General features: G+C 64.5%; 114 protein-coding genes and 1 tRNA gene (2 of these 115 only partly in view). 60 read left to right on the top strand and 55 right to left on the bottom strand.

Annotated features, from left to right (window positions below; genetic code table 11):
- The 12 genes from ACP7BL_RS08600 to ACP7BL_RS08545 form a co-directional block, all read left to right on the top strand.
- Positions 1 to 160, top strand: the end of a protein-coding gene (locus ACP7BL_RS08600) for an alpha/beta hydrolase family protein (protein WP_426258095.1). Its footprint begins 602 nt before the window's first position; 160 of the gene's 762 nt are visible here — the last part of the coding sequence; the start codon falls outside the window, past its left edge; its stop codon occupies positions 158 to 160.
- Positions 161 to 489: 329 nt separating this feature from the next.
- On the top strand, positions 490 to 705 hold the full coding sequence (locus tag ACP7BL_RS08595) for an AbrB/MazE/SpoVT family DNA-binding domain-containing protein (RefSeq protein WP_426258094.1): 216 nt from the start codon (positions 490 to 492) through the stop codon (positions 703 to 705).
- 13 nt (positions 706 to 718) lie between these two features.
- Positions 719 to 1,072, top strand: coding sequence for a type II toxin-antitoxin system PemK/MazF family toxin (locus ACP7BL_RS08590; protein ID WP_221885180.1), 354 nt, complete (start codon positions 719 to 721; stop codon positions 1,070 to 1,072).
- A 271-nt stretch (positions 1,073 to 1,343) separates the two neighbouring features.
- Complete coding sequence (infA, locus tag ACP7BL_RS08585) at positions 1,344 to 1,562, top strand: translation initiation factor IF-1 (RefSeq protein WP_010162480.1); 219 nt, start codon at positions 1,344 to 1,346, stop codon at positions 1,560 to 1,562.
- Between the two features lie 13 nt (positions 1,563 to 1,575).
- A complete protein-coding gene (locus tag ACP7BL_RS08580; protein ID WP_426258093.1) occupies positions 1,576 to 2,157 on the top strand; it encodes a Maf family protein in 582 nt (193 codons plus the stop codon).
- The gene (locus ACP7BL_RS08575) at positions 2,150 to 3,106 is read left to right on the top strand and encodes a ribonuclease (RefSeq protein ID WP_426258092.1); all 957 of its coding nucleotides are present in this window, start codon (positions 2,150 to 2,152) and stop codon (positions 3,104 to 3,106) included. The genes ACP7BL_RS08580 and ACP7BL_RS08575 overlap by 8 nt, the downstream gene beginning before the upstream one ends.
- A complete protein-coding gene (locus ACP7BL_RS08570) occupies positions 3,106 to 3,291 on the top strand; it encodes a DNA gyrase inhibitor YacG (RefSeq protein ID WP_029622962.1) in 186 nt (61 codons plus the stop codon). Before ACP7BL_RS08575 ends, ACP7BL_RS08570 begins: the two co-directional genes overlap by 1 nt.
- Positions 3,292 to 3,321: 30 nt before the next feature.
- A tRNA-Phe gene (locus tag ACP7BL_RS08565) sits at positions 3,322 to 3,397 on the top strand.
- A gap of 29 nt (positions 3,398 to 3,426) precedes the next feature.
- Entirely contained in the window at positions 3,427 to 4,173 is a 747-nt protein-coding gene (locus tag ACP7BL_RS08560) for an SDR family NAD(P)-dependent oxidoreductase (protein WP_426258091.1), read from the top strand.
- A 108-nt stretch (positions 4,174 to 4,281) separates the two neighbouring features.
- The gene (locus ACP7BL_RS08555; protein ID WP_426258090.1) at positions 4,282 to 6,753 is read left to right on the top strand and encodes a DegT/DnrJ/EryC1/StrS family aminotransferase; all 2,472 of its coding nucleotides are present in this window, start codon (positions 4,282 to 4,284) and stop codon (positions 6,751 to 6,753) included.
- Positions 6,750 to 7,829 (top strand): glycosyltransferase family 2 protein, encoded by a 1,080-nt coding sequence (locus ACP7BL_RS08550; protein WP_033966256.1) that lies wholly within the window; start codon positions 6,750 to 6,752, stop codon positions 7,827 to 7,829. Before ACP7BL_RS08555 ends, ACP7BL_RS08550 begins: the two co-directional genes overlap by 4 nt.
- A gap of 226 nt (positions 7,830 to 8,055) precedes the next feature.
- The gene (locus ACP7BL_RS08545) at positions 8,056 to 10,668 is read left to right on the top strand and encodes a TonB-dependent receptor (RefSeq protein WP_426258089.1); all 2,613 of its coding nucleotides are present in this window, start codon (positions 8,056 to 8,058) and stop codon (positions 10,666 to 10,668) included.
- 149 nt (positions 10,669 to 10,817) lie between these two features.
- Here ACP7BL_RS08545 and ACP7BL_RS08540 read toward each other — a convergent pair whose 3' ends face one another.
- Positions 10,818 to 11,426: a hypothetical protein gene (locus ACP7BL_RS08540; protein ID WP_137902865.1), complete on the bottom strand. Its 609-nt coding sequence runs from the start codon at positions 11,424 to 11,426 to the stop codon at positions 10,818 to 10,820.
- A gap of 87 nt (positions 11,427 to 11,513) precedes the next feature.
- Between ACP7BL_RS08540 and ACP7BL_RS08535 the strand changes: the two genes are divergently transcribed.
- Entirely contained in the window at positions 11,514 to 11,957 is a 444-nt protein-coding gene (locus tag ACP7BL_RS08535) for a hypothetical protein (protein WP_137902864.1), read from the top strand.
- 121 nt (positions 11,958 to 12,078) lie between these two features.
- Here ACP7BL_RS08535 and ACP7BL_RS08530 read toward each other — a convergent pair whose 3' ends face one another.
- From ACP7BL_RS08530 to ACP7BL_RS08505, 6 genes are all read right to left on the bottom strand, one after another.
- Entirely contained in the window at positions 12,079 to 12,591 is a 513-nt protein-coding gene (locus tag ACP7BL_RS08530; protein WP_426258088.1) for a hypothetical protein, read from the bottom strand.
- A 74-nt stretch (positions 12,592 to 12,665) separates the two neighbouring features.
- Entirely contained in the window at positions 12,666 to 13,763 is a 1,098-nt protein-coding gene (locus ACP7BL_RS08525) for a sigma factor-like helix-turn-helix DNA-binding protein (RefSeq protein ID WP_033966260.1), read from the bottom strand.
- A 246-nt stretch (positions 13,764 to 14,009) separates the two neighbouring features.
- On the bottom strand, positions 14,010 to 14,990 hold the full coding sequence (locus ACP7BL_RS08520; RefSeq protein WP_426258087.1) for a peptidoglycan-binding protein: 981 nt from the start codon (positions 14,988 to 14,990) through the stop codon (positions 14,010 to 14,012).
- Entirely contained in the window at positions 14,987 to 15,409 is a 423-nt protein-coding gene (locus ACP7BL_RS08515) for a hypothetical protein (protein ID WP_033966263.1), read from the bottom strand. Before ACP7BL_RS08515 ends, ACP7BL_RS08520 begins: the two co-directional genes overlap by 4 nt.
- Positions 15,406 to 16,725, bottom strand: a complete 1,320-nt coding sequence (fliI, locus tag ACP7BL_RS08510; protein ID WP_426258086.1) for a flagellar protein export ATPase FliI — start codon at positions 16,723 to 16,725, stop codon at positions 15,406 to 15,408. Before fliI ends, ACP7BL_RS08515 begins: the two co-directional genes overlap by 4 nt.
- A 7-nt stretch (positions 16,726 to 16,732) precedes the next feature.
- Positions 16,733 to 17,131 (bottom strand): flagellar biosynthesis repressor FlbT, encoded by a 399-nt coding sequence (locus ACP7BL_RS08505; RefSeq protein ID WP_010407200.1) that lies wholly within the window; start codon positions 17,129 to 17,131, stop codon positions 16,733 to 16,735.
- Between the two features lie 190 nt (positions 17,132 to 17,321).
- Here ACP7BL_RS08505 and ACP7BL_RS08500 point away from each other — a divergent pair, with 190 nt between their 5' ends.
- From ACP7BL_RS08500 to ACP7BL_RS08490, 3 genes are read left to right on the top strand one after another with little or no spacing between them, the layout of a single operon-like run.
- A complete protein-coding gene (locus ACP7BL_RS08500) occupies positions 17,322 to 18,623 on the top strand; it encodes a flagellar hook protein FlgE (protein ID WP_426258085.1) in 1,302 nt (433 codons plus the stop codon).
- Between the two features lie 23 nt (positions 18,624 to 18,646).
- A complete protein-coding gene (locus ACP7BL_RS08495) occupies positions 18,647 to 20,749 on the top strand; it encodes a flagellar hook-associated protein FlgK (RefSeq protein WP_426258084.1) in 2,103 nt (700 codons plus the stop codon).
- Between the two features lie 10 nt (positions 20,750 to 20,759).
- Positions 20,760 to 21,668: a flagellin gene (locus ACP7BL_RS08490; protein ID WP_033966269.1), complete on the top strand. Its 909-nt coding sequence runs from the start codon at positions 20,760 to 20,762 to the stop codon at positions 21,666 to 21,668.
- 57 nt (positions 21,669 to 21,725) lie between these two features.
- Here ACP7BL_RS08490 and ACP7BL_RS08485 read toward each other — a convergent pair whose 3' ends face one another.
- The gene (locus tag ACP7BL_RS08485) at positions 21,726 to 23,546 is read right to left on the bottom strand and encodes a hypothetical protein (protein WP_426258083.1); all 1,821 of its coding nucleotides are present in this window, start codon (positions 23,544 to 23,546) and stop codon (positions 21,726 to 21,728) included.
- Positions 23,546 to 23,785, bottom strand: coding sequence for a hypothetical protein (locus ACP7BL_RS08480; protein ID WP_126848005.1), 240 nt, complete (start codon positions 23,783 to 23,785; stop codon positions 23,546 to 23,548). The genes ACP7BL_RS08485 and ACP7BL_RS08480 overlap by 1 nt, the downstream gene beginning before the upstream one ends.
- 84 nt (positions 23,786 to 23,869) lie before the next feature.
- Between ACP7BL_RS08480 and ACP7BL_RS08475 the strand changes: the two genes are divergently transcribed.
- Positions 23,870 to 24,274 (top strand): flagellar basal body-associated FliL family protein, encoded by a 405-nt coding sequence (locus ACP7BL_RS08475; RefSeq protein WP_033964179.1) that lies wholly within the window; start codon positions 23,870 to 23,872, stop codon positions 24,272 to 24,274.
- Here the strand turns inward: ACP7BL_RS08475 and ACP7BL_RS08470 are convergent.
- The 4 genes from ACP7BL_RS08470 to ACP7BL_RS08455 are packed head-to-tail and all read right to left on the bottom strand — an operon-like array spanning position 24,246 to position 26,780.
- Positions 24,246 to 24,836 (bottom strand): MotE family protein, encoded by a 591-nt coding sequence (locus ACP7BL_RS08470; protein WP_126848009.1) that lies wholly within the window; start codon positions 24,834 to 24,836, stop codon positions 24,246 to 24,248. The genes ACP7BL_RS08475 and ACP7BL_RS08470 overlap by 29 nt on opposite strands.
- Positions 24,836 to 25,207, bottom strand: coding sequence for a DUF6468 domain-containing protein (locus tag ACP7BL_RS08465; RefSeq protein ID WP_126848011.1), 372 nt, complete (start codon positions 25,205 to 25,207; stop codon positions 24,836 to 24,838). Before ACP7BL_RS08465 ends, ACP7BL_RS08470 begins: the two co-directional genes overlap by 1 nt.
- Positions 25,204 to 26,232: a flagellar motor switch protein FliM gene (fliM, locus tag ACP7BL_RS08460; protein WP_033964161.1), complete on the bottom strand. Its 1,029-nt coding sequence runs from the start codon at positions 26,230 to 26,232 to the stop codon at positions 25,204 to 25,206. The genes ACP7BL_RS08465 and fliM overlap by 4 nt, the downstream gene beginning before the upstream one ends.
- Positions 26,229 to 26,780 carry a flagellar basal body-associated FliL family protein gene (locus ACP7BL_RS08455; RefSeq protein ID WP_052192238.1) on the bottom strand — a complete coding sequence of 184 codons (552 nt, stop codon included), beginning with the start codon at positions 26,778 to 26,780 and terminating at the stop codon, positions 26,229 to 26,231. Before ACP7BL_RS08455 ends, fliM begins: the two co-directional genes overlap by 4 nt.
- A gap of 114 nt (positions 26,781 to 26,894) precedes the next feature.
- Between ACP7BL_RS08455 and ACP7BL_RS08450 the strand changes: the two genes are divergently transcribed.
- The 8 genes from ACP7BL_RS08450 (at position 26,895) to ACP7BL_RS08415 (ending at position 32,502) form a co-directional block, all read left to right on the top strand.
- The gene (locus ACP7BL_RS08450) at positions 26,895 to 27,638 is read left to right on the top strand and encodes a flagellar hook basal-body protein (RefSeq protein ID WP_426258082.1); all 744 of its coding nucleotides are present in this window, start codon (positions 26,895 to 26,897) and stop codon (positions 27,636 to 27,638) included.
- A 37-nt stretch (positions 27,639 to 27,675) separates the two neighbouring features.
- Positions 27,676 to 28,461 (top strand): flagellar basal-body rod protein FlgG, encoded by a 786-nt coding sequence (gene flgG / locus ACP7BL_RS08445; protein WP_033964163.1) that lies wholly within the window; start codon positions 27,676 to 27,678, stop codon positions 28,459 to 28,461.
- Positions 28,458 to 28,919, top strand: coding sequence for a flagellar basal body P-ring formation chaperone FlgA (gene flgA, locus ACP7BL_RS08440; RefSeq protein ID WP_426258081.1), 462 nt, complete (start codon positions 28,458 to 28,460; stop codon positions 28,917 to 28,919). Before flgG ends, flgA begins: the two co-directional genes overlap by 4 nt.
- A 49-nt stretch (positions 28,920 to 28,968) precedes the next feature.
- Positions 28,969 to 29,727, top strand: coding sequence for a flagellar basal body L-ring protein FlgH (gene flgH / locus ACP7BL_RS08435; protein WP_126848015.1), 759 nt, complete (start codon positions 28,969 to 28,971; stop codon positions 29,725 to 29,727).
- A 266-nt stretch (positions 29,728 to 29,993) separates the two neighbouring features.
- Positions 29,994 to 30,818 carry a flagellin gene (locus ACP7BL_RS08430; RefSeq protein WP_426258080.1) on the top strand — a complete coding sequence of 275 codons (825 nt, stop codon included), beginning with the start codon at positions 29,994 to 29,996 and terminating at the stop codon, positions 30,816 to 30,818.
- Between the two features lie 158 nt (positions 30,819 to 30,976).
- Complete coding sequence (locus ACP7BL_RS08425; RefSeq protein ID WP_126848019.1) at positions 30,977 to 31,387, top strand: hypothetical protein; 411 nt, start codon at positions 30,977 to 30,979, stop codon at positions 31,385 to 31,387.
- Between the two features lie 69 nt (positions 31,388 to 31,456).
- Positions 31,457 to 32,137, top strand: a complete 681-nt coding sequence (locus ACP7BL_RS08420) for an EI24 domain-containing protein (protein ID WP_126848021.1) — start codon at positions 31,457 to 31,459, stop codon at positions 32,135 to 32,137.
- The gene (locus tag ACP7BL_RS08415; protein ID WP_126848023.1) at positions 32,134 to 32,502 is read left to right on the top strand and encodes a hypothetical protein; all 369 of its coding nucleotides are present in this window, start codon (positions 32,134 to 32,136) and stop codon (positions 32,500 to 32,502) included. Before ACP7BL_RS08420 ends, ACP7BL_RS08415 begins: the two co-directional genes overlap by 4 nt.
- A 7-nt stretch (positions 32,503 to 32,509) precedes the next feature.
- On the opposite strand, the gene queG is transcribed toward ACP7BL_RS08415, so the two are convergent.
- A complete protein-coding gene (gene queG, locus ACP7BL_RS08410) occupies positions 32,510 to 33,571 on the bottom strand; it encodes a tRNA epoxyqueuosine(34) reductase QueG (RefSeq protein ID WP_426258079.1) in 1,062 nt (353 codons plus the stop codon).
- 48 nt (positions 33,572 to 33,619) lie between these two features.
- On the opposite strand from queG, the gene ACP7BL_RS08405 reads away from it, so the two are divergent.
- From ACP7BL_RS08405 to ACP7BL_RS08395, 3 genes are read left to right on the top strand one after another with little or no spacing between them, the layout of a single operon-like run.
- Positions 33,620 to 34,543, top strand: a complete 924-nt coding sequence (locus tag ACP7BL_RS08405; RefSeq protein ID WP_426258078.1) for an ABC transporter ATP-binding protein — start codon at positions 33,620 to 33,622, stop codon at positions 34,541 to 34,543.
- Positions 34,540 to 35,784, top strand: coding sequence for an ABC transporter permease (locus tag ACP7BL_RS08400; RefSeq protein ID WP_341203984.1), 1,245 nt, complete (start codon positions 34,540 to 34,542; stop codon positions 35,782 to 35,784). Before ACP7BL_RS08405 ends, ACP7BL_RS08400 begins: the two co-directional genes overlap by 4 nt.
- A 37-nt stretch (positions 35,785 to 35,821) precedes the next feature.
- The gene (locus ACP7BL_RS08395) at positions 35,822 to 37,063 is read left to right on the top strand and encodes a cytochrome P450 (RefSeq protein WP_033964182.1); all 1,242 of its coding nucleotides are present in this window, start codon (positions 35,822 to 35,824) and stop codon (positions 37,061 to 37,063) included.
- Here ACP7BL_RS08395 and ACP7BL_RS08390 read toward each other — a convergent pair.
- On the bottom strand, positions 37,050 to 37,865 hold the full coding sequence (locus tag ACP7BL_RS08390) for a hypothetical protein (protein WP_126848031.1): 816 nt from the start codon (positions 37,863 to 37,865) through the stop codon (positions 37,050 to 37,052). The genes ACP7BL_RS08395 and ACP7BL_RS08390 overlap by 14 nt on opposite strands.
- A 75-nt stretch (positions 37,866 to 37,940) precedes the next feature.
- Complete coding sequence (locus ACP7BL_RS08385) at positions 37,941 to 38,222, bottom strand: hypothetical protein (RefSeq protein ID WP_033964174.1); 282 nt, start codon at positions 38,220 to 38,222, stop codon at positions 37,941 to 37,943.
- A gap of 135 nt (positions 38,223 to 38,357) precedes the next feature.
- Here ACP7BL_RS08385 and msrB point away from each other — a divergent pair, with 135 nt between their 5' ends.
- A complete protein-coding gene (gene msrB / locus ACP7BL_RS08380) occupies positions 38,358 to 38,849 on the top strand; it encodes a peptide-methionine (R)-S-oxide reductase MsrB (RefSeq protein WP_126848202.1) in 492 nt (163 codons plus the stop codon).
- 28 nt (positions 38,850 to 38,877) lie between these two features.
- Here the strand turns inward: msrB and ACP7BL_RS08375 are convergent, their stop codons facing one another.
- A complete protein-coding gene (locus ACP7BL_RS08375) occupies positions 38,878 to 39,426 on the bottom strand; it encodes a CHAP domain-containing protein (RefSeq protein ID WP_341203981.1) in 549 nt (182 codons plus the stop codon).
- 202 nt (positions 39,427 to 39,628) lie between these two features.
- Between ACP7BL_RS08375 and ACP7BL_RS08370 the strand changes: the two genes are divergently transcribed.
- Positions 39,629 to 40,081: a hypothetical protein gene (locus ACP7BL_RS08370; protein ID WP_033964176.1), complete on the top strand. Its 453-nt coding sequence runs from the start codon at positions 39,629 to 39,631 to the stop codon at positions 40,079 to 40,081.
- Here ACP7BL_RS08370 and ACP7BL_RS08365 read toward each other — a convergent pair.
- Complete coding sequence (locus tag ACP7BL_RS08365; protein ID WP_426258077.1) at positions 40,078 to 41,508, bottom strand: MFS transporter; 1,431 nt, start codon at positions 41,506 to 41,508, stop codon at positions 40,078 to 40,080. The two genes, ACP7BL_RS08370 and ACP7BL_RS08365, sit on opposite strands and share 4 nt — an antisense overlap.
- Positions 41,505 to 42,338, bottom strand: a complete 834-nt coding sequence (locus ACP7BL_RS08360) for an SDR family NAD(P)-dependent oxidoreductase (protein ID WP_033964177.1) — start codon at positions 42,336 to 42,338, stop codon at positions 41,505 to 41,507. Before ACP7BL_RS08360 ends, ACP7BL_RS08365 begins: the two co-directional genes overlap by 4 nt.
- A gap of 170 nt (positions 42,339 to 42,508) precedes the next feature.
- Between ACP7BL_RS08360 and ACP7BL_RS08355 the strand changes: the two genes are divergently transcribed.
- Positions 42,509 to 43,654, top strand: coding sequence for an acyl-CoA dehydrogenase family protein (locus tag ACP7BL_RS08355; protein ID WP_426258076.1), 1,146 nt, complete (start codon positions 42,509 to 42,511; stop codon positions 43,652 to 43,654).
- A 143-nt stretch (positions 43,655 to 43,797) separates the two neighbouring features.
- Positions 43,798 to 44,586, top strand: coding sequence for an SDR family oxidoreductase (locus tag ACP7BL_RS08350; RefSeq protein ID WP_426258075.1), 789 nt, complete (start codon positions 43,798 to 43,800; stop codon positions 44,584 to 44,586).
- A gap of 51 nt (positions 44,587 to 44,637) precedes the next feature.
- Here ACP7BL_RS08350 and ACP7BL_RS08345 read toward each other — a convergent pair whose 3' ends face one another.
- Both ACP7BL_RS08345 and ACP7BL_RS08340 read right to left on the bottom strand, forming a co-directional pair.
- The gene (locus tag ACP7BL_RS08345) at positions 44,638 to 45,258 is read right to left on the bottom strand and encodes a retropepsin-like aspartic protease family protein (RefSeq protein WP_426258074.1); all 621 of its coding nucleotides are present in this window, start codon (positions 45,256 to 45,258) and stop codon (positions 44,638 to 44,640) included.
- 40 nt (positions 45,259 to 45,298) lie between these two features.
- Complete coding sequence (locus tag ACP7BL_RS08340) at positions 45,299 to 46,594, bottom strand: glycoside hydrolase family 130 protein (protein WP_033966294.1); 1,296 nt, start codon at positions 46,592 to 46,594, stop codon at positions 45,299 to 45,301.
- A 259-nt stretch (positions 46,595 to 46,853) separates the two neighbouring features.
- On the opposite strand from ACP7BL_RS08340, the gene ACP7BL_RS08335 reads away from it, so the two are divergent.
- Complete coding sequence (locus ACP7BL_RS08335; protein WP_426258073.1) at positions 46,854 to 47,912, top strand: sensor histidine kinase; 1,059 nt, start codon at positions 46,854 to 46,856, stop codon at positions 47,910 to 47,912.
- Here ACP7BL_RS08335 and ACP7BL_RS08330 read toward each other — a convergent pair.
- From ACP7BL_RS08330 to ACP7BL_RS08320, 3 genes are all read right to left on the bottom strand, one after another.
- Positions 47,909 to 48,838, bottom strand: a complete 930-nt coding sequence (locus ACP7BL_RS08330) for an MlaA family lipoprotein (RefSeq protein ID WP_137902853.1) — start codon at positions 48,836 to 48,838, stop codon at positions 47,909 to 47,911. The genes ACP7BL_RS08335 and ACP7BL_RS08330 overlap by 4 nt on opposite strands.
- 301 nt (positions 48,839 to 49,139) lie before the next feature.
- On the bottom strand, positions 49,140 to 51,398 hold the full coding sequence (locus tag ACP7BL_RS08325; RefSeq protein ID WP_033966292.1) for an NADP-dependent malic enzyme: 2,259 nt from the start codon (positions 51,396 to 51,398) through the stop codon (positions 49,140 to 49,142).
- Between the two features lie 59 nt (positions 51,399 to 51,457).
- Positions 51,458 to 51,844, bottom strand: a complete 387-nt coding sequence (locus ACP7BL_RS08320; protein WP_033966291.1) for a winged helix-turn-helix transcriptional regulator — start codon at positions 51,842 to 51,844, stop codon at positions 51,458 to 51,460.
- A 100-nt stretch (positions 51,845 to 51,944) separates the two neighbouring features.
- On the opposite strand from ACP7BL_RS08320, the gene ACP7BL_RS08315 reads away from it, so the two are divergent.
- Together ACP7BL_RS08315 and mutS are read left to right on the top strand one after the other, a co-directional pair.
- On the top strand, positions 51,945 to 52,697 hold the full coding sequence (locus ACP7BL_RS08315; RefSeq protein ID WP_126848051.1) for an SDR family oxidoreductase: 753 nt from the start codon (positions 51,945 to 51,947) through the stop codon (positions 52,695 to 52,697).
- 76 nt (positions 52,698 to 52,773) lie between these two features.
- On the top strand, positions 52,774 to 55,347 hold the full coding sequence (gene mutS / locus ACP7BL_RS08310; protein ID WP_426258239.1) for a DNA mismatch repair protein MutS: 2,574 nt from the start codon (positions 52,774 to 52,776) through the stop codon (positions 55,345 to 55,347).
- A gap of 4 nt (positions 55,348 to 55,351) precedes the next feature.
- Here mutS and ACP7BL_RS08305 read toward each other — a convergent pair whose 3' ends face one another.
- Positions 55,352 to 56,038 (bottom strand): GNAT family N-acetyltransferase, encoded by a 687-nt coding sequence (locus ACP7BL_RS08305; protein ID WP_426258072.1) that lies wholly within the window; start codon positions 56,036 to 56,038, stop codon positions 55,352 to 55,354.
- A gap of 169 nt (positions 56,039 to 56,207) precedes the next feature.
- Between ACP7BL_RS08305 and ACP7BL_RS08300 the strand changes: the two genes are divergently transcribed.
- Positions 56,208 to 58,952 (top strand): [protein-PII] uridylyltransferase, encoded by a 2,745-nt coding sequence (locus ACP7BL_RS08300; protein WP_033966122.1) that lies wholly within the window; start codon positions 56,208 to 56,210, stop codon positions 58,950 to 58,952.
- 86 nt (positions 58,953 to 59,038) lie between these two features.
- Here ACP7BL_RS08300 and ACP7BL_RS08295 read toward each other — a convergent pair whose 3' ends face one another.
- A complete protein-coding gene (locus ACP7BL_RS08295) occupies positions 59,039 to 60,886 on the bottom strand; it encodes a cache domain-containing protein (protein ID WP_426258071.1) in 1,848 nt (615 codons plus the stop codon).
- 259 nt (positions 60,887 to 61,145) lie between these two features.
- Here ACP7BL_RS08295 and ACP7BL_RS08290 point away from each other — a divergent pair, with 259 nt between their 5' ends.
- Positions 61,146 to 61,529, top strand: a complete 384-nt coding sequence (locus tag ACP7BL_RS08290) for a VOC family protein (RefSeq protein ID WP_126848060.1) — start codon at positions 61,146 to 61,148, stop codon at positions 61,527 to 61,529.
- Between the two features lie 31 nt (positions 61,530 to 61,560).
- Here the strand turns inward: ACP7BL_RS08290 and infC are convergent, their stop codons facing one another.
- The 3 genes from infC to ACP7BL_RS08275 form a co-directional block, all read right to left on the bottom strand.
- Positions 61,561 to 62,064 (bottom strand): translation initiation factor IF-3, encoded by a 504-nt coding sequence (gene infC / locus ACP7BL_RS08285; protein WP_231565245.1) that lies wholly within the window; start codon positions 62,062 to 62,064, stop codon positions 61,561 to 61,563.
- 227 nt (positions 62,065 to 62,291) lie between these two features.
- Positions 62,292 to 64,295, bottom strand: coding sequence for a threonine--tRNA ligase (thrS, locus tag ACP7BL_RS08280; RefSeq protein ID WP_426258070.1), 2,004 nt, complete (start codon positions 64,293 to 64,295; stop codon positions 62,292 to 62,294).
- Between the two features lie 159 nt (positions 64,296 to 64,454).
- Positions 64,455 to 65,696, bottom strand: coding sequence for a methyl-accepting chemotaxis protein (locus ACP7BL_RS08275; protein ID WP_033966120.1), 1,242 nt, complete (start codon positions 65,694 to 65,696; stop codon positions 64,455 to 64,457).
- Between the two features lie 309 nt (positions 65,697 to 66,005).
- Between ACP7BL_RS08275 and ACP7BL_RS08270 the strand changes: the two genes are divergently transcribed.
- Positions 66,006 to 66,428: a hypothetical protein gene (locus ACP7BL_RS08270; protein WP_426258069.1), complete on the top strand. Its 423-nt coding sequence runs from the start codon at positions 66,006 to 66,008 to the stop codon at positions 66,426 to 66,428.
- On the opposite strand, the gene ACP7BL_RS08265 is transcribed toward ACP7BL_RS08270, so the two are convergent.
- Positions 66,425 to 67,240, bottom strand: a complete 816-nt coding sequence (locus tag ACP7BL_RS08265) for an LD-carboxypeptidase (protein WP_126848076.1) — start codon at positions 67,238 to 67,240, stop codon at positions 66,425 to 66,427. The two genes, ACP7BL_RS08270 and ACP7BL_RS08265, sit on opposite strands and share 4 nt — an antisense overlap.
- Positions 67,241 to 67,382: 142 nt before the next feature.
- On the opposite strand from ACP7BL_RS08265, the gene ACP7BL_RS08260 reads away from it, so the two are divergent.
- The 13 genes from ACP7BL_RS08260 to ACP7BL_RS08200 all read left to right on the top strand — a co-directional run bounded on the left by ACP7BL_RS08260 (position 67,383) and on the right by ACP7BL_RS08200 (position 76,023).
- A complete protein-coding gene (locus ACP7BL_RS08260) occupies positions 67,383 to 68,777 on the top strand; it encodes a glutamate ligase domain-containing protein (RefSeq protein ID WP_426258068.1) in 1,395 nt (464 codons plus the stop codon).
- 19 nt (positions 68,778 to 68,796) lie between these two features.
- Complete coding sequence (locus tag ACP7BL_RS08255) at positions 68,797 to 69,051, top strand: DUF6356 family protein (RefSeq protein WP_159181853.1); 255 nt, start codon at positions 68,797 to 68,799, stop codon at positions 69,049 to 69,051.
- Between the two features lie 74 nt (positions 69,052 to 69,125).
- Positions 69,126 to 70,745, top strand: coding sequence for an NAD(P)/FAD-dependent oxidoreductase (locus tag ACP7BL_RS08250; protein WP_426258067.1), 1,620 nt, complete (start codon positions 69,126 to 69,128; stop codon positions 70,743 to 70,745).
- A gap of 91 nt (positions 70,746 to 70,836) precedes the next feature.
- Positions 70,837 to 71,112 carry a hypothetical protein gene (locus tag ACP7BL_RS08245; protein ID WP_426258066.1) on the top strand — a complete coding sequence of 92 codons (276 nt, stop codon included), beginning with the start codon at positions 70,837 to 70,839 and terminating at the stop codon, positions 71,110 to 71,112.
- Entirely contained in the window at positions 71,088 to 71,255 is a 168-nt protein-coding gene (locus tag ACP7BL_RS08240) for a hypothetical protein (protein ID WP_426258065.1), read from the top strand. Before ACP7BL_RS08245 ends, ACP7BL_RS08240 begins: the two co-directional genes overlap by 25 nt.
- Entirely contained in the window at positions 71,252 to 71,461 is a 210-nt protein-coding gene (locus tag ACP7BL_RS08235; protein WP_033964242.1) for a helix-turn-helix transcriptional regulator, read from the top strand. The genes ACP7BL_RS08240 and ACP7BL_RS08235 overlap by 4 nt, the downstream gene beginning before the upstream one ends.
- Positions 71,458 to 72,384: an alpha/beta fold hydrolase gene (locus ACP7BL_RS08230; RefSeq protein ID WP_426258064.1), complete on the top strand. Its 927-nt coding sequence runs from the start codon at positions 71,458 to 71,460 to the stop codon at positions 72,382 to 72,384. Before ACP7BL_RS08235 ends, ACP7BL_RS08230 begins: the two co-directional genes overlap by 4 nt.
- 100 nt (positions 72,385 to 72,484) lie before the next feature.
- Complete coding sequence (locus tag ACP7BL_RS08225; RefSeq protein ID WP_426258063.1) at positions 72,485 to 73,216, top strand: alpha/beta fold hydrolase; 732 nt, start codon at positions 72,485 to 72,487, stop codon at positions 73,214 to 73,216.
- Complete coding sequence (locus ACP7BL_RS08220; protein WP_299106493.1) at positions 73,213 to 73,977, top strand: hypothetical protein; 765 nt, start codon at positions 73,213 to 73,215, stop codon at positions 73,975 to 73,977. Before ACP7BL_RS08225 ends, ACP7BL_RS08220 begins: the two co-directional genes overlap by 4 nt.
- 57 nt (positions 73,978 to 74,034) lie before the next feature.
- Positions 74,035 to 74,448 (top strand): VOC family protein, encoded by a 414-nt coding sequence (locus ACP7BL_RS08215; protein ID WP_126848091.1) that lies wholly within the window; start codon positions 74,035 to 74,037, stop codon positions 74,446 to 74,448.
- Complete coding sequence (gene gloB / locus ACP7BL_RS08210) at positions 74,448 to 75,176, top strand: hydroxyacylglutathione hydrolase (protein ID WP_299106499.1); 729 nt, start codon at positions 74,448 to 74,450, stop codon at positions 75,174 to 75,176. Before ACP7BL_RS08215 ends, gloB begins: the two co-directional genes overlap by 1 nt.
- A gap of 56 nt (positions 75,177 to 75,232) precedes the next feature.
- Positions 75,233 to 75,640 carry a hypothetical protein gene (locus ACP7BL_RS08205; protein WP_426258062.1) on the top strand — a complete coding sequence of 136 codons (408 nt, stop codon included), beginning with the start codon at positions 75,233 to 75,235 and terminating at the stop codon, positions 75,638 to 75,640.
- The gene (locus tag ACP7BL_RS08200) at positions 75,637 to 76,023 is read left to right on the top strand and encodes a hypothetical protein (RefSeq protein WP_299106505.1); all 387 of its coding nucleotides are present in this window, start codon (positions 75,637 to 75,639) and stop codon (positions 76,021 to 76,023) included. Before ACP7BL_RS08205 ends, ACP7BL_RS08200 begins: the two co-directional genes overlap by 4 nt.
- Before the next feature lie 31 nt (positions 76,024 to 76,054).
- Here the strand turns inward: ACP7BL_RS08200 and hslU are convergent, their stop codons facing one another.
- The 3 genes from hslU to ACP7BL_RS08185 all read right to left on the bottom strand — a co-directional run bounded on the left by hslU (position 76,055) and on the right by ACP7BL_RS08185 (position 78,537).
- Positions 76,055 to 77,350 carry an ATP-dependent protease ATPase subunit HslU gene (hslU, locus tag ACP7BL_RS08195; RefSeq protein WP_299106508.1) on the bottom strand — a complete coding sequence of 432 codons (1,296 nt, stop codon included), beginning with the start codon at positions 77,348 to 77,350 and terminating at the stop codon, positions 76,055 to 76,057.
- A 98-nt stretch (positions 77,351 to 77,448) separates the two neighbouring features.
- Complete coding sequence (gene hslV, locus ACP7BL_RS08190; RefSeq protein WP_033964240.1) at positions 77,449 to 78,015, bottom strand: ATP-dependent protease subunit HslV; 567 nt, start codon at positions 78,013 to 78,015, stop codon at positions 77,449 to 77,451.
- Positions 78,016 to 78,111: 96 nt separating this feature from the next.
- Positions 78,112 to 78,537, bottom strand: coding sequence for a hypothetical protein (locus ACP7BL_RS08185; protein WP_171010532.1), 426 nt, complete (start codon positions 78,535 to 78,537; stop codon positions 78,112 to 78,114).
- A gap of 158 nt (positions 78,538 to 78,695) precedes the next feature.
- Here ACP7BL_RS08185 and ACP7BL_RS08180 point away from each other — a divergent pair, with 158 nt between their 5' ends.
- Positions 78,696 to 80,264: an oleate hydratase gene (locus ACP7BL_RS08180; protein ID WP_299106522.1), complete on the top strand. Its 1,569-nt coding sequence runs from the start codon at positions 78,696 to 78,698 to the stop codon at positions 80,262 to 80,264.
- Positions 80,265 to 80,369: 105 nt separating this feature from the next.
- Here the strand turns inward: ACP7BL_RS08180 and ACP7BL_RS08175 are convergent, their stop codons facing one another.
- Together ACP7BL_RS08175 and ACP7BL_RS08170 are read right to left on the bottom strand one after the other, a co-directional pair.
- Complete coding sequence (locus ACP7BL_RS08175; protein WP_299106524.1) at positions 80,370 to 80,645, bottom strand: type II toxin-antitoxin system RelE/ParE family toxin; 276 nt, start codon at positions 80,643 to 80,645, stop codon at positions 80,370 to 80,372.
- Positions 80,645 to 80,821, bottom strand: a complete 177-nt coding sequence (locus ACP7BL_RS08170) for a type II toxin-antitoxin system RelB family antitoxin (protein WP_299106527.1) — start codon at positions 80,819 to 80,821, stop codon at positions 80,645 to 80,647. The genes ACP7BL_RS08175 and ACP7BL_RS08170 overlap by 1 nt, the downstream gene beginning before the upstream one ends.
- A gap of 40 nt (positions 80,822 to 80,861) precedes the next feature.
- Between ACP7BL_RS08170 and ACP7BL_RS08165 the strand changes: the two genes are divergently transcribed.
- The gene (locus ACP7BL_RS08165) at positions 80,862 to 80,990 is read left to right on the top strand and encodes a BrnA antitoxin family protein (RefSeq protein WP_299106530.1); all 129 of its coding nucleotides are present in this window, start codon (positions 80,862 to 80,864) and stop codon (positions 80,988 to 80,990) included.
- Positions 80,991 to 81,397: 407 nt separating this feature from the next.
- A complete protein-coding gene (locus ACP7BL_RS08160) occupies positions 81,398 to 83,125 on the top strand; it encodes an RNA-directed DNA polymerase (RefSeq protein WP_426258061.1) in 1,728 nt (575 codons plus the stop codon).
- Positions 83,126 to 83,182: 57 nt separating this feature from the next.
- Here ACP7BL_RS08160 and uvrA read toward each other — a convergent pair whose 3' ends face one another.
- Positions 83,183 to 86,167, bottom strand: coding sequence for an excinuclease ABC subunit UvrA (gene uvrA / locus ACP7BL_RS08155; RefSeq protein ID WP_426258060.1), 2,985 nt, complete (start codon positions 86,165 to 86,167; stop codon positions 83,183 to 83,185).
- Positions 86,168 to 86,225: 58 nt separating this feature from the next.
- Between uvrA and ACP7BL_RS08150 the strand changes: the two genes are divergently transcribed.
- Positions 86,226 to 87,440, top strand: a complete 1,215-nt coding sequence (locus tag ACP7BL_RS08150; protein WP_126848111.1) for a DNA cytosine methyltransferase — start codon at positions 86,226 to 86,228, stop codon at positions 87,438 to 87,440.
- A 10-nt stretch (positions 87,441 to 87,450) separates the two neighbouring features.
- Positions 87,451 to 88,245 carry a GIY-YIG nuclease family protein gene (locus ACP7BL_RS08145; protein WP_426258059.1) on the top strand — a complete coding sequence of 265 codons (795 nt, stop codon included), beginning with the start codon at positions 87,451 to 87,453 and terminating at the stop codon, positions 88,243 to 88,245.
- 46 nt (positions 88,246 to 88,291) lie between these two features.
- Here the strand turns inward: ACP7BL_RS08145 and ACP7BL_RS08140 are convergent, their stop codons facing one another.
- From ACP7BL_RS08140 to ACP7BL_RS08085, 12 genes are all read right to left on the bottom strand, one after another.
- Complete coding sequence (locus ACP7BL_RS08140; RefSeq protein WP_126848115.1) at positions 88,292 to 88,939, bottom strand: trimeric intracellular cation channel family protein; 648 nt, start codon at positions 88,937 to 88,939, stop codon at positions 88,292 to 88,294.
- Between the two features lie 172 nt (positions 88,940 to 89,111).
- Positions 89,112 to 90,503 (bottom strand): dihydrolipoyl dehydrogenase, encoded by a 1,392-nt coding sequence (gene lpdA, locus ACP7BL_RS08135; protein ID WP_426258058.1) that lies wholly within the window; start codon positions 90,501 to 90,503, stop codon positions 89,112 to 89,114.
- A 117-nt stretch (positions 90,504 to 90,620) separates the two neighbouring features.
- A complete protein-coding gene (gene odhB / locus ACP7BL_RS08130) occupies positions 90,621 to 91,823 on the bottom strand; it encodes a 2-oxoglutarate dehydrogenase complex dihydrolipoyllysine-residue succinyltransferase (protein ID WP_137902842.1) in 1,203 nt (400 codons plus the stop codon).
- A gap of 98 nt (positions 91,824 to 91,921) precedes the next feature.
- The gene (locus tag ACP7BL_RS08125) at positions 91,922 to 94,852 is read right to left on the bottom strand and encodes a 2-oxoglutarate dehydrogenase E1 component (RefSeq protein WP_137902876.1); all 2,931 of its coding nucleotides are present in this window, start codon (positions 94,850 to 94,852) and stop codon (positions 91,922 to 91,924) included.
- A gap of 152 nt (positions 94,853 to 95,004) precedes the next feature.
- The gene (gene sucD, locus ACP7BL_RS08120; protein ID WP_033966213.1) at positions 95,005 to 95,889 is read right to left on the bottom strand and encodes a succinate--CoA ligase subunit alpha; all 885 of its coding nucleotides are present in this window, start codon (positions 95,887 to 95,889) and stop codon (positions 95,005 to 95,007) included.
- A gap of 62 nt (positions 95,890 to 95,951) precedes the next feature.
- The gene (locus ACP7BL_RS08115; protein WP_426258057.1) at positions 95,952 to 96,248 is read right to left on the bottom strand and encodes a GIY-YIG nuclease family protein; all 297 of its coding nucleotides are present in this window, start codon (positions 96,246 to 96,248) and stop codon (positions 95,952 to 95,954) included.
- A gap of 53 nt (positions 96,249 to 96,301) precedes the next feature.
- Complete coding sequence (gene mdh, locus ACP7BL_RS08110; protein WP_137902841.1) at positions 96,302 to 97,264, bottom strand: malate dehydrogenase; 963 nt, start codon at positions 97,262 to 97,264, stop codon at positions 96,302 to 96,304.
- Positions 97,265 to 97,415: 151 nt separating this feature from the next.
- Positions 97,416 to 97,715 (bottom strand): hypothetical protein, encoded by a 300-nt coding sequence (locus ACP7BL_RS08105; protein ID WP_341203939.1) that lies wholly within the window; start codon positions 97,713 to 97,715, stop codon positions 97,416 to 97,418.
- Positions 97,716 to 97,725: 10 nt separating this feature from the next.
- Positions 97,726 to 98,052 carry a YbjQ family protein gene (locus tag ACP7BL_RS08100; RefSeq protein ID WP_426258056.1) on the bottom strand — a complete coding sequence of 109 codons (327 nt, stop codon included), beginning with the start codon at positions 98,050 to 98,052 and terminating at the stop codon, positions 97,726 to 97,728.
- 60 nt (positions 98,053 to 98,112) lie between these two features.
- Positions 98,113 to 99,222: a cell division protein ZapE gene (gene zapE, locus ACP7BL_RS08095; protein WP_426258055.1), complete on the bottom strand. Its 1,110-nt coding sequence runs from the start codon at positions 99,220 to 99,222 to the stop codon at positions 98,113 to 98,115.
- Between the two features lie 46 nt (positions 99,223 to 99,268).
- Positions 99,269 to 99,730, bottom strand: coding sequence for a PaaI family thioesterase (locus ACP7BL_RS08090; RefSeq protein ID WP_126848128.1), 462 nt, complete (start codon positions 99,728 to 99,730; stop codon positions 99,269 to 99,271).
- Positions 99,731 to 99,847: 117 nt separating this feature from the next.
- Positions 99,848 to 100,633 (bottom strand): succinate dehydrogenase iron-sulfur subunit, encoded by a 786-nt coding sequence (locus ACP7BL_RS08085; protein WP_033966218.1) that lies wholly within the window; start codon positions 100,631 to 100,633, stop codon positions 99,848 to 99,850.
- Between the two features lie 266 nt (positions 100,634 to 100,899).
- Between ACP7BL_RS08085 and ACP7BL_RS08080 the strand changes: the two genes are divergently transcribed.
- A complete protein-coding gene (locus ACP7BL_RS08080; RefSeq protein ID WP_426258054.1) occupies positions 100,900 to 101,643 on the top strand; it encodes an SDR family NAD(P)-dependent oxidoreductase in 744 nt (247 codons plus the stop codon).
- A 57-nt stretch (positions 101,644 to 101,700) separates the two neighbouring features.
- Here the strand turns inward: ACP7BL_RS08080 and ACP7BL_RS08075 are convergent, their stop codons facing one another.
- The 4 genes from ACP7BL_RS08075 to sdhC all read right to left on the bottom strand — a co-directional run bounded on the left by ACP7BL_RS08075 (position 101,701) and on the right by sdhC (position 104,957).
- Positions 101,701 to 102,261, bottom strand: a complete 561-nt coding sequence (locus tag ACP7BL_RS08075; RefSeq protein WP_033966220.1) for an ATP-dependent Clp protease proteolytic subunit — start codon at positions 102,259 to 102,261, stop codon at positions 101,701 to 101,703.
- A 90-nt stretch (positions 102,262 to 102,351) separates the two neighbouring features.
- Positions 102,352 to 104,154: a succinate dehydrogenase flavoprotein subunit gene (gene sdhA / locus ACP7BL_RS08070; RefSeq protein WP_426258053.1), complete on the bottom strand. Its 1,803-nt coding sequence runs from the start codon at positions 104,152 to 104,154 to the stop codon at positions 102,352 to 102,354.
- Positions 104,147 to 104,545: a succinate dehydrogenase, hydrophobic membrane anchor protein gene (sdhD, locus tag ACP7BL_RS08065; protein ID WP_033966222.1), complete on the bottom strand. Its 399-nt coding sequence runs from the start codon at positions 104,543 to 104,545 to the stop codon at positions 104,147 to 104,149. Before sdhD ends, sdhA begins: the two co-directional genes overlap by 8 nt.
- A gap of 1 nt (position 104,546) precedes the next feature.
- On the bottom strand, positions 104,547 to 104,957 hold the full coding sequence (gene sdhC / locus ACP7BL_RS08060) for a succinate dehydrogenase, cytochrome b556 subunit (protein WP_081988796.1): 411 nt from the start codon (positions 104,955 to 104,957) through the stop codon (positions 104,547 to 104,549).
- Positions 104,958 to 105,274: 317 nt separating this feature from the next.
- Between sdhC and ACP7BL_RS08055 the strand changes: the two genes are divergently transcribed.
- The 3 genes from ACP7BL_RS08055 to ACP7BL_RS08045 all read left to right on the top strand — a co-directional run bounded on the left by ACP7BL_RS08055 (position 105,275) and on the right by ACP7BL_RS08045 (position 108,777).
- A complete protein-coding gene (locus ACP7BL_RS08055; RefSeq protein ID WP_126848212.1) occupies positions 105,275 to 106,618 on the top strand; it encodes a methyl-accepting chemotaxis protein in 1,344 nt (447 codons plus the stop codon).
- A 19-nt stretch (positions 106,619 to 106,637) separates the two neighbouring features.
- On the top strand, positions 106,638 to 108,017 hold the full coding sequence (locus ACP7BL_RS08050) for a methyl-accepting chemotaxis protein (RefSeq protein WP_426258052.1): 1,380 nt from the start codon (positions 106,638 to 106,640) through the stop codon (positions 108,015 to 108,017).
- 61 nt (positions 108,018 to 108,078) lie between these two features.
- Positions 108,079 to 108,777: an SDR family NAD(P)-dependent oxidoreductase gene (locus tag ACP7BL_RS08045; protein ID WP_426258051.1), complete on the top strand. Its 699-nt coding sequence runs from the start codon at positions 108,079 to 108,081 to the stop codon at positions 108,775 to 108,777.
- Position 108,778: 1 nt separating this feature from the next.
- On the opposite strand, the gene ACP7BL_RS08040 is transcribed toward ACP7BL_RS08045, so the two are convergent.
- The 3 genes in view from ACP7BL_RS08040 to ACP7BL_RS08030 are tightly spaced (at most 34 nt apart) and all read right to left on the bottom strand, a layout consistent with a single transcriptional unit that may run on beyond the window.
- Positions 108,779 to 109,354, bottom strand: a complete 576-nt coding sequence (locus tag ACP7BL_RS08040) for a nucleotidyltransferase family protein (protein WP_033966225.1) — start codon at positions 109,352 to 109,354, stop codon at positions 108,779 to 108,781.
- A gap of 4 nt (positions 109,355 to 109,358) precedes the next feature.
- On the bottom strand, positions 109,359 to 110,279 hold the full coding sequence (locus ACP7BL_RS08035; protein ID WP_426258050.1) for an XdhC family protein: 921 nt from the start codon (positions 110,277 to 110,279) through the stop codon (positions 109,359 to 109,361).
- 34 nt (positions 110,280 to 110,313) lie between these two features.
- Positions 110,314 to 111,205, bottom strand: partial view of a xanthine dehydrogenase family protein molybdopterin-binding subunit gene (locus ACP7BL_RS08030; protein WP_426258049.1) — the 3' end only. It continues 1,316 nt past the right edge of the window; only the last 892 of its 2,208 coding nucleotides appear in the window; its start codon lies beyond the right edge, outside the window; it ends in the stop codon at positions 110,314 to 110,316.

The following is a 111,205-nucleotide window of genomic DNA, read 5'->3' as shown; positions in this document are numbered from 1 at the left end:
CAAGCAATCGCGCGACATGGCGGCGAAGCTGAAGGCGGCGGGCAAGCCCTATGTCTATATCGAGCAACCGCTGGGCGACCACCATTTCAGCCGCGAGGCCGACCGGCTGGAGTTTCTGAAGGCGATGGAGGCGTTTCTGAAGGAGCATAATCCGGCGTAGCGCCCAAGGCTGACGGCGCAGCCGTTAGCCGCGGATCAGCGCAAGCCCGGCCGACGACCGCGCGGGGCACCGCGCGCGTCGACCGACGACGCGGCTTTGCCGCGGCGCTAACCTAATCCTCCCCGGCACGGGGAGGGGGACCGGCGCAGCCGGTGGAGGGGGTCGGCACAACGCGTAGCGCCAGCGGAGAGCCCCCTCCGTCATCGCTGCGCGATGCTACCTCCCCGCGAGCGGGGAGGATCGAAGACCACCAAGGACCTGATATTCCGCTCTCTATACGCCGTCCTGCCCCCTTGCCCCAGGTAAGGAAAACCCTTACCTTCCCCTTCATGATCCATTCGCGACTCTCCACCAAGGCGCAGACCACCGTGCCGCGCGCGGTGCGGGTGGCGCTCGGTCTGCGCGAGGGGGATACGCTCGCGTACAGGATCGAGGGGGACCGCGTGATCCTGACGCGCGCCGCCGCCGCGCCGCCCGACGATCCCTTCGCGACCTTCACCGAATGGGGCGACGCTGCCGATACCGAGGCTTATGCCGGGCTTTGAGGCGGAGTCCGTGGTGGCGACGTTCGTCGCCGGGACGATCGTCCGCGTGCCCTTCCCCTATACCGATCGCGACACTCGCCAGCATCGCCCGGCACTGGTCGTCTCGCATGGCGGGCTCGGCCCCGATCGCGCTTTATTGTGGGTGGCGATGATCACCAGCGCCAGCAACCGCCGCTGGGCGGACGACGTGGCGATCGAGGGCGATCACGCCACCGTTGGCCTGCCGGTCGCTTCGCTGGTGCGCACCGCCAAGCTCGCCACGATCGACGCCGCTGCCGCAACACCGCTCGGCACGCTCGATGCAGCGCGGTTCGCGCAGGTCCGCGCGGCGCTGGCCGGGCATTTGGGGCTGGCCGGAACGGGCTAAATTTCGGGCGATTTCGCGGTCGCGGGCCAAAATCGGCGCAAAAGGGCGCAAACCGCGCCTTCCGGGCGCGTTTGCGGACGATCTTGGCCAATGAAGCTGCCTTTCACGGCGCATTTCGGGGCGTTTTCGGCCGGATCTCAGGGCCCTGTCCTACACCGCGCCGCGCTGTTATGCTCGGGGCGCTGCGGCCCATCGCGCGCGGCTTTCCTTTTGGCGCATCATCGGCTAAGGCGCGCCCTTCAAGAATTCCCCAAAATCACCAGAGGTTTGTTTGGCAAAAGAAGAACTGCTCGAAATGCGCGGCCAGGTGGTGGAGCTTCTGCCCAACGCCATGTTCCGCGTGAAGCTTGAGAACGATCATGAAATTCTCGGTCACACCGCCGGCAAGATGCGCAAGAACCGCATCCGCGTGCTCGTCGGCGACGAAGTGCTGGTCGAACTGACGCCCTATGATCTTACCAAGGGGCGGATCACCTATCGTTTCAAGTGACTCGGACGCGGTGGTGCGCCAGAGCCCGCCGCTCGTCCTCGCCTCCACCTCCCCGCGCCGCGCCGATCTGCTCGCGCGGCTGGGGGTAACGCCCGCCCGCATTGCCGCGCCCGACGTCGACGAGACGCCGCTCAAGGCCGAGCCGCCGCGCGCCTATGTCGAGCGTGTCGCCCGCGCCAAGGCGCTGGCCGTCGCGCGTGCGCCCGGCGAAGTGGTGCTGGCAGGCGACACCACCATCGCGCTCGGCCGCCGCATCCTCGGCAAGGCGGAGGATGACGCGACGGTGCGCGCGATGCTCGGCTTGCTCTCCGGCCGCCGCCATCATTGCCTGAGCGCGGTGTGCGTCATCGCCGCCGATGGCACGCTGCGCACGCGCCTGTCGGACACGATCCTCGCCTTCAAGCCTTTGTCTTCAGACGAAATTGAGGCGTATGTCGCCAGCGGCGAGGGGCTCGGCAAGGCCGGCGGCTATGCCATTCAGGGCCGCGCCGAGGCGTTCGTGCGCTTCCTGTCGGGCTCGCATTCCGGGGTGATCGGCCTGCCCTTGTTCGAAACGCGCGCGCTGTTGCTGGCGGCAGGGCTCGCGCTTGGCTGAATGGCTGTATGAGGCCGGGATCGGCGAAGCGCGCGCCGCCTTGGTCGAGCATGGCACCATCCTGGAAGCGCGACTCGCCCCCGATCGCCCCGGCCCGGCGCTGGGCGCGGTGCTGGCGGCGCGGCTGGTCGAGATCACCGTCAAGGGCCGCGAGGGCCGTGTCGTCTTCCCCGGCGGCGAGGCGCTGCTGTCGCCTTTGCCCCCCGGAATCACCCAGGGTGCGGCGCTGACGGTGGAGCTGGTGCGCGAGGCGATCCCCGAGCCCGGCCGCGCCAAGCTCCCGCGCTGCGCACCCTCAGAGGGACCGGAACGCGCCGGACCAACGCTGCTGGAGCGCATCACCGCGACCGGCGTGCCGGTGCGGATCTGCCACGCGCATGAGCCTGATCATCTCGAAGCGGCGGGCTGGTCGGAGGTGCTGGAAGAAGCGCTGACCGGCGACATCGTCTTCAGCGGCCCCGTCGGCGGCGCGCTGCGGATGAGCCCCACCCCCGCCATGACGCTGTTCGACGTCGACGGCTATCCCCCGCTCGACCCGCTCGCGCTCGCCGCCGCGCGCGCGGTCGCCGCCGCAATCGTGCGACTCGATATTGGCGGCTCGATCGGGGTCGATTTCCCGACGCTGCAGGGCAAGGCCGCGCGCGCCGCGGTCGATGCCGCGCTCGACGCCGGGCTCCCGCAACCGTTCGAGCGCACCGCGATGAACGGCTTCGGCTTCGTCCAGATCATCCGCCGCCGCAGCCGCGCCTCGCTGCCCGAACTGCTCCGCGCCGATCCTGCCGCCGCGCAGGCGCGCGCGCTGCTGCGGCGAATCGAGCGCACCCCGCCCCCCGTTCCGGCGCACAACCGCGTGTCGGTCGCGGTGCAAAAGGTGCTGCAGGCCAATCCGCACTGGATCGCCGAGCTCGCCCGGCGTACCGGCGTGACCCCGATCTTCGAGGTGGCATGATGGCGCGTTCCAAACCCTGTCCGCTGTGCGGAAAGCCCCCGGTGGCCGCGCATGCGCCGTTCTGCAGCCAGGGCTGCCGCGACCGCGATCTGCTGCAATGGCTGGGCGAGGGCTATGCGCTTCCCGTGTCGACCCCGCCCGGAGAAGAACAAGACGGGCTAGACAGCACGCCAGAGCGCGATTAAGAGGCCGCTTCCCCGAGCAACTTCGGGTGTGCCCGAGTAGCTCAGTTGGTAGAGCATGCGACTGAAAATCGCAGTGTCGGTGGTTCGAATCCGCCCTCGGGCACCATTTTCTCAGACAGCGTTGGAGAGATGGTGATGCGCACGGCCTTCATCACGGGTGGAACCGCCGGAATTGGCGAAGCCGCAGTGCGCGCCTTTGTCGGGGCCGGGTGGCGCGTCGTCACCACCGGGCGCCGCGCCGACCGCCTTGCCGCCTTGGCCGAATCGCTGGGGGGTGCCGTCCACACGCTCGCTTTCGATATCCGCGATGCCGCCGCCCTCGACGCCGCCCTCGCCAGCCTGCCCGCCGATTTCGCCGACATCGATCTGCTGATCAACAATGCCGGCCTCGCGCTCGGCACTGCACCCGCGCAGGAGGCCAGCCTCGACGATTGGCAGACGATGATCGACACCAACGTCTCGGCGCTGGTCGCGGTCACGCGCAAGCTGCTGCCAGGTCTCGTCGCGCGCAAGGGCGCGATCATCAACCTGTCCTCGGTCGCCGCGACCTACCCCTATTCCGGCGGCAATGTGTATGCCGCAACCAAGGCCTTCGTCCGCCAGTTCAGCCTGGGCCTGCGCGCCGATCTGCACGGCAAGGGCGTGCGCGTCACCTCGATCGAACCCGGCATGGTCGAAACCGAATTCACCGTCGTTCGCACCGGCGGCAATCAGGCGGCGTCCGACGCGCTCTATGGCGGCGTCAATCCGATGACCGGCGACGATATCGCCGAAACGATGCTGTGGGTCGCGCAATTGCCGCCGCACCTCAACATCAACCGGCTCGAACTGATGCCCGTCAACCAGTCCTTTGCCGGCTTTGCGGTGGCGCGCGAAGGCTGATCGCGGCGCGCACCGCACCGATATCGTCAAGCGCGCGGTAAGCGTAACGAGATTTTAGGGGGCTTTGGACCACAAGCCACGGGTCGCACACCATTCAGGTCCGCCCGCATGCGCTATCCCTTGATTGCCCCCAACCCGCCCCGGCTCAGCGCCCATGTCGAAGCGCTCCGCCGCGTCGAGGCCTCTGGCGTGTTCAGCAATAACGGTCCGGAAGTGCGCGCCTTCGAGGCGGAGGCGACCGAGACCCTGTTCGGCGGCCGGGGCGCGAGCCTTGCGGTCGGCAATGCCACGCTCGGCCTGATGATCGCGCTGCGCGAAGCCGCCGGGGATCGGCCCGCGGGTCGCTACGCCCTGATGCCCGCCCTCACCTTCGCCGCGACCGCGCAGGCTGCGTTGTGGGCGGGCCTGACGCCGCTCATTTGCGACATCGATCCGAAGGACTGGGGTGCCAGTGCCGAGGCAGAGGAACAACTGCTGCGCGACTATGGCGACCGTATCGCCGTCCTGCTGCCCTATGCGACCTTCGGCAATGCGATCGATCTCGATCGCTATGCCTGGCTCCAGCGCCAGCACGGCGTCGGTGTGGTGATCGACGCCGCCGCCTCGCTCGGCACCCGCGACGCTGGCGGCGCAGGCTTCGGTGCGGACGCGCCGTTCGCCGTGGTCCATTCGATGCACGCGACCAAGACCTTCGCGGTTGCCGAGGGTGGCCTGATCCATTCGGGCGACGCGCGGCTGATCGACCGGCTGCGCGCGATGACCAATTTCGGATTCGAAGCGGGGCGTAACGCGACGCTGCCCGGCCTCAACGCCAAATTGCCCGAAGTGATCGCGGTGATGGCGCGCGCGAAACTGGCCGAAATCGATACCGTTTGCGACCACCGCGCGGCGCTGGAGGCGGCCTATCGCACCCAGTTGGTCGGCGTCGATTTTCAGGAGGTCGAGGGACAGCGCCGCGCCAGCCAGTTCATGCCGATCCTGCTGCCGGAAGGCATGGGCTCGCGCCGCGACGCGATCAGCGCCGCGCTCGAAGCCGAAGGGATTGGCTGTGGCCGCTATTTCAGCCCGCATCTGGGCGAACAACCGCTGTTCCAGCGCGAGGCGATGATCCTGCCGACCCCAATTGCCGATTCGATCGCTGGGCGGATGCTGTCGCTCCCCGTCAGCGACACGCTGAGTGTTGCCGACGTCGGCACCATCTCGGCGACGTTCAACCGCATTCTTGCCAAGGAAGCGCGTGTTCCCGCCACGCCGCGCGCGCGCCCGATCGCCTCATTGCTGCTGGTCGGTGGTGGTCCTGCGGGCACTGCCTTGCTCACCGCCGCCGCCAAGCGCGGGCGCTTGCCGGAACTCGCCGCGTCGGGGCTGGTCATCGCCGAACGCGATGACGGGCTCGGCGAGGGCACGCTCGGGCGTTATGCGATCACCTCGGACAGCACCGCCGAAACGTTTCTGAGCGCAGTGAAGGACAGCCCACACCCCGAACTCGCCACGATGATCGATCATCCGAGCGCGCGCGTCGTCGCACGCTATGTCGGCGCACTCGGCGTGCCGTTGGTCGATGCCGGGCGGTTCGTCCGCGCGACGGGCGAACGGCTTCATGGGCTGGTCAACGACCATGGCGGCACCGTGCTGACCGGCCATGAGGTTCTCTCGACGAGCGCCACCGCCGGTGGCCTATGGTCAAGCCGCCTGCGCCGCCGCAGCGACGGGGTGGAATTCGAGCAACTGTCAAAGGCGGTCGCGATCGCCACCGGCGGACATCAACCGCTCGACCGGCTTGTGACGCAACGTGTTGGCGGGGTCGCGCTGGTCAGCGAAGTCGGCGATCGCCTGATACAATCGGACGAAGCATTGTCGCTGGGTGGCCCGGCCAAGATTGCCGATTTGCTTTCGACCCGGCGCAATCCGAAAATCGTCGTCATTGGTGGTTCCACCAGCGCGATTGCCACGATCGTGTTGCTGCTCAAGACCGCCAGCATCCCCTTCGGCGCAGGCGCGATCACGCTGCTCCACCGCGAGCCGCTCCGTCCCTTCTACCCGACCCCCGAGGCGGCACGCGCGGAAGGCTTCACCGATTTCGGCCCGGAGGACATCTGCCCGGTCAGCGGCTTTGTCTACCGTTTGGCCGGATTCCGGCTGGAAGCGCGCGAACTGGTGTTGCGGATGCTGCGGATCGATGGACGTACCCCCGATCCCCGCCTGACCGTGCATCAGGTGACGGGCGACGACGATCCCGTCACCCGCGCTCATCTCGCCGAGGCCGACATCGTCATCGCAGCGCTCGGTTATCGTCCGCGCGCACTGCCAATCCAGGATACGAACGGGGGGCGCATCGCGCTTGCCGCCGATCATGGCGCGGCAATGGTCGATCGGCACTGCCGTATCGTCGATGCGAACGGCGCGCCGATCCCCGGACTCTATGGCATCGGGCTTGCTGCGGGCTTCGTGCCATGGGGCAAGCTTGGCGGCGAGGCGAGTTTCTCGGGCCAGGCCAATGGCCTGTGGCAGTGGCAGAACGACGTCGGCGCGATGATCGTCGATCAGGTGCTGGACGACGCGGTGCGGGCGGTCGCATGACACTAGGCCTGCCAGCGCCGACGGTCAGCGTCGTGATGCCGACCTACAATGGCGCGGGCCTGATCGGCGAGACGATTGCGTCGCTGCAGGCGCAGAGCCTCCGCGATTTCGAACTCATCATCGTCGACGATTGCTCCACCGACGACACCGTCGCGGTGATCCGCGGCTTCGACGATCCGCGTATCCGGCTGATCCAGTCGCAGAAAAACCGCCGCGTCGTGCTGAGCCGCAACGCCGCCTTTGCCGAGGCACGCGGGCGCTATATCGCCGCGCTCGACCATGATGACCTGTGCCACCCCGACCGCTTCCAGCGCCAGGTCGCGTATCTCGATGCGAACCCCGGGATCGTATTGGTCGGCAGTGCCGCAAATGTCCTGGAAGACGGGGCGATTGTGCCGTCATCGCTCGCGCCACTCTCCACGCCCCCGGTCATCGCGTGGTTGCTGCAGATTGAAAACCCGCTGGTTTGGTCGTCCGTAATGCTGCGCACCGATGCGGCGCGGCAGCTTGATCCGTTCATGCGGCCGGAAATGGTCTATGCCGAGGACTTCGATCTCTACCACCGCATCGCGGCCTTTGGCGGCGTCGCGCGGCTGGACGACGAACTGCTGACCTATCGTCGCCACAGCGGCGGGGCGTCGCAAACGCAAGCGCAGGCCATGCGCCAGGCCGCAATCCGCGTTTTGACCGGAGTGTATGTCGAGGCGTTTGGCGACGCGGCGGCGGAGACGGCCGATTTGATCGTCACGCATGTCATGGGCCAGCAACCCGTGCCGGATCGGTCGACCTTGGAACGCGTGGGATCGGCGCTGGTCGCCTTGCAGGACCGGTTCCTGGCCCAGCATCGTCCAGATCGCGAGAGCCGCAGCCTCATCCGCTGGGAAACCGCGCGTCGCTGGGCCCGAATCGGTCGAGCGGGGCTTCGGACCGGTACGCTGCGGCTGGGCGACGCGGCGGCGGTGCGCCCGCCGCATCTAGGCTTGGGCTATGCCGGGATCGAGGAGCTCATCCTATCGCGGATCGTCGGGTCGGTACGGGCAGCACAGCGGCGGGTGCGCAAAGACGCGGCCGCCTAGGCGCATAAAACCGCCTGGGGAAATTAATTCAAACTGCGACTTTTACGCAACGCCCACCAAATGGGTCGCCTATCATGCGATTTCGCCACGCCAATCCCGACATGTGAATTTTATGTGACATTTCAGCGCCATTTCAATGACGCTGACTGTAACAATCTTGACCCAAACCCTGTGTAGCCGCCCGGAACACCAGGACGCCTAGGTCCAAAGGTTCAGGGGATTCAAAATGACTGTTCGATCGGGCTTCCGCCTGCAACTCCTCTTGGGTGGCGCTGCTCTCGCCATCAGCGCGACGCCAGCGTTCGCGCAGACCGCGCCGACCGCCGATGCTACCGCACCAGCGGCGACCGCCGCTCCGGAAGATCAGGGCCTCGGCGACATCGTTGTCACCGCGACCAAGCGCGAAACCAACCTCCAGAAGACGCCGATCTCGATTTCGGTGCTCAACACGCAGGGTCTGACCGACCGCCACGTGCTCAGCTTGTTCAACCTCGCCGATGGCACGATCCCGTCGCTGCGCGTTGCAACCTTCGAAGCACGCCAGTCGGCGCTGACGATCGGCATTCGCGGTATCGTCCCTTACGATCAGAACCAGACCGCTCGCGACGGCGGCGTCGGCGTCTATATCGACGGTGTCGCGCTCGGTAAGACGCAGGGCCTGAACGCTGCGCTGTTCGACATTGAGCGCATCGAAGTGCTGAAGGGTCCGCAGGGCACGCTGTTCGGTCGCAACACCGAAGGCGGCGCGCTGTCGTTGGTCTCCAAGGCCCCGACCGGCGTGTTCGACGGCCGCATCACCGGCGGCGTCGGCAATTATGGCAGCCACAATGTCGACGCGCATCTCGACCTGCCGTCCTTCTACAATATCGCGCTGAAGTTCGACGGCGTGTACCAGCATCAGGATCCGACCGTGAAGGATCCGCTCACGGGTTCGACCGGCTGGAACTATTATGATCGCAAGGGCGGTCGCGCCGCTGCACGCTGGCAGCCGGTTGACGGCTTCACTGCCGACTTCGCTTATGATTATGCGAAGGACGAAAATACGCCGCAGTACAGCCAGCTGATCAACTACAACCCGAACAACTATGCAGTCGGCACCTACAACGCGGCTGGTGCGCTGACGCTCAACGGCGTCGCGTGCGGCGGCACCATCGCAGCAGGCAGCACCAAGCCTGTCTGCGTCGCGCCCCGGGGCCCGCTGGTCGGCGTGCATCCTGGTCGCCAGACCGTCGCCGATGTTGGCGTGCCGCAGCAGCCGAGCGTCGATCTCACGCACGGTTTCTCGGCCAATCTGAAGTACAAGCTGGCCCCGTGGATCGAGCTGCGCTCGATCACCGCATGGCGCGGCGTCAGCACTGACCAGTGGGACAATTCGGGCGGCCCAGAGCGCAGCTCGTTCGCGCCGTTCGTGCCCAACACCGCCAACCCGACGGCGATCAACACGACCGGCACGTTCAGCCGTTACAGCCTTTCGTTCCTGCGCCAGCATCAGTTCAGCCAGGAATTCCAGGCCGTTGGTAGCATCCCTGAGTTCGATTACGTCGTCGGTGCCTATTACTATACCGAACACGCGACCGAATATGCGGCGACCCCGCTTTCCAACCAGTGGAATAGCGACGGCACGGCCTACACCATCCGCAGCCCGATCCCCGGCAACTCCTCGGCGATCACTGGCGCGAACTCGGGCTACCAGCAGTACGATCCGTCGTGCAACAACACACTGGGTGCCACCGTTGCGCAGTTTGCCAACAGCTGCCAGTTCATCACGCGCGCCAGCCAGGCTGCCGACCACAACTACTCGGTGTTCGGCAACCTGACCTACACGCCCGAATTCCTGGGCAATGTCCTCCACATCACCGCCGGTGGCCGTTGGACCAAGGACGATCGCCACGGCACGCTGTACGTCGTCAACAACCGGTCCGATCTGGTGACTGCGGGTACGGTGTCGCCGTTCTCGTTCAAGAACAGCATCAGCCGCTTCGACCCGATGTTCAACATCGCCTTTGATGCCAGCCGCGACGTTCACTTCTACGCCAAATATTCGACCGGCTTCCGTGCCGGTGGCGCAAACGACCGTTCGCTCCAGTTCAACGCGTTCGGGCCTGAAGCCGTCAAGTCGTACGAAATCGGTGCAAAGATGGACTTCTGGAACCATCGTGCGCGCCTGAACATCGCCAACTACATCATGGATCGCACCAACACGCAGTTCGACTTCGATTATTTCGATACGGACGGCAAGAGCGTGACCAACGGGACCCACATCGAGCAGACCACGAACGCTGGCAACAGCAAGATCCGTGGTGTTGAAGTCGATCTGACGGTGAAGCCGATCCCGGAACTGACGCTGACCGGTTCGTATGCCTATACCTACTGGCGTGCACCGTCGGCGGTGAACCCGCTGGCACCGGGTGCTCCGGCGCAGCAGCTCTACATCGTGTACACGCCTAAGAATGCGGCGTCGGGCGCAATCGACTATGTCGTGCCGATCAACGTTGGCGACGCGAGCGTTCGCCTGCACCTCGACGGCAACTATTCGAGCAGCCAGTACAGCTTCCAGCTCGAGCCGACCAAGACCGACGCAAGCTTCGTCATGAACGGTCGCCTCGCACTGGCCGACATCGCGGTGAACGATCATAACAAGGTCACCGTTTCGGTCTGGGCGCGCAACCTGCTCGACACCACCTACATCTACCGTCGCTCGGCTGCGAACTCGTCGCCGGTCGTCAACTACAATCCGAACGGCACGGTTGCCTCGACCAACTATGGCGGCATCCTCGGCGACTATGCCAACTTCAACGCACCCCGCACTTGGGGCCTGGAGCTTTCGGCTAAGTTCTGATCTGCTCTAACGACGGATAAAACCCGGCCCGAGCATTGCTCGGGCCGGGTTTTTCTTTGTCAAACGCCCTTGCAGCACCTCATCGCGCGCAGCGGAATCGGCGCGAAATCGGGTGTGTCGCCGACGTAACGCCGTCTCCCCGGTAGAATTTAGAAAAGTGCGGCGACCACCGCTGCGACCTCGGCCGCGTCGCGGCCGTCGATCGGGACCTCGCGTGCGGGATTGACGCTGTAGCCGCCGAGCACGCCATCTCGATCGATCGTGACGGCCACGACCCGCCAGGCCGAACCTTCTCGAACTGCGGCCAATCCCCCTGCGACCGGATAGCGACCGGGATCGACCACCACGACCGCATGCCCCGGCAACCCCCCGCCCAACGTCGCGCGCCCTACGCGGAGCGCGAACGCCGCATCGCTGACGTCGCGCGGCGCGTCGATCGTGCCGCCAGTCTTGACGAAATCGATCAACCCGTCGGGCAAAGGCGCGCCATAGACGGTCAGCGCGCGCGCATGTGTCGAAGACGACGGGCGGAGCACGACAGGCTCCTCATCCGGGCTCTGCTCGACCGGAAGCGACGGTGCCGGAATTGAAGGGTGCGCCGCCGACAGCTTGCTCAACTCCTGGGCGAGGCTTGCGATCCGATTCCGGCTCCGCGACCATCGATGCTCGGGGTCGACAATGTGTTCGAGAAAGGGAGCCAAGCTGCCGTCATGATACGCCGTCAGGACAGCCTGCCGGAGCGCTGCATCGTCAGCCACGCCAAACATCCGCAAAAGCGCCGACCGTACCGCAGCGTTCCAGCGTGGCCACGGTTTTGCTGCGTTTTCGACCCGTGACAAATTCACTTGGGCCAGCCCGAAACGCTCCTCGACATCGGCGATCGTGAGATCCGCATCCAGCGCTCGTCGCGCCCGTACCGCTGCGGCCAGCAGCAAGGCGAAGCGCTCCTCGTCGCTGTCGAGCGGCTTCCCATCGGCAAAGGGTTGCGCCCATTCGGCGATATTGAAGCCGGGATCATCAATGTCCACGAGCAGGTCGATCGGGGCGATACCAAGAGCAGTGGCAATACGGACAAGTTCATCCGTCCGCGCGACCACTTCGCCGCGTTCTATCTTGGACAGTCGAATGTAGGGAATTTCGGGCAGAACCGCCGCGAAGCGCAGCAGTTTCAAAAAACCGGCCGCGCGGCGCTTCTCCCGCAGTCGGTTGGGAAACACGATATTGCGAAATGGATCGATCCGTATCTCGGCCAGATCGCGCCGACCGGCTTTTGCTTTGTTGTGGGTTGATCCGCCGATCGTCGATTCCATTGCCCGCTCCGCCGGAATCCACTGCCCTGGCTATCCCTAGGCGCGCTTGTAGGCAGGGTGGGCGGAGCGGTCAACGCGGTCGCGAAATCCGGGGCAGGTCTCAATGCAGACGGTGGTCGCCCAAAGTGGCTTGGCCGAAAAGGCTCCCGTCGGCAAAAGGCAAAATCGTGACCGCGGCGGCGCGGCCACTGCCGTGCAGTTCCAGCCAGCCCGGGGTGCACGGCGCGGGATAATTTGGCGAAAACGCCACCCCGATGCCATCCGTCACCACCCCGAGACAGGGTGGACTCGCACCATCGGGCCAACGCCCCGCGAAATAGCCTAGCAACGCCGCTCCGGCGCGCTGCAGTGCACCTTCCAAAGACGACGTCGGGGCGAATGCAGGAGCACCTGCGGTCAGTTCCGCCCATACGTCCATGCGATGGTTCCAGCATGTCAGACGAAGGGTGCCCCGCTCTGCCGTCACGCCGATAAGGGCGGTCTGGTTACCGACCTGCATCAATGCGCCGGCACAGCGGGCGAGCCGCGTTGCAAGGGCAGTGAGACGGCGATTGGGCCGCGGAAGCGGACGCTGCAACCATTCAACGCGGATGTTTTGAAGGTCGATGTGCATGGTTCTGCCAATCGTTTTGGATCAAGGGACCACCCGGGCGACCGCTCGTGGAGGGTCGCCGGGCGAGATCACGGTCAGTGTGTCGTCCGCGACCCGTGCACCGGCACTTCCTCTGCCAAGAGATGAATGGAAAACGGTTCGGGCAACGATGTCCGGCCTGCTTGCGCGATCCGTCCGCTTGCCGCATCGGCCGCGTGCACCGTGTCGAACGCCGTAACCTGTACCAGGCGGTTGTGCGGTGCCGAGGGATCGGGCAGCAATGACACCGGCGCGGTGCGCAGCGGCGGCGGTGACTTTGGCTTACGCGGCGCTGGAGCGGCGTTACGCTGGCGCAGTCCCTCGGTCATCAGTGCAAAGCGCGGGTCGCGTGCGGTGAGTTCGACGATCGTGCGCGCTGCCGACTTGGTGATCTGGCGAACCCGTTCTTTGGTGACCCCGGTTTCATTCGCGAGATCGTCAAGCGTTGCGGTTTCGAAGATCCGTCGGGCGACAATTTCGCGATCGCGTGCCAGCTTCTCTTCCAGTTTGTCGAGCTGCTCGGGATCGATTCCGTGGGTGGCGGTCTTGAAACGCGGCGCGCCCTCGATGCGGACGGGTGCCGCCCGCTTGGCGCGAGGCCGCCGCCGCAACTGGTCAAGCGACACCTGCCGCAGATGGTCGACATACGCATCGATCAGCGCGTTCATCGCGGATTCGGCGAGGTAGGTCGACGCACAGGCTTCGGTCTGTTCCAGCGCCAGTTCGTCCTCGATGGTCACCTCGACCGCGCCGTCTTCGGTCTCGGAACGGGCCGTTAGCGCATCGAGCGAAACAGTCATCGCGCCAACCTTGCGCGCCGACGGACGCTGATCCGCCATCATCCGGAACCGCAGGCTCTGCAATTCGCCGCGGATCTGCCAGTTCACGAAAGTGGTGAACTGCGCCTTGGTTGGATCATAGGCTTCGATCGCGCGGTGCACAGCAATGGCGCAGCACTGCTCGGCATCATCCCAATGTGCGGCCAGGCCGTACTGGCGAATGAAATGGCGGATACGCGGCGCAATCAGTTTCAAAATATTCGCAAACGCACGATCGACGGCAACGCGCTGCCGTGCGGTCTGTTTGGTGTCGCGCGGTGTATTTTCGATGATGGTGGCGACTGCGGCTTCGAGTGCTGCTGTGGTCTTCGACATCGATCTTCCCCAATAAGTGGGCAGCCCCTACTGCCCTTCGCTCTGGAGACCGGTGTCGCGGAAAAATCCTAACAACGTGGAAACGATCCTATACGTAAAACTACAAGGACGCCGCGCCAGCACCGTTACGTCTTCAATATCTTGTTTTATTCCAATCTATTATCCCGCACCCCGGTCGAGCTTACATATATTGGATGATATTGGATATAATAGCATCTTCGCCCCAAAATAGCGCGATGCGAGGGCTTAAATCGCGAAGTTGGCGGGCTGAATCCGGCGATCTATGTAAGCGAGAAGCCATTGCTGGTGAGCGCGAGTTGGGTCGCCGGCCTGTGCGATACGCTTCTCCGCATCTGCCGCGCCGACTTGCGCGCGCAGCAATACATGCGCGCGCGCAGGCAAAATCCCGCCTTTGAGAAATCGCACCGCATCCCCCAGGCCGAGATGATGAGCGAGGTACGCCGCGCGGGCCGTCGTCTTCACGCTGTCGTCGGTGGTAATCCCCCGCCGTTGCAACTGGGAAAGGTTTTGCCGCGCATAATCGGCGATACCGTCGATCGCGCTCGTCGGATCATACCGCAGCGCGAGTAAGGCTCCGCGCGCGGCACCGCTGACTTTGCCATCCGGGTTAAGCCATCCTTTTGCCTGTGCCGTAGCGTTCAGCGCCGTACCGGGCGTTTCGGCAAGACCTTCCCATGTCGCGTTGAGGAACTGACCGAGCCCTGCAGCGCTTGAGCGTGGATTGCGCGAGTGGCAGTTCCAACTGCCGTCACGGCCCTTGGCCGCCTCGGCGTCGACAATGGTCGCCAGCGCGGTCGCGGGAATGCCGGTACGCTGCGCCGCTTCGCACAGCACTGCGCGGAAACGGGCATTGGGGCCAAGCCCACCATCGCCCCCCGCCACCGCCGTGGACACGACCGCTTCCGACGGCGACGAGGGCGCAGCGGATGACGAAGACCCCATCACCACCGCCGGATCGTCGCACGGACACGGCACGGTTTTTACAGACCCGTCGTCGGCTGCATTGCCCTGTGGGGCCAGCATTTTCAGCAGCGCGTCCATATCGCTGCGCGTTAACCCCGGATCTGCAGCGGTGCGGTCTGGCGCACCACCATCGCCGAGCGCAGCACGCCACAACGTATTGGCCAGTTCGGTTTGCGCGGTACTGTAAATTACATGGGCGCGCTGAGTGGGCGTCATCGCCGCCAGGGCGGTTCGATCGATCATCGCCCGGCTACCCTGCTGCGCGCCAGCCGAGCCGCCGCAATATCGTCCAGCCGCCCTTGCTCGCTAGCCTCTTGCGCTCGCGCCATCTCGTCGCGGTGCCGATCCACGGCCCCGTCAATGACACGCATCGAGCCATAGGCTTCGGCAGCTTGCGCCCGAAGGGTTGCAAGCCGCGTTTCGACACTGCGGGCTTCGTGCTGCAATCGCTCGCGCTCGGCGCGCATCCGGGCCAACCACGCGTCGGTCGTAAGCCAGCCGACGGCATGCCCGACCGCGCGCTCGCGCGCGACCGACTGGGTCAAGGAGTCGGATTCCCGCTCGATCAGGCTGTGGCGTTCCACCTCCACACTGATCGCCACGCGTACGGTCTCGACCGCGCGTTGCTGTACGCGCTGTGCGGTATCGAACGGGGTTCTCACGCGGCTTGCTCCAGCATGGCGGCGAGCATGGCGAAGCCTGCAGCGCAATCGCCCTGGTCGTCCTTGCCCTGCCGCAGCATCGTCTCGATTTGCGGCGCGATCGCCACGGCGCGATCGATCTCGGCGCTCGACCCTGCTTTATACGCCCCAAGCCGAACCAGCTCTTCCATGTCGGCATAAGTAGACAGCAACGCGCGCGCGCCGAGGCGCGTCGCGTTTTCGGCGTCGCTCAGGCAATGCGGCAAGGTGCGCGACACCGATTTTAGGACGTCAATCGCGGGATAGCGTCCGCGTTCGGCAATCTTGCGGCTCATCACCACATGGCCGTCGAGAATACCGCGCACCGCGTCTGCGACCGGTTCATTATGATCGTCGCCATCGACCAGCACGGTGAACAGACCGGTGATCGAGCCTTGGCCGGGCAACCCCGGCCCCGCCCGCTCCAACAAACGCGGCAGTTCGGCAAAAACAGTGGGGGTATACCCCTTGGTCGCGGGGGGTTCGCCGGACGCCAGCCCGATCTCGCGCTGCGCCATCGCAAAGCGCGTGACCGAATCCATCAGGCACAGGACGTTCAGCCCCTGATCGCGAAAATGCTCGGCAATCGCGAGCGTCGTCCACGCCGCCTGCCGCCGCATCAACGCGGGGGCGTCGGAGGTCGCGACAACGACGACGCTGCGCGCCAGGCCTTCCACCCCTAGGTCGTCTTCGACAAATTCCTGTACTTCGCGGCCGCGTTCGCCAACCAGACCGATCACCGCGACATCGCACTCGGTCCAGCGCGCCAGCATCGACAGCAAAACGGATTTGCCGACGCCGGAGCCTGCGAACAAGCCAAGGCGCTGGCCCTCGCACAATGGAGCGAACAGATCGAGCACGCGCACCCCGGTCTCGACCCGCTTGCCAACCCGTGCGCGATCGGCAGCGGGCGGAGGCGTGGCCTTGATCGGGCGCGGATCGGGCCCGAGCGGAAGCGGGCCAAGCCCATCGATCGGGCGACCGAGCCCATCGACCATTCGTCCCAGCCACCCGGCACTCGGCCGGATCGACACCTCACCCGCCGTCAGATCGGCGCGCATGCCAAGGCCGACGCCCTGCGGATCGGTAAACGGAAGACAGAGCGCAATGCCACGGTCGAGCGCGGTAACCTCGGCCTCGATCTCGCCCCCGGCAATGCGAATACGGCTGCCGATATGCGCCGCGCCAACCAGCCCTTCGACCTCGATCAACGCGCCACGCACCGCGACCACGCGTCCAAAGCGGGTGTCGGGCGATAGCGCGCGGATTGCCCGCGCAGCGCCGGCCAGCGTCGGCATGGCCCGCTCAGGCCGCTGCGGTTTCGGAAGACCCTGCAGGCGTCTCCAGCGCGATCAGATCCCGCGCCGGGGCCAGCGCGCGATAGAATTCGCCCCGGGCGATTTCGTTGGCGAAGCGGACGCACGCCTGCTTCACCGCATCGGGAGCGCCGGGATTGAGCAAGTCGCGCAATGCAACCAAGGTTGCTTCCTGGTGCTTCTCGCGCCCGTCCGGGTCGATATACGCCAGCATACAGGAAAAATAGAGTTGGCGTGCCGGGGTCGTGGCCTCTTCCGGCCGCATGACTTCGCGACCGCGCAGAATCGACACCGTGTTTTCGACGCGCAACTGGGTTCGGCCGACGGCGCTGATGACCGCACCGTTCAAAATGGCCTTCTCGCCATCGCGCAAAGTGATCCTCAACATAATGATGGCGTCCTCTCAATCTGCCATCGTTATAGGATCATTCTTGCCTGGTCGGCCGAACTGGTCGGCAAAAATTGCCCACCTGCCAATTTTCATCACAAATAGTGGGCCGACATCGCGCCCCCGCGCCAACCGCATCCTATAAAATAAGCGAGCGAGCCGCGTGCTGCGCACTGCAAGGAGATCCGTTTTGAGCCTCTATTCCGCCCTCTACGCCGGCGTTTCCGGTCTGAATGCTCAATCCAGCGCAATGGCGACGGTTTCGGATAACATCACCAACATCAACACGATCGGCTACAAGGACGAGTTGGCGCAATTCAGCACGATGGTCACCGACGGCAACGCCCAGGGCAACTATTCGGCAGGGGGCGTTGCCGCCGTTTCGGTTTCGACAGTCTCCAAACAGGGCCTGCTTCAAGCGTCCAGCAGCAGCACCGATCTTGCAATCGACGGTGGCGGCTTCTTCGTAACGCGCACCTCGGCCAGCACCACCGCCGATCCGGCCTTCACGCGGGCGGGCTCGTTTCTGCCGGACGCAGAGGGATTTTTGCGGAACACGAGCGGCCTGTACCTCCAGGGATGGCGGCTCGATGCGCAGGGCAAATACACCAATACTGGTGGCCTAAACGCTCTCCAGCCGGTCCGCGTCAGCGATCTGGTCGGAACTGCGGAGCCAACCACCCGCATCCAGGTCCGTGCGAATCTGCAATCGACCACCGCAGTTCACGTGGGTGCCTACACGGCGGGCAATTTAGCCAGCGGAACGGTGACGCCTGACTTCAAGCGCTCGTTCAACGTTTACGATTCGCAAGGCGGATCGCACACCTTGACGATGGCGTATCTGAAAACCGGCGCAAACCAATGGGCCACGGAGACCTATGCCGAACCGGCCACCGATGTGACCGCTGCGGGCGGCCTGCTGTCCAGCGGAACGCTAGCGTTCAATCCGGACGGCAGCCTCAACAAGACCGGCTCCACGGCAACGTTGTTCGATCCGCTTAGCATTTCATGGACCAACGCCGCAGCCTCCGCGCCGATCCAGCTCGCCATTGGCGATGATGCGGGCATCAACGGCATCACGCAGTTCGGCAGCGATTCCGCGCTGATCTCGTCCAACGTCGATGGCGGCATGCTGGGGCAATTGTCCTCGATCGACATCAGCAAGACCGGTGTGGTCAACGCCGTTTTCGCCGATGGCACCACGCGCGCGGTGTTCCAGTTGCCGATCGCCAATTTCCAGAACCCTGACGGGCTCACCCGCCTGCCCGGGAATGCTTATGCGGCTAGCAAAAACTCGGGAAGTCTGACGCTGAACCAGCCGGGAACGCTTGCTGCGGGCACGATATCGGCAAGCACGCTTGAAGCGTCCACGGTCGATCTGGCGAGCGAGTTCACCAACATGATCCGCTTTCAGCGGGCCTATAGTGCCGCATCCAAGATCATCACCACCGCCGACGAAATGTTGCGGGAAGTCAGCGACCTGAAGCGCTGATCGGATGACAATGGGGGCCGGTCATGTCGCTTAGCGAAATTCTGGGGTCGGCGACGTCGGGGCTTGCGGCGGCGCAGGCCGGCCTGCGCACGGTATCCAACAACATCGCCAATGTCGGCGTGGCGGGCTATGCGCGCGAAAAGGTTACGCTGAACACCCGGATCAACTCGGGTGGGGTCAACGGCGTCGTCATTGGCGAGCCGCAGCGGGTCGCCGATCGCTTTCTCGAAGCCTCGGTTTACCAGCGTGGCGGGGACTTCGGTCGCGCGGATGTGACGTCCTCTTATCTCGATCGGCTCCAGTCCTTGCTGGGCCAGCCGGGCGATGCGGCGAGCTTACCTGCAAAGCTCGATTCGATTTCGGCATCCGCAATCGCGCTGACCGGATCGCCAGGATCGGCCCAGACCGTCGCATCGTTTACCGGCAACGTGCAGGACGCGATTTCGTCGATGCAGCAGCTCAATGGCGACGTCACGAATCTACGCGGCGATGTCGAATCCGAAGTCGGCACAACGGTAGACCGGATCAACGGGCTTCTGTCGCAAATCAATGATCTGAATGGAACCGTATCGCAGCAGGTCGGGCAAGGCCGCAGCACGTCCGGTGCTGCCGATCAACGGACGACGGCGCTTACCGAACTGAGTAGTCTGGTCGGGATCACGGTGCGCGATCAGCCCGATGGCCGTGTTTCGATCGAAACAGCCTCCGGTGCGACGCTCCTCGACCGGCGTCTGCGCCAACTATCCTATGCCGGAACCGGAACGGGCGATGGCGCGCAAGCCGCCTATCCCCCGATCGACATTCGCTTTGCCGACCCTGGCGGTGCCTCCCCGGCAACGGGCGAACGGATCGAAACCGCTGCGGCGGGCGGGAAGCTCGGTGGACTGCTCGATCTGCGCGACCGCGCACTGCCACAGTTTCAAGAGCAACTCGGCACGGTGTTCAGCGGTATGGCGGAGGCGCTCAATTCGGTCTCGAACGCCGGGACCACGGTTCCAGCCCCGACCGAACTTGACGGACGGCAGACCGGATTGGTCGGCGGTGACCGCCTCGGCTTTACCGGCTCGGCCACGTTCGCTGTGCTCGGCACCAGCGGAAAGCTGGTGGCCAGCACGACGGTCGATTTCTCCGGCCTGGGCGCGGGCGCGACGGTCAACGACGCCGTCACCGCGATCAATGCCGGCCTTGGTGGCGCGGCCACGGCAAGTTTCACCGGCGGGGTGCTGACCTTGAAGGCCACGGGCGGCGGCGGCAACGGCGTCGCCATCGCGCAGACACCCGGCACCCCCAGCGATCGCGCCGGAATCGGCTTCTCGCAATTCTTTGGCATGAACGACCTGGTCCGCAGCGATACCAGCACGTTGACGCCGAGCGGGTTCACCGCGAGCGACCCGCACGGATTTGGTCCGGGAGAAACCGCCAACATTGTGCTGCGCGACGTGTCGGGACGCGCGCTGACCAGCTATACGCTCACCGGCTCGGTCGGTCCGACCATTGGCGATCTGGTGACCGAGTTGAACGCGTCGCCCTTGTCCAAATATGGCAGCTTCGCGCTCGATCAACGCGGTCGCGTGGAGTTTAGCCCCCTCACCGGTCTGTCCGGGGCCGTCTTGTCGGTCCCATCGGACTCGACCAACCGGTTCGGCAGCGGCGTCTCCTTCAGCTCTTTGTCCGGGCTGACGGGTGCGACAAGCGGCCTGGGACAGGCGAAGGTGCGCGGCGACATCAACGTCAACCCCAACAAATTGCCGCTCGCAATGCTTGATACAACGGCGGCAGTCGGTACCAAGGCGGTCGGCGCGGGCGATATTCGCGGCGCCACGGGATTTGTCGATCGGCTGGCCAAGACCATCGACCTGGGCAAGGACGGGGTCGTTACCCTCGATCACGTGTCGAGCGCATTGCTTGGCGGTGCCGGATTGCAGGCCAGCCAGGCCAAGACCAATCTGGACAACGCAACATCGCGCCGCGACGATGCGATCAATCGTCGAGACAGTTTTTCGGGCGTCAATATCGACGAGGAATTGTCGCAGATGGTCGTGCTGCAAAGCAGCTATTCGGCCTCGGCCCGTGTCATCAGCACCGCCAGCAGCATGTACGACACGCTGCTCGCGATGATCCGATAGGAGCCGCCTTATGACCCGCATCGCCACCGTCCCGCTCCAACAAGTCATGTCGAACGCCATTCAGCGGGCGCAGGCCAGACTCGCGACATCGCAGCAAAATCTCGCGACCACCAAGAAAGCCAATACTTTCGCTGACCTTGGCAGTGAATCGGTCCGCAACCTTTCGGCGCACAGCATGCTCGCGCGCCAGAGCGCGGAGACGACTGTGGCAAAGCGCGTGCAGACGACGCTGAGCCTTTATGATGCGCAGCTATCCAGTATCGATACGTCTACCGAGAACCTCCGCCAAAGCATCCTCACGGCGCTGGGCAACGGCCAGACGAGCGGTCTGCAATCGACGATCGACGGCGCATTCGAACAATATCGCAACGCGCTGAACAGTAGCGAGGGCGGCGTGGCCATGTTCGGTGGATCCCAAACCGACACCCCGCCGTTCAAGCCCAAGGCACTTAGCGATCTCGTCGGATTGGCGCAGACCGATGCGTTCGCCAATGACAATGTCGTGGCATCGGCACGTATCGCGGACGGGGTTGATGTCCCTTATGGTGTCGGTGCAAGTGCCGCAGGCGGCGGTCTTTACACCGCATTCCAGTCTCTTGCCCTGGCAGGGCCGATCGGCGCGACGCTGACCGCAGCCCAAAAGACCGCCCTGACGTCCGTAGTCGATCAATTGCAGACCGGCCTTGGATCGCTGCGCGCGGTGAACGCTGAAAATGGCCGCCGGACCACGCAAGTTGAATCGATGATCAATAGCGGCGACCAGCGGACGACGTTGCTCACCGGGGTGATCGGCGCGAATGAGGACGCCGATCTGGGCCAGGTTGCGACCGATATCTCGCAGCAAAAGACGATCCTGGAGGCGAGCTATTCAGTGTTTTCGCAGCTCGCCGGTCTGAGCCTTGTGCAATATCTGAAATAACCGCGACAGACCCGCGGTCTTCGCCGATATATCCATCGGCGAAGACCGCGATGCTCGCTAACCCGGGGTGGAGGCGAGCAAGTCCGCGTAGACGCCCGCCGGGCTGGCCGACGGGATCGCCGCCATTGCCGCACTGATCTGTGCAGAATCGATCTTCCCGACCGGGCTGGTCAGCACATCGAACACCCCCGCACTGGGCAATGTCGCAAAAGCCGCCTGATAGCGCGCCCGCAGCGCTTGCAGCTTGTCTTCCCGACCGATCATCGCCAGCGCGATTGCATGGCGAAGGATGGTGGCCTGCGCCACCTCGCTCAATCCCACTTTGGTCGGTAGCGACGCCCCCGTCACGGTGGCCAATGCATTCCAGTCACGCCGCCGCCACAGGATTTCCGCACGGATCGCGGCACCGTCGGGCACTTCAGCAAGCGCCGCAAAGGCCGCGTCGGTCTTGCCCAGCAATGCCAGCGCCACCGCCTCGACACGCTGGCGATCCCAAACCATCGCGGGGGAATAGGTTGGCCCGCTACTATTTCGTAAAGCCTCGATCGCCTTGGCGGGGTCGCCCGCCAGAATGCGCAACGTGGCGACGCGCACCGACAACGGCCCTTTGGCGACATCGCTGGCCCGCGCGGTAAGTTGATATTGGAGCAGTTCGGCCGCCCGCGCATACAGGCCCGCTGCCTGAAGCCGATCGGCCAGATGCACTGCCAGCAGGTCCCCGTCAGCGCCCGCCGGAGTAAGCTCGCGATAGTCCCAGAACAGGCCCGCCACGTCGGGCAAGGCCATCTTCGAATCCGGGGCGAGCATCGCGGTGAGCGATTGTTGAAGCTGCGAGAGGATTGGTCCCGCCCCTGCGCCGAGATTGCAGTAGCGCAGCAAGGTCGATCCTGTGCGCAACATCGCAACCGGATCATGCGCTGCTTGCGCTTGGGCAAATTCGACTTTCAGAATGCGACGTTCGAGATCGTCACCGCGCCAGCCGAAGCGCATCGCACTAAGCTGTCGAACGGCTGCGGCTGGCGCGATCCGACGCTGTGCGATACCAACCATCGCCAGGCCCAATGCTGCCTCAACGCGTTGCCCGCGATCTGCCGCGGCACCTACCTTCTCGAACTGGCGACGGGCATGGCCAAAATCGGCCTTCCCGAGATAGGCGCGGCCACGCAGGATGCTGGCCTCGGCGCCCGCATCCTGTCGTTTCAGCCAGTGCAGCGCCTGCGACCAACGACCGTCGTCGAGCGCGGCCCGGATTGCTGCCAGGGCAAAGGGGCGTCGCTCAAGGGATGGGCGATGGTTGATCGTCGGCAACGCGCAATGCACCTCTGCCAAAGCGCCGCCCGGATTGCCCGCATTCTCTTGCGCCCGTAATCGCCAAGCGCAGGCTTCGGCATTGCCCAACAAGGCCGGGCCGGAAAGAGCGGACAGTGCTTCGCCAGTCCGACCGAGCCCCGCCAACGTCGCGCCGCGCGCCAGTTGGAAGGCGGGTACCAACAGCAGATCGGGATCATCGGCGGCCATCACCTGCAGTATGCCGAGCGCTTCGGGATAGCGCATTTTGCCGATCAGGCTGCGCACCTGGACCCAGCGCGCCGCTTGCCGCGTAGCCGGCGTTGCGCGCGCCAAGGACGCCCACGCGTCCGCTTCGGGCTGCACGGCCCATGCAGCGCCATCGGCGAATGCGGGCTGTGCGGCCAGGATCGGGGCAAACCCTCGAAAGCGCGGGGGGCGCGGCAACTGCGTCGTCGCATTCGCCGCAGATGCCGCTGCGGAAGGCGCGGCGGTCGCCACCGGCCCGGGCGACGCCGGTGCAGTGGCAGGCGTTGCGGCAAGGGGCGTGGCGGTCGCCGAAGCGAGCGCGAGCAGCGAGACCAGTCGCATCAACGCGCCAGCAACACGGCACCGAGGCCGGCACCGCCCAGGGCGCAGCCCATACAAAAAATCAGCGACGGTACCATCATCCCGCGCTTGACCGGCCCAGATCCGGTTTGGAGGTTCGGCGTGGCGACCACGTCGCCGGCGCGCAAGGGTGCCCCGGTCGACGCTGTGGCTGCCGCTGCCGCCGTTGCGTCGCGGCTGGCAACCACGCGGACGCGACTTGGTCGCTGATCATGACTCATGGTGATACGCCTCTTCCTTTATTGTTCTATTATAGAGGGAGCGTGTCGCCCGCAGTCGTCGCGGTGACACGCTCCGGAGACATCATGCGCCAACGTTTTGCCCGAGCCATTGCCGCACTGCCAATCGTGATCGCCAGCACCGGCGCGTCCGGCGGCGCGAGCGAGCCCGCCCACGCGGCACCGCAATATGTCGCACTCGACCCCTTCGTCGTACCGATCGTGGACTCGGATCGCTTGACCGGCAATTTGCGGCTCAAGCTCGTCCTCGACGCCGGAGATGCAGCCACTGCCGAGAAGATGAAGCTGCGCCTGCCGATATTGCGCCAGGCCGCGATGGGCGGCGCGATCGACTTTGCGCGCTTGCATGCGTCGCCTTTCTTGCCGGTCAATGCGGAACTGTTGGAAGGGAATTTGACAGCCGCCATGGCTGGCCCCGATCTCGGCCACGCGCGGGTGCTGATCACGGAGGTGTCGGCGACGAACGGCTGACCGGTTGCGCGGCGCGCACCGGCCCCTTTGTAACACCGGCACCCGGCTTCTTCCCCGCATTTGCATTGCGGCGCGCCAAGGCCATGCTCAAATTGGCGGCCCCTTGCGGCGTCATGCTCGCCAAGATCAGCGCGGTCGAACGATCCCGCATTTTTTGTGCCACCTGCATCTGCACATCCATTTCGAGTTGTTCGAAAACAACTGCGGCACGGGCAGGCTTCATCGCCTGATAGATCCGCGCCAGATTGTCATATTGCGGTGCGCTCGGCGCGGCCGCGTCAGCGACGGCGGGCTTTGCGGCGGTCGCCGCCTCCTGTCGCGCGGCCATATCAGCTTTCAACCGCGCCTCCGCCGCGCGCGCGGCCTGTTCGCGCATGTCCAGCGCGCGGTTGCGCTTCTTGGTCGCGGCGTCGCGCGCGCCAAGATCGCCCTGGATGGCGCTGCCCAAACGCGTCGGTTGCGGCTGATCCGCCAATGCTGGCAGCGCGGCGGTAACACCGTTGGCAAAGATCGACAGCCCGGCGGCCATGGCGGTCATCACGAGCAATGAGGGGCGACCCATCAGGCGTCCGCCCCAATATAGGCCGCCAGAGTACGTTCGGCATGGGCGCGCTGGTTGGCGGCAGACGTTGCCTCTACGATCCTGTCGGCGGCAGCGTCGGCGATCTCGATGATGATCCGCAATTCATCGCTCAGCTTGCGGGCATCTTCCGAGCAGCGTCCATTGGCGGCAATGCCATGCGACAGCATCGTCTTCATTTCCGACAGCACGGTCTTCGCGCGCTCGGTCGAAGCGTCCAGTGCCGCCACAACGTCGGACAGCGGCGCATTGCGCATCGCCTTCAGGCTGCGCATCATCCGCACGCTCTGGATCAGGACCGCCGCACAGAACAGCGCGGTGGCGATATTGGTACAGGCGACGAAATTCATCATGCGCACTCCTGGTACGGGCTTCGGGATATAGCGGTGATAAGGCGGACGGCCATCTTGCCGCTGCGCTGCCCGATCTGGGCGCGCCCGAGCGGAACGCCACCGCATCGCAGTTCCAGCGGCGTGTCCGGGCTCTGCGACAGATTGACGACATCCCCTACCGCAAGGCCACGCAATTTATCGAGGGACATCGCCGCTTCGCCGAGCACGACATCGAGCGAGATGTCGGTCTTGCTGATTTCGGAGACCATATGCTCTTCCCAAATATGGTCGCGCCCGCTCTTCTCGCCCATAAAGCGCTGCAACAACTTTTCGCGCACCGGCTCGAGCGTGGCATAGGGGAGCAGCATCGAGAATTTGCCGCCACGACCGTCCATGTCGACCCGGAAGGTCGCCACCGCGCAGATATTACTGTTTCCTGCGATGGCCGCGAAGCGCGGGTTGGTCTCGATCCGCTCCAAACCCATGGTGATTGGCTCGATCGGTGCGAAGGCTTCCGAAAAGTCGGCAAGCGCCAGATCCAGCATACGCGACACCAGCTTGGTCTCGATCGTGGTGAAGGCGCGGCCGTCGATCAATACCGGCGCACTGCCCCCGCGACCGCCGAGCAGGGCATCGACGACGGCGTAGATCAGGCCGGACTCGACCGTGACGAGCCCGTAATTCTCCCATTCGTGAATGTGGAAGACACCAATCATGGCAGGCAATGCAACGCGCCCTACGAACTCGCCAAAGCGCGTCGAAGTAACCTCCTCCAGACTGACCTCGATCGCGTCAGAGGTCAGATTGCGCATCGAGCTGGAAAAGGCGCGCACCACACGGTCGCACACCACCTCCAGCATCGGCAGCCGTTCATGCGCGATAACCCGCGATTCCAGTACCGCGCGCAGGCCCTTCTTGGCCTCTTGCGGGACACCGATATCGCCGAACATCGCATCGATGGCGGCTTGATCGAAAGTGCCGTCGCCCAATACCGCCCCACCCATGGGGACATCGGGAAGGTCGAATTCCTCGAAATCGTCGCTCATTGCTGCACCAGGTCTTCGATCAGCACGTCCTTGACCGATCCTTCCCCAAGCGCGCCGGTCGTGCGCACCAGCAGTTCCTCCTTCACGCGAAACACCGCTGCCGAGCCGGCAAGGTCCTCCGGGCGCAATTCCCGCAGGAACGGCTGATACGCGTCGAGCACCAGCGGCAGGCCTGCCTTGATCGCGTCATCCTTCATCGTGCCGGGCACGAGCATGACGTGCACCTTCAGAAAGCGGGCCGCACCGTCCGGCGAGCGGATGTTGACGACCATTGCCGGAATATCGACAAACTTTACGCCTTCTTCTCCACCGCCGTGCTTGGCCGCCTCGGCTTTGGCCGCCTCAGCTTTGGCGGCCTCCGCTTTCGGGTCGCTCTTGCCCCCCAACAGGAAGAAGGCCGCACCACCGCCTGCCAGCAGCAGCAAGACGATTGCCGCAACGATGATCAGCAGCTTCTTCTTGCCCGCCTTGGGCGCTGCGGGGGCCGCACCCTCCTCGCCTTCTTCGCTCGTTGTGACGTTCGGTTCCGACAAGGCCCTAATCCCCATGATTGTTTCGCCGCGCGGTCAACCCGCTGGGCAATTCCATCCTATTATAGGATCAATGGGCGGCAATTTCTGCCTAGTGGTCCAGATCGACAAAGATTTTGAAAGCAACCGCTGATGGATGTCTCTTCCTATGTGCTGCTAAGCCACGAGCAGGCGTTGCGACGTCGGCTCGACGTTGCGGCGAACAACATGGCCAACATCTCGACCGTGGGCTTCAAGCGCGAACAGCCGGTATTCCACGATTATGTCGAGCATGCCGACCAGGCGGTGACCGAAGACGCGAAAACAACCGCGTTCGTACTGGATTACGGCGCAACGCACGACACTACGGCAGGTGCGTTTCAGGCCACGGGCAATCCGCTCGACGTAATGATCGACGGCCCAGGATATCTTGCGGTCGAAGCCCCGGGTGGGACGACCGCTTACACCCGCGCGGGGCTAATCCATGTGCTGCCGTCGGGCGATTTGGGCACGATCAGCGGGCAGCGACTGCTCGGCGAAGGCGGCAAGCCGATCAATATTCCCCTAGAAGATGCCGGCAACCTTTCGGTTGCGGCCGATGGCACCGTGTCGGGAAAGACCGGCCAGCTTGGACGCATCGCGATTACCGTCTTCCCTAGCGAAGCCGGCGTAACCCCGCGCGGGGACGGACTGATGACCGCGACCGGCGGGCGCGAACTTCCGGCAGCCGAAACCAAGTTGCGCAGCGGTGGCGTCGAAGGATCGAATGTCCAACCGATCAGCGAAACCGCCGACATGGTCGAGATTTTGCGCGCGTACCAATCCAGCCAGCAAATGTCCCAGAGCATGACCGATATGCGCCGCAAGGCGATCGATCAACTCGGCAAGATCGGCTGATCCCCCACCCCACTTCCTTGAGTGAAAGGCCCATATCATGCGCTCTCTTTCGATCGCCGCGACTGGCATGCTCGCGCAACAGACCAACGTCGACGTGATTTCAAACAACATCGCCAACATGAACACGGCCGCTTTCAAACGGCAGCGCGCAGAGTTTCAGGACTTGCTGTATCAGGAGGTTTCGCGTCCGGGCTCGGCCTCCGGCGGCGCAGATGCGAAGATCCCGTCAGGCATTCAGATCGGCGCGGGTGTCAAAACCGGCGGCGTCTACCGGATCCTCGAACAGGGCGCGTTGACGCAGACCAGCAATCCGCAGGACGTGGCGATCCAGGGCAAGGGCTATTTCCAGGTCACGCTTCCCTCGGGCGAAACGGGTTATACGCGCGATGGCAGCTTCCAGATTTCCGACCAGGGCGAGCTGGTGACGCAGGATGGCTATGCCGTTCAGCCTGGCATCACGCTCCCGCAGGGTGCCGTGGATTTCAATATTTCCAAGACCGGCGAGGTTCAGGTCACCCTGTCGGGCAACCCCACCCCGCAAACGATCGGCCAAATTCAGCTTGCGTCCTTCATCAACGAATCCGGACTGGAGGCAAAGGGCGGCAACCTGTTCCTGGAAACCAATGCGTCCGGCAAGCCCACCGCCGCCAACCCTGGCGAGCCGGGTTTTGGTACGCTGAGCCAGGGTTTCATCGAAGCCTCGAACGTCAATCCCGTCTCGGAAATCACCGCGCTCATCAGTGCCCAGCGTGCCTATGAGATGAACAGTCGCGTGGTGAAGACGGCTGACGAAATGCTCTCCACTACGGCGCAGATGCGATGAGCATGCCCCTCGGTCGCGCGGCACTCTTTGCGCTGCTGGCGTCTGCGCCGGCCATCGCCTGGGCGCAGCCGCCCGAGGCGGTCCGGGTCGCAGTGCTCGACCATCCGATCGCGCGCGGCGACGTGCTGGCCCTGGCCGACTTTACCGAGGATCAGCGTCCTGCGGCACAGGCACGCATGGCGCTGCCGCCGCGCGATTGTGCCGGGCTCGAAGCGCGTCGCGCGCTTCCTTCGGGATCCATCGTCATGGCGTCCGACCTGATGCCGCAGCAGCTCGTTCGTCGCGGGGAGCCCGTGATGATCCGCGTGGTCAGCGGTGGCCTGACGATTTCCGCCAGCGGGCGTGCGCTTGCCAGCGGGGCGAAGGGCGAGATGGTGCGTGTCGTCACCAACACCACCAGCCGAACCCTCGACGGCATCGTCGACGGCACCGGTTCGGTCCGCATCGTCGCACCTTGAAGAACGATCCGATCCGCCTTCCACCTTCGGCCGAACCGAAAGAACCGCTATGAAAAAGACTCTTGCGCTGCTTCTCCTCGCCAGCACCCTCGCCGGATGCGGCATACCCGGTCGCCTGGCCAGTGTTGGCAAGGCACCGAAGCTCAGCCCCGCCGGTGCCGACGATGGCCCGGCGCTGGAGCCATCGCTCTCGGCCCCGTCCGATCGGCGCGGCCAGGCCCGTTCGGCCACGACCCCGCCGCCGGCACCCAATGCGTCGCTCTTTCGCACCGGCGCGGGTGCGTTCTTCCACGACCAGCGCGCCTCGCAAAAGGGCGACATCCTGACCATCCGCATCAACATCGCGGACAAAGCGGACTTGGGCAACGCAACGACCCGCACCCGCGGCGGTACCGAAACCAGCGGCATCAGCGCCTTGTTGGGGCTACAGAACCCGCTGACCAAAATTCTGCCCGGGCAAGTCGACCCGTCGAAGCTGGTCGATACCAAATCGACCTCAGGCTATAACGGTGCCGGCACGGTTGCGCGATCCGAAACGATCAACATGACGATGGCGGCGATCGTCACCGATGTGATGCCCAACGGCAACCTGATGATCCGCGGGCGCCAGGAAGTGCGGGTCAATTTCGAAATGCGCGAGTTGATCGTAACCGGCATCGTCCGGCCGCAAGACATTGGTCGCGACAACAGCATTCCGCACACCCAGATCGCCGAAGCGCGCATCATCTATGGCGGCAAGGGTCAGTTGACCGACGCGCAACAGGCACGTTGGGGCCAGCAGATTTATGACGCGCTGTTCCCTTTCTGATATCCCTAATATTTTGTTTTATTTCTGATGCTTCCATCGCCGATTGGCTCGTTTTCCCGCGCGCGGGAAGGCGGGCCAATTGCGTCGCGATGACCATGGCCGCGCCTTCATCTTTTGGTAACCTTCAATAAATTGCCATTCGATTTTGGTAATCCAATAACTTTCCCAAAATGGAGAGGTGAGCGGCATTTCTCGCCGAACATCGCCGGGGTGGCGTCTGGCCCCAGGCCGCAGAATGCGGCTCTCAATCCTAGAAGGAAATTACAATGAGCTTTTCGGTAAACACCAACGTCGGCGCAATGACGGCTCTCCAGAGCCTGAGTGCGACCGGCAAGTCCCTCGCGACGACCCAAACCCGCATCACGACCGGCCTGGCCGTTTCCTCGACCAAGGACGACTCGGCTTCGTACACGATCGCCCAAGGCCTTCGTGGTGACGTGGGTAGCCTGAAGGCCGTCAGTTCCTCGCTCAGCCGCGCCAAGAGCGTTGTTGACGTGGCAACTGCCGGTGCCGAGCAGATCTCGGATCTGGTCAACCAGATGAAGGCCAAGGCAACGACCGCAAGCGACACCGGCCTTGATGCCGCCAGCCTGTCCGCCAACGCAAAAGACTTCACTGCGTTGAAGGATCAGATCTCGACGGTTATCGCGTCCTCGTCGTTCAACGGTACGAACCTCCTGTCGAGCACCTCGGCCGGCACCGTCAAGGCCCTGCAGTCGACCGACACGACCGCAGCCACCCTCGACGTCGCCAACCAGGATTTCGAAACAGGCGTCACGACGGCGATTGGTTCCACCTTCACGACCGCAGCGGGCGCGAAGACCATGGTCGATACGCTCAGCACCGTGTCCGACACGATCAACGCAAGCCTCAGCACGCTGGGTTCGGCTTCGCGCAAGATCGACAGCCAGATGACCTTCGTCAGCAAGCTGTCGGACACGATCACGACGGGCATCGGCAATCTCGTCGATGCGGATCTGGCCAAGGAGTCTGCAAATCTGCAGGCGCTGCAGGTCAAGCAGCAGCTCGGTGTGCAGGCGCTTTCGATCGCCAACCAGGCACCGCAGGCGATCACGTCGCTGTTCCGTTAAGAGAGATCAGCGGCCGCGTATCTGGTCGCTGTACTGGGGTCGGCGTGGGAAACCACGTCGGCCCCTTTTCTTTTTTACCCTGCGTTTCATCGGTCGCGGCGACCGAATGCGGGCGCGATCCCCGCTATAATGGAACAAGGATAACAGGAGTTTGAGCATTGTCGCTGCGCATTAGAGAGATAGCCGACGGGCTGGGCAGCAGGCTCCGTGTAACGGCCGAAGATCGCCATGCGGGCAGCCTGGTAATCCTGGAACGGGGTGACTTGAGCAACGGCACGCGAGCGCTCCTGGATCGCTATGGTGCCGAGGTCTTGCGTGCCTTTTTGATGGCCGCCCGGTTGTCCCTGTCGGGCGGACTTCCCGACGAAATCGTCGGGGGCCCCTTTGCGACCCAATTTCGGCTGGTGGTCGATCCCGTCGTCAATCTGGCGCTGACCCAGGATGGCGGCCTCGTCGCCCTGGATATTCCGGCATCGCTGTGGGACCGGCTGTATGCCGAGCTTTGCCTTATCTCGGCCCATACCAGCGAAGGGTTGCGCGCCTCTACACGCCCGACACGCTACAATTAGGCCCTGGCCGGTCGCGGTCGCGCTGTGTGGTGGTTTCGTCTTGCACGATCGCCCGCTAAGACCGCAGTCATGCTCCGCGCCTTCCTCCTCGCGATTGGCCAGATTGGCGACCGCGCATTCGCTGCGGTCTTCCTCAAATCGCTCGCGGTGACCTTGGCGCTATTGGCGGGGTTCGGCGGAGCGCTGTGGTATGGCGCAACCAGGCTGGCGACATGGCTGGGCTGGGGTGCGAACGTCGGCGGGCTGCTGGGCGCGGTCGCATTGCTGGCCGGGTTCGGGCTTGGCTGGCTGCTGTTCCGCGTGATCGCGGTCGCGGTGATGGGCGTCTTTGCCGACGAGATCGTGATCGCGGTGGAGGCCAGACACTATCCCGCCGCCCTCGCCACCGCGCGAACCGTACCGCTGGCACGCGGCATTGCGCTCGGCTGGCAATCGGCAGTGCGTGCTATCCTCGTCAATCTCGCGCTTGCACCGATCTACGTCGCATTGCTGGTCACGGGCGTGGGCACGTGGCTGCTGTTCTTCCTGGTCAATGGTTGGCTGCTGGGTCAGGATCTCGGGGCGATGGTCGCTGCGCGCCACATCCCCGATGCGATGATGCGAGACTGGCGCAAGACGGGAGCAGTCGATCGCTTCGCGCTGGGGGTTGCCGGCACCGCCCTGTTCATGGTTCCCGTGCTCAACCTGTTCGCGCCGATCCTTGGCGCGGCGATGGCGACCCATCTGTTCCATGCGGGGCGAAACACATGAAGGCTCTTGGCGCTTTGGCAGCGGCACTGCTGGTCGCGGGCTGCGCGACCACCGGGACACCGGCCCCCAGCACGGTACGCCCGCCGCTCATCCCGATCCCGACCGGAACCACCGGGCTTGACCGAGTTCTGGGAACGAATGCCGCCAATCTGACGCGGATGTTCGGGGCCCCGGTCGCCGACATCCGCGAAGGCACCGCGCGCAAGCTGCAGTTCGGCAATGCGACCTGCGTGCTCGACACCTACCTGTACCCCAAAGGCAACGCCGAGCCTGTCGTCACCTATCTGGATGCGCGCCAGACCGACGGATCGCCAATCGACCGCGCGAGCTGCGTCGGGGCGTTGCAGGCGGGACGACGGAAGTAGCGCGCGCCTAAGCCAGCCGCGCCAGCGCCCATCCCGCAGCTTCCGCCACCACGGCATTGGGATCATCAAGCAGCCGCGCGACCGGCGCGCGTAGCGTAGCATCGCCGCTATTGCCCGCCGCGATCAGGCAATTGCGCATCATCCGGTCGCGGCCGATGCGCTTGATCGGCGAGCCCGAAAACACCTGGCGGAAAGCCGCGTCGTCAAGCGCAAGCAGATCCGCCAGCGCCGGTGCCGCCAGTTCGGCACGCGGCCGAAAGGCGCGGTTGGCATGCGCGGCCTCGGCAAACTTGTTCCACGGGCACACCGCGAGACAATCATCGCAGCCATAGATGCGGTTGCCGATGCTCTCGCGAAATTCGTGCGGGATCGGCCCGGCATGCTCGATCGTGAGGTAGGAAATGCAGCGGCGCGCGTCGAGCCGGTAGGGCGCAGGAAAGGCATCGGTCGGGCAGGCGCGCTGGCACGCGTCGCACGAGCCGCAGCGGTCGCGCTCCTGCGCCTCCTCCGCCCCGAATGCCGCCACCTCCAACGTCGTGTAGATCGCCCCCAGAAACAGCCAGCTTCCCTCGTGGCGGCTCACCAGATTGGTGTGCTTGCCCTGCCAACCGAGCCGTGCCGCCGCCGCCAGCGGTTTTTCCATGACCGGCGCGGTATCGACGAACACCTTGACGTCGATGCCCGGCACCTCCCCCACCAGCCAGCGTGCGAGCGCTTTCAGCGCGCGTTTGACGACGTCGTGATAATCGCTGCCCTGCGCATAGGTCGAAATCCGCCCGATGCCGCCTTGCCCGGCCAGCGCCAGCGGATCGCGCGCGGGGGCATAGCTCATCCCCAGCGCGATAACGCTGCGCACCTCGGGCCACAGGCCAGCGGGGGATTCGCGGTGATCGGCACGCGCCTCCATCCAGATCATCTCGCCGTGCCGCCCCTCGGCCAGCCACTGCCGCAGCCGCGCCGCCGTCTCGGGCGCGGCATCGGCGGAGGCGACACCGCAAGCGGCGAACCCACATTCGGACGCCTTCGCCACCAGGCGGGCATGGAGTGACTTGTCGAACTGCACCACCACCCGCTACCACGGGCACCGCCCAACAGGGAATTGGGCTGAAACAGGGAATTGGTGTTGGGGCAGGAATTCGCGGTCCGCGCATCGGGCCTTATCAAGCGCTTCGGCGACCGGCGCGTCGTCGACGGGGTCGATATCGCGGTGCCAACGGGCACGATCTACGGCGTGCTCGGCCCCAATGGCGCAGGCAAGACCACCACGCTGCGGATGCTGCTCGGCATTATCGAACCCGATGGCGGAACGCGCACGCTGCTCGGCCATGATCGCCCGCGCGACGCCAGCGACCGCGTCGGCTACCTCCCCGAGGAACGCGGCCTGTATCCCGCGATGCGCGCCAAGGATGCGATCGCCTTTATGGGCGCTTTGCGCGGACTTGATCTCGAGACCGGGCGCAAGCGCGCTGTGGCGCTGCTCGAAGCCAACGGGCTCGGCCATGCGGTCGACACCAAAATCCGCAAATTGTCGAAGGGCATGGCGCAGCTCGTGCAATTGCTGGGCGCGGTGGTGCATCAGCCCGATCTGCTGGTGCTCGACGAACCCTTTTCCGGGCTCGACCCGGTCAACCAGGAACGGTTGGAGGCGCTGATCCTCGCCGAGCGCGATCGCGGGGCGACGGTGCTGTTCTCCACCCATGTCATGGCCCATGCCGAGCGGCTGTGCGACCGGCTCGCGATCATCGCGGGCGGCAAGCGCCGTTTTGAGGGCACCGTCGCCGAGGCGCGCGGCCTGTTGCCGATGCGCGCGCATTACGTGCCCGAACGCGACGACGCCGCCATCGCCGCGCATCTGCCGCAAGACGCCACGCATGACGAACAAGGCTGGCATTTCGAAGTGCCAGATGGCGGGGTCGAGCAAGCGCTCAGCCGCCTGATCGGCGCGGGCCACGGCATTGCCGGTCTCTCGATCGAACGTCCCGGCCTGCACGACGCGTTCGTCCGCATCGTCGGCAAGGCCGCCCTGGAGCAAGGCCAATGAGCAAGCTGCCCCGCATCATCCGCCAGACCTTCACCATCGCCCGGCGCGATTTCGTGGCGACGGTGTTCACCCCCACCTTCCTGCTGTTCCTGCTCTCGCCCTTGTTCACGATCGGCTTCGGCCTGGTCGGCGGGATGGGCGCGTCGAGCGTGGCCAGCGGATCGACCGACAAGACCCGAATCGTCGCGATCGTCGCACCCGCGCAGCAGGCGGCGATGCGCGCCGCCGACGCACGGCTGCGCGCGATGTTCCCGCGCGGGGATCGTCCCGCCACGCTGACGCTGGAAAATCCGACGGCCGACCCGCAGGCACAGGCGCGCGCGGCCTTCACCGTGCGCAAGGGGGCGGATGTCTCCGCCGCCTTGTTCGGCGATCTTGCCCACCCGACGATCCTCTACGATGGCCAGGGGCGCGGCGATGCCCGCTATATGGCGGCGCTGGCCGAGGCGACGCTGCGCACCAATCCTGCGCAGACCGCGCCGCTCAGCACCGCGACGCTGACGTCGATCGCGCGCATCGCGCCGACCGAGGGCGGGCACAAGCAGGCGGCGTTCATCGCCGTGATCGGCATCTTTTTCCTGACGCTGCTGCTCGCGGGCCAGGCAGTCGGCACGATGATGGAGGAACGCAGCAACAAGGTGATCGAAGTGCTCGCCGCTGCCGTGCCGCTGGAGGCGGTGTTCTTCGGCAAGCTGCTCGGCATGTTCGGGTCGGCGCTGCTGTTCGTCGCCTTCTGGGCGACTTTGGTCAGCCAGGTCGGTGGCATCCTGCCCGCGCAATATGCCGGCGCGATCGGCCAGATCGGCCCGGCGGTGGGCGTGCCGATGTTCTTCCTGCTGTTCTTCGCCTATTTCGCGATGGCCTATCTGCTGCTCGGTGCGGTGTTCCTCGGCGCGGGCGCGCAAGCCTCGACCCCGCGCGAATTGCAGATGCTGTCGCTGCCCATCACCATCATCCAGGTCGCGATGTTCGGGCTCGCGCTAAAGGCAATCGGCGCACCCGAGGCTGCAACGACGCGCTTTATCGAGCTGTTTCCGCTGAGCTCGCCTTACGCAATGGCGGCGCGCGCGGCCGACAAGCCCGACCTGTGGCCACACGTAGCAGCGCTTGGCTGGCAGGCTTTGTGGGTGGCGATCGCGATCACGATCGGCGCGCGGGCATTCCGGCGCGGCGTCCTCAAATCGGGTAGCGGAGGACCGCTGTTCCGACGGCGAAACCCTGTTGACATGAGTGTCAGTTAGGGCTTTTCTCTCTCCATAAAAAGACAGGAGAGTGATGATGGCGACTCTGGCACCCGAAGCACCCGTGCGCGCGGTCGATCCGCTCGATGTCAGCCGTCCCGAACTCTATCGCGACGACGTTTGGCAAGCACCGTTCCGCGAGTTGCGCGCGACATCGCCGGTCCACCGCGTCGAGCATTCGGACTTCGGCCCCTATTGGTCGGTTTCCACCTACAAGCCGATCATCACGGTCGAATCGCTGCCCGATCTGTATTCGTCGCAGGCCGGCGGCATTACGCTCGCCGACTTCATCGAAAATAACCCGACCGACGTGCGGATGCCGATGTTCATTGCGATGGACCGTCCGAAACATACCGGGCAGCGCCGCACCGTCGCCCCTGCCTTCACGCCTTCCGAAATGGTGCGGATGAGCGACAATATCCGCACGCGCACGTCCGAAATTCTCGACTCGCTCGACTGGAATACGCCGTTCGACTGGGTCGATACCGTTTCGGTGGAGCTGACCACGCAGATGCTGGCGATCCTGTTCGATTTTCCGTGGGAGGAACGCCGCAAGCTGACCTTCTGGTCGGACTGGGCGGGCGACATCGAGCTCGCCAAGAATGACGAACTGCGCCTCGAACGGCTGAAGCACATGTATGAATGCGGTGCCTATTTTCAGAATTTGTGGAACGCCAAGGTCGGCAAGGATCCGACCCCCGATCTCATTTCGATGATGATCCATTCCGACGCGATGGCCGAGATGGATCAGATGGAGTTTCTCGGAAACCTGATCCTGCTGATCGTTGGCGGCAACGACACCACCCGCAACACCATGAGCGCGGTCGCCTACGGTCTCGACCAATTCCCCGACCAGCGCGCGAAGCTCGAGGCCGACCCATCGCTGATCCACAATGCCGTGCAGGAAGTGATCCGCTGGCAAACGCCGCTCGCGCATATGCGCCGCACCGCCACCGCCGATACCGAATTGGAGGGGCAACAGATCAAGGCCGGCGACAAATTGGCCTTGTGGTATCTGTCGGCCAATCGTGACGAGAGCGTGTTCGAGAATGCCGACCAAATCATCGTCGATCGTGCGAATGCGCGTCGGCACTTGGCGTTCGGGCACGGCATCCATCGCTGCGTTGGCGCACGCCTCGCCGAATTGCAGGTTTCGGTGTTGCTGGAAGAGATGGCCAAGCGGCGGATGCGCGTAAACGTGCTCGGCGAGCCCGAGCGCGTTGCCGCCTGTTTCGTCCATGGCTATCGCAAGTTGCCGGTCGAGATCAGCCGGTACTGACCGCGCGGACGCGCGGACGTTGCCCTGCGGCCCAGCCGAACCAGGCGACCGCAGCGCCCGCGGCCAGGCCGGTGAGCAGTAACGGTGCCACCGGCAACAGCGCGAGCGAGCGATAGGCCGCGTCCCAGCCATAAGTCGCGCCGAGCGTGTCGAACACTATCGTCTGTACCAGCAGCACCGCACCAGCGACCGCAAAGGGTTTGCCGTGGCGCGGCGCGCTGACATAGAGCCATGCGGTCAGGGCGAGCGCGACCACGCTCGACAGGCGCACCGACCAGGCGAACAGCGCGAAATCGTGCGGGCCGTGAATGACCAACCCCGGCACGAACCCAGCGAATACCCGGCCGACAATCGGCATGATCAGCGGCAGAGGCGTCGCGAGCAGATACCGCGCGTGCAACTGTACTCGGCCGCGTTCGGCCAGCGCGTGGTAATAGAGATAGCCCAGCAGCAGCGTCGAAATGAGATCCATCGTCGCGAGCCGTGCGCCATAAATCTGGTAGAAGGGGTCACCTGCGGCGGTTGCGGCGGCCATGCTCCAGATCACCCCCGCGCTGCCGGCGAAAAACACCGGAAAGAGCACGAGGCTCGCCATCCCTCCACGGCGATGCAGCGCCATCTGCCGCGCATGCGCCGACCAGCTTTGCACGCCGAGCAGGATCAGCCACAAGGTCGCGCTGATGCCGTGGAGATGAAAGCCCCAGGGTGCCTTTGCCAATATCGAAAAATAGCCCGGCCAAAAGCCGATCACGGTCAGCGCGAGTAGCGCGGCGAGCCAATACGGCGCGTAGCGGAACGGCATCGGTTTTCCCCCGCATGCCCCCGCATGCCGGTCGGAGGATGCAGATCGGCATCTGCCGAGTCAAACCATCATTGCTCAGTTCGGCTTGGCGATCGCTTCCGCTACCACCGGCTCGCCCGCGCCTGAGCAATCGCCATTTTCTCGCGCGATTGCCGCTGGCTTCTTGCGTCCCATCGTCCAGTTGGCCTGCATCCGAACGCGTGGATTGGGCGCGCACCAGATTTCACCGGTCTCGTTGATCGCGGTGACCCAGATGAGGTTATGCTCCTGGCCGTAATCGATCACGGCGAAGGCGTAGCCTGCGCCCTTGTCGAGGACATGCACCGGAAGCGGCGGATCGAGTTGCTGCATCGTCATATGCCAAAAGCGCGCGAGATTGCAGGCGGTTCCGGGCGCAGTGCATCCATCGGGGGAAAGCTGCGTAACTATTGTGTCGCCGCACACGTATAGCCACATGACGTTCGAGAGAGGACCCTATCAATGCCCGCCCTGATGCCCCATCGCCGCCAATTCCTCAGCCTCGCCGGCACCGGTGCCGCAGCGATCGCCCTATTCGGTTGCAAAGGTGCCACGGCCAGCCCGCCCGAGCATTTCGAGGTCGTGTTGAGCGACGCTGCGTGGCGGAAGAAGCTGTCGCCCGCCGCTTATGCCGTGCTGCGCCACGAAAGCACCGAAACCCCCTTCACCAGCCCGCTCAACAGCGAACATCGCGCGGGCATTTTTTCCTGCGCGGGCTGTGCGCTCCCTGCTTTCTCGTCGAAAACCAAGTTCGACAGCGGCACGGGCTGGCCAAGCTTCTGGGCCCCGTTGCCGAATGCAGTGCGCACCCGCGCGGACAGCTCGCTTGGCTTCACGCGCACCGAGGTGCATTGTCGCCGCTGCGGTGGACATCTTGGTCATGTGTTCGACGATGGCCCGCAGCCCACGGGCAAGCGCTATTGCATGAACGGCGTGGCGCTTGGCTTCACCCCCGGCAAGGCATAACGCCGGGGACGTAGCGCGGATTGGCGGCTCAGAAGCGCGCCGACCCCTGGTTGAGCGAGGCCATCACGATCGGGGCCTTGGCAGTGCGGTCGACCGCATCGTCGCCCTGGTCGTTCAGCGGTGCATGTTCGGCGTAGATGAAGCCCTTGGTCGGATAGGCAGACGTACCAAGGCCACCCTGCGGACCGTACCAGACCTTAACGCGCGTCCAGTCGCCCTTCTCGGAGATGTCGATCGCGCGGACATCGCGCTCGACGCCGCCGCGGCGCGACCAATTGGCGTGGGTGAGCAGAACTTCGCGATCGCTGATCACTTCGCTGACCATTGCGACATGACCGAGGCGCATCCGGCCGGTCGAAGCAAAGGCCAGCACCGCGCCAACCTTGGGCGCATGACCGCGCGCATAGCGACCGGCGGCCTGGCCCCACCAGGTGTTGGCATTGCCGCGGATCTCGATGCCAGAAATCATCCGGGCATAAGGCGCGCACTGCCAGAACTGGGCCATCGCTGGGGTCGCCGTCATCAGGGCGCAAGATACCACCAGCGCAAAACGCGCTGTCAAAGTCCGGATTGTCATGTGACCCCCTCAGGTCGCGATGAATTCGTTGAGTGTCTCAAAGCAGTTCATAGCGGGGTTGGAAACCCCGCCACGCGGCGAACGGAACCATTTCCGACGAAGTGAGTTTGTCGCACGATGGGTGGCTTTTCGCCGCTGCCGAAACAGTGCTTTCGGATGATGCCCGCTCGCCAACGGACCAGCACTCGGCTAAGAATCGGCCATGAACCGCAGCATCCTGGTGATCGCCCTGCTCTTGACCGCTTGCTCGCGGGAAGGCGCGTTCAGCAACGATCCGTCGCTTTATCAGAGCAATACCACGACCCTCACCCCTGGCGTGCAGGCCGTGCGTGTCGGTGACGGCGGCCCGGCCTATCCGGCCTGCGCCAGTTCCGGCGTGGTCGTGAACGTGTCGCCCGAAGGCGAGGCCTATCTGCCGCTCCGCGCCGCCCCCTTTGCCGAGGCGCAGGAAGTCGCCCGGCTTGGCGAGGGCGCGAAGCTGTTCCTGTGTCAGCGCTCGCTCGACCAACGCTGGCAGGGCGTGGTGGTCGCGCCGACCGATTCCCCGCAACTGGATTGCGGGGTAGCGGCCACGCTGGCCAATGCGCGCCCCTATGCGGGGCCATGCAAATCGGGCTGGGTGTTGAGCAGCTTCGTCCGACCCGTAGCGGGTTAACCCCGCGCCGCCGAAACCAGCCGCGCATCATGGTCCGCGCGCCCGAACGGAAAGCGCGCATAGCAAAGCCCCGCCATCCCGTAAAAGGCGAGCTCCAGTGCGATAAACACGATTGTCAGCCGGTCGAGCGTCTCGGTCGGCACCATTCCGGGGCGCGCGCCCTGTGGAAATTGCGCGAACGCCAGAATTGCGCTGGCCATGAAGATGCCGAGCCCGCCAACCAGCTTCTGCACGAAGAACCCGCCGGCAAAGAACACGCCTTCGGATCGTTTGCCGGTGCGCACTTCGGATTCCTCCACCACATCCGACAGCATCGCCGCACCCAGGATGAAGGCCGACACGCCGCACGCCGTATTGGCCGCAAAGATCGTCAGCAACACCGGCAGCAACAGCGGCGAGCCCGGCTCCGGAAACCAGCCCGCCAGCCGCAGCACGTAAGGCGACACCAGCAGCACGGCGGCACCAAATGACGCGATCATGCCGATGCGCGGCTTGTCGCCGCCCTTGGTCAGTGCGGGGGCCAGGAAGAACGCCCCTAGCGCCCCGATCATCAGCGCGAGCGACAGCCAATTGAAATCGCGGCCCGCAAATTGCCAGACGAACTGATACATATAGGTCGACAGCGCGAACGACACGCCCTGCGCGGTATAGGCGAACACCCCCGCCGCCATCAGGATCAGAAAACCGCGATTGCGGACGGTCCGGAGAAAATCGGCAAAATGCTCGGCCAGCGTTTCCCGTGATTTCGGGATTTGCGGCAGCAGCGGGATTTCGTGGTGCAAGCCGATCGACGACAGCACGATCGACACCGCCATCACCACCGCCGCCAGCGTCGCCATGCCGGCATAGCCATTGCGGTTGAGGATCCCCACCGGATGCGTCGCATCGGGCACCAGGAACACGCCATAGGCCAGCGCCAGCATCGCCAACCCGCCACCCCAGCCGAACAAATAGCGATAGGAGAACATCCGGGTGCGCTCGTCATAGTCCGAACTGAGTTCGGGCCCCAGCGCCGAGGACGGAATCTCGAACGCCGACAAGGCGATCCGCACCAACAGCGCACTGCCAAATACATAGAAGCCAAGCGCCGCGTGCGACCAATGCGGCGGGTTCCACAATAACAGCCAGCCAATCGCCACCGGCAGCGCCGAGGCATACATCCACGGATGCCGCCGCCCCCAACGCCCTCGCGTATGATCCGACAGATAGCCGACCAGCGGATCGACAAACGCCTCGACCACCAACGCCGCCATGATCGCCACGCCCACCAGCCCGGCGGGCAAGCCGATCACCTGATTGTAGAACAGCAGCAGGAAGGTCGCGAAGCCACTGTCCTTCACCCCATAAGCGATCGAACCGAGCCCGAACGACCAACGGCTACGCGCGCCGAGGCGTCGCGCCGCCGGGATCGCGAGCGGCGCGGTCACGCGGTAAACGCCTCAAGGCTGGAGAAGAGCGACGGCGTCTTCGGGTCCCAGCTATGCCGCGGGCCGATCGTCATGCCGCCATCGACGACGATATGCGTACCGGTAACAAAAGCTGCGTCCGCGCTGGCCAGATAGGCGACGGCGGCGGCGATGTCGTCGGCGGTGCCCGCGCGCTGCAAGGGCTGCGCGTGCGCTGCGACCTGTTCGATCATGCCATTGGCCATCACGCGCTTTTCGCCCGAAATGCCGAGTGCCGAGGTAAAGATGTTGGTGGTGATGAAGCCCGGGCACACCGCGTTGACGCGGATGTTATGCTGCGACAGGTCGGCGGCGGCAAGCGTCGTCAAATGCAACACGCCAGCTTTTGCGACCGAATACGCGGTCGGTGCTGCGCCGGTCTGGAGTGCTGCGATCGACGACGTGTTGACGATCGCCCCGCCCTTGCCGCGCGCGATCATCAGCGGGGCGGCATAGCGGATGCCCATCGCGACCGAGCGCAGCAACAGGCTTTGCGTGCGATCCCAATCCTCGGGCGAAATCGCGTCGATCGTCTCGCGCGCGCCGCCCGCCCCGGCATTGTTGAACAGCACATCGATGCCCCCGGCATCGTCCGCCGCCTGTAGCAGGGCGGCGATATCGGCGACCTCGGTCACGTCGGTGCGGAGAAAATGGATGCGCCCGTTGGAGGTTTCGGCAAGGTCCTGCCCGCCGGCGACATCGACATCGCCGATCCACACTTCCGCCCCTTCGCGCACCAGCCGCAGCGCGGTAGCACGTCCAATTCCTGAGGCTCCGCCGGTGACGACGGCGCGCTTGCCCGCAAAACGCATCTCACTCTCCTGTTTTTTTGTCACCTTAGTACGGGTCATGGGCCGGTCAATCCGTGCTGTCGTGGTATTTTTGGAATTTCGGGTTTGGTGCGGCCTTGCGACGATCCCGGCATTTCCCTACCACTGCCGCCAAGCCCCGTTTCGCAATGATGGCGCAGAGAAGAGAGATCATGGCACTCGACCCCGAAACTTTCGACGCGCTGATCGAAACCGTGCGGCGCTTCGTCGCGGAGCGGCTCCGGCCGCTGGAGGGCGCGGTCGAGGACGCCGACGCGATCCCCGCCGACATCGTCCGCGAAATGCGCGACATGGGGCTGTTCGGCCTGTCGATCGCCGAGGAGTATGGCGGCCTTGGCTTGACCATGTTCGAGGAAACCAAGGTCGCGATCGAGCTTGGCCGCACCACCCCTGCTTTCCGTTCGACCTTCGGCACCAATGTCGGGATCGGCTCGCAAGGGCTGGTGATGGCGGGCAATGCGGCGCAGAAAGCGGCGTGGCTGCCGCGCATCGCAAGCGGCGAAATCATCACCAGCTTTGCGCTGACCGAGCCCGATGTCGGATCGGATTCGGGCGCGGTAAAGACGCGGGCGACCTTTGACGGCCAATCCTATCGGCTGAGCGGCACCAAACGCTACATCACCAATGCCGACAAGGCCGATCTGTTCACGGTGATGGCGCGGACCGGCGACGATCCCGGCGCACGCGGTGTCTCGGCGTTTCTGGTGCCGCGCGCGCTGGCTGGCGTCAGCGTCGGCGAGCCTGAAAAGAAGATGGGGCAAAAGGGCGCGAAGGTCGCCGACGTGCATTTCGACGACGTGGTGGTGCCGGTGGAGAACCGGCTCGGGGCCGAGGGCGAAGGCTTCAAGATCGCGATGCGCGTGCTCGATCGCGGGCGGCTCCACATTTCGGCGGTGTGCGTCGGCGTCGCCGAGCGGCTGATCGCGGATTGCGTGGCCTATGCAACCGAGCGCAAGCAGTTCGGCAAGCCGATTGCCGAGCATCAACTCATCCAGGCCATGATCGCCGACAGCAAGACCGAAGCGCTCGCCGCGCGCGCGCTGGTGCTGGAGACGGCGGCGGGCAAGGATGCGGGCAAGGACGTCGTCATGGAATCGGCGGCGGCCAAATATTATGCGAGCGAGATGGTCGGGCGTGTAGCGGACCGCGCGGTGCAGATCTTTGGCGGGGCGGGCTATATCGCCGATTACGGGATCGAACGGCTGTACCGCGACGTACGGCTGTTCCGCATTTACGAAGGCACCAGCCAGATCCAGCAACTCATCATCGCGCGCGAAACGATTAAGCGCGGGGGATAACCACTCTCCCTCTCCCCGCTGGCGGGGAGAGGGCAAGCGAGCGAAGCGACGCGCGGGAGAGGGGCAGTGCGGCGCGCTCTCATGACGGCCCCTCTCCCCGACCCTCTCCCCGCAAGCGGGGAGAGGGAGAAGAAGGAAGAAACATGGACACCAATACCCTGTTCCGGCTCGACGGCCGTATCGCCCTCGTCACCGGCGGCTCGCGCGGCATCGGCAAGATGATCGCGACCGGCTTCATCGCACAAGGCGCGATCGTCTATATCTCGTCGCGCAAGGCCGATGCCTGTTTCGAAACTGCGGCGGAGCTGGGCGAGAAATGCATTGCGCTGCCGCAGGACGTGTCGACGGTGGCCGGGTGCAAGGCGCTCGCCGCACAACTGGCGGAACATACCGATCGGCTCGACATCCTGGTCAACAATGCGGGGGCGGCCTGGGGCGAACCGTTCGAGGTGTTCCCCGAAAAAGGCTGGGACAAGGTGATGGACCTCAACGTCAAATCCCCTTTCTTCCTGACCCAGGCGCTGCACGCCCCTCTGAAAACCGCCGCGAGCGCCGGGCGACCCGCCAAGGTCATCAACATCACCTCGATCGACGGCCAGCGGTTGAACCCGTGGGAGACGTACAGCTATCAGGCGTCGAAAGCGGCGCTGATCTACCTCACCAAGCGGATGGCGGCGCGGCTCATCACCGATCATATCAACGTCACCTCGATCGCGCCCGGTGCCTTTGCCAGCGAGATGAACAAGGCCGCACGCGACCACGGTTCAGCGATCGCACAGAGCATCCCCGCCAAGCGTATCGGCGTCGATGAGGATATGGCGGGTGCCGCGATCTACCTCGCCAGTCGCGCGGGCGATTATGTGGTGGGCGATACGATCACCGTCGATGGCGGGCTGGTCCATGCGGCGCTGGGCACGAGCATCGACGCCTAATCCCTCCCGGAAGTCGGGCCCCTTCCCTTCCCCGACCCAGGGGGAGGGAAATCAGGCCGTTTGGGGGTGATGCGGTTGCAGGATCATCACCCCATCCTCCACCCGCCAGGATTTGAGGCGCGACAGGAAGTTCATCCCCACCACGTTCATGTCGCCAAAGGCGGGCGACACTACCACCGGCAAATCGCGCGCGACGACATTGCCGATGCGCAGTTCCGGCACTGTCGCGGTTTGCGCCGCCACCGTGCCATTGGCCGTCTGCATCATCACCGGCATCAGCGAATCGCTCGGCTCGATCCCCGCTGCGGCGGCGGTATCGGCCGAAATCGCGGTGACCGTGGCACCACTATCGACCAGCATCCGCCGTTCGATCCCGCCCAGCTTCACCCGCACCCAGAAATGCCCGTCCGCCGCCATCGGCACGCGCATCTCCTTGCCCACCACGCGCTGTCCGCCAAGCTCGAACCGCTGCGCCACGCGGGCGAAGGTCGGGTCGAGCGGCGCGCGCTCCATCAGCAGCACAGCGACCAGCACCAGGCATCCGGCGGTCACCGCAAAAGCGAGGAACCGCCCGATCACCGGCACGCGCCGCGCCAGCACCATCACCGCCACGACAGCGACGACCAGCAGATAGAGCGAGCCCTGGGGCCCAAGATCAGGAAGCGTGTTCACCACCCGAATATAATAACGGGCGCGGCTTTATGAAGGCTGACTAGGCCATCGCCGCGAGCAATTGGTCGACCGTGGTCGTGGCGAACGCCGTGAAATTGTCGGCCACGCCATACGGGATCAGCAGATCGCGCCCTTTCGCCAGCACGCCACAGCTATACACCACATTGGGCACATAGCCGTCGCGCTCGAGCGGGCTTGGCGTAAGGATCGGCGCGGGCGTGCGCGCCAGCAGGCGCGACGGATCGACCTTGTCGAGCAGGCAAGCGCCGACACAGTAATTGCGCACCATCCCGACGCCGTGGGTGAACACCAGCCAGCCCTCGTCGATTTCGATCGGCGAGCCGCAATTGCCCATCTGCACAAACTCCCACGGGTAACGCGGCGAGACGATCTTGCCGCCGCCCGCCCAATGCAGAATGTCGTCGGAGGCATGCAGCCAGATGCTCTCGCTATCCTGGCGCCCCAGCATCATGAATCGCCCGCCGACGCGGCGCGGAAACAGCGCCATGCCTTTAGCCCCCGCCGCATCGCCCGTTAGCGCCCGCATCGTGAAACTGCGAAAGTCATCGCTCGACAGCAATTCCGGGCGCGCCGCCGCACCGCTGAAGGCGGTGTAGGTCCCGTAATAGGTGGTGCTACCATCTTCCTCGGTGAAGTGGACGAGCCGCAAATCCTCAATGCCCTGGCGTTGGCTCGGCAGCACCGGAAACAGCACGGTCTCGGAAATATCCCGGCTGCCACCGCAGCGGAGCATCACCACCGCCCCGGCATCGACATCCGTACCCTCGATAATCGGCGGCACCGCGACCAAGCTTGGCAAATCGATCTTGAGCGCACCGCCCGGCACCCAGTTGCCCGTGCGGAATGCGACCGAAGAAACATGCCCTTCCCCAATTCCGCGTAGCGAAAGGACGAAGCGCACCGCGCCATCTTCGAGGCCACTCTGGTCGGGCGCGACGACCGCACTCGGGTTGAACAAGGCCGCAGCTTCGTATGAAAATTCTTCGCTGAAATACGCGCCGATCAAGCGGCGTTGGCCTTCCGAGGCCACCGGCGGCACCGGCAAAGCGGCAGCAACCTCATCGTAGCGCCGCAGCAACATCGCATCGACGTCGCGGTGGCGCTCATCCAGCGAATCCACGATCAACGCTAGCTCCGCCGTCAATGCGTCGCCCGTCAGGGTCAGGACGCGGTCGACGATGGCCTGTGCGCGGCTATGCCCTTCCCGCTGAAATTGCGCCGGATATTCGAGAGAAAACGGTCGCACCACCGTTCGCGATGGGTCAGGCCGCAAAATGATGCTGCTATGGTCAAGTCTGAGCTGAACATCCGCCATCGCAATCCTTCCTATCCGCCCGCCGCGATACCGCAGCGGAGCCGCCTGAACGTGCGGGCGTGGCCGACGATCCAATGCCGGTCGTCGCCATATGCCATTGGGACGGCGGCCACAAATCCGGAACGCGAACGCTACTCGATTGGCTCGCACACGAATTGGTGCTGGGAATCGGGGCGCGCGTGATACAAGGCTATACCGGTTAATTGTGGCCGCGCCCGACTTGCTTTCACACGGAAAGTCCGGGACCGAAAGGGTTCCGATGCCGTCTGCCGTTTCACCCGATGCCGAACTCGGCCTAAATCTTGCCCTCGCGGTGGTTAGCTCCTCCCACGCACCCGTGCTGTTGCTGGACGAAAATCGCGCCGTCATCGTCGCTAGCGACGCCTTTTGCACAGCCTTCGACATCGATCTCAAAACGATCGTCGGCACGGCCTTTGCCGACCTGGGCGACGGCGAATGGGCCATTCCGCAACTGCAATCGCTGCTCAAGGCAACCGCGTCGGGGCTCGCTGAAGTCAAGAATTACGAATTCGACTTGAAGCGCCCCGGCCTTGGCACGCGGTGCCTGGTCGTGAACGCGCATAAGCTCAGCTATGGCGCGGGGGCCGAACCGCGCCTGTTGCTCGCCATATCGGACGTCACCGATGCTCGCATCGCCGAAAAAATGAATGACGATTTGGTTCATGACAAGAGCGTCTTGCTGCAGGAACTGCAGCACCGCGTCGCCAATAGTCTGCAGATCATCGCCAGCGTATTGCTGCAGAGCGCCCGCAAGGTTCAGTCGGAAGAGGTGCGCGGGCATTTGCGGGACGCCCATAGCCGCGTGATGTCAGTTGCTGCGATCCAGCGGCAACTGGCGGTCGCCTCGCTCGACAAGGTCGATGTCGGCCCATACCTGCACCAATTGTGCGAGAGCATCGGCGCGTCGATGATCCACGACCACGAGCAGATCTCGATTGAAGTCACCAGTGCCCGGGAGCAGGTCCAGGCCAATATTTCGGTCAGCCTTGGTCTGGTGGTGACAGAGCTGGTGATCAACGCGCTCAAGCATGCGTTTCCTGATGGACGACACGGCAAGATCGCGGTCGATTATATGCGTAGCGGCGCGGACTGGTCGCTCTCGGTAAGCGACGACGGGATCGGCATTACAAAGCAGCCAGGCCCTTCCAAGGCCGGGTTGGGCACGAATATCGTGCAGGCGCTTGCCAAACAGATGGATGCCAGCGTCACCGTGTCGGACGCGGACCCGGGCACCCGGGTAACCTTGGCGCACCATTTGTCGGCGGACACCCCGCCGAAGCGGGCACCCGCCATTTAAGGCTTGGCGTTGGCCCCTGCTGCCGACGGTGGCGGGGGCGGCAACGGTACGACGTGGTACTTGCCATGCAGAGCGTCGATCTCGGCTTGACGCCGCTGCAGATAGAAGGTCCGCGTCGCCACATACGGGTCGGTCGGTCCGTTATGAAGCTGGTGGAACAGTTCGTCATTCTCAGCGCGCCGGTCAAGCACCCCGAGGACGCTGACCGGCAAAGTAAAGGCGGCCCTGTTAAAGGGCTTTCCAACCCCCAGCGGCAGCACCAGCCGATCGACCGCATCCCCCACCAAATCGCGCAGCGTGGTGGGCCCTATCAGCGGCAAGAACAGGAAAGGCCCAGGCTTCACGCCGTAAAAACCGAGCGTGTCGGCAAAGCCATTCGGGCGCCGCGGCAAATGGATCGGGCGACGCTTGGCCATATCGAAAAGGCCGCCGACCCCGACGGTGGAATTGACGACGAAGCGCCCGAGCGTCTCGGCGGCCTTGCCCGCTTTATGCTGGAGCAGAAAATTCACGAACACGATCGGCTCGCGCAGATTGTACAGGAAGTTGCGGATGCCGCTGCGGACCGGCACTGGCACGCTGTGCTTATAAGCCAGCGCCAGCGGCCCGACAAAGGCACGGTCGACCTCCTGCGTCGCCTTGAAGGATTCGGTGTTGATCGCAGCGATAGGGTCGTTTGCGGTATTTCGCGAACGGGCCGTAACGACGATGTCTTGCGGCTCTTCCATCGGCGGCGGCGCGGCCGACACCACTGCCGCTTCGTCGGTTGCGACAAGGCTTGCGGTCTGCGGATCGGCGAGCGGCACCGTCGGCGACGCCAGCATGCTGGCCGCCACAACCTGTTCGGGCTGAGTGACCTGCAGGTCGCGATCGTCCACCGGCGTGCTGGTCGCCAGCATCGCTGTGACCCAGATCGGAATGCTCACAAATCCGCTCCTGCCGGGCACGCGTAAGAGGCTTCAAGACACGCAAAACCGGCGATCGGGTTCCCCTGCCGTACTCTTTGGGAAGACGCCAATTGTCGTTTCCTAATGTCGTGCCGACGGGTCAGTATGGAATACGCCAATCCCCCGTTATGTGTGTGACGACACCAGAAGCAAAAATCCTCAATTCTATTTTAGGGCTTTCCGAAATCTCTCGTCGAGCGCGCCCGTGGCGAGCGCGCGCAGCAGGAAGCGGCGGCCTTCCCCTAAGAAAAGCCCCGCGTCCGGCATCGCTATCGCTGCGTTATCGGGCGATACCGCCCGCCGCCAGCACCGCCAGAGTGACGAGTTCGCTCGCGGTCGAGGTCATCGGCGCGATCTGCACCGATTTCTCCATGCCGACGAGCATCGGCCCGATCACTGCATCGCCGCCCAATTCGCGGAGCAACTTGGCCGAAATATTGGCCGATTGCAGCCCCGGCATGATCAGCACATTGGCTGGCCCCGAGAGGCGCGCGAACGGATAATTGGCAAGCTGTTTGGGGTTGAGCGCGACATCGGGTGCCATTTCGCCTTCATATTCGAAACTGACCTGCCGCTTGTCGAGTACCTTCACCGCCGCGCGAATATCGTCGAGCCAATTGCCTTCGGGGTTGCCAAAGGTCGAATAGCTGAGGAAGGCGACGCGCGGCTCATGCCCCATGCGCTTGGCGACGAGCGCCGTCTGCTCGGCAATATCCGCCAGTTCCTCGGCATTGGGGCGCTCGTTCACGGTGGTGTCGGCCATGAAGACCGTGTGGCTTTGCCCGACCATCAAATGAATGCCGAACGGGGTGCGCCCCGCCTCGGGATCGATCACACGGCGGATTTCGCGCATTGTATGCGCATAGGTGCGCGTGATGCCGGTGATCATCGCGTCGGCTTCGCCCAGTTGCAGCATCACCGCGCCGAAGATGTTGCGATCCTGGTTGATCATCCGCTCGCAGTCGCGCCGCAGATAGCCGCGCCGCTGCAGTCGTTCGTAGAGGAAGTCGACCATGCGCGGCACCAGCGGCGAATTGCGGCTGTTGTGCAATTCATAGCTGTCGGGATCATTGACGCCGAGCGCGCGCAACCGTTCGGGCACATCATCGCGGCCGACCAGCACCGGCGTGCCGTAACCGCCGTCCTTGAACGCGATCGCCGCGCGCAGCACGACTTCTTCCTCGCCCTCGGCGAACAACACCCGCTTGGGATGTGCCTTGGCACCTTCATACGCGAGCGTCAGCACCGAAGTGGTCGGGTTGAGCCGTGCCTTCAGCGTCTGGCGATAGGCCTCCAGATCGAGGATCGGCTTGGTCGCAACGCCCGAATCCATCGCCGCCTTGGCCACCGCGACCGGCACGATTTCCATCAGCCGCGGGTCGAACGGTGCCGGGATGATGTAATCGGGGCCGAAGGTGTGGCGCACACCGTAAGCAACCGCCACTTCCTCGGCCACTTGTTGCCGCGCCAACGCCGCCAGCGCGCGCGCGGCCGCCAGCTTCATTTCATCGTTGATCGTCGTCGCGCGCACGTCGAGCGCGCCGCGGAAGATGAACGGGAAGCCAAGCACGTTATTGACCTGGTTCGGATAGTCCGACCGCCCCGTGGCGATGATCGCATCGGGCCGAGCCGCCTTCGCCTCGGGCGGGGTGATCTCCGGATCGGGATTGGCCATCGCGAAGATGATCGGCTTGGGGGCCATCTTGAGCAGGTCCGACGCCGGCAGCGCCCCGGCGGCTGAAAGACCGACGAACACATCCGCACCATCGAGCGCCTCGGTCAGCGTGCGCTTCTCGGTGGCCACGGCATGCGCCGACTGCCACTGATTGATATCGGCCCGCCCCTGGTAGATCACCCCACCAAGATCGACCATCGTCAACTGGTCGCTCGGCAGGCCCATCGCTTTGATCAGCTCGGCGCACGCGATCGCCGCCGCGCCCGCGCCGTTCATCACCACCTTGGTGTCCTTGATGTCACGGCCGGTCAGGAACAACGCGTTGATAAGCCCCGCCGCGCAAATGATCGCGGTACCGTGCTGGTCGTCATGGAACACCGGGATGTTCATGCGCTGGCGCAAGGTCTGTTCGATGATGAAGCATTCCGGAGACTTGATGTCCTCCAGATTGATCCCGCCAAAGCTCGGCTCCATCAGCTCGATCGCATCGATCAGCCGGTCGGCATCCTCGGTCTTCAGCTCGATATCGATCGCGTCGACATCGGCGAAGCGCTTGAACAGCACCGCTTTGCCTTCCATCACCGGCTTGGACGCGAGCGCGCCGAGATTGCCGAGCCCGAGAATGGCGGTACCGTTCGAGATGACCGCAACGAGATTGCCCTTCGCGGTGTAATCATACGCCAGGCTCGGATCGGCGGCGATCGCCAGCACCGGCACCGCGACGCCGGGCGAATAGGCCAGCGCCAGATCGCGCTGCGTCGCCATCGGCTTGGACGCGACGATCTCGATCTTGCCCGGTCGGCCTTCCGAATGAAACAGGAGCGCCTCACGCTCGGAAAATTGGACGTTCGAGTCTGCAGTCATGGGGGCGGCCTCCTGGATCGGCGTCGTCTTAGAAACAGTTTGGGAGAATGGGAACGGCTCTAGTTGCCGTTACGACTATCGAAGGACCGACGCGCCTCGGCGATGCGGTCGACATTGTCCGCCGCCCACACCCACACGCCGCAAAACGCCTCGGCCAGCGTGAAACCGAGTTCGGTCAGCCGATATTCGACTTTTGGCGGGATCACCGGATGGATCGTCCGGATCACCAGGCCGTCGCGCTCCATCTGACGCAACGTCTGTGTCAACATCTTCTGGCTGATGCCCTCGGCAAGCTGCGCCAGACGCGAAAAGCGCAGTTCGCCATGTTCGGTCAGCACCTCCAGCACGATCATCGTCCATTTGTCGGCGACGCGACCGATCACTTCCGTGACCAGAGCCTCGACGCGCGGATCGAGATTTTCGGGATATTGGTGCGAAACGGCCATTGGTTTCCTGTCGGTAAGTACCGCACTTTTGCGTGCCTACTTTCCAATCGAACGCGCAGCTTTTACGCGCCGTGTCAACAATCGAACGGGAAGAGCAACCATGAATATCAGCGGCAACACCCTCCTCATCACCGGCGGCGGCACCGGCATCGGCCGTGCGCTCGCCGAGCAATTTCACGCGCGCGGCAACCACGTCATCGTCGCCGGCCGTCGCGCCGAGCCGCTCGACGCGCTGGCGCGCGACCTGCCGGGAATCAGCACCGCCTTGCTCGACGTCGCCGACGCGGCCGACATTGCGCGCTTCGCCGACACGATCGCCAGCGAGCACCCGGCCCTCAACGTCGTGATCCACAATGCGGGGATCATGCGCGCCGAAGATATGACCGCGCAGCCCTATGACCTGAGCGACGCCGAGGCGATGATCGCGACCAACCTGCTGGGGCCGATCCGGCTGACCGCGGCCTTGCTGCCGCACCTGCGCAAGCAGCCCAACGCCGCGATCCTCACCGTATCGTCGGGTCTCGCCTTCGTACCGCTGGTGGCGACGCCGACCTATAGTGCCACCAAGGCGGCGATCCATAGCTGGTCGCAGTCCTTGCGGGCACAGCTCGCCGATACGGGAATCGACGTGATCGAAATCGCGCCCCCCGCCGTCGCGACCGATCTGATGCCGGGTCATGCCGAAAACCCCAATTCGATGCCGCTCGACGCCTATATCGCCGAGACGATGGCGCTGCTCGAAGCCAACCCGCACGGCCCCGAAAACGCCGTCGAGCGCGTCAAATTCCTGCGCGATGCCGAGCGCGAGGGGCGGTATGGCGCGGTGTTCGCCGCGCTCAACCAGCGACACTGACGCGGCGGTTTCCTTTCGGGAGGGCGGGCGGTATCAGACGGCGATGGCGCCAGCACCGACCCCCGCTCCCACCCCGATGATGGCGCAATATTTCGCGCTGAAGGCCGAGGCGGCGGATTGCCTGCTGTTCTACCGCATGGGCGATTTCTTCGAATTGTTCTTCGACGATGCGAAGGTCGCCGCCGCCTGCCTCGACATCGCGCTGACCACGCGCGGCGAGCATCACGGCGTGCCGATCCCGATGTGCGGCGTGCCAGTCCATGCCGCCGATGCCTATCTCGCACGGCTGATCAAGGCCGGGCACCGCGTCGCCATCGCCGAGCAGACCGAGAGCCCGGCAGAAGCCAAGAAGCGCGCGGGCAAGACGTTGGTCTCGCGCGCGATCGTCCGCGTGGTGACGGCGGGGACGCTGACCGAGGAGGCGCTGCTCGATGCGCGCGCCGCCAATTGGTGCGTGGCGATCGGCGAGGTTGGCGGTGCGGTCGCGATTGCCGCTGCCGACATTTCGACCGGGCGGTTCGAGCTGATCGCGTGCGATGCCGCCGGATTGGGTGCCGAACTCGCCCGGCTCGCCCCGGCGGAGACCATCGCGTCGGAAGCGAGCGGCTTTGCCGAGCTCGCGACGATGCTGCGCCCGCGCGGCGAGTTCGACAGCGCGCGCGGCGAGGCGCGGCTGAAGGACCTGTATGCCGTCGCGACGCTCGACGGCTTCGGCCAGTTCGACCGTGCCGCCTTGTCGGCGGCGGGTGGGCTCGTCGCCTATCTCGATCACACCGCCAAGGGCGCGATGCCCTTCCTGCGCCCGCCGCGCCTCGGGCAAAGCGCCCAGCACATGGCGATCGACGCTGCCACGCGCGAAAGCCTGGAACTGACCCAGACGACGAGCGGCGTGCGCAAGGGCAGCTTGCTCGACGCGATCGACCGCACGGTGACGGCGGCGGGCGCGCGCCTGCTCGCCGCCGATCTCGGCGCCCCGCTGATGGAACGCACGCGGATCGAGGCGCGCTACGATCTGGTCACGCTGCTTACCGAGGATTCGGGGCTGCGCGAGTCGCTGCGGGGGACTTTGCGCAGCATGGCCGATATCGGCCGCGCGCTCGGGCGGCTGGCGGCGGGGCGGGGCTCCCCACGCGATCTCGGCCAGTTGCGCGACGGGCTCGATGGCGCGTGGCGGCTGGGCGAGCGGCTCGACCGGATCGACCAACCGCCTGCGCTGCTGAAGGATCTTGCCCCGCGCTTGCGCGGGCATGGCGCGCTGATCGACTTGCTGTCACGCGCGCTCGTGCCGTCACCCCCGATCGATGCCTCGGATGGCGGCTATATCGCTGCGGGCTATGACGCCGCGCTCGACGACCTGCGCGATGCGGGCGCGGGCGGCCGGCGCGCGATCGCTGCGCTCGAGGCCGACTATCGCGCCCGCACCGGCGTCGCCCAGCTCAAGATCCGCCACAATGGCGTGCTCGGCTATCATATCGAAGTCCCCGCGCGTTCGGCCGATGGTCTGATGAAACCCGATAGCGGTTTCATCCACCGCCAGACGATGGCGGGCGCGGTGCGCTTCAACGCGCCCGAACTGCACGAAGTCGCCGCCAAAGTGACGCAGGCCGGCGCCCATGCGCTGGCGGCGGAGGCGGCGCATCTTGAGGATCTGATCGCCGCCGCGCTCGACCGGCGCGAGGCGGTGGCGGCGACCGCGGATGCGCTGGCGCGGCTCGATGTCGCCGCCAGCCATGCCGAGCGCGCGGCGGAAGGCGGCTGGGCGCGGCCCGAGCTTGTCGACCATGCCTGTTTCGACATTGTCGGCGGGCGGCACCCGGTGGTCGAGGATGCGCTGGCCAAGCGGGGCGAACGCTTCGTCGCCAATGACTGTCGCCTGTCGGAAGATTCGCGGCTGTGGCTCGTCACCGGGCCCAATATGGGCGGTAAATCGACCTTCCTGCGCCAGAACGCCGCCATTGCCGTGCTGGCGCAAGCGGGCAGCTACGTTCCCGCGACATCGGCAACACTTGGACTGGTCGACCGGCTGTTCAGCCGCGTCGGCGCGTCGGACAATCTCGCGCGCGGTCGCTCGACCTTCATGGTCGAAATGGTCGAAACCGCCGCGATCCTGGCACAAGCAACGCCACGCAGCTTCGTCATCCTCGACGAGGTCGGGCGCGGCACCTCGACCTATGACGGGCTCGCCATTGCCTGGGCGGTGGTCGAGGCGATCCATGACGACAATCGCTGCCGCTGCCTGTTCGCCACCCATTATCACGAACTGACGCGGCTCGCCGAACGCTGTGACGCGCTCACCCTCCACCATGTCCGCGCGCGCGAATGGAAGGGCGAGCTGGTGTTGCTGCACGAAGTGTCCGAAGGCCCGGCCGATCGCAGTTATGGCCTCGCGGTCGCGCGGCTCGCTGGGCTGCCGCCTGCGACGATCGCGCGCGCCAAGGCGGTGCTGGCAAAGCTGGAAGCGGGCCGCGCCAAGACCGGGGGGCTGGCGGCGGGTCTGGACGATCTGCCGCTCTTCGCCGCCGCGATGGAGGTCGAGGAAGAGCAGGCCGACGCGATCCGCGCCGAGGTGGAGGCGCTCGACGTCGATGCGCTCACCCCGCGTGAGGCGCTGGAGACGCTCTACCGCCTGAAGGCTTTGGCGCGGGAGTAACGCCCTACGCCCGCGCGATCACCGTGTACGTCATCTCCCGCCGCGTCTCGAAGCCGAGCGCGCGGTACAGCGCCACCGCCGGGTTGTCGGCATAGCTGTGGAGAAACACGCCCTCTCCACCCGCGATCAGCGGCGCAATCACCGCTTCCATCAACGCGCGGGCGAAACCCTGCCCGCGAAAATCGGGATGCGTGCACACCGCGCTGACCTCGCTGAAACCCGGCACCTTCATCCGCTCGCCCGCCATCGCGACCAGCCGCCCGGCGCGGCGCACGCCGATATAGCCGCCTTGCAGATGCGTCGCCGCGAAGAACGGCCCCGGCGCGGTCAGCGTTGCCAGCGCCAGCATCTCGGGCGCATCCTCGTCGCCCAAACGCACGATTTCCACGTCGCGCGCCGCGCGGTGCAGCCGCGTCGCGACCATCTGGTTGAGCCGCCGCTCCGATACAATCGCCGTCCCCGGCGGCAGCACGGCTGGCCCCACCCCGATCAGGCCGAGCGTGCCGCCGTCCGGGACGAGCGCAGCTAACGCCGCCAGTGCCTCAGCGGAATCGTCGGCGGCTTCGCCAAACAGGTTGACGTCAGGCCGGAAGCGCAGCGCGCGACCGTCGCCGATCGCCAGCGCGTTCTGGCGGCCGGTAAGACTGTGCCAGATCGGTCGATCGAGCGGCGAGAATGGCAGGTTCGTCATTGGCCCCTTACACCCGAGAAGCGCGGCGCGGCTCATCCCGGCTCTTGCGGTCAAACCACGCAACCCTCCCGACACTGTGCATCATGACACCACGGCACGACAAGGTTCGGCCCCGGCCTCATGCGCATCCTGCGTGGACGCGGATCGCCCGACCCCCTATCTGGAACGCATGCCGCCACGCTTTGAAACCCTCCCGCAACGCCGTTCGATCATCGATCGGCGCACCGTCGCCGATGCGCTCGCCGCGCTCGAGGGGGATCGCAACACTTTGCGGAACGCGGCAACCGCCTTGCTCAAGCAAGCGCTCGACGCAGGGCGTGCCGAGATCGGGCGGCGGTTGATCGAACATCCTTCGCGCGGGTTGGAGGCAGCGGCGGGCCAGGCCTTCCTGATCGACCAATTGCTCCGCTTGCTCTACGATTTCACCGTCCAGCGCCTGTATCCGATGAGCAATCCGACCGCGGCCGAGCGTATCACGATCATCGCGGTCGGCGGCTATGGGCGCGGTGAAATGGCCCCCTATTCCGACGTTGATGTCGGCTTCCTGACTCCCGGCAAACAACCGCCCTGGGCCGAGCAAGTGATCGAGACGATGCTCTATGCGCTGTGGGATCTCGGCCTGAAAGTCGGCCATAGCAGCCGCTCGCTCGACGAGATGGTGCGCCAGGCCAAAAGCGACGTGACGATCCGCACCGCCTTGCTCGAGGCACGCTATGTGTGGGGCGATCAGGCGCTGTATGACGAGGCCGCGCGCCGCTTCAAGGTCGAGGTGCAGGCCGACACCGCACGCCAGTTCATCGCCGACAAGCTCGCCGAGCGCGACGTGCGGCACCACAAGATGGGCGACACGCGCTATGTCGTCGAACCCAACGTAAAAGAAGCGAAGGGCGGCCTGCGCGATCTGCACACGCTCTTCTGGATCGGCAAATACGCCTATAATGTCACCGAGCCCGCCGAGCTGGTCGAGGCTGGGCTGCTCAGCCGCGCCGAATATCGCCAGTTCCACCGTGCCGAGAATTTCCTGTGGGCCGTGCGCTGCCACCTGCACGCCATTTCCGGTCGGGCCGAGGATCGGCTGACCTTCGACCTGCAGCGCGAGATCGCCGAGCGGATGCGCTTCGCCGACCGGCCCGGCAAGTCCAAGGTCGAGCGTTTCATGCAATATTACTTCCTGCAGGCGCGCACGGCAGGCGACCTGACCGGCGTGTTTCTGGCGCATCTCGACGAGAAGTTCGCCGCGCGCGGACGGCGGTTCGGCTTGTCGGTGCTGCGGCGATCCCCGCGCAAGCTGAACGGCTTCACCGTCATTCGTGGTCGGCTGGCGATCCCCAATGACGGTTTTCTCGCCGAAAAGCCGGTGCGGCTGATCGAATTGTTCGCGCTGGCCGACAAACACGGTCTGGAAATTCACCCGCTGGCCATGCGCGCCGCCGCACGCGACGCGAAACTTGCCGATGATATCCGCCAGGATCCGACCGCCAATGCGCTGTTCCTCGACGTGCTCACCTCGCCGCGCGACCCCGAAACGGTGCTGCGCTGGATGAACGAGGCGGGGGTGTTCGGTCGCTTCGTGCCCGATTTCGGCCGCGTCGTGGCGCAAATGCAGTTCGACATGTACCATCACTACACCGTCGACGAACACACCATCCGCGCGATTGGCCTGCTCAGCCGGATCGAGCATGGCGAGCTGGAGACCGACCATCCGCTGTGTACGGTGTTGCTGAAACAGATCGTCTCGCGCCGCGCGCTCTATGTCGCGGTGTTGCTGCATGACATCGCCAAGGGGCGCGGCGGCGACCATTCGGTGCTGGGTGCCGAGGTCGCGCACCGGCTCTGCCCGCGCCTGGGACTGAGCCCGGCCGAGACCGAAACCGTCGCCTGGCTGGTGCGCTATCACCTGCTGATGTCGGCGACCGCGTTCAAACGCGACCTGTCGGACTTCAAGACCATCCTCGATTTCGCGGAAGCCGTGCAAAGCCCCGAGCGCTTGCGGCTGTTGCTGCTGCTCACGGTCGTCGACATTCGCGCGGTCGGCCCCGGTGTGTGGAACGGGTGGAAGCGGCAATTGCTGTCCGACCTGTACGAATCGGCCGAAGAAGTGCTGCGGCTGGGCCACAAGCAAAAGGGGCGCGGCGAGCGGATCGCCGCAAAGCAGGAGGCGCTGCAGGCGCTGCTGGGCTGGGATGCGGCGCAGTTTGACCATCTCGTGCGCCGCTTGCCCGAACCTTATTGGGTGGCCGAGCCCGAGGACGTAATCGCCCGCAATGCCGGGCTGATCGCCGAAGCGGGCTCGGCGCAGCTCTCGATCAGCGCGCAGGTCTATCCCGAGCGCGGCGCGACGCTCGTTACCGTCTACGCCGCCGATCACCCGGGGCTGTTCTACCGCATCGCAGGCGCGATCAGCGTGGCTGGCGGCAATATCATCGATGCGCGCATCCACACCACACGCGACGGCATGGCGCTCGACAACTTCCTGGTGCAGGATCCGTTCGGTCGCCCGTTCGACGAGACGGCACAGCTTTCCCGGCTGAAACAGGCGATCGAGGACGCACTCGCCAATCGCGGCAAGATGATCGACCGGCTGATGGCAAAGCCGCCATCGCGTCCGCGTGCCGAGGCGTTTGCAATCGCTCCGAACGTGCTGATCGACAACAAGGCGTCGAACCGCTTCACCGTGATCGAGATCAACGCGCGCGACCGGCCCGCCTTATTGCATCAGCTGGCGCACGCGCTGTTCCAGTCGAAGGTGACGATCCATTCGGCGCATGTCGCAACCTATGGCGAACGCGCGGTCGACACGTTCTACCTGACCGACCTGACCGGCGAAAAGATCTCAGCAGCGAGCCGATTGAAGACGATCGAGCGGCGCCTGCTGGGTGCCGCGGCAGGAGAGCGGATCACCGACGCGGCGTAAACCCGGCCGTGAAGGCGGGTTGCCCCCGCCACGACGGGATCGCTGCGCCCCACGCGTCTTACGATCCGCGTCGCGACTGTCACCCGTCACAGCGGCGCGTGCGTCTGAAATCCGCCCGATGGCATCCCCTTCGACCGCCGCTCGGGATTTCCACCCGAATAGCCCCGATGGTCGCGGACCTTGGCGATCACCCGCTGCCCTTCGTCATTGCCGGTCTTGAACCGGCTGGCGTTGCGATTGAGGCCGTCGACTTCGCTCGCCAGGTTGCGTGCGGCGGCAGACGTTTGCTCCACCATCGCGGCATTTTGCTGCGTCGCACGGTCGACCTCGTTCACGGCCCCGACAATCTCCTTGATGGTGGTGGCTTGTGTGCGGTTCTCGGCGGCCATGCGGGACACCAGCGACAACACTTGCTCCACGCTGCCGGAAATATTGGAAAGCGCCCCATCGACATCCTGCACCGCACCAACCGCGGTGCCGATATCCTCCTGGGTCGCGGTCAACTGCCCGCGCGCGCGTTTCGCCTCCTCTTCGGACCGCATTGCCAGCGCCGAGACAAGGTCGGCGACGACGGCAAACCCGCGTCCGGCGTCCCCGGCGCGCCCCGCCTCGACTGCGGCATTCATCGCCAGAACGCGCGTCTGGAAGGCGATCTTGTCGAGGCCTTCGATGACACTGTCGATCCCTTTCGCGCCATCGAGCACGCGGCTCATCGCCGACACGGCATGTTCGGCGGTGTTGCGACCGGCGACCACATTCGACACCGCCTGCTCGGTCTGATCGACCGTCTGGCCCGCCGATCGCGCCGTCTGCACCAGCACGCCCTCCATTTGCGACAGCGAAGCAGAGGCCTTTTCGAGACTGGCGGCATTGCCCTCGGAGCGCCGGGCCAGGTCATCTGCCGCCAACGCGATCTCGTTGGAGCCGGTGCGAATGCCGTGACACGCATCGGTGACCGATGCCATCAGCTCGCGCAAGTCGCCAACCGCACCGTTATAATTTTGTTTAAGTTCCTGATAATTATTCGGAAACTCTTCATGAATCTGCGCAGTCAGATCTCCGTCCGACATCGCCTTCAAGTGGCGCGAAAGCGTATCGACCACAGCATGCTGCGCGATATCCTCCGCCGCCTTGGCGTGGTCGGCGGCAGCCTTGGCCACCGCCACGTCGCGGAAGGTGCCGAGTGCACGCGCCATGTCGCCCAATTCGTCGGACCGGGCGAGGCCGGGAATGTCCGACGCGGTGTCGCCCGCCTGAAGTGCCCCCATGCGCACGGTCAGCGCATTCAACGGTTGCGTGATCGAGCGAGCGAGCAACCATCCAAGGCCCGCCATCGCCAGAATCCCGAGCAGTGCGAGACCAACCAGCAAGGACGCTTCGCCCCAAATCGCCGCCCAGGCGTCGGTCTGATAGGCACCGGTGCCGATCACCCAGCCCCACGGCGCGAACTTCTTCACGAACGAAATTTTGGGTTGCGGTGCCTCGGAGCCTGGCTTGGGCCAGCGATAGGCGACAAAGTCCCCGTCCGGATTGCGCTCGGCCGCCTTGACGAACTCCACGAACGGAAAACGCCCATCCGGGTCGGTGGTCTGGCGAAGGTCCTTGCCCTCCAGTTCCGGCTTGACCGGATGCATGATCATCCGGGGCAACAGATCGTTGACCCAGAAATACTCTTTGCCGCTGTAGCGCATCCTGCGAAGGGTGGAGAGCGCACCGGCCTGCGCCTGTTCACGGGTTAGGCGACCATCGGCCTCCTGCGCCTGATACTGCTCGACCACGCCATATGCGGTTTCCAGGGTTGCGCGGGTTTGCATCGCCTCGTCGTGCAGCATGACACCGCCCAACCGCAGCAATGCAACGCCAAGACCAAGCGTCATCGCACAGAGCGCCGCCAATGTAAGAAGGTGAAGTCGACGGCCGATATTCAAACGCATCTCATAATCCTCGGTACCCTGAGTGCATTATAGACGGGAGCCGAAGAGGGCGCGGAAGCGCGACAACATTGATTTCGAAAGTCGATTTGCCGAATGCAGCGGCGTTCCGGGTGAGCGGATATGCTGCGCGAAACATGCCTTTTATAGGGGATCGGCTGGCTGCGTTCCTGCTTTCGCGAGGCGTATTCCGTGATATCGTGCCCGTCGCCCCGCTGCCGTCGGCGAAGCTCGGGGCAAAGGACATCACAAGGAGGATTGCATGCCCGTACTCGGCATTGGCGGCCTATTCTTGCGCAGTAAGGATCCCGATGCGCTGTCCGCCTGGTATCGCGATCATCTCGGAGTCGGTGCGGGTTGCGTTTCGGTCGAGGGAGCGACGGCGGACCCGTGGTCCTGGCTGGCACAGGGCGGGCCCGTTATATTCGCGCCATTCGCCGCCGATTCCGATTATTTTCCGGCAGACCGACAGTTCATGCTCAACCTGCGTGTGGCGGATCTGGACGGCTTGATCGCCAATCTGACCAGCGCGGGAATCGACGTTCTGACCAAGCCCGAATGGGACGACCCGGCGACCGGACGCTTTGCCCGAGTCCACGATCCGGAGGGACGCCCAATCGAGCTGTGGGAAGCACCCGCAGACTGACGCGGGGCGGGCAGGGTGCCCGCCCGACCTATTATTTCGGGGCGAGCACCATCAGCATCTGGCGGCCTTCCATGCGCGGATAGGCTTCGACCTTGGCGGTTTCCGCCACGTCGGCCTGCACACGCTGGAGCAAGATCATGCCAAGCTGGCCGTGGCTCAATTCACGGCCGCGGAAGCGCAAAGTGATCTTGACCTTGTCGCCTTCGTCGATGAACTCGAGCACCTTCTTCATCTTGGTGTCGTAATCGTGGTCATCGATGTTGGGACGCATCTTGATCTCTTTGATCTCCTGCGTCTTTTGCGACTTGCGTGCGAGGTTCGCTTTCTTCTGCGCCTCGTACTTGAACTTGCCGACATCGAGGAACTTGGCGACGGGCGGATCAGCGTTGGGCGACACCTCGACCAGGTCCAAACCGACCTCGCGCGCCTGCTCCATCGCCTCGCGCGTGTACATTACGCCAAGATTTTCACCGTCCTGATCGATCACGCGGACCTTGGACGACACAATGAATTCGTTGAAGCGAGGGCCGTTCATTGGCGGCGCCTGCCGGGTCATGGGAGGACGGATAGGTGTAGCTCCTGTCGTTGTTGATGGACTGATATAGGGGATTTTCGGGCAAAACGAAAGGTGGACTCGTTCGATCCTCATACCACCCCGGCGAAGGCCGGGGCCCAGCCGGACAGGCTCATGCTGAAAGCGCTCCGCTCCCTTGCAAAAACCTTCGCAACTGGGCCCCGGCCTTCGCCGGGGTGGTCGTCATTTTACAGGTCCGGGGCCTTGGCCGCCTCGGTCAGCATCGCGATCGCCTCGTCCAGCGTCAGGAATTGCTGCCGGTCGCGGCCCAATTGCCGCAAGGCGACCTTGCCCTCTTCGGCCTCGCGCTTGCCGACGACGAGCAGGTTCGGGACCTTCGCCAGCGAGTGCTCGCGCACCTTATAGTTGATCTTCTCGTTGCGCAGATCGGTCTCGACCCGGATCCCCGCCGCCGTCAGTTTCGCGGCCACTTCGGTGGCATAGCCATCCGCATCGGACACGATCGTCGCGACCACCGCCTGCACCGGTGCCAGCCACAGCGGGAAGCGCCCGGCATGGTGCTCGATCAGGATGCCGATGAAGCGCTCGAACGTGCCCAGAATCGCGCGGTGCAGCATCACCGGGCGGTGGCGCTCGCCATCCGCGCCGACATAGCTGGCGTCGAGTCGCTCAGGCAGCACGCGGTCCGACTGGATCGTACCGACTTGCCACGTCCGCCCGATCGCATCGGTCAGGTGGAATTCGAGCTTGGGCGCATAGAACGCCCCCTCGCCCGGCAGTTCTTCGAAATTGGCCTTGATCGTCTCGCTGAGCTTGGAGCCCAGCACCGCCTGGCGCAATTCGTCCTCGGCCTTGTCCCACATCTCGTCCGAGCCGAAGCGCTTGTCGGGGCGCAGCGCGAGTTTCACCGCGTAGTCGGAAAAGCCGAGATGCTGGTACACGCTGTCGAGCAACTCGCAGAATAGCTGCACTTCCTCGACCAACTGATCCTCGCGCACGAAGATATGCGCGTCGTCCTGCGTGAACTGGCGCACGCGCATGATGCCGTGCAGCGCGCCATGCGGCTCGTTGCGGTGGCAGCAGCCGAATTCGGCCATGCGCATCGGCAAGTCGCGATAGCTCTTAATGCCCTGCCGGAAGATCAGCACGTGCGCCGGGCAGTTCATTGGCTTCAGTGCCATCAGATCGGCGGTGCCGCTGAAGATCGCCGCGTCGTCCTCGGTACCCGGAATCTCGTCGGGCACGACGAACATGTTTTCGCGATATTTGCCCCAATGGCCGGACTGCTCCCACTGGCGCGCGTCCATCAATTGTGGGGTCTTCACCTCGACATAGCCCGCCGCGTCGAGCCGGCGGCGCATATAGGCCTCCAACTGACGCCACAGCATATAGCCCTTGGGGTGCCAGAACACGCTGCCTTGCGCTTCGGACTGGAGATGGAACAGGTCCATTTCCTGGCCGATCTTGCGATGGTCGCGCTTGGCCGCTTCCTCGAGCATCGTCAGATGCGCATCGAGCTGCTTCTTGTTCAGCCAGCCGGTGCCGTAAATGCGGCTGAGCATCGCATTCTTCTGGTCACCGCGCCAATAAGCGCCCGACACACGCGTCAGCTTGAACGCCTGCGGATCAAGCTTGCCGGTCGAGGCCAGATGCGGCCCGCGGCACATGTCGAGCCACGCGTCGTCACCCTTGCCGGCCTTGTAGACCGTCAGTTCCTCGCCCTCGGGCAGTTCGGCGGCCCATTCGGCCTTGAAGCTCTCGCCCTGCGCGGTCCAGCGCGCGATCAGATCGGCACGGCTCCACACTTCGCGGATCAGCGGCTCGTCCTTGCCGATGATGCGGCGCATCTCGGCTTCGATCGCGGGCAGATCCTCGTCGGTGAACGGACGATCCTTCGGCGCGAAGTCGTAATAAAAGCCGTCGTCGGTCGAGGGACCGAAGGTGATCTGCGTCCCCGGAAACAGGTTCTGCACCGCTTCGGCCAGCACATGCGCAAAATCGTGGCGGGCGAGTTCGAGCGCATCGGCCTCGTCCTTCGCGGTCACCAGCGCCAGCGCGCTGTCGCCCTCAAACGGGCGCATGATGTCGCGCAATTCGCCATCGACGCGCGCGGCGATCGCCGCTTTCGCCAGGCCCGGCCCGATCGCTGCGGCCACATCTGCGGGGGTAGTCCCCGGGGCTACCTCACGGACGGAACCGTCGGGCAGCGAGATGCGGAACAGGGCGGACATCGGGATGGGATCTTTCTTGGCTTATAGGAGCCCCGGCGCTTAAGCCGGGCTGGTCGATATAAGCAAGCGCGGGCGATCCGTCACCCTCCGCCAATTACCGCCGCCTGCAGGCCGGAGGGTCGCACCGCCCGGCCCGCGTGGGTACGTGCATGCGTGCGCTCAGCAATGACCGCCGACCCTCGTTTCCAACAGCGCCGTCGGCGGGGGCATCCGTCGGCCCTGCTCAACCTGGAAGCGATCGGCCTGGGCGGACAACTGCCCCACTTCGCCGGTCAGATTGCGGGCGGCAGCCGAGGTTTCCTCGACCATCGCGGCATTTTCCTGCGTCGACCGGTCGATCGCGTGGACGGCCAGGCTTACTTCGGTGATCGCGCCGGCCTGTGCTTCATTATCCTTGGCGATCTGCTTGGCCAGAACGGTGACACGGTCCCCCGAGGTGAGGATGACGCCGAATGCCTCGTCCACCTGCTGTACCGCATCGACCGCAGCGCCGATGTCGACCCGCGTGACGCCCAGTTGGTCGCGCGCGCGCTTGGCCTCTTCCTCGGCGCGCATCGCCAGCGCAGAGACCAGATCGGCCACCACCGCAAAGCCGCGACCGGCATCGCCCGCGCGCCCGGCCTCGACCGCCGCGTTCATGGCGAGAACGCGTGTCTGGAACGCGATCTTGTCGAGCCCGCCAATCACGTCATCAATGCCCTTAGCGCTGTCGAGCACGCGCGTCATCGCCTGCACGGCGGCATCGGTGCGCCCGCGCCCTTCGAGCACCGCCGCATTGGCTTGCTCCGAGGTTTCGACCGATTGCGACGCGGCAAGGGCGGTCGCCTTGAGCCGCGTATCGACCTGCTGGATCGCGGCGGTGGTCTGCTCCAGGCTTGCCGCCGTGCTTTCGGTGCGGCGCGCGATGTCATTTGCTGCCTGGGCGATTTCGTTCGAGCCGCCCTGAATGTTGCTGGCGCTGGATTTGACCGAAGCAAGCAAGGTCCGCAAATTTCCAAGCGCCTCGTTGTAACTATTCTTCATCGGCCCATAAGCCGCCGGGAAATTTTCCGTAATATCTGCGGTGAGGTCGCCATTAGAAAGCCGCCCCAGCTTGTCGACCATCGTCCTGGTGACCGTCGCATTGAGTTCCGAATTCCGCTCCAGTTCTTCGTTCATGACGACCTGCTTCTGGGCGTTATCGCGAAACGCGAACATCGCCTTGGTCATGCGTCCGACGCAATCGGTGAATTCGGTGAATTCGATCGGCGACTGGAGATCGCCGGAGGCGAGCCCCTCCATCCGCACGACCGTCGCGACATAGGGGCCGGCGATCGCCTCGCGGAAAAAGTGCGCCATCCCGAGGCCGACCGTGGTGGCAATCACGCCGACCAGTAACGCGCCCTTGGGATTCACCCACATTGCGCAGGTGGTTACGGCCAATAAAGCAACGAAAAACCCGAAGGCTACCAGGAGTTTCAACCGGACGGGCGCTGAGGCTTTAAACCAATACACGTAGGATCTCCTGAAATCATGCTTTAGAACTAGAGAGATCGTCTGCGCAAAAGTTGCGAGGACGCCCACCCGGTTATTGTAGGAGAATTATCGGGAAGCGTTGCGCGCACACGAAAATCTTGCCTCCCTCCGCCATTGCCGATTGTCGACGCCACCCATTATGGTGCGCGCCGAAACCCGCAGAGATTGCTCGCCTGTCAGCCAAGGAATAGGATGATGCTAACCGGATTGCTGGTGTACACGATCATCGTGATGCAGTTTTTCCCCGAAACGGCGGTCGCACGGTGGTTGGATCGCACGGTGGCGATCACACGCGATGTGTTTGGCAGGATCGAGCGTCGACACCTCATCTTTCTGATGCTGACGGCCGTCATCCTCATCGCCGGTGCGGAGTTGCTGGCGATCGCCGGGCCGTTCGACATGGCGCTGGTCGTGCTGTGGGACGTGTCGACCTATATCGACATTGTTCTGACGACCGCGGTGATCGCGACCGCCACGCGCGGCGGCGCGGGCTGGCGCACGCTCATCGCACGGTTCCTGCCCCGCCGTGCGCCGCGCGCGCGGCGTCGGCGCGGCGTCCAGGCCACCCCGCCCTCCGCCAATGACGACGACCGACCGGCCTTTGCCCGCGCGGCTTAGGCCACCCCGAACGGTACCACGCGATTGCTGCGAACATGGCCGATCTCGGCGCGGCCGAGATAAGGCACGCGCATCTCGCCGCACCAGCGCGCGATCATCGTTTCAAGGCTTTCGCCCCAGGGCGGATCATTGTCCGGCACTTCGCTGATCTGGCCCAGCCGGACGCCCGCAAGTCCCTTCAACTGCGTCGCATGGGCCATGGTGAACAACATGCGGTCAACGCGGTAGAGCGGCTCGGACACTTCCTCGACGATCAGCACATGATCGGTGAGGTCGGGCAGCCACGGCGTGCCGATCAGCGCGGTCAGGATCGCGAGATTGAACGCCGCCGCCGGTCGCCCGTCCAGGCCGGGTTCGAGCACGCTGCGATCCTTCTTCGTCAGCCACAGCAAGGACCGCGCAAACGCCGCACCGCCGTCTCCACTGCCCGCAACCGACGCCATCGGCCCATGCACCGGATGTCCGACCTTGGCGGCATACAGCGCGCCGAGCAGGAAGCCCATGTCGGAAAACCCCAAATAGGTCTTGCGCCGCGCCGCCGCGCCCAGTTGCGGCATCACGCTGTGCAGGATGCGGTTGGAGCCATAGCCGCCGCGCGCGAACCAGATCGCATCGAACGCGGGGTCATTAGCGACCTCCAGGAACGCCGCCGCGCGCACCGCGTCCGACCCGGCGAAATGCCCTTCGCTGAGGAAGCATTGCGGGTGAAACACCAGATCGACCTCGGGCATCGCCACCGCCGCCAGCCCGAGCGCACGCGCCGCCAGCGCTTCATCGATCCCGCGTGCGGGTGCCACCACCCCAATCTTCATGCCATCACCGTTCGTTTCGAGCCCATCTCTGTCGAGCACAATCGAGAAACCTGCCCCCCCGCCCCGTCGCCCGGTTTCTCGACTGCGCTCGAAACGAACGGGAGGGGTGGTGCTTTCCGACGACCCGCGATAGCCCGCTGTTATGAGCAACGGCAAATCATACTTCTTCGTCGGCATTGGCGGCAGCGGCATGATGCCGCTCGCGATGATCCTCGCCGGGCGCGGGGCCACCGTCGCCGGATCGGACCGCACGCTCGATGCCGGGCGCTTGCCCGCCAAATTCGCCGATCTCGCCGCCAAGGGCGTGGCGCTGTTTCCGCAGGACGGCTCTGGCGTCACCTCGACCGAACAGATCGTCGTCGCCTCGGCCGCGGTCGAAGCGAGCGTCGCCGATATCGTCGCCGCCGATCGCGTCGGCGCGCAGCGGCTGAGCCGCCCGCAATTGCTCGCCTCGCTGTTCAACGCGAGCGACCTGCCGATCGGCGTGGCCGGCACCAGCGGCAAATCGACCGTGACGGGGATGATCGGCTGGATCCTCCACGCCTGCGGGCGCGATCCGACGGTGATGAACGGCGCGGTGATGAAGAATTTCGCCTCGCCCGACGCGCCCTTTGCCAGCGCGCTCGTCGGCGATGGGCCCGCCTTCGTCAGCGAAGTCGACGAAAGCGACGGCTCGATCGCGCTCTACACGCCCAAGATCGCGGTGCTCAACAATGTCAGCCTCGACCATAAGTCGCTCGAGGAATTGCGCGCGCTGTTCGCCGATTTCGCTGGGAAAGCCGGGACGACCATCCTCAATGTCGGCGATGCCGAGACGGCAGAGCTGGCGGCGGCGCTGGACCCGGCGCGGCTGGTGACCTTCGCGGTCGAGGCCGATGCCGATCTCAGCGCGCGCAACCTCCAGCCCGAACCCTTCGCGATTACGTTCGATCTGCTGGTCGATGGCGCGACGCATCCGGTGCGGCTGTCGGTGCCGGGGCGGCACAATGTCGCCAATGCGCTGGCGGCGCTGGGTGCAGCGCGCGCGGCAGGGGTGCCGCTGACCGAGGCGATTCGCGCGCTTGCGGGCTTTACCGGGCTCAAGCGCCGCTTCGAACTGGTCGGGACCAGCGCCGACGTCACCGTGATCGACGATTTCGGGCATAATCCCGACAAGATCGCGGCGACGCTGGCGACGCTGCACGCCTTTCCGGGGCGCTTGCTCGTGCTGTTCCAGCCGCATGGCTATGGCCCGCTGAAAGTGATGCGCGCCGAACTGGTCGCGATGTTCCAGCGGATGCTCGGGGACGATGACCTGCTGGTATTGCCCGATCCGGTCTATCAGGGCGGGACGGTGGCGCGGAAGGTGACCAGCGCCGACATCGCCCGCGACATCGGCGTGCAGGCCCACCACATCGCCGATCGCGCACAGGCCGCTGTCTGGCTCGTCGAGCAAGCGCGACCCGGCGACCGAATTGTGGTAATGGGGGCACGAGACGATACGCTGAGCCAACTGGCCGCCGACATGTTGCCGCAGATTGCGCCCAGATTCGCCTGAGTTACCAAGGAGCCGCCTTATGTTTCGCCGTCTGTTCCTCGATCACCCCGCCTCGGTCGGCGAAAGCTATGCCGAGCATTTCGGTGTTGCTTCCCGCTTCGGCGTGACTTTGATCGGCGGCGGCCTCGGTTGCCTCGTCCATGCCGTCGTCCCCGCCGCATTCAAGACCACCGGCAGCCAGACCGTGCTGCGCCTGAACAAGCGCATCGTCGAAAAGCGCGCAGCGGTGATGGCGGACGAACTGCAGCGCCGCACGGTCGAATATGTGATCTGACGGTATCCTCCCCGGAAAGGGGAGGATACAGAGGCCCAGTTCCCGAAACCGCGCTTCCCGGCTATGGCGGCGCGATGCTGCGCATCACCGATCTCAAGCTCCCGCTCCACCATGCCGAGGAAGAACTCGCCGCAGCGATCCGCCAGCGGCTGCGCATCACCCCGCGCGATCTGGTGCGCTACACCATCGCCCGCCGTGCGCATGACGCGCGCGACAAGACCGACATCCAACTGGTCTATTCGGTCGATGTGAACGTGCGCGATGAAGCGCCGGTGCTGGCGCGCTTCAAGAAGGACCGGCATGTCCAGCCGACCCCCAACACGGCGTACAAATTCGTTGCCAAGGCGCCCGAGGGCTGGAGCGGCCCGCGCCCCGTGGTCGTGGGTGCGGGGCCATGCGGGCTGTTCGCCGGGCTGATTCTCGCGCAAATGGGCTTCCGCCCGATCATCCTCGATCGCGGCAAGGTGGTGCGCGAACGCACCAAGGACACCTGGGGCCTGTGGCGGCGCAGCGTGCTCAACCCCGAAAGCAATGTGCAGTTCGGCGAAGGCGGCGCCGGCACCTTTTCCGACGGCAAGCTCTACAGCCGGATCAAAGACCCGCGCCACCTCGACCGCAAGGTGCTGACCGAATTCGTAAAAGCCGGTGCCCCGCCCGAAATTCTGACCGAGGCGCACCCGCATATCGGCACCTTCCGCCTGGTCACTATGGTCGAGAGCATGCGCGCGACGATCGAGGCGTTGGGCGGCGAATATCGCTTTCAGACCCGCGTCGACGGCATCGATGTCGCCACCGACGAGCACGGCACACGGCGCGTGCGCGGGCTGCATTTGCACACCGGCGATTATCTCGCCGCCGAACAGGTGGTGCTCGCGGTCGGCCATAGCGCACGCGATACCTTCCACATGCTCCATGCAGGCGGTGTGCATGTCGAGGCCAAGCCCTTCTCGATCGGCGTGCGCATCGAGCATCCGCAATCGTGGATCGACCAGGCGCGTTTCGGCCCCAATGCCGGGCACCCGATTTTGGGCGCGGCCGAATATCACATCTCGCACCATGCCAAGAACGGGCGCACCGCCTATAGCTTCTGCATGTGCCCCGGCGGCACGGTGGTGGCGGCCACCTCCGAGGAAGGCCGCGTCGCCACCAACGGCATGAGCCAATATTCGCGCAACGAACGCAACGCCAATTCCGGCATGGTGGTCGGCATCGACCCCGAGCGCGACTATCCCGAGCATCCGCTGGCGGGAATCGCGCTGCAACGCCAGATCGAGGAACGCGCCTTCGTCGCGGGCGGCTCCAATTATCACGCGCCCGCGCAATTGCTCGGCGATTTCCTCGCCGGGCGGCCCTCGACCAAGCTCGGCAGCGTCACCCCCTCCTATCGCCCCGGCGTGACGATGACCGATCTGGCGCTGTGCCTGCCCGAATTCGTGATCACCGCGATGCGCGAGGCGCTGGTCCAGTTCGGGCGTGAGATCCCCGGCTATGACCATCCCGACGCGGTGCTGACCGGCGTCGAGACGCGCACCTCCGCCCCCGTGCGCATCACGCGCGGCGACGATTTCCAGAGCCTCAATACCGCGGGCCTGTTCCCGGCGGGCGAAGGCGCTGGCTATGCCGGGGGGATTTTGTCGGCGGCGGTGGACGGAATCAAGGTGGCGGAGGCGGTGGCGGCTAAGATCAAAGTCTGAGCGAACTCGCTACCGGCCCTATCAAGGCTCCTTGACAGACAAGGAACCTTGACTGTAAAGCTCCCTTCACAAGAGTGAAAGGATGCTTTCCATGCAGAAGCGCAATCCGGCGCAGCAGCGCTACGTCGTGCGGTTTATTCCGACGATGTTCAGCTATGTCCTTGTGCTGTTCGCCGCGACCTATCTGATCCGTTTCTGGCACCCGACCGGGATCGCGCTGGCCGCGCTTGCGGTTGCCCCGTCCCTGCCCTTGCTCGGCGTGATTGCGATCATGGGTTTGTACCTTGTCGAGGAGCGCGACGAGTTTCTGCGTCAACGCCTGGTAAAGGCAATGCTTGGGGGTTGGCGGTATTGCTGGCCGTGCTGACGGTCTGGGGCTTTCTCGCCAATGGCGGGCTTACCGACCAGCCACCCGCGTTCCTCGCCTTCCCATTGTGGTGCGGTGCCTTCGGATTGGTTCAGTGCGGGATGAGTCTGCGCGACCGCCTGACGTCGAGCACTGCGACATGATCAACCGCCTCAAGGTGCTGCGCGCGGAGCGAGGCTGGAGCCAGGGCGACCTGGCCGAGCGGCTGGAGGTGTCGCGCCAGAGCGTCAACGCGATCGAGACCGGGCGCTACGATCCGTCGCTCCCGCTCGCCTTCCGCATCGCTGAATTGTTCGCGCTTCCGATCGAAGCGATTTTCGTCAGTCCCTCCAAAGGAGACGCGTCATGATGTCTGCCCGCAAAACCGCTTTGATCGCCGCGCTGGCGCTGCTGCTGCCCGCCACGCCGACGCAGGCCGCCCCGACGGGGGCACAGGTGGCGACGACGGCCGAGCTACGCCTGCCGCACATTTCGATCGTCACCATGGGCAAGGGCAGTCCGGTGATCCTGATCCCCGGCCTCGCCTCCCCGCGCGCGGTATGGGACGATGTTGCACCCGAACTGGCCAAGACCCACCGCGTCATCCTGGTGCAGGTCAACGGTTTTGGCGGGGATGATCCCGGGGCCAATTTGCAGCCGGGCATACTCGACGGCATCGTCGCCGATCTCGACGGCTATATCGCGCGGGAGAAGCTGCACGGTGCGCTGGTGATCGGCCATTCGATGGGCGGGCTGGTCGGCCTGATGCTGGCCAAGGCGCATCCAGCGGACCTCGCGCGGTTGATGATCGTCGACTCGCTCCCCTATTTCGCGGTGCTGATGGCTCCGCCAGGGATCGACCCCACCCCTGCAATGGTCGCGCCGCAAGCCGCCAAAATGCGCGACGCTATCGCCGCCAGTTATGGAACGGTGCCGAGCGATGCGGCGGTGGCGGCGCAGACGCGCGGCCTGGCGATCAAGCCCGCCAGTATCGCCCGCATGACCACCTGGGCCAAGGCTGCCGATCCGCGCGTAACGGCGCAAGCGATGTATGAGGATCTGACCACCGATCTGCGCCAGGCACTGGCGTCGATCACGACGCCGATGACCTTGCTGTATCCATGGAACGCGGGCGGGCCGACCAAGGCGATGGCCGATCCATTCTATCGCAAGCATTATGCTACGGCACCGCACATCACCTACGTCGATATCGGCGACAGTGCTCATATGGTGATGCTCGACCAGCCCGAGGCGTTCAAGGCGGCAGTGGTGGCGTTTGTAGCTGGGAAATAGCGTCTCCCCGCCCCCCGGCGTCCTTGCTGCGGCGGGGCGCCAGGAGGCGGCGAACAAACCCCGATTTCCCCTCCCCCGATCTTCGGCTAAGCCCGCCGCCATGACCGACACATCGCCCCCCGCCCGCCCCGCCCTCGCATATCATCTGACCGAGGGCACCGGCCCTACCGTCGTGTTCCTGCCCGGTTATGGTTCGGACATGGAAGGAACCAAGGCGCTGGCGCTCGAAGCCTGGGCCAAGCGCACCGGCCACGCCTATCTGCGGTTCGATTATGGCGGGTGCGGGCGTAGCGCGGGGGCGTTTGAGGAACAGACGCTCGCCGGCTGGCGCGACGATGTGCTGGCGATGCTCGATCAATTGGTCGAAGGCCCCGCCGTGCTGGTGGGATCATCGATGGGCGGCTGGCTGATGCTGCTGGTCGCGCGCGACCATCCGCACAAGGTCGCCGCCTTGGTCGGCATCGCGCCCGCGCCCGATTTCACCGACTGGGGCTTCACCGTCGACGAGAAACTGCAGATCCTGTCCGAAGGGCGGCTGGAGAAGGTCGGGCGCTATGCCGATCTGCCGATGGTCTATACCCGTGCCTTCTGGCAATCGGGCGAGGCCAATCGCGTGCTGTTCTCCGGGCTCCCGATCGACGTGCCGGTGCGGCTGCTGCACGGCATGGCCGATGCCGAGGTGCCCGCCAACCGGACGATCCGCCTGGCCGAGTTGATCCGTTCAGCCAAGGTGCAGGTGACGCTGATCAAGGACGGCGATCACCGGTTGTCGCGCGAGGCCGATCTCGCCTTGCTGATCGCCGCGGTCGAGGATGTGACGCGCGCCTTATGATCCTGCTGCCTTTGCTTGCCGCCGCTGCGCTTGCGCAAAGCACCGCTACCGGACCAACCGGCCCTGCCGCCCCCAGTGGCGACCGCTATGACCGCTGCCTGGCGCTGTCGAGCACCAACCCCGCCGCTGCCGAGGCCGAGGCCGGGCAATGGGAATTGGCGGGCGGCGACTTCCTCGCCAGCCAGTGCCTGGGCATGGCCTATAGCCGCGAACACCGTTGGTCCGCCGCCGCTGCCGCCTTCGAGAAAGCGGCAACCGGCGCGGAACGGGCCAAGGACACGCAAGCCGCCAATTACTGGGCGCAGGCGGGCAATGCCTGGCTGGCGGCCGGCGATGCCTCCAAGGCGCGCAGCGCGCTTGATGCCGCGCTCGCCACCGGCATACTGACCGGCCTGTCGCTGGGCGAGGCGCATCTCGACCGCGCACGCGCGATGGTGGCGGGCGACGACATGGAGAATGCGCGCGACGACATCGACCATGCGTTGACCGAAGTGCCCACCGATCCGCTAGCGTGGCTGCTGTCGGCAACGCTGGCGCGGCGGATGCAGGAAGTGCCGCGCGCGAAAAAGGACATTGCCGAGGCTCTGCGCCTGGGCGGCGACGATCCCGCGGTGCAACTGGAGGCCGGCAACATCGCCGCTCTTTCGGGGGACGAAGCCGGAGCCAAGGCCGCCTGGCACCAGGCGGTGACGCTTCGGCCAGACAGCCCACCGGGAAAGGCAGCAGCGGCGGCGCTAACGCAATTCGACGCCAAACCGTAGCTGGCGCTTGCCGCCGTGCATGCCTATTTGGGGGGCAAAGCCTGTAGGAGTGCGCCGATGAAATATCTCCACACGATGATTCGCGTGACCGACCCGGTCGCGACGATCGACTTTTTCAAACTTCTCGGGCTGGAGGAAGTGCGCCGCTTCGACAATGAGAAGGGCCGCTTCACGCTGATCTTTCTGGCCGCGCCCGGCGACCATGACGCGCAAGTCGAGCTGACGCACAATTGGGACCCGGAGCCCTATACGGGCGGGCGCAATTTCGGCCACCTCGCCTACCAGGTCGAGAATATCTATGAGACGTGCCAGCGCCTGATGGATGGCGGCGTGACGATCAACCGCCCACCGCGCGACGGCCACATGGCGTTCGTGCGCACGCCCGACAATATCTCGATCGAATTGCTGCAGAACGGCGTGCTGCCCCCCGCCGAACCCTGGGCGTCGATGCCCAACACCGGAGAATGGTAATGGCGACCACGCTCGACATCGTCCGCGTGCCCGCGCTCGACGATAATTATGTGTGGCTGCTGCACGACGCCGTTGCCAATGAAACCGTCGTGGTGGATCCGAGCGACGCCGCCCCGGTGCTGGCGGCGGCGAATGCGCGCGGCTGGACCATCTCGCAGATCTGGAACACCCACTGGCACCCCGATCACACCAATGGCAATGCAGAGATCAAGGCGCTTGGCGCGACGGTCAGCGGCCCCGCTGCCGAAGCCGACAAGATCCCCACACTCGATTACGGCCTGCGTGAGGGCGACAGCGTCAAGATCGGCAACCATGTCGCGCGCGTGATCGAAACGCCGGGGCATACCGCGGGGCATATCGTGTTCCACATGGCCGACGATGCGTTGCTGTTCAGCGGCGACACGCTGTTCGCAATGGGGTGCGGGCGCCTGTTCGAAGGGGGCCCGGCGCAAATGTACGCCAATATGCAGCGCCTCGCCGTTTTGCCGCCCGAGACGATCGTGTTCTGCGCGCATGAATATACCCAGTCGAACGGCCGCTATGCCGCCGCTGCCGAGCCCGACAATGCGGCGGTCGCCGAACGCATGAAGGACGTCGACGCCAAGCGTGCTGCGGGCGAGCCAACCGTGCCGACGACGATCGCCCTGGAACTGGCCACCAACCCGTTCCTGCGCGCTTCCTCCGCCGAGCAATTGGCCGAGCGTCGCGCGGCAAAGGATGTTTTTTGACCGCGAAATGGCGTAAACAAACGGCGGGGGCAGATGCTGTGAAAAGGACCGTTGCCATGTACCGATTCCTCCTGCCCGCCGCGCTGCTGATCGGCGGGACCGCCGCACTTTCCGCCGATACCAAGGGCTATGAGGCGCGCCAGGCCGCGCAGGACAAAGCCGAACTCGACAAGCAGCTCGCCGGACTGGTGCCGGGCAAGCCGCAGACCTGCATCGACCCCATCCGCTACCGCGACACTACCCGCGTCGGCGACACGATCCTGTACAAGAACGGCCGTAACGACATCATGCGCACCGATACCGGCGGCGGCTGCTTCGGGCTGCGGCGGGGCGACGCGATCGTGACCAAGACCTTCGGCAGCGAGCTCTGTCGCGGCGATATCGTCCGCACGGTCGATCTGACCAGCCATATCCCGAGCGGCAGCTGCAGCTTTGGCGATTTCATCCCTTACCGCAAACCATGATCCGCAGCGCGCTGCTCGTGTCCGCGCTGGCCACGATGGTGGCGTCGGACAGCAAGGATCTCGATAAGGCCCTGGCCGGGCGCGTCGCGGGAAAGCCCGAGACGTGCCTGTCGACCAGCCGGATCGGCAGCCCGCAGGTGATCGACGATCACACGCTGCTATACCGCGACGGCGGACGCATCTGGCGCAACGACCTGCCCAATGCGTGCCCTGGGCTCGACGACGACGTGATCGTAGTGACCGAGGTGTTTGGCGGACAATTGTGTCGCGGCGACCTGTTCTACACGCTTGAGCGCTCCGGCCTCGGCATCCCCGGCCCGCGCTGCCGCCTCGGCGCGTTCGTGCCGTGGGACAAGGGGAAGAGCGGGGTTAAGAGCGAGTAAAGCGGGGAGGGTCGGGACACCCTCCCCTCTCTTACAGCACGAACCGACTGAGATCGGTGTTGCGCGCGATGCTCGCCAGATGCGTTTCGACATAAGCGGCATCGACCACCACCGTCTCCCCGCCGCGATCCTCGGCGTTGAAGCTGACGTCCTCGAGCAGCTTTTCCATCACCGTCTGCAAGCGCCGCGCGCCGATATTCTCGATTTCGCCATTCACTTCCGCCGCAATGCGCGCGACTGCGCGAATGCCGTCTTCGGTAAATTCGACGCCGACATTTTCGGTCGCGATCAGCGCGACATATTGCTGCGTCAGCGACGCCTTGGTGTCGCTCAGGATCGCGACGAAATCGTCCTCGGTCAGCGCCTTCAGCTCGACGCGGATCGGCAAGCGGCCCTGCAGCTCGGGCAGCAAGTCGCTCGGCTTAGCGACGTGGAACGCGCCGCTGGCGATGAACAGGATATGGTCGGTCTTCATCGGCCCATATTTGGTCGCGACCGTGGTGCCCTCGATCAGCGGCAGCAAATCGCGCTGCACGCCCTCGCGCGAGACGGAACCGCCGCGCACGTCGGACACCGCGATCTTGTCGATTTCATCGAGGAACACGATCCCGTTCGCCTCGGCATCGGCCAAGGCGGCGCGGCTGACCTCATCCTGGTCGAGGCGCTTGTCGGCCTCTTCCTCGACGAGCTTGTCCCAGGCCGCAGGCACCGTCAGCTTGCGGCGTTTGAGTTGCTGGTTGCCGAACGCCTTGCCCATCATTTCGGACAGGTTGATCATCTGCGCGCCGCCGCCGGGCAGTTCGAACGGCATGTTGGGCTGCGCTTCCAGCTCGATCTCGATCTCGGTGTCGCGCAAATGGCCGTCGTGCAACCGCTGGCGGAACGCCTCGCGCGTCGCCTCGCTCGCGCCCTTGCCGGTCAGCGCATCGAGCAGACGGCCCATCGCGGCTTCCTCGGCCTTGTCGTTGACGGCGGCGCGGCGACGTTCCTTTTCGAGCCTTATCGCTTCCTCGACCAGATCGCGCGCAATCTGCTCGACGTCGCGACCGACATAGCCCACCTCGGTGAATTTGGTCGCCTCGACCTTGATGAACGGCGCATCGGCCAGCTTGGCGAGACGGCGGCTGATCTCGGTCTTGCCGCAGCCGGTCGGCCCGATCATCAGGATGTTCTTCGGAGAGACCTCGTCGCGCAATTCGGGCGCGAGCTGCTGGCGGCGCCAGCGGTTGCGCATCGCGACCGCAACCGCACGCTTGGCGTCGGCCTGGCCGATGATGTGCGCATCGAGGGCTGCGACAATGGCTTTGGGAGTCAGGGCTTCGTTCATTGGAAAGGTTCCGTCGCCCCGGCGGAGGCCGGGGCCGCTATGATATTAGGGCGCGTGCTATTTGCTAGCGGCCCGGGCCTCCGCCGGGGCGACGCGCATCAGGCAGATGCCGCGAGGCTCTCCACGGTCAGCCGGTCGTTGGTGTAGACGCACACCTCCGCCGCGATCGCCATCGCCTTGCGGCAGATCGTCTCGGCATCGGCTTCGTAATCGACCAGCGCGCGTGCGGCGGACAGCGCGTAATTGCCGCCCGATCCGATCGCCGCGACGGTGCCATTGGGGCTCGCCTCGGGCTCCAGCACGTCGCCATTCCCGGTCAGGATCAGCGTGACGTCCTTGTCGGCGACGATCATCATCGCTTCCAGATTGCGGAGGTATTTGTCGGTGCGCCAGTCCTTGGCCAGTTCGACCGCGCTGCGCAGCAATTGTCCGTGATGCTGCTCGAGCTTGCGCTCAAGCCGCTCGAACAGCGTGAAGGCATCGGCGGTCGCGCCGGCAAAGCCGCCGATCACCGATCCGTCACCGAGGCGGCGGACCTTCTTGGCATTGGGTTTCATGACGGTCTGGCCCTGCGTCACCTGGCCGTCTCCGGCGACGACGACGCGGCCATTCTTGCGCACGGACAGGATCGTGGTGCCGTGCCACACCATTGGGTTCTCGCTCATGCGCAGCGATATGGGATGCGGATTACGGCTGCGCAATCCAGCCGCACAAGTTTGCGCGAGCCGGACGAGGGAACCCCCTCGCCCGGCCCAATTGCGTCAGCGGCAGCGCACGTCGCGATTGTCGCTCTTGTCGATCGCCTGCCCCGCGAGCGCCCCGCCAATGCCGCCGAGCAGCGCACCAAGCACGCCCGAGCCGCCCGGCGCGATCGCCGCGCCCAAAGCGCCACCGGCGACGCCACCCACGATCAGACCGGTCGTGCCGTCATTGCGGCGGCAATAATAGCGCCCGTCGCTGCCGCGATAGACGCGGTCGTTCGAGCTGAGGCGGCGCTCCTGATAGCGGCGCGGATCGTCGCGGTAATAACGCGACGCGTCATACCCGTTATACGCGGGATCGGGCCGATCGTAATCGTAGCGCGAATAGCCGCCATCCCCATAACCGCGACGCGGCCCGTCGCCATATTCGGTGCAGCCGGCCACCAACGTCGAGGCGGCGATCAAACCCAGAGTGAATGCGCGCATGTCGAGATCCTCCTGTATCGTAGAACGGGTAATGCGCCGCGCACGAAAAGGTTGCGATCCGGCCCTTTCACAGGGCTTACCTGCGTAGTTTCCGAGGCTGATCGTGCGCGCGGGACCGCTGGTAAACGGCGGCCCGGCAGCACAAAGGATCGCATCCCATGAGCACATATACCTTCGTCGGCAGCGGCATCGCCTCCCTCGCCGGTGCGGTTTTCCTGATCCGCGACGGCGGCGTGGCGGGCGAGGACATCGTCATCCTGGAGGAAAGCCACAAATTCGGCGGCGCGTTCGATGCGCATGGCGATGCCGAGAACGGCTATTTCATGAGCGGCAGCCGCATGTTCGAGGCGATGTATCAATGCACCTTCGACTTGCTCGATTCGATCCCCTCGGCGAGCGACCCGAGCATCTCGGTGCGCGAGGAGACCGACCGCGCCAATGCGCAGTGGCCGTGGCACAACAAGGTGCGGCTGGTGAATCGCGACGGCAGCATCCCCGATTTCCATACCATGGGCTTTACCGAGCGCGACCGTATCGACCTGGTCAAGATCATGGCCGAGCCCGAGCATCTGCTCGACGGCAAGCGCATCGTCGATTGCTTCCAGCCGCATTTCTTCCAGAGCAATTTCTGGTTCGAATGGTGCACTTTGTTCGCCTTCGAACCGTGGCACAGCGCGATCGAGTTCAAGCGCTACCTCCAGCGCTTCGTCCACCATTTCTCGACGATCGACACGCAGGAGGGCATCTATCGCAGCCTGCTCAACCAATATGACAGCTTCGCCGTGCCGATCGTCAACTGGCTGAAGGAGCGCGGCGTGCAGTTCCGCTTCGGCGTGCGGGTCGAGGATCTGGGCTTTGCGAGCGGCGAGGCGATCACCGTCACCAGCATCGCCACGCTTACCGACCACGGCCCCGAGGCGATCCCGGTCGCGCCCGGCGACTGCGTGTTCGTCACCAATGGATCGATGACCGCCGACAAGGCGTTCGGATCGATGACCAAGGCCCCCGGCCTCGACGCCAGCAACCATTCGGGCGCGTGGAAACTCTGGGAGAAGCTCGCGCAAGGCCGCCCCGCCTTCGGCAACCCCGCCGCGTTCAACGGCAACATCGCGGAAAGCTCGTGGATTTCCTATACCGTCACGGTCAAGGACCCGCTGTTCCTGCAATTGATGGAACGCTTCAGCGGCAGCGCCCCCGGCACGGGCGGGCTGATCACCTTCAAGGATTCGAGCTGGCTGATCACGCTGTCCATCTATCACCAGCCGTTCTTTGCCGATCAGCCCGAGGGCGTGTCGGTATGGTGGGGCTATGGCCTGTTCCACGATCGCGTCGGCGATTATGTCAAGAAGCGCATGGTCGATTGCACAGGCGCGGAGATATTGGAGGAAGTGCTCGGCCATCTGCACTTCAGCGCGGCCGACCAGGCGGCGGTGATGGCGGCATCGACCTGCATCCCCTGCGCGATGCCCTATATCACCAGCCAGTTCATGGTGCGGACGGGCAAGGACCGGCCCAAGGTGGTGCCCGAGGGATCGACCAACCTCGCCTTTCTCGGCCAATATGCCGAGCAGCCCGACGACGTGGTGTTCACCGTGGAATATTCGGTGCGCTGCGCGATGACCGCAGTGTACACGCTGCTCAAACTCGATCGCACCCCGCCGCCGGTCTATAAGGGGCTGCACAGCCCGCAAGTGATCGTGGACGCGATCCGGACGCTGCACCGGTAGCGGCGCGGATGGCCCCTCCCCTTCGCCCGACGCTGGGTTGGGGTGGGGCCGTGGTGCGGTGCTGTCAAAGACCGTGGGCGGGTCGCGGGGCGCTGCGGCATGGGTTCATGGATAGTTCTGGCGGGCGTGGAGGACGGTGATCACCTCGACGGTGTCCGCCAAAACCCGATAGATCAGAATGTAATTGGGGTGGACCACCGCCTCGCGCGTGCCCGGCACCCGGCCAGGACGGTGGACGTAGGGATGTTCCGGCAGGCGCTCGGCGGCGTCGCGGATCAGGGCGGACAGGCGCTGCGCTGCCAGCGGATTGCGCTGGCGGATGAAGGCGGCGATGTCGAGCAGGTCATGGCGAGCCTTTGGACGCCAGACCAACCGCAGCATCAGCGGGGCGCGTGTCCGTCGAGAACGGCTTGGAGGTCAGCCATCACCTGATCGTGCGGGATACTGGGCGCTGGGTCGGCGAGCGCCTGCTCCACCTTCTCGCGCACCCAGCGATCATGCGCTTCGGCCGCTTCGGTCGATTCAAACTCGGACTCGATGGGCGAGAGCTTGGGCATGGGGGGAATATAGCGCAGAAGCGGAGCGGGAAGAAGGGGATTGCGGGGCGGTAGGCTTGCAGCGCCGACGCTGCCGCTCCACCTCGACGTGATCGAGCGCTTTCGCCCCGATGGGCCGGGCTGGCAGGGCCAGACGAATGCCGCGTTACGCAAGGCGGCGGGACTGTAGGCGATTTTGACCGTCAGCCCGGATCGCCGCACCTTTTGCCCATGACGCTGGCGGCGCTGGGTTGAGCCGGGAGGTCGGCTTCCGCTGGCGGGAGCCGGATGTGCGCGTGCTGGACGACGGCACGCCCTTTTATGGCGCGATCCCGGATTGGCTGTTCTTGCAGGTGCGGGCGCGTGTTGGGACTTGGGCTGGGCGGGGGCTGCGGGTTGTGGGGTGTACGGAGTGGAGTTCTTTTGAAGCCTAGTAATTGGCCAACTTAAATCTTTCATTGCACCAAACGAGCTTCTTTATATGCTTGGTATATGCACTCACCAAAGTTTCAGCAAAAAGCCCTAGAGTTTAAAAGGATAGTGGCATCATCTGTGCTCGCCACGCTTTGGAAGAAGAAACGTGGCGTGAGAGATCACATGCGGAAACAGATTATTCCGGATGCCGTCGAGTTCCTAGATTTTCATATGGAACACCGGCAGAGGTGTGCCGCACTTGAGGCGCTGATTTGCAACGGAGATTACATACCCGCTCCAATTTTGCGAATGAAAGTAGAGAAAGGGAAGGGACTATGCCGTCAAATCGCGTTGCCCTCCCCTGCGGAGGCCCTCGTCCTTCAGGCCCTATCCGACTCGCTATGGAGGGAGATCAAAAATAAGGCACCGTCACCCACTGCGTTCTTTGCGCCCCAGGATCAACCATTTAGCAAACTTAATCCTATGAACGATGAGGATGAGTTTGGATATGGGCCGATCGAATCGTGGTTAGATTTTCAGCAAGAAGTTCTAAAGTTTTCTCAGACACGAAACTTTGTTGTAGTTACAGACATTGCAAATTATTATGATGGCATATTGCATTCATTCTTGCGCGCAATTCTTTCAGACTACGGTCTTGAGAGAGAATATGCGCTAGATTTGCTACTATTTATACTAGAAGCAATGCTTTGGCGACCAGATTATATGCCTAATTTTGGGATCGGTCTCCCTCAGATGGATCTCGATGCGCCTAGATTGCTCGCGCACACTCACCTTTTCGAAGTAGACGAGCTATTTGAGAAAGATCCTGACGTTGATTTCGCCCGATACATGGACGACATGGATTTTGGCGTGGATACGCTTGCTAAAGCTAAATCCGTACTTAGGGATTTAGACTTGGCCCTTCATACCCGCAATATCCGCTTAAACAGTGGAAAGACCACGATAATGACGGGAGCTGAAGCTGTAAAATACTTCAGAGTTGCGGAGAACATGGCCATTCTCTCGCTTACAGACAAGATGTCGAAGTGCTCGTCTGATCGCAGGGTGGCCATATATAGGCGTCTAATTGCAAGGTCTATCAAATATGGCATTGAGAAAAGACTGTTTGACCAAGGAAGTGGCGGTAAAATACTAAAGCGTTTGTTAGGAATCGTATTTAGAAACAATATTGCAATTGACGATACCTCGTTCAGAAATATAATTTATGACCGACCAGCATTGCGCGATTATCTACTTCGTGGCTGGATTAGATCGCCTGAATATAAATCACAGATGAACATCGTGACCGGATTTCTCGGAAGCGGTCAAGCGGTCGACGACTACAGCAAGATTGCCATAGCAACGTCAATTGCATCAGCTATACACACATACTCTTTGCCTTCTACAGTACTTTATGAGCTTGTTTTCCACTTAAAAGGAAATGATCCTTTTAATTTACACGCAAGACTTATACTGACTTCAAGACTCGATACTCCCTCGAGACTTTTGTCAGAGATCACTAAAACTCAAGGCATATGGTCACGCTACTCATTCCTATCACGATTAGTAGCAAGTTTTTACGGATTGTTTATTCATACCGTTTTGTTCGATGATTTCGATGCGCTCGTTAAACGTCATGGCGGCTCCGAAGGAATGTCAGTTTACGATTTTCATCACAGTATTGCCAATGATGCAATAGGATTTCGCTCGGCGAAACCATTCATAGATGCCGGAAATCCATCGCTCCCAGTAGGTATAAGTCATGCGAAGGTAATGATGCTAGCGACTGCTATGTGGAACAAAGGAATACCAAAGATTGAGCGGGCGCAAATGCTCGCTACCCACGCAAAAGCAATGACTGATACGTACTATCGCCAAATGCTGTCGACGATTATATCGATGGCTCCTTAAATACTCTACCAAATCGAAGTTCCCATCGCGTTAATCTACCGCTGCCGTTCTCAACCCCTACTCCCCCAACAACGGCGCCAAATACCGCCCCGTAAAGCTCCCCTTCGCCTTAGCGACCACCTCCGGAGTCCCCTGCGCCACAATCTCCCCGCCCTTCACGCCGCCCTCCGGCCCCAGATCGAGCACCCAGTCCGCGGTCTTGATCACATCGAGGTTGTGCTCGATCACCACCACCGTATTCCCCTGCTCGACCAGTTGGTGCAGCACCTCCAGCAGCTTGCGCACGTCCTCGAAATGCAGGCCGGTGGTCGGCTCGTCCAGGATGTACAGCGTCTGCCCCGTCGCGCGGCGCGACAATTCCTTGGCGAGTTTGACGCGCTGCGCCTCGCCGCCCGACAGCGTGGTCGCTTGCTGGCCGACCTTGACATAGCCCAGGCCGACTTCGGCGAGCATCGCCATCTTGTCGCGGATCGGCGGCACCGCCTTGAAGAATTCGACCGCATCCTCGACCGTCATGTCGAGCACGTCGGCGATCGACTTGCCCTTGAACTTCACCTCCAGCGTCTCGCGATTGTAGCGCGCGCCGTGGCACACGTCGCACGTCACATAGACATCGGGCAGGAAGTGCATTTCGATCTTGAGCAGGCCGTCGCCCTGGCACGCCTCGCAGCGGCCGCCCTTGACGTTGAAGCTGAAGCGGCCGGGCTTGTAGCCGCGCGCCTGCGCCTCGGGCAGCCCCGCAAACCAGTCGCGGATCTGGGTGAAGGCGCCGGTATAGGTGGCGGGGTTGCTGCGCGGGGTGCGGCCGATCGGCGACTGGTCGATATCGATGACCTTGTCGAGATATTGCAGGCCGGTGATCTTGTCATGCTTGCCCGCCAGCACCCGCGCGCCGTTGAGCGCGCGCGCGGCCGAGGCATAGAGCGTGTCGATCGTGAAGCTCGATTTGCCACTGCCGCTGACCCCGGTGATGCAGGTGAAGGTGCCGAGCGGCAGGCTGGCCGTCACGCCCTTCAGATTGTTGGCGGTGGCGTTGTGGACGGTCAGTTTCTTGCCATTGCCCTTGCGCCGGGTGGTCGGCACCGCGACCTCCCGCCTGCCCGACAGATAATCGGCGGTGATGCTGTTGGGGTTGGCGAGTACTTCCTCGAACGTGCCCTGCGCGACGATCGCGCCGCCATGGACGCCGGCACCCGGACCCATGTCGATGACATAATCGGCGGTGCGGATCGCATCCTCGTCGTGCTCGACCACCAGCACGGTGTTGCCGAGGTCGCGCAGGCGGCGCAGCGTTTTCAGCAGCATGTCATTGTCGCGCTGGTGCAAGCCGATGCTGGGCTCGTCGAGCACGTAGAGCACGCCCGACAGCCCGCTGCCGATCTGGCTGGCCAGGCGGATGCGCTGCGATTCCCCGCCCGACAGCGTGCCGCTGGTGCGATCGAGGTTGAGATAATCGAGCCCGACATTGTTGAGGAAGCCGAGGCGTTCGAGGATTTCCTTGAGGATGCGCTCGGCAATGGCGCGTTGCTGGTCGGTGAGATCGGCGGGGACCGATTCGAACCAGGCGAGCGCATCGACCACCGACAGGCGCGTGACGCTGGAAATGTCGCGCATGCCGATCTTGACCGCGAGCGCCTCGGGCTTGAGGCGCGCGCCGCCGCACACTTCGCACGCGGCGCTGCTTTGATATTTGCTCAGTTCCTCGCGCATCCACGCGCTTTCGGTCGAGAGCATGCGGCGGTTGAGGTTGCCGATCACGCCCTCGAACGGCTTCTTCACGTCATACGACTTCTTGCCGTCGATGAAGGTCAGCGTCACCGGCTTGCCGCCGGTGCCGTGCAGGATGATGAGTTTCACCTCGCCCGGCAGATCCTCCCACGGCGTATCCAGGCTGAAGCCGAATTCGCGCGCCAGGCTGCCGAGCACTTGCATGTAATAGGGGCTTGGGGGGTTGGACTTCGCCCAGGGCACGACCGCGCCCTTCTTGATGCTGAGCGCGTGGTTGGGGACGACGAGGTCCTCGTCGAACAGCAGCTTTTCGCCCAGGCCGTCGCACGCCGGGCACGCGCCTTGCGGGGCGTTGAAGGAGAAGAGGCGCGGTTCGATCTCGGCGATGGTGAAGCCCGAGACGGGGCAGGCGAATTTCTCGCTGAACACGATGCGGTTGGCGGGGATGCCGGTGTTCTTCATGCCGCCTTTAGCCCTCTCCCCTTCAGGGGAGAGGGTTGGGAGAGGGGCAGTATCGGAGGACAGCGCTTGCGACTGCCCCTCTCCCCGACCCTCTCCCCCAAGGGGGAGCGGGAGAGCCAGCGCGGCCACCGTCGTGTCCACCAAATCCACATAAGCCAGCCCCTCGGCCAGCTTCAGCGCCGCCTCGAAGCTCTCCGCCAGGCGCGTCGCCATGTCGGGGCCGACGACCAAGCGGTCGACCACCACTTCGATGTCGTGCTTCAGTTTCTTGTCGAGCGCGGGGGCCTCGTCGATCTCGTAAATCTCGCCATCGATGCGCACGCGCGTAAAGCCCGCTTTCTGCCATTCGAGCAGTTCCTTGCGATACTCGCCCTTGCGCCCGCGCACGACCGGCGCGAGCAGATACAGCCGCGTGCCCTCGGGCAGCGCCATCACGCGGTCGACCATCTGGCTGACGGTCTGCGCCGCAATCGGCAGGCCGGTGGCGGGCGAATAGGGGATGCCGACGCGCGCCCAGAGCAAGCGCATGTAATCGTAAATCTCGGTGACGGTCGCCACGGTCGAGCGCGGGTTGCGGCTGGTGGTCTTCTGCTCGATGCTGATCGCCGGGGACAGGCCCTCGATATGGTCGACATCGGGCTTTTGCATCAGCTCGAGGAACTGGCGCGCATAGGCGCTCAAGCTCTCGACATAGCGCCGTTGGCCCTCGGCATAGATGGTGTCGAAGGCGAGGCTCGATTTGCCCGACCCCGACAGGCCGGTGATGACCGTCAACGTATCGCGCGGAATATCGACCGACACGTCCTTGAGGTTGTGCTCGCGCGCGCCGCGCACCGAAATATGAGTCAGCATGAAGGACGTGTTCCAGATTTGTTCTTGAAAGGCAAATGGCAATCGGGCAAAAACCAACATGGCGTCGCCAGTCGGCATCGACAAGCAGGGGGCTTGCACCGGGCAAGCGATCGGGCATGGTGAATCGATGAACGAACGGCCCGGCTTTTACGAATTTTTCGCAGGCGGCGGAATGGCCCGCGCGGGGCTGGGCGGGGCGTGGCAATGCCTGTTCGCCAACGATTTCGACCCCAAAAAGGCCAAGGCCTATGCCGACAATTGGGGCACGGACGAGCTGTTGCTTGGCGATGTCGGCGAGGTAACACCCCGCCAACTGCCCGGCCAAGCGGATTTGGTGTGGGCGTCCTTCCCCTGCCAGGACCTCTCGCTCGCCGGGGCCGGTGCCGGACTTACGGGCACGCGATCGGGCGCATTCTGGCCGTTTTGGAACCTGATTCAGGATGTGAGCACGCAAGGCCGAAAGCCACGCGCGATCGTGCTGGAAAACGTCTGCGGGCTGCTGACGTCGCGGAATGGGGCGGACTTTGCCGCGCTGTGCCAGACGGTTGGGGATGCCGGCTATTGGCTCGGCGCGATGGTGATCGACGCGCAGCATTTCGTGCCGCAGTCGCGCCCACGTCTGTTTGTCATCGCGCTGGATCGCGCGACAGAGGTGCCCGCCCGCGTCTTCAGCCCCTGGGCGGTCGATCGCTGGCACCCCGAGCGGTTGCGGCAGGCACAAGCCGCGCTACCGGAAAAGCTGCGCGCGCAATGGCTGTGGTTCACCGCCCCTGCCCCGGCAACGCGCCAAGCCCGGCTTATCGATATCATCGAGGATCATCCCCGGGACGTCGCATGGCATAGCGCCGCCGAGACGCGGAAGCTGCTGACGATGATGAGCAACGGCAACCGCGCGAAGGTCGATCTGGTCGCTGGCAATGCGCGCAGGGCGGTCGGCGCGGTGTACAAGCGCACCCGGATCGAGAACGGCAAGAAGGTGCAGCGCGCCGAAGTGCGGTTCGATCTGGCGGGCTGCCTGCGCACGCCAGGGGGCGGGTCCAGCCGACAGACGATCCTGGCAGTTGAGAAGGGCAAGGTGCGCACGCGGCTCATCTCCGCTCGCGAAACCGCCAGGCTGATGGGGCTGCCCGAAGCGTATCGCCTGCCCGAGCGCTATAACGATGCCTATCATTTGACGGGCGATGGCGTGGTCGTTCCGGTCGTCCGCCACATTGCGGAATGGGTGCTGGAACCCGCGCTGACGCAATCGGGGATCGCCCTTGCCTCTGCTTAAGGAGCCGCGAATGCCGACACGGCGTCGGGTTGCGGACATCGACACCAAAAGCGCCCCCGACGAGACGATCGAGCTGCGCCGCGCACTCGAGCAGTTCAAGCGCCAGAAACTCTCCGATTTCTTCGACCAGGCCCCGGTAACCAAAGCCGGTGCCTCGATTTCGGTCGGGGCGGTGAAATGGGGCGTATACGCCTTTTTCGATTATGACGGCGAGCCGATCTATGTCGGCCAGACGCGCGAAACCGTGGGCGGGCGGATCGGGCGGCATTTGACCAACCAGCGGACCGATGCGGTGGCGATGTCGGTGCTCGATCCATTTGAAGTGCGCACGATCAAGGTCTGGCTTTTGCCTGAATATCAGGACGTAAAGGGCGATCCGAAACGCGTGCCCGCTGCGCGCGCCGCTGCCGATCACCTCAACGCGCTGGAACGCAGCGTGTTTATGAAGCTTGTCAGCGAAAGCGATTTCGGGCGCATCCTCAACGAAAAGGATCCGCCCGACGTCCCGTTATGCGCGCTGCCACCGGCAATCGAAGGCGAGATCGTCAGCCCCGACGTGCTCAAACTCCGCCAACACCCCGATGTGCGGATCGCCAGGCGGGCGCTAACCATCGCCCGACTGGCACAGATTATCGCCGGACGCGACGTGCAGGCCGGGCTGCGTCGGGCGCTGGCAACGCAGGCGGATCGGTTGGCATGGCTGGCGAACGAACGCTTCGCGGCGCTGGGCGGCGAAGCGGCAGTCGAGCAACGCGATGCGGACGAGCCGACGGACCATGACATGGACGGCGGGGAGGCGTTTTAAGCCGCGCGATCGAGATGCCTACGCGGCAAGCCTTTTCGCTAACGCTTCAACCTCGCGCGCCATAAGCCGGCAGCCCAAGCTTCCACCGGATCGCCGCCGCACGCAGCGCGAAGCCGCAGCTTGCCGCTACGCCCGCCGCAATCGTCGGCGATACGCCCAGTTCGACCAGCACGACGTGCAACCCCGCCGCGAGCGCGGCTGCCGTTACATACAATTCAGGCCGCATCAGGATCGAGGGTTCGCCCGCCAGCACGTCGCGGATGATGCCGCCGACGCACGCCGTCACCACGCCCATCAAAGCGGCGGGCACCGGCGGGATGCCGAACGCGAGCGCCTTGGCGGCACCGAATACGGCATAAGCGGCCAGCCCGACCGCATCGAGCCAGTCGAGCGCCGAGGTCGGCGCGTGCGCCCCCTGCCACCAGCCTCGCGGCGTCGTCCACACCAAGACCGCGACCGCCAGGCAGATGGCGGCGACCAGCGGATCATGCACCCAGAACACTGGCGCACCGATCAACAAATCGCGCACCGATCCGCCGCCAACCCCGGTGATCAACGCGAAAAAGGCGGCGGTGACGAAGGTCTGCCCGCGTCCCGCCGCCGCCAGCGCCCCGGTAATGGCGAACACCGCGATCCCGAACAGATCGAGCCACGGCAGAATCGAGCCGAATTGCCAGGGTGCGAGGGGGAGCATCCGCACTCCTGTAGCGGGGTTGCACGGGGAAATGAATGCTGGGGCGGGCTTATCACGGACGCGGCCCAAACTGGCATGGGCAAAGCCCATGCCGTCGGTCGGCGCCGTAGCGCCGCCGGCCGGTCTGATCGCGGCAAGCCTCGGCCGTAGCTTTCGCTACGGCCTCGGGCGATCAAACGTGGATCGCTTTCCCGCGTACCGCCATCGCCGCTTCCTTGATCGCTTCGCTATGCGTCGGGTGAGCGTGGCAGGTGTAGGCGATGTCCTCGCTGGTCGCGCCCATTTCCATGCCCAAAGCCGCCTCGGCGATCATCGTGCCGGCGGGCACCGCGATCGCCCAGACGCCGATCACCCGGTCCGATTTGGCATCGGCGATGATCTTCACGAAGCCGTCTGGCTCGTGATTGGTCTTGGCGCGGCTGTTGCCCGCCATCGGGAACTTGCCGACCTTGATTTCGCCCTTGGCCTTGGCCGCTTCCTCGGTCAGGCCGACACCCGCGATTTCGGGCCAGGTGTAGACCACGCTCGGGATGACATCGTGGTTCACGATGCCGGTCAGCCCGGCGATATTCTCGGCAACGGCAATGCCTTCGTCCTCGGCCTTGTGCGCGAGCATCGGGCCGGGGATGACGTCGCCAATCGCCCAGATGCCGGGAACCGCGGTCTGGAAGCGGTGGTCGGTGTCGATCTGGCCGCGCGCATTGGTGGCCAGGCCTGCCTTTTCGAGCGCCAGACCATCGGTGTTGGGACGACGACCGATCGCGACCAGTACGCAATCCGCCGTGATCGTCTCGGCGGCACCACCTGCCGCGGGTTCGACCGTGATGCTGGCGGTGTCGCCGCTCACCGAAACGCCGGTGACCTTGGTCGAGAGCTTGAATTCGATACCTTGCTTGCGGAAAATCTTGTTGGCTTCCTTGCGGATGTCGCCATCGAAGCCGGGGAGGATCTGGTCGAGATATTCGATGCAGGTGACTTTGGCCCCCAGCCGCCGCCACACGCTGCCCAGCTCAAGCCCGATCACGCCGCCGCCGATGACCACCAGATGCTCGGGCACCTTGGCCAGTTCAAGCGCGCCGGTGGAATCGACCACGACCTTCTGGTCGACGGTCACGCCCGGCAGCGGGGTGACCGAGGAGCCGGTCGCGATCACGATGTCCTTGGCGGTGACGGTCTGCTCGCCGACCTGCACGGTGTGCGCATCGACGAAGGCGCCACGGCCCTTCAGCCAGGTCACCTTGTTCTTCTTGAACAGAAAGGCAATGCCGCCGGTCAGCTGCGTGACCGCGTCGATGCGCTGCGCGTGCATCGCGGGGAGATCGAGCTCGGGCGTGACCTTGATGCCCATCTTGGCCATCGTGCCATTGGCGGCGGCATCGAAATATTCCGACGCATGCAGCATCGCCTTCGACGGGATGCAGCCGACGTTGAGGCAGGTGCCGCCTAGCGTATCGCGGCTCTCGACGCATGCGGTGCGGAGACCCAGCTGCGCGGCGCGGATCGCGGCGACATAGCCGCCGGGGCCCGAACCGATGATGAGGACGTCGTAATCGTAGTCAGCCATGTGTCACTCCGTTCGCCCTGAGCTTGTCGAAGGGCTGCGTTCTCTTCCGTCCGATGAAAAAGGACAGTGCTTCGACAAGCTCAGCACGAACGGAATATGGGTAATCTCAGTTCGCGATTACAGGTCGATCAAAATCCGCGTCGGGTCTTCGATCGCGTTCTTCAGTGCGACGAGGAACGTCACCGCTTCGCGCCCGTCGATCAGGCGGTGATCGTAGCTCAGCGCCAGATACATCATCGGGCGGATCACGATCTCGCCGTTCACCACCACCGGGCGGTCCTCGATGCGGTGCAGGCCGAGCACAGCCGCCTGGGGCGGGTTGATGATCGGGGTCGACATCAGCGAACCGAACACGCCGCCGTTCGAGATGGTGAAGGTGCCGCCCTTCATCTCTTCCATCTTCAGCGTGCCGTCCTTGGCGCGCTTGCCGAAATCGCCGATCGTCTTTTCGACTTCGGCGACCGACATCTGATCGGCATCGCGCACCACCGGCACGACGAGCCCACCCGGCGACGACACCGCGACCGAGATATCGGCATAATCGTGATAGACGATCTCGTCGCCCTCGATCGAGGCGTTGACGCTGGGGATGTCCTTCAGCGCAAGGCATGCCGCCTTCACGAAGAAGCCCATAAAGCCCAGGCGAACGCCATGCTTCTTCTCGAAGAGATCTTTGTACTTGGCGCGCGCCGCAATCACCGCGCTCATGTCGACGTCGTTGAACGTCGTCAGCAGGGCGGCGGTGTTCTGCGCTTCCTTCAGGCGCTTGGCGATGGTCTGGCGCAGGCGCGTCATGCGCACGCGCTCTTCCTTGCGGCCAGTGGCGGCAGCGACCGAGGGGGTTACCGGGAGCGGTTCGCTCGGCGCGGCGACGGGCGCTGGCGTCGCGGCGGCGGCGAGGACATCGTCCTTGGTCAGGCGACCGTCCTTGCCGGTGCCCTTGACCGTCGCCGGATCGACGCCGTGTTCGAGCACCGCGCGGCGCACCGACGGGCTGAGCGCGGCGGGTGTGTCCGCCGCCGGGGCCACGGGCGATTCGAGCACCGCCGGCTGCGGTGCAGCGGCGACCGCAGGCGCCCCGTCACCCGCCTCGATCGTCGCGATCATCGCGCCGACGAGGACGGTGTCACCAACCTGCACTGCATGCTGGCCCATCACGCCCGCCACTGGCGAAGGTACTTCGACCGAGACCTTGTCGGTTTCGAGGCTCGCGATCGGCTCGTCGACCGCGACCTTATCGCCCGGCTGCTTGAGCCATTCGCCGAGCGTCGCTTCGGTGATCGATTCGCCGAGTACCGGTACTGTGACTTCGGTTGCCATATCTTGCTTCTTCCAACTGTGCTCCTGCGGAAGCAGGAGCCTAGGGTTGCTCTGCGGGAGCCTGGGTTCCTGCCTGCGCAGGAACACAAGCGCCGTCGTTAAACCTTGCGCGTCCGCCGAATTTCCTCGCGGACGCTATGCCCCAGCGCATCGGCAACCAGCGCTGCCTGCTCCATCTGGTGCCGCTTCATCAGCCCGGTGGCGGGCGATGCCGAAGCCGCCCGCCCGGCATAGCGCGCGCGTGTCGAGCGCACGCCCGCTTCGACCAGACACTCCTCGATGAACGGATCGACGAAGCTCCACGCGCCGTTATTCTTTGGCTCTTCCTGCGCCCAGACGACCGTCTCGAGATTGGGCATCTTCTTCAGACGCTCGACCAGCGGCTCGCCGGGGAAGGGATAAAGCTGTTCGAGGCGGACAATCGCGGTGTTGGTATCGCCAGCCGCATCGCGCGCTTCGATCAGGTCATAAGCGACCTTGCCGGTGCACAGGACGAGGCGTTTCACATCGACATCCGCCGGAGCGGAAGGGTCACTAAGGATGCGCATGAAATGGCTGTCGCCGAGGAAATCCTCGGTCTGCGACACCGCTAGCTTATGGCGCAGCAGCGACTTGGGCGTGAAGATCACCAGCGGCTTGCGGAACGAACGGTGCATTTGCCGCCGCAGCAAGTGGAAATAATTGGCGGGCGTGGTGCAGTTGGCGACCTGCATGTTATCCTGCGCGCACAATTGCAGGAAGCGCTCGACGCGCGCCGAGCTATGCTCGGGCCCCTGCCCTTCATACCCATGCGGCAGCAACATCACCAGGCCGTTGGCGCGCAGCCACTTGGCCTCGCCGCTGGCGATGAACTGATCGATCATGATCTGCGCGCCGTTCATGAAGTCGCCGAACTGCGCCTCCCACATCACCAGCGTCTTGGGGTCGGCCAGCGCATAGCCATATTCGAAGCCGAGCACGCCATATTCGCTAAGCGGGGAGTCGAGCACTTCGAAGCGGCCATGCGGGATCGTCTCGAGCGGGCGGTACTTATGCTCGTCGGTCTGGTCGACCCACACTGCATGGCGCTGCGAGAAGGTGCCGCGGCCCGAATCCTGGCCCGACAGGCGCACGCCATAGCCTTCCGACAGCAGCGACCCGAAGGCCAGCGCCTCGCCCGTCGCCCAGTCGAAATTCTTGCCCGACTTGAACATCTCGCGCTTGGCGTCGAGCACGCGGTTGAGCGTCTTGTGGACGGTCAGCCCCTCGGGGATCGTGGTCAGCGTGCGACCAAGCGAATCGAACAATTTCTGCTCGATGCCGGTGTTGACGTTGCGGCGTGCGGTCTCGGCGTCTGCGGGTGCGTGCAGCCCCGACCAGCGCCCGGCAAACCAGTCGGCCTTGTTGGGCTTGTAGCTCGCCCCTGCCTCGAACTCGCCCTCGAGCAGCGTGGTGAACTGTTGGATATTGTCGTCGATCCAGGCGCGGTCGATCACCTTCTGCGCGATCAGCTTCTGGCCGTAGATTTCGCTGACCGGGGGATGATCCTTGATCGCCTTGTACATCAGCGGCTGGGTGAAGCCGGGCTCGTCACCTTCGTTATGCCCGAAGCGGCGATAGCACCACATGTCGATCACGATGTCGCGGTGGAAGCGCTGACGGAACTCGATCGCCATCTTGGTGGCGAAGGTCACCGCCTCGGGATCATCACCGTTGACGTGGAAGATCGGGGCCTGCACGCCCTTGGCGACATCGCTCGGATAGGGCGAGCTGCGCGCATATTGCGGGCTGGTGGTAAAGCCGATCTGATTGTTGATGACGAAGTGGATGCAACCGCCGGTATTGTACCCGCGGATTCCGGAGAAACCGAGGCACTCCCACACGATGCCTTGCCCGGCAAACGCCGCGTCGCCGTGAATCAGCACGGGGAGCGACGCCTTGTGCTCGGTCAGATCGTTGGCGATCGTCTGGATCGCGCGGGTCTTGCCCAGTACGACCGGGTCTTCCGCCTCGAGGTGCGAGGGGTTGGCGACCAGCGACATATGCACGCTGATCCCGTCAAATTCACGATCGGTCGAGGTGCCGAGGTGGTATTTCACGTCGCCAGACCCGGCGACGTCATCGGGATTGTCCGACCCGCCGCCAAATTCGTGGAAGATGATGCGGAACGGCTTGGCCATCACGTTGGTGAGCACGTTCAGGCGACCGCGATGCGCCATGCCGAACACGATTTCGCGCACGCCGAACTGGCCGCCATATTTGATGACCGATTCGAGTGCCGGGATCATGCTCTCGCCACCGTCGAGGCCGAAGCGCTTGGTCCCCACGTACTTCTTACCGCAGAAGCGTTCCCACTGCTCGGCCTCGATCACCTTGTTGAGGATCGCCTTCTTGCCGAGATCGGAGAACTCGATCGCTTTATCCTTGCCCTCCATGCGCTCCTGCAGGAAGCGGCGCTCCTCGACATCGGCGATGTGCATATATTCGAGGCCGACATTGCCACAGTAATTGGCGCGCAGGATGTCGACGAGTTCGCGCACCGTCGTCCATTGCAGCCCCATCGTGCCGCCGAGATAGACAGGCCGATCGATATCGGCGTCGGAAAAGCCGTGATATTCGGTCTTCAGGTCATCGGGCATCTCGCGCTTGGACAGGCCAAGCGGATCGAGGTTGGCCGCCAGATGGCCGCGCACGCGGTAGGTGCGGATGAGGAGCATCGCGCGGATCGAATCGCTCGCCGCGCGCAGGATGGCGTCCTGCGACGGGGCGGCGGGTGCTGCGGCAGCGGCAGGCTTGCCCTTGGACGGCTTGGGCGCGGGCTCCATCTGGGTTGGATCGAGCGCGGAGGTCAGGTCGTCGGTGGACGAGAGCGGCCAATTGGCCTGCTGCCACGACGCGCTGCCCGAAGCGCCTTCCAGCCCTTCGAACCACGATCGCCAGGACGGCTCGACACTGTCGGGCGACGCCTTGAAGCGCGCATACAGCGATTCGATAAAAGCGGGGCTTACGCTGCCCGCCACATCCGCGAAATCCTGGCCTTCGAAGCCCATAATCTTCACCTCTGCTTTCCCTCTCCCACCGGGAGAGGGAGGGGCCCGCCCGCGAAAGCGGGTGGGAGGGTGAGGGTGACATCGGGCACTGTGCCCGTCACCCTCATCCGGCCCTGACGGGCCACCTTCTCCCACCGGGAGAAGGTTCTTGTTTAACCGTTCAACACCGCCAACAAGGTGGTGCCGAGCTCGCTGGGCGAGTCCGCGACACGGATCCCGGCGGCTTCCATCGCCGCGATCTTGTCTTCGGCACCACCCTGCCCGCCACTTACTATAGCACCGGCATGGCCCATGCGACGGCCCGGAGGTGCCGTGCGGCCCGCGATGAAACCTGCCATCGGCTTTTTGCGGCCGCGCTTGGCCTCGTCGATCAGGAACTGCGCCGCCTCTTCTTCAGCCGAGCCGCCGATTTCGCCGATCATGATGATCGACTTGGTCGCCTCATCGGCGAGGAACAGCTCGAGCACGTCGATGAAGTTGGTGCCGTTGACCGGATCGCCACCGATGCCGACCGCGGTCGTCTGACCGAGACCTGCATTCGACGTCTGGAACACCGCTTCATAGGTAAGCGTGCCCGAACGGCTGACAACCCCGACCGAACCCTGCCGGAAAATGCTGCCGGGCATGATGCCGATCTTGCACTCGCCAGGCGTCAGCACGCCCGGGCAGTTCGGGCCGATCAACCGCGACTTGGAGCCCGACAGCGCGCGCTTGACCTTGACCATGTCGAGCACGGGAATGCCCTCGGTGATCGTCACGATCAGCGGCACCTGCGCATCGATCGCTTCGAGGATCGAGTCGGCTGCGAAGGGCGGTGGAACGTAGATTACCGATGCGGTCGCGCCGGTCTTGGCGACCGCCTCGGCCACGGTGTCATACACCGGCAGATCGAGGTGCGTCGTGCCGCCCTTACCCGGGGTAACGCCGCCCACCATCTGCGTGCCATATTCCAGCGCCGCCTTGGTGTGGAAGCTGCCGGTCTCCCCGGTCATGCCCTGGGTGATGACCTTGGTATTCTTGTCGACGAGGATGCTCATAAGGGTCCTGCTCTTCGTTCAATTCCACCCCGGCGAACGCCGGGGCCCAGTTGCGATTCGGCTCATGGCTGCGCGATCCGGTCGTAGAGATCTTCCCAATCCGGGTTGAGCCCTTCGATCTCATCGACTTTCCAGCGCCGCCTCCATTCCTTCATCTGCAGCTCGCGCTGCCTTGCATCTTCCCAGTCGGCTCGGGCTTCGTACCAAACCAGCAGCTTGCACCCGTATCGCTTCGTGAACCCTTCAACGAGTCCGTTGCGATGCTCCCAGGCGCACTTGGCCAGATTTACCGTCGAACCCAGATAAATCGTGCCGTTGCGCTGACTGGCCATGATGTAGACATAAGCGTGTCCGTTCATCGCCAGCGTTCCACAACTGGGCCCCGGCGTTCGCCGGGGTGGTACTTACTCCCTTAGTTCAAGCTCGAATCGATCGCCTTGCAGGCAACCAGCAGCTCCTTGACCGCATCGACCGACACGGCAAGGTTCGCCTTGGCTTCGTCGTCGAGTTCGATCTCGACCACCTGCTCGACGCCGCCTGCACCGATCACCACCGGCACGCCGACATAGAGATTGTCGATGCCATATTGGCCGGTCAGGTGCGCCGCTGCCGGCAGCACGCGCTTCTGGTCATAGAGATAGGCTTCCGCCATCGCGATGCCGCTGGTGGCGGGTGCATAATAAGCCGAACCGGTCTTGAGCAGCGCAACGATCTCGCCGCCGCCGCCGCGCGTGCGCTTGACGATCGCGTCGATCTTTTCCTGAGTCGAACGCCCCATCTTGATGAGGTCGGGAACCGGGATACCCGACACCGCCGAATATTGGATCACGGGGACCATGGTGTCGCCGTGGCCGCCGAGCACGAAGCTGGTCACGTCCTTGACCGAAACATCGAACTCTTCGGCGAGGAAGTGGCTGAAGCGCGCCGAGTCGAGCACGCCGGCCATGCCGACGACCTTGTTGTGCGGCAGACCCGAAAATTCGCGCAGCGCCCACACCATCGCATCGAGCGGGTTGGTGATGCAGATGACGAACGCGTCGGGCGCGTTGGCGGCGATACCCTCGCCGACGGCCTTCATCACCTTGAGGTTGATGCCGAGCAGATCGTCGCGGCTCATGCCGGGCTTGCGCGCGACACCGGCGGTGACGATGATCACGTCCGCGCCTGCGATGTCCTTGTAATCATTGGTGCCGGTGATCTTGGCGTCGAAGCCCTCGACCGGCGAGCACTGGCTGAGATCGAGCGCCTTGCCCTGCGGCACGCCTTCGACCACGTCGAACAGGACGACATCGCCCAGGCCCTTCAGTGCTGCGAGATGGGCGAGCGTGCCGCCGATGTTGCCGGCGCCGATCAGCGCGATCTTCTTGCGAGCCATCGAATGTCCTTCTTCGCTGTGGCCGCGTGCGGCCGACCTGTCTCGGCCGCGTTCGGCCTGAACGCGCGCGGCTTAGGCCGGTTTTCCCTGCGGGGCAACCCGAAAGAGAACGCCTTTGTCAAGGCTTATTGCACATGGTTCGCAAGTGCAATTATTCGGCATCGGGGTGCTCCATTGCCACATAGCGCCGCTCACCGGTCTTCGCATCGAACCATACCGACACCGGCTTGCCCGACGCATCGTCGATGAAACGCTCCGACGTCTCGCGCCAGTCAGGCCCCTGGGGCGCGCGCTGCACCGCGCCGTAGCGTACGCGCTCAAACGCAATGCCACCCGCCAGCAGCCCGGCCGCGACGACCGTCGGCCACGTTCCCGGATCCAGCACCACGCCAATCAGCGCGGCTGTCAAAAACAGCGCGGCGACGACCAGCACGAAGGTGCGCAGCATCATCGCCGGGGCTTCATTCGGGCGCGGGATCGAGCAGCACGGCGGTGCCGTACGCGACCACCTCGTTCATCGCCTGCGCGATCTCGCCCGAGTCGAAGCGCATCATCAACACCGCGTTCGCCCCCATCAGCGTGGCGTTGGCCACCATCCGGTCGATCGCGTGCCGCCGCGTATCCTCGACTAGCCTGGTATATTCGGGAATCTCGCCACCAACGATCGAGCGCAGGCTGGCGGTGATGTTGCCGCCAATCCCGCGACTGCGCACGACAACGCCAAACACCTGACCCAGCGTCGCGCGCACGGTGTGGCCGGGGACAGTCTCGGTAGTGGTCACGAGCATGGCATGGCTCCCAAGGGCAGCAACTCCCTTAACGCGCCAACACGCCGCTGTTAAGCGGGTTCAGTCGGTACCATGCCCCTGCGCCAGGTAGGTTTCCGAACGCATCTCTTCCAGGCGGCTGATCGTACGGTCGAACTCGAAGCGGCCATCGCCCTTTTCGTAGAGCTGCGCCGGTTCGGCATCTGCGGCCGCCAGCAATTTGACCTTCTGCTCGTACAATGCGTCGATCAGGGCGACGAACCGCGCCGCCTCGTTACGGTTTTCCGGCCCCAATTTGGGAATGCCGACCAGGATGACGGTGTGGAAGCGCCGGGCGATCGCGATGTAATCGGCGGGCCCGCGCGCTTCGGCACATAGTCGCTTGAAGCTGAACACCGCGACGCCTTTCAGTGCCTTGGGCACATGCAGCGTGCGACCCTGCACGATCAGATCCTCGGACGGCACATGCGCGCGATCCTCGACCGGAAAATCGGTGAGGCGGAAAAAATCGCCCGAGAGGATTCGCGTCGCTTCGGGGCCGTTGGGCACCAGCCAGGTGTCGACCTGACCCAGCCGGTCGCGCCGATAATCGGTCGGGCCGTTGAGCGCGATCACATCAAGCCGCGACTCGATCAGCGCGATGAAGGGCAGGAAATGCTCGCGGTTGAGGCCGTTCTTGTAGAGATCGACCGGCGGGCGGTTGGAGGTGGTCACCACCGTTACGCCCTCCTCGAGCAAGTGCGTGAACAGCCGCGACAGGATCATCGCATCGGGGCTGTTGGTCACCATCATCTCATCGAAGGCGAGCAGCCGCGCTTCCTCAGCCAGTGCGTGGGCAAGGCCGGGGATTGGATCGCCCTGCTCCTTGGCGCGCTCGATCGCGAGGCGCTGGTGCACCTCCAGCATGAATTCGGCGAAATGGACGCGCCGTTTCCGGCGGATGTCGAGGCTGGTGTAGAACAAGTCCATCAGCATCGATTTGCCGCGCCCGACCCCGCCCCACAGATAAAGGCCACGGGGTGGCGCGGGCTTGCGGCCCAGCGCTCGCCACAAGGTGGAACCACGCTTGGGTGTTGCCTGCAGCGCCGTGGCGAGATCCGCCAGCCGCCGCGCCGCCGCCGCCTGTTCCGGATCGGGCTTGAGCTCGCCCGACGCGAGCAGCGCATCATAGCGCTTGAGGATGTCGGTCATCTGTTCCCGCTCGGCGCTTGAACGAAGCGGACGGACGCTCTGCGGCTCACTGATTGGCCCCCGGCGGCGTCGATTTGCGGAGCGTGCCCGTGAAACTGGCGATCGTCGGCGTGGCGTCCTGGACAATCAGCCCGCGCAGAAACAGCATGTTGCGCGTTTCCCGCAGCAATTCGACATGCGCCTCCAGCGGAACGCCGATCGCGCCGCCCCCGATGAACTGCGCCGACAGATCGAGCGTCACCGCCCCGCCCGCCTGCAAGACACCGAAGCCGCGCGCCGCCGCGAACAGCGCGACATCCATGAAACCGAGCAAGGCCCCGCCATGCACATCGCCGCGCATATTGGAATGTTCGTGCCGCGGCAGCATCCGCACCCGCGCGATCGGGCCTTCGACCTTGACCAGCAACGGCTCGATAAAGCTGTTGAAGCGCGTCGGATCGCGAAACTGCCAGCGCTTCCATCCCGGCAGATCGGGATCGTCGTCATACGAAAAAGGAGCTTCAGTCAAAACGCGACGATCCCCGATAGCCTGCTCCCCGCGGGAGACGGTAACCCCCGCATCGCGGATTAGGGTGACGCACGCGACCGTCGGCCTCACCCCAACCCTTCCCTCCAGGAGAGGGCGTTATACGATCCGTTCGACTTCCAGCTTCTTGATCTCGGCAATCGCCTTGGCCGGATTCAGACCCTTGGGACAGACGTTCGCGCAATTCATGATCGTGTGGCAGCGATACAGGCGGAACGGATCTTCCAGATCATCAAGCCGCTCGCCGGTCATCTCGTCGCGGCTGTCGGCGAGCCAGCGATAGGCCTGCAACAGGATCGCCGGGCCGAGGAACTTGTCCGAATTCCACCAATAGCTCGGGCACGACGTCGAACAGCACGCGCACAGGATGCACTCGTACAGGCCATCGAGCTTTTCGCGATCTTCCGGCGACTGCAGCCGCTCCTTGCCCGAGGGCGGCGGCGTGACGGTCTGCAGCCACGGCTTGATCGAGCTGTACTGCGCATAGAAATGCGTGAAATCGGGGACCAGGTCCTTGATCACTTCCATATGCGGCAACGGCGTGATGCGCACGTCGCCCTTCACGTCTTCGATCGCCTTGGTGCAGGCGAGCGTGTTGGTGCCGTCGATGTTCATCGCGCACGACCCACAAATGCCTTCGCGGCACGAGCGGCGGAAGGTCAGCGAGCTGTCCTGCTCGGACTTCATCTTGATCAGCGCGTCGAGCACCATCGGCCCGCACGAATCGAGATCGACCTCGAACGTGTCGTAATGCGGGTTTTCGCCCGCATCGGGATCGTAGCGGTAGATTTTGAAATTCTTGGTCCGCGACGCCTCGGCAGCGGCTTTATGCACCTTGCCGGTCTTCTTGATCTTAGAATTGGCGGGAAGAGAGAATTCGGCCATCGCTTGCTCGCGCTTTCCATCCGTGGGGAGCGGTACACCGCCCTAGAGTCTTATAGGCCGTACACAAGCAGGGGCCCGCTCGCAAACCCCTATGGCGACGAATTGCTGCAACTGCGATTGTCCATGCCGGTGCCCCGACGCATCAATCTTTGACGATGCAAAGAATAAGTAGCGGCACGGCGCGTTGAACGCGCGGCGCGCAACGCCATTTGCGAGGCAGCGCCGAAGACCCTCCAGCGGGCGGGCCGCGCCAGGGAATTCGCATCATGACCAGCAGACTCGAGGGCAAGAAAGCAATCGTGACCGGCGGATCGCGCGGGATTGGCGCGGCGATCGCCCGTCGGCTCGCCGCCGATGGCGCCGACGTCGTCATTACCTTTGCCGGAAATCAGGACGCCGCCAACCAGACCGTCGGTGCGATCACCGCCGCTGGTCGCAAGGGCTATGCAATCCAGGCCGACAGTGCCGATCCCGTCGCCCAGCGCGCCGCCATCAAGGAGGCGGTCGAAAAGCTCGGCGGGCTCGACATTCTGGTCCACAATGCCGGAATCGCCGACTTCGCCTCGATCGAAACCGATCCGGCCGACTCGTTCCGGCGCCAGTTCGGCGTCAATGTCGACGGCGTGTTCGCCGGCACCGCAGCGGCAGTGCCGCTGATCGCCGACGGTGGACGGATCATCGTGATCGGCAGCATCAACGCGCACACGATGCCGATTGCAGGCGGTGCCATTTACGGCGCGACCAAGGCGGCGGTGGCCGGGCTGGTACGCGGCTGGGCTCGCGACCTGGGATCACGCGGCATCCTGGTCAACGTCATCCAACCCGGCCCGATCGATACCGACCTGAACCCCGCCGACGGCGACATCGCCAAGCTGCTCACCCCCGGCATCGCGCTCGGCCGCTATGGCAAGGCGGACGAGGTGGCAGCGCTTGCCGCTTTCCTCGCCAGCGACGAAGCGTCGTACATCACCGGCGCGGCGATCGACATTGACGGGGGCTTCTCGCTGTAAGCGAAGGGCGGTGCCGGAAATTCCGGCACCGCCCGCCAGCGCCGCCGCGATACGCGGCTAAATCACGTCGAGCACCAGCCCCAGCGCGCGGGCTTCCTCGGCCTCAATGTACCAGTTGGACGGAGCCTTTTCGCGAAGTTCCTCGAAATCGACGCGGCTGCCCATCACGATGTCGCGAAAGCCTTCCTCCTCGATCAGGATCGAATGCTCGACCTCGTGCAGCGCCGCCTTGATCGAGGCAACGACCATGCGCAGCGGGCCGTTGAGGTTGAGCGTCTTGGTGATGGTGCGCTCATGGATCATCAGACGCGTGTGCCGCGTGAGGAAGCGGCGATCGACCGGGAAGGCCGCCATGAACGTGGCACCTGCCGAATAGACCGCGACCTTGCCCAGGAACAAAATCTCGCGCCCGTCATGATCCTCGAGCAAACGGATATCGTCGGCCATCGTCCGCGCGACCTCGGGGTCGCCACCAAGCGTCGTTAGGGCGATGACGAGCGTGCCCTCGCCCGGGCATTGCTCGAGCTGCTGGCGGAAGCTTGAATACATCATCTGGTCGACCGGCCCAGACAAGCGAATGTGCGGGTTGGCGAGCAGGGGATAGCGGGGCTGGGACATGAGCGCGCAAACCTCCGACGCGCGCGAGAGTTCCGGCGCGATTGGCAAGATCCCGGCCCTCCCTTGCAGGGGGAGGGCCGGGACGCGCGATCAGTAAACGCGCTTCTTGGGTTTGATATACTCGATATCGTCGGTCAGCGTATAATCATGCACCGGGCGGAAGCCGAGATCGACCGTGCCGTCCTTGCCGCCCCAACCGGTGAAGGTCGCGGTGGTGTGCTTCATCCAATTGACGTCGTCGCGATCGGGATGATCCTCGTTGACGTGCGCGCCGCGGCTTTCCTTGCGGTTGGCCGCCGAATTCATCGTCACCACCGCTTGCGCCAGCAGATTGTCGAGTTCGAGCGTCTCGACCAGATCGGTGTTCCAGATCAACGAGCGATCCTGCACATCGACATCGGCCAGGCGGCTGTAGGTCGCACCGATCTTCTCGACGCCTTCGCTGAGCAGCGCATTGTCGCGGAACACCGCGCAATTCTTCTGCATCGTGCGCTGCATCTCCAGCCGGATCGCCGCGGTCGGCGAGCCGCCCTTGGCGTTGCGGAAATGGTCGAGACGGCCAAGCGCCAGCTCTTCCGACCCCTTGGGCAGCGGCCCGTGCGACGTGTTGGGCTTGAGCGTTTCCTTCAGGCGCAGGCCGGTCGCTCGGCCGAACACCACGAGATCGATCAGGCTGTTCGAGCCCAGCCGGTTCGCGCCATGCACCGAGACGCACGCCGCCTCGCCCACGGCGAACAGACCCGGGACGACGCTGTCGGGATTGCCGTCCTTCAACTGCACGACTTCGCCGTGGAAGTTACAGGGGATGCCGCCCATATTGTAATGCACCGTCGGCGTGACCGGCAAAGGCTGGCGCGTCAGGTCGACACCGGCGAAGATCTTGCCGGTTTCGGTGATACCGGGCAGCCGTTCGTGCAGCACCTTCGGGTCGATATGGTCGAGGTGAAGGAAGATATGGTCCTTCTCCTTGCCGACGCCGCGCCCCTCGCGCATTTCCATCGCCATCGAGCGCGACACGACGTCGCGGCTGGCAAGATCCTTGGCGGACGGGGCGTAGCGCTCCATGAAGCGCTCGCCCTCGGAGTTGGTCAGGTAACCACCCTCGCCGCGTGCGCCTTCGGTGATCAGCACGCCCGCGCCGTAAATGCCGGTCGGGTGGAACTGGACGAATTCCATGTCCTGCAACGGCAGCCCGGCGCGCAGCACCATCCCGCCGCCGTCGCCGGTGCAGGTGTGGGCGGACGTCGCCGAGAAATAGGTACGGCCATAGCCGCCCGTCGCCAGCACCACGGCATGGCTGCGGAAGCGGTGGATCGACCCGTCATCCATGCACAAAGCGATCACGCCACGGCACACGCCGTTTTCCATGATCAGGTCGAGCGCGAAATATTCGATGTAGAAGTCCGCGTCATACTTCAGGCTCTGCTGATACAAAGCGTGGAGCATCGCATGGCCGGTACGGTCGGCGGCGGCGCAGGTGCGCTGCGCGGGCGGGCCTTCGCCCATATTCTGCATCATGCCGCCGAACGGGCGCTGATAGATCTTGCCTTCATTGGTGCGGCTGAACGGCACACCGGCATGTTCCAGCTCATACACAGCCTGCGGCGCCTCGCGGACCATATATTCGATCGCGTCCTGGTCGCCGAGCCAGTCGGAGCCCTTGACGGTGTCGTACATATGCCAGGTCCAGTGATCCGGACCCATATTGCCGAGGCTGGCGGCAATGCCGCCCTGTGCGGCCACGGTGTGGCTGCGCGTCGGGAACACCTTGGTGATGCACGCGGTCTTCAGCCCGGCTTCGGCGCTGCCCATCGTCGCGCGCAAGCCCGAGCCCCCGGCACCCACGACAACCGTGTCATAGGTATGGTCGATGATCTTATATGCCTCAGGCATGCGGCGCTCCGGTGGTGGCGGTGAAGGCGACCTTGAGGATCGCGAAAAGGGCGATGGCGGCGGTGCCGAAAGTGAAGAAGTTGAGGATCAGCAGCCACGCGACGCGTGCTGCGCCGTGGACATAATCCTCGATCAGCACCTGCAGGCCGAGTCGGAAATGGTAGAAGACCGACACGATCAGCAAGCCCATCGGGATCGCCGCCCAGGGCGATTGCAGCCAGCCGCGCGCGGTGTCGTAATCATAAGCAGGCATCCGCGCGATCGCGACGAAAAACCAGACCATCAGGAACAGGTTTGCCGCTGCGGTGACACGCTGCGCCCACCAGTGATGCGCGCCTTCCTTGGCGCTGCCGAGGCCGCGCACGCGGCCGAGTTCGGTTCCATTGCCCATCTTATTTCACCATCAGCAAATAGGCCCAGAAGGCCACGGTCGCGAGGACCGAAAATACCATCGTCGCGATCGACCCGACGCGATTGCCCTTCAGTTCATAACCGGCCCCGGTATCCAGCACGAAATGGCGGATGCCGGTGGCGAGATGCTGAAAGAAGCACAGCGTCAAGCCGATGCCGAACAGATAGCCGAGCGCCCCGCCCAGCCATTCGCCAAACACGAAGGTGAAGGTCGCATAGCTCTTGGCACCACCGGCCAGCGCCGCGAGCCACCACACCAGCACCACGGTGCCGACCGTCGCCATGCCATCGCCAGTGATACGGTGAACGATCGAAACGATCATGTGCGGACCCGGTTTCCAGATCGACAGATGCGGGCTGAGCGGGCGGGCGCGGGGAGCAGAGCTGGCCAAGGCGGAACGTCCTCGTCGATTGATGGGTCGAAATGTGCGGTCTGATACAGGTGTGCTCTCTTAGACACCGAAGCGCGCGATGCAAGGTTTGTAGGCTGCTTGTGCGCATGCAATCGCTACATGCGCCCCCGGGCACTGGTGGCGAACATGCCGACATCGCCCGCAGCGCGGTTGGCCAGAGCGAATCGAAGGGGCGATCGTCGCAGGGCGGCAACCGCGCTTACCGCGCATTAACCAAATCGCGCTACGCCATGTGTCGGACCGTCCGCTTCATCGGTCATGCCAGACACGGAGTTTTCGCCTTGACCGTCAATGAATTGCCCAATCCCGGCACGGTTGCTGCGACGATCGACATCCGGGCGCGGCTGCGCGCGTTCGATTCCGACAATTCGCTGGAGAGTGCGGCACGCGACGTGTGGACGATCCTGGAGCCCGATGCCGCAGACATCGCGCTGGCGTTCTGGGCCCAATGGCGGCGCGCGAGCCCCGGCGCGCAAAGCTGGCAACCGCATGAAGAAACCAAGATGGTCGAACTTGGCGTCACCTATCTGCGCCACCGTTTCTGCGACGTGTCCGGGCGCCTGTGGGTCGAGTCGATGGAGCGCTCGGTCGCCTCGGGCTACAAGGCGGGGGTCTCGACCATGGCTTTGCTGTCGATGACCTGCGCCAGCGATCGAGCCGCTCTGGAAATTCTGTTCAAGCGCGTGAAGTCGGACGACCCGCGCTTGCCGACGTTCATCGATACGGTGATGCGCCTGACCGGCCTCGAAGCCGAGATCACCGTCGAAATCTACAACGCATTCCGTGCCCACACCGCGCGCGGCGAACGCGACCGGCTGGCGATCGACTTCCGCGAAGGAATCGCTGCCACAGTGGAACAGGCAACGCAGGAATCGGAAGTGCTGCGCGGCCAATCGGTCAAAACCTCCACCTCGGCGCGCGGAATGCTGGGCAAGACCAGCGAAGTCGCCGCAGCAGCCGAGCAATCGGCGATGGCGATGCGCGAAGCAGCGCAAACCGCCGCCGGGCTTATCCGCGCGATCGAGGACGCGCGCACCGAAGTCGAAGCCGCCGCCGAAATCGCGACGCGCGCCTCGTCCCAGGCTGGTGCTGCGGTCGGCATGTCGGAGACGCTCAGCGACCACGCCAAGTCGATCGAATCGATCCTCGGTCTCATCCGCGACATTGCCGGGCAAACCAATCTGCTCGCGCTCAATGCCACGATCGAGGCCGCCCGCGCGGGCGATGCCGGGCGCGGCTTTGCCGTGGTTGCGCAGGAAGTGAAGAGCCTTGCCAACCAGACCGCACGGGCCACCGACGACATCGCCGCCAAGATCGCCGCGATCCAGTCCGCCACGCGCTCGACGGTCGAGACCAACGCCTCGATCAAGGCGACCGTTTCGGAAGTGCAGGAAAGCGCCAACCGCATCCGCTATGCGATGGAAGCGCAGGCGCAAACCGTCACCGCGATCACCGCCGCCGTCGATGAAACCGCGCTCGCCGCGGATTCGATGTCCAACACCATCACCGCGATCCGCGAGGACACCGAAAGCGTTGCCTCCGAGATCGACCGCGTCGGGCGCGGTTTCGACTCGCTCGATACGAAACTTGGCATGCTCAAGAACAGCGCGAGCGAATTCGTCGCGAAAGTCGCTGCATGAGCCCTGGAGAGGATCTGACATGGCTGGAAGCGGGACGCCCGAGGGCGCGACCGCCGGCGGGTGGAGTGGCGTAAGCCGCACTGCCGCCGCGCGCGTCGCGGACTATGATTGGGATGGCAGTGTCGCCGCCGCCTCCGCCGAAATTGCGGACGCCATCGTCGGCCATGAAGGCGAAATCGCGCGCGCTTTCTGGGAGTATTATCTCTCGCTGCCGCAAACGGCGCATATCCGGGGGTTCTTCACACCCGACTATCTGTCCGCGCGCGTGGCGCACAGCGCAAAATATACCCGCGCCAAATATGCCGCGCCGCAGGACGACGATTGGATGCGCATGGCAATTCGCCACGCCACCGATTCGCAAAAGGCGAACATTCCGCTGCCCGCCCTGCTGACCTCGTTGAGCTTCGCGCACAGCCGCACGCTCGAATGGATCGAAGCCAGGCTTGGTGCGGGGTCGCCCCGGCTGCGGGTGCTGGCGGATTGTGTACAGCGACTCGGGCTGGTCGAGGCCGATGTCATGGCATCGCATCTCGGCGCGCGCGATGCCGAACGTGCTCGCGACGAACGCCGCCTGCGTTCCAGCGCGTTCAGCGCGACGATCGCCGGGTCGATCGAGGGCACCGCCGCGCTCGGCAATCGCATCCGCGTCCAGGCGCAGGGTGCTGCGCGATCGGCGCGCGGGATGCTGGGCAAGACCAGCGAAGTCGCCGCCGCAGCCGAGCAATCGGCGATGGCGATGCGCGAAGCGGCACAAACCGCCGCCGGGTTGATCCGCGCGATCGAAGATGCGCGCACCGAAGTCGAAGCGGCCGCCGAAATCGCCACCCGCGCCTCGACTCAGGCGGGGGCCGCGGTCGGCATGTCCGAAACGCTCAGCGACCATGCCAAGTCGATCGAGTCGATTCTCGGTCTCATCCGCGACATTGCCGGGCAGACCAATTTGCTCGCGCTCAACGCCACGATCGAGGCGGCGCGCGCGGGCGATGCCGGGCGCGGTTTTGCCGTGGTTGCGCAGGAAGTGAAGAGCCTCGCCAATCAAACGGCGCGCGCGACCGACGACATCGCCGCCAAGATCTCCGCGATTCAGTCCGCCACACGCTCCACGGTCGAGACCAACGCCTCGATCAAATCGACCGTGGCGGAGGTGCAGGAAAGCGCCAATCGCATCCGTTATGCGATGGAAGCGCAGGCGCAGACCGTCACCGCGATCACCGCCGCCGTCGATGAAACCGCGCTCGCCGCCGATTCGATGGCCAACACGATCACCGCGATTCGCGAGGACACCGAAAGCGTTGCGGGGGAAATCGAAACGCTCGAACACGATTTCGGCGAAGTTGACGACCGGCTCGGTGGCTTGAAGCGCGCCGCTGATACCTTCTCGGCCAGCGTCGCGGCCTGACCGCGCGCCATCACCGTCGAGCGATATGGCGGCGACCGCGATCGCCCGCTACACCGGGCGCATGACCCATATTCTCCTCACCGGTTCCTCGCGCGGTATCGGTGCCGCGACGCTGACGGCGCTACAGGCGGCTGGTGCCACCGTCATCGGACAGGGGACCGCAAGCGGCATCCCGGCCGACTTTGCCGATCCGGCGGCACCGCGCGCGCTGTGGGACGCGGCGCTCGCCGCGCATGGCGGGCGGATCGACGTGCTGATCAACAATGCCGGGGTGTTCGAGGCCAATCCGATCGCACGCGACGATGCCGCCTGGGTTGCGGAATGGGAGCGTACGATGCGCATCAACCTGACCGCCGCCGCGGAATTGTGCCGCCTCGCGGTGCTGCACTGGCAGGACCGTGGGACCGGCGGGCGGATCGTCAACATCGCCAGCCGCGCCGCCTATCGCGGCGATTCGCCGCAGCATTGGCATTATGCCGCGTCCAAAGCGGGCATGGTCGCGATGACCAAGAGCATCGCGCGCGGCTATGCCAAGGACGGCATTCTTGCCTTTGCGGTCTGTCCCGGCTTCACCATGACCGGCATGGCCGAAGAGTATCTGGAGAGTCGCGGCGGGGACAAATTGCTCGCCGACATTCCGCTCGGCCGCGTGGCTAGCCCCGAGGAAGTCGCCGAGGTCGCCCGCTTCCTCGCACTCGATGCGCCGCCATCGATGACGGGCGCTGTGCTCGACGTGAACGGCGCGAGCTACGTGCGCTAAGTCAACGCAACGCGCGCAAGCGTTCGAGATCCTCGGGCCGGTCGATATCGAGCAATTCGGCCTCGGGCGCGATCACATGCCGCCCGGCGCGCACCATTGCGCGACCGCCTTCATCGCCGCTCAGCGTCATCAGCGCATCGAACTGATCGACCCCGAACAAAGCGGGCGGGCTGCTGTGAACGCCGTTGCTCGACGCGACCACCGCATCCGGGCCGCTCGCCGCCTCGAGCAAGCGGTGGATGTGCGTCGCGGTCACGCGCGGCATATCGGCCAGAGCGATCACCACCGCTGCGCAGCCAATCTCGCGCGCCGCCGCGACGCCGAGCTTGACCGATCCCGACATTCCGTCGTCAGGATTGTGATTGTGGAGCACGGCATATCCCCGGCTGGCGAAATCGAGCTCGGTGCCCGAACACACCACGAAGCGCGCCTTGAACGGCACGTCCTCCAGCGCAGTGACGACATGATAGGCCAGCGGCTTGCCGAGAAACGGTTCCTGCAATTTGTCCGCGTCGCCGAACCGGCGCGATCGCCCGGCCGCGAGCAAAATCAGCACGCACTCTTCGACCGCGATCATCGCTTCAGTCCTTCCGGTTGAACGCTCCTACCATGGCCGCCGCGATCGACAGCGCGATTTCGGCGGGGCCGATCGCGCCGATATCGAGCCCGACCGGCGCATCGATGCGATCGATGTCCGTGTCTGCAACGCCCGCCGCCGCCAAACGCTCCCGCCGTGCGGCATGGCTGCGGCGCGAACCGAGCGCGCCGACATACGCCGTCGGCCGCGCAAGTGCTGCGACCAGCGCGGGATCGTCGATCTTGGTGTCGTGGCTAAGCGTCACCACCGCGCTTGCCGGACCCGGGTCGAGCGCTTCGATCGCCTCGTCGGGCCAGCGGTCATCGAGCGTGACGCCGGGGAAACGCTCCTCGGTCAGGAAGCGCGCACGCGGATCGATGATCGTCACCTGGATGCCCAATTGCCGCGCGAGACCAGCCAGCGCCTGCGCGATCTGCACCGCACCGACGATGAACAGCCGCCGCGGCGGATCGTAGCGATTGACAAACGCCGCGCCCTCCAGCGGGCGCAGCGAACTTTGCCCGCTGGCAAGATCGGTCGACACCGCCAGCGCCTTGCCCGCCGCCTGCGCCTCGGCAATGCGGTCGAACAATTCGGGGTCGAAGCCCTCGGCCGATACCGGCTGCACCAGCACCGAAATCTCGCCGCCGCACGGCAGGCCGACTTCCCAGGCGGCGGCATCGGCCACGCCATAATTTTTGAGCTGGAACGGCGCACCCGCAATCACCTCGGCGGCGGTCGCCAAGATGTCGCTCTCGACGCAGCCGCCCGACACCGAGCCTTCAAACCGCCCGTCGGCATGGACGATCATATGGCTGCCACGCGGGCGCGGGGCCGATCCCCAGGTCGACACCACCGTGGCGAGCGCGAGCGGCGCGCCCTTCCACTGCGCGGCGGCGTTCAGCACGGAATCGTTATCGGCCATCATCTTCTCCTGATCCTCCCCGTTCGGGGAGGAGTCACATTTCCGGCAAACCGGACACTATCTTGTCGAGCGTCAGCGGAAAGTCGCGTACGCGCACGCCGCAGGCATTGTAGATCGCGTTGGTCACCGCCGCGCCCGCGCCGGAAATCGACAATTCGCCCAATCCCTTCACCCCGATCGGATTGGCATGGGTGTCGATCTCTTCGAGGAACATCACGTCGAGCGGCGGCACGTCGGCATGGCTCGGCACATGATATTCGCCCAGGTCATGGTTGACGAACTGGCCGTGGCGCTGGTCGAGCACTGCTTCCTCCATCAGCGCATAGCCAATGCCCCAGATCATCCCGCCAATCGCCTGGCTGCGCGCGAGCTTGGCGTTGAGGATGCGTCCGGCCTCGAACACGCCGAGCATCCGCCGCACCCGCACTTCACCAGTGACGACATTCACCGCAACTTCGGCGAATTGCGCACCGTGCGCCGCCTGGCTGAAGGTGCGGGCATTGGAGCCTTGCGAAATCTTGCCCATCGCCACCACCGGCGCGTCACCAACCAGTTCGGCGAGCGGCACGCGCCGGTTGCCGGCGACCGCATGACCGTCCTTCAACGTCATGTCCTGCGCCTTGGCCCCCATCCGCTCGGCCAGCGTCGTAACGATGTCCTCGCACGCCAGCGCGACCGAGGACCCCGCGCTCGCCGCACCGAACGACCCGCCCGAGCCCGCGCCCGGCGGCAAATCGGTATCGCCCAGGATCACGTCGATCTGCTCCATCGGCAGCCCCAGCGCCTCGCCCGCAATCTGCGCGAGGATGGTGTAGCTGCCAGTGCCGATATCGGTCATGTCGGTTTCGATCCGCGCGCGGCCATCGGGCGACAGCGTCACACGCGCTTCCGAATCGACCAGCAGATTGATCCGCACCGCCGCCGAC

Origin of the sequence: Sphingomonas sp. DC1600-2, from assembly GCF_049897605.1 — a bacterium.
Lineage (GTDB): Bacteria > Pseudomonadota > Alphaproteobacteria > Sphingomonadales > Sphingomonadaceae > Sphingomonas.
This window is presented reverse-complemented; position numbering and strand designations above follow the sequence as displayed.

Bases quoted from the DNA above. Each gene is read 5' to 3' on its own strand.
- ACP7BL_RS08595 (WP_426258094.1), top strand. From the start codon at position 490: ATGATCCATTCGCGACTCTCCACCAAGGCGCAGACCACCGTGCCGCGC.
- ACP7BL_RS08570 (WP_029622962.1), top strand. From the start codon at position 3,106: ATGGCGCGTTCCAAACCCTGTCCGCTGTGCGGAAAGCCCCCGGTGGCC.
- ACP7BL_RS08560 (WP_426258091.1), top strand. From the start codon at position 3,427: ATGCGCACGGCCTTCATCACGGGTGGAACCGCCGGAATTGGCGAAGCC.
- ACP7BL_RS08555 (WP_426258090.1), top strand. From the start codon at position 4,282: ATGCGCTATCCCTTGATTGCCCCCAACCCGCCCCGGCTCAGCGCCCAT.
- ACP7BL_RS08550 (WP_033966256.1), top strand. From the start codon at position 6,750: ATGACACTAGGCCTGCCAGCGCCGACGGTCAGCGTCGTGATGCCGACC.
- ACP7BL_RS08545 (WP_426258089.1), top strand. From the start codon at position 8,056: ATGACTGTTCGATCGGGCTTCCGCCTGCAACTCCTCTTGGGTGGCGCT.
- ACP7BL_RS08530 (WP_426258088.1), bottom strand. From the start codon at position 12,591: ATGCACATCGACCTTCAAAACATCCGCGTTGAATGGTTGCAGCGTCCG.
- ACP7BL_RS08525 (WP_033966260.1), bottom strand. From the start codon at position 13,763: ATGTCGAAGACCACAGCAGCACTCGAAGCCGCAGTCGCCACCATCATC.
- ACP7BL_RS08520 (WP_426258087.1), bottom strand. From the start codon at position 14,990: ATGATCGATCGAACCGCCCTGGCGGCGATGACGCCCACTCAGCGCGCC.
- fliI (WP_426258086.1), bottom strand. From the start codon at position 16,725: ATGCCGACGCTGGCCGGCGCTGCGCGGGCAATCCGCGCGCTATCGCCC.
- ACP7BL_RS08505 (WP_010407200.1), bottom strand. From the start codon at position 17,131: ATGTTGAGGATCACTTTGCGCGATGGCGAGAAGGCCATTTTGAACGGT.
- ACP7BL_RS08495 (WP_426258084.1), top strand. From the start codon at position 18,647: ATGTCGCTTAGCGAAATTCTGGGGTCGGCGACGTCGGGGCTTGCGGCG.
- ACP7BL_RS08490 (WP_033966269.1), top strand. From the start codon at position 20,760: ATGACCCGCATCGCCACCGTCCCGCTCCAACAAGTCATGTCGAACGCC.
- ACP7BL_RS08485 (WP_426258083.1), bottom strand. From the start codon at position 23,546: ATGCGACTGGTCTCGCTGCTCGCGCTCGCTTCGGCGACCGCCACGCCC.
- ACP7BL_RS08480 (WP_126848005.1), bottom strand. From the start codon at position 23,785: ATGAGTCATGATCAGCGACCAAGTCGCGTCCGCGTGGTTGCCAGCCGC.
- ACP7BL_RS08475 (WP_033964179.1), top strand. From the start codon at position 23,870: ATGCGCCAACGTTTTGCCCGAGCCATTGCCGCACTGCCAATCGTGATC.
- ACP7BL_RS08470 (WP_126848009.1), bottom strand. From the start codon at position 24,836: ATGGGTCGCCCCTCATTGCTCGTGATGACCGCCATGGCCGCCGGGCTG.
- ACP7BL_RS08465 (WP_126848011.1), bottom strand. From the start codon at position 25,207: ATGATGAATTTCGTCGCCTGTACCAATATCGCCACCGCGCTGTTCTGT.
- fliM (WP_033964161.1), bottom strand. From the start codon at position 26,232: ATGAGCGACGATTTCGAGGAATTCGACCTTCCCGATGTCCCCATGGGT.
- ACP7BL_RS08455 (WP_052192238.1), bottom strand. From the start codon at position 26,780: ATGGGGATTAGGGCCTTGTCGGAACCGAACGTCACAACGAGCGAAGAA.
- ACP7BL_RS08450 (WP_426258082.1), top strand. From the start codon at position 26,895: ATGGATGTCTCTTCCTATGTGCTGCTAAGCCACGAGCAGGCGTTGCGA.
- flgG (WP_033964163.1), top strand. From the start codon at position 27,676: ATGCGCTCTCTTTCGATCGCCGCGACTGGCATGCTCGCGCAACAGACC.
- flgA (WP_426258081.1), top strand. From the start codon at position 28,458: ATGAGCATGCCCCTCGGTCGCGCGGCACTCTTTGCGCTGCTGGCGTCT.
- flgH (WP_126848015.1), top strand. From the start codon at position 28,969: ATGAAAAAGACTCTTGCGCTGCTTCTCCTCGCCAGCACCCTCGCCGGA.
- ACP7BL_RS08430 (WP_426258080.1), top strand. From the start codon at position 29,994: ATGAGCTTTTCGGTAAACACCAACGTCGGCGCAATGACGGCTCTCCAG.
- ACP7BL_RS08420 (WP_126848021.1), top strand. From the start codon at position 31,457: ATGCTCCGCGCCTTCCTCCTCGCGATTGGCCAGATTGGCGACCGCGCA.
- ACP7BL_RS08415 (WP_126848023.1), top strand. From the start codon at position 32,134: ATGAAGGCTCTTGGCGCTTTGGCAGCGGCACTGCTGGTCGCGGGCTGC.
- ACP7BL_RS08400 (WP_341203984.1), top strand. From the start codon at position 34,540: ATGAGCAAGCTGCCCCGCATCATCCGCCAGACCTTCACCATCGCCCGG.
- ACP7BL_RS08395 (WP_033964182.1), top strand. From the start codon at position 35,822: ATGGCGACTCTGGCACCCGAAGCACCCGTGCGCGCGGTCGATCCGCTC.
- ACP7BL_RS08390 (WP_126848031.1), bottom strand. From the start codon at position 37,865: ATGCCGTTCCGCTACGCGCCGTATTGGCTCGCCGCGCTACTCGCGCTG.
- ACP7BL_RS08385 (WP_033964174.1), bottom strand. From the start codon at position 38,222: ATGACGATGCAGCAACTCGATCCGCCGCTTCCGGTGCATGTCCTCGAC.
- msrB (WP_126848202.1), top strand. From the start codon at position 38,358: ATGCCCCATCGCCGCCAATTCCTCAGCCTCGCCGGCACCGGTGCCGCA.
- ACP7BL_RS08375 (WP_341203981.1), bottom strand. From the start codon at position 39,426: ATGACAATCCGGACTTTGACAGCGCGTTTTGCGCTGGTGGTATCTTGC.
- ACP7BL_RS08370 (WP_033964176.1), top strand. From the start codon at position 39,629: ATGAACCGCAGCATCCTGGTGATCGCCCTGCTCTTGACCGCTTGCTCG.
- ACP7BL_RS08360 (WP_033964177.1), bottom strand. From the start codon at position 42,338: ATGCGTTTTGCGGGCAAGCGCGCCGTCGTCACCGGCGGAGCCTCAGGA.
- ACP7BL_RS08355 (WP_426258076.1), top strand. From the start codon at position 42,509: ATGGCACTCGACCCCGAAACTTTCGACGCGCTGATCGAAACCGTGCGG.
- ACP7BL_RS08350 (WP_426258075.1), top strand. From the start codon at position 43,798: ATGGACACCAATACCCTGTTCCGGCTCGACGGCCGTATCGCCCTCGTC.
- ACP7BL_RS08340 (WP_033966294.1), bottom strand. From the start codon at position 46,594: ATGGCGGATGTTCAGCTCAGACTTGACCATAGCAGCATCATTTTGCGG.
- ACP7BL_RS08335 (WP_426258073.1), top strand. From the start codon at position 46,854: ATGCCGTCTGCCGTTTCACCCGATGCCGAACTCGGCCTAAATCTTGCC.
- ACP7BL_RS08325 (WP_033966292.1), bottom strand. From the start codon at position 51,398: ATGACTGCAGACTCGAACGTCCAATTTTCCGAGCGTGAGGCGCTCCTG.
- ACP7BL_RS08320 (WP_033966291.1), bottom strand. From the start codon at position 51,844: ATGGCCGTTTCGCACCAATATCCCGAAAATCTCGATCCGCGCGTCGAG.
- ACP7BL_RS08315 (WP_126848051.1), top strand. From the start codon at position 51,945: ATGAATATCAGCGGCAACACCCTCCTCATCACCGGCGGCGGCACCGGC.
- mutS (WP_426258239.1), top strand. From the start codon at position 52,774: ATGATGGCGCAATATTTCGCGCTGAAGGCCGAGGCGGCGGATTGCCTG.
- ACP7BL_RS08305 (WP_426258072.1), bottom strand. From the start codon at position 56,038: ATGACGAACCTGCCATTCTCGCCGCTCGATCGACCGATCTGGCACAGT.
- ACP7BL_RS08300 (WP_033966122.1), top strand. From the start codon at position 56,208: ATGCCGCCACGCTTTGAAACCCTCCCGCAACGCCGTTCGATCATCGAT.
- ACP7BL_RS08295 (WP_426258071.1), bottom strand. From the start codon at position 60,886: ATGCGTTTGAATATCGGCCGTCGACTTCACCTTCTTACATTGGCGGCG.
- ACP7BL_RS08290 (WP_126848060.1), top strand. From the start codon at position 61,146: ATGCCCGTACTCGGCATTGGCGGCCTATTCTTGCGCAGTAAGGATCCC.
- infC (WP_231565245.1), bottom strand. From the start codon at position 62,064: ATGAACGGCCCTCGCTTCAACGAATTCATTGTGTCGTCCAAGGTCCGC.
- thrS (WP_426258070.1), bottom strand. From the start codon at position 64,295: ATGTCCGCCCTGTTCCGCATCTCGCTGCCCGACGGTTCCGTCCGTGAG.
- ACP7BL_RS08275 (WP_033966120.1), bottom strand. From the start codon at position 65,696: ATGTGGGTGAATCCCAAGGGCGCGTTACTGGTCGGCGTGATTGCCACC.
- ACP7BL_RS08270 (WP_426258069.1), top strand. From the start codon at position 66,006: ATGCTAACCGGATTGCTGGTGTACACGATCATCGTGATGCAGTTTTTC.
- ACP7BL_RS08265 (WP_126848076.1), bottom strand. From the start codon at position 67,240: ATGAAGATTGGGGTGGTGGCACCCGCACGCGGGATCGATGAAGCGCTG.
- ACP7BL_RS08260 (WP_426258068.1), top strand. From the start codon at position 67,383: ATGAGCAACGGCAAATCATACTTCTTCGTCGGCATTGGCGGCAGCGGC.
- ACP7BL_RS08255 (WP_159181853.1), top strand. From the start codon at position 68,797: ATGTTTCGCCGTCTGTTCCTCGATCACCCCGCCTCGGTCGGCGAAAGC.
- ACP7BL_RS08250 (WP_426258067.1), top strand. From the start codon at position 69,126: ATGCTGCGCATCACCGATCTCAAGCTCCCGCTCCACCATGCCGAGGAA.
- ACP7BL_RS08245 (WP_426258066.1), top strand. From the start codon at position 70,837: ATGCAGAAGCGCAATCCGGCGCAGCAGCGCTACGTCGTGCGGTTTATT.
- ACP7BL_RS08235 (WP_033964242.1), top strand. From the start codon at position 71,252: ATGATCAACCGCCTCAAGGTGCTGCGCGCGGAGCGAGGCTGGAGCCAG.
- ACP7BL_RS08230 (WP_426258064.1), top strand. From the start codon at position 71,458: ATGATGTCTGCCCGCAAAACCGCTTTGATCGCCGCGCTGGCGCTGCTG.
- ACP7BL_RS08225 (WP_426258063.1), top strand. From the start codon at position 72,485: ATGACCGACACATCGCCCCCCGCCCGCCCCGCCCTCGCATATCATCTG.
- ACP7BL_RS08220 (WP_299106493.1), top strand. From the start codon at position 73,213: ATGATCCTGCTGCCTTTGCTTGCCGCCGCTGCGCTTGCGCAAAGCACC.
- ACP7BL_RS08215 (WP_126848091.1), top strand. From the start codon at position 74,035: ATGAAATATCTCCACACGATGATTCGCGTGACCGACCCGGTCGCGACG.
- gloB (WP_299106499.1), top strand. From the start codon at position 74,448: ATGGCGACCACGCTCGACATCGTCCGCGTGCCCGCGCTCGACGATAAT.
- ACP7BL_RS08205 (WP_426258062.1), top strand. From the start codon at position 75,233: ATGTACCGATTCCTCCTGCCCGCCGCGCTGCTGATCGGCGGGACCGCC.
- ACP7BL_RS08200 (WP_299106505.1), top strand. From the start codon at position 75,637: ATGATCCGCAGCGCGCTGCTCGTGTCCGCGCTGGCCACGATGGTGGCG.
- hslU (WP_299106508.1), bottom strand. From the start codon at position 77,350: ATGAACGAAGCCCTGACTCCCAAAGCCATTGTCGCAGCCCTCGATGCG.
- hslV (WP_033964240.1), bottom strand. From the start codon at position 78,015: ATGAGCGAGAACCCAATGGTGTGGCACGGCACCACGATCCTGTCCGTG.
- ACP7BL_RS08185 (WP_171010532.1), bottom strand. From the start codon at position 78,537: ATGCGCGCATTCACTCTGGGTTTGATCGCCGCCTCGACGTTGGTGGCC.
- ACP7BL_RS08180 (WP_299106522.1), top strand. From the start codon at position 78,696: ATGAGCACATATACCTTCGTCGGCAGCGGCATCGCCTCCCTCGCCGGT.
- ACP7BL_RS08175 (WP_299106524.1), bottom strand. From the start codon at position 80,645: ATGCTGCGGTTGGTCTGGCGTCCAAAGGCTCGCCATGACCTGCTCGAC.
- ACP7BL_RS08170 (WP_299106527.1), bottom strand. From the start codon at position 80,821: ATGCCCAAGCTCTCGCCCATCGAGTCCGAGTTTGAATCGACCGAAGCG.
- ACP7BL_RS08160 (WP_426258061.1), top strand. From the start codon at position 81,398: ATGCGGAAACAGATTATTCCGGATGCCGTCGAGTTCCTAGATTTTCAT.
- uvrA (WP_426258060.1), bottom strand. From the start codon at position 86,167: ATGCTGACTCATATTTCGGTGCGCGGCGCGCGCGAGCACAACCTCAAG.
- ACP7BL_RS08150 (WP_126848111.1), top strand. From the start codon at position 86,226: ATGGCGTCGCCAGTCGGCATCGACAAGCAGGGGGCTTGCACCGGGCAA.
- ACP7BL_RS08145 (WP_426258059.1), top strand. From the start codon at position 87,451: ATGCCGACACGGCGTCGGGTTGCGGACATCGACACCAAAAGCGCCCCC.
- ACP7BL_RS08140 (WP_126848115.1), bottom strand. From the start codon at position 88,939: ATGCTCCCCCTCGCACCCTGGCAATTCGGCTCGATTCTGCCGTGGCTC.
- lpdA (WP_426258058.1), bottom strand. From the start codon at position 90,503: ATGGCTGACTACGATTACGACGTCCTCATCATCGGTTCGGGCCCCGGC.
- odhB (WP_137902842.1), bottom strand. From the start codon at position 91,823: ATGGCAACCGAAGTCACAGTACCGGTACTCGGCGAATCGATCACCGAA.
- ACP7BL_RS08125 (WP_137902876.1), bottom strand. From the start codon at position 94,852: ATGGGCTTCGAAGGCCAGGATTTCGCGGATGTGGCGGGCAGCGTAAGC.
- sucD (WP_033966213.1), bottom strand. From the start codon at position 95,889: ATGAGCATCCTCGTCGACAAGAATACCAAGGTCATCACCCAGGGCATG.
- ACP7BL_RS08115 (WP_426258057.1), bottom strand. From the start codon at position 96,248: ATGAACGGACACGCTTATGTCTACATCATGGCCAGTCAGCGCAACGGC.
- mdh (WP_137902841.1), bottom strand. From the start codon at position 97,264: ATGGCTCGCAAGAAGATCGCGCTGATCGGCGCCGGCAACATCGGCGGC.
- ACP7BL_RS08105 (WP_341203939.1), bottom strand. From the start codon at position 97,715: ATGATGCTGCGCACCTTCGTGCTGGTCGTCGCCGCGCTGTTTTTGACA.
- ACP7BL_RS08100 (WP_426258056.1), bottom strand. From the start codon at position 98,052: ATGCTCGTGACCACTACCGAGACTGTCCCCGGCCACACCGTGCGCGCG.
- zapE (WP_426258055.1), bottom strand. From the start codon at position 99,222: ATGACCGACATCCTCAAGCGCTATGATGCGCTGCTCGCGTCGGGCGAG.
- ACP7BL_RS08085 (WP_033966218.1), bottom strand. From the start codon at position 100,633: ATGGCCGAATTCTCTCTTCCCGCCAATTCTAAGATCAAGAAGACCGGC.
- ACP7BL_RS08080 (WP_426258054.1), top strand. From the start codon at position 100,900: ATGACCAGCAGACTCGAGGGCAAGAAAGCAATCGTGACCGGCGGATCG.
- ACP7BL_RS08075 (WP_033966220.1), bottom strand. From the start codon at position 102,261: ATGTCCCAGCCCCGCTATCCCCTGCTCGCCAACCCGCACATTCGCTTG.
- sdhA (WP_426258053.1), bottom strand. From the start codon at position 104,154: ATGCCTGAGGCATATAAGATCATCGACCATACCTATGACACGGTTGTC.
- sdhD (WP_033966222.1), bottom strand. From the start codon at position 104,545: ATGGGCAATGGAACCGAACTCGGCCGCGTGCGCGGCCTCGGCAGCGCC.
- ACP7BL_RS08050 (WP_426258052.1), top strand. From the start codon at position 106,638: ATGGCTGGAAGCGGGACGCCCGAGGGCGCGACCGCCGGCGGGTGGAGT.
- ACP7BL_RS08045 (WP_426258051.1), top strand. From the start codon at position 108,079: ATGACCCATATTCTCCTCACCGGTTCCTCGCGCGGTATCGGTGCCGCG.
- ACP7BL_RS08040 (WP_033966225.1), bottom strand. From the start codon at position 109,354: ATGATCGCGGTCGAAGAGTGCGTGCTGATTTTGCTCGCGGCCGGGCGA.
- ACP7BL_RS08035 (WP_426258050.1), bottom strand. From the start codon at position 110,279: ATGGCCGATAACGATTCCGTGCTGAACGCCGCCGCGCAGTGGAAGGGC.